Here is a 97,822-nt window from a genome sequence, read left to right as displayed (position 1 = left end):
GCCGCGACGAGGACGGCTGCGCCAGGGATGGCGCATCCGGACGGTCCGTCAGGCCGCAGTGAGTGACGAAGGTACAGCGGCGGCTGCCGGACGCCGGGATTGTTAAGGGGCTGGCGCAAGCCCCTTAACCCGACCGCCTGCACGGACAGGCTGCAACTCCCCGACGCCTGGCGGGCGGAACCTGCTCAGAGCATAACGGTATGCTCACCGCCTCACAGGCAGAGCCAAACCCAATGATGAATAAGCCCTCACAGGCAGGGGTTTTCCGGAGGCATCCGCCGCGCTGAGGAGAGAACGGAGGCCAGGACGGCGCGGCACGGAAACCGCGACGAGGACGGCTGCGCCAGGGATGGCGCATCCGGACGGTCCGTCAGGCCGCAGTGAGTGACGAAGGTACAGCGGCGGCTGCCGGACGCCGGGATTGTTAAGGGGCTGGCGCGAGCCCCTTAACCCGACCGCCTGCACGGACAGGCTGAAACTCCCCGGTGCCTGGCGGGCGGAACCTGCTCAGAGCATAACGGTATGCTCACCGCCTCACAGGCAGAGCCAAACCCAATGAGGAATAAGCCCTCACAGGCGGGGGTTTTCAGAAGGCATCCGCCGCGCTGAGGAAAGAACGGAGGCCAGGACGGCGCGGCACGGAAGCCGCGACGAGGACGGCTGCGCCAGGGATGGCGCATCCGGACGGTCCGTGAGGCCGCAGCGAATGACGAAGGAACAGCGGCGGCTGCCGGGCGCCGGGATTGTTAAGGGGCTGGCGCAAGCCCCTTAACCCGACCGCCTGCACGGACAGGCTGAAACTCCCCGGCGCCTGGCGGGCGGAACCTGCTCAATGCAAGACCGTGCCCCCACACCTGCAAGGTGCACAACCGTTGCGGGTGGAACCTGCTCAGAGCAGAAACGTTACCGCCAAACTACAACCTTACCGGCGAAATATTCCAAATCTCATCCGCATATTCCTGAATCGTACGGTCAGACGAGAAATAGCCCATGCCAGCTATGTTCATAGCCGCCCGGTGCTGCCAGACATCCGGCTGGCGATACAGTTCATCAACCTTATCCTGCGTATCCACATAGCTGCGGTAATCTGCCAACAGCTGATAGTGATCGCCGAAGTTGACCAGCAGATCGAACAGATTACGGTAACGGCCGGGATCCTGCGGACTAAAGACGCCTGAGGCCAACTGAGTCAGCACCTGATGCAACTCTGCATCTTCTTCATAGTATTTACGCGGGTTATAACCTGCTTTACGCAAGGCTTCGACCTGCGGCGTTGTGTTACCAAAAATGAAGATGTTCTCTTTACCCACATGCTCCAGCATTTCAACGTTGGCCCCGTCCAGCGTGCCGATAGTCAACGCGCCGTTGAGCGCAAATTTCATATTACTGGTACCCGATGCTTCGGTACCTGCCGTTGAAATCTGCTCAGAGAGATCGGCAGCAGGAATAATAATCTGCGCCAGACTCACGCTGTAGTTAGGAATAAATACGACCTTGAGTTTGTTTTTAACCTGAGGATCGTTGTTGATGACCTTAGCCACATCGTTAATCAGATGAATAATGTGCTTGGCAACGTAGTAAGCGGACGCGGCTTTACCTGCAAAAATGTTAACACGCGGCACCCACTCGGCGTCCGGATCGGCTTTGATGCGGTTGTAGCGCGTAATCACGTGCAAAACGTTAAGCAACTGGCGCTTGTACTCATGGATGCGCTTAATCTGTACGTCAAACAGCGCGTTAGGATCGATAACGACATCCAGATTCTTCGCCACCCAGATCGCCAGACGTTTTTTGTTTTCCAGCTTGGCTTCGGCCACTTTCTCAATAAACGCAGGATAATCAACACAGCTTTTGAGTTCACTGAGCTGGCTTAGATCGGTGCGCCAGTTACGGCCAATTTGTTCGTCCAGTAATTCTGACAGTGGCGGATTAGCCAGCGCCAGCCAGCGACGTGGCGTTACGCCGTTGGTTTTGTTACAGAATCGGCCTGGGAACAGCCGCGAGAAATCGGCAAACAGGGACTGAACCATCAGGTTCGAGTGCAGTTCAGAAACGCCGTTAACCTTATGACTGACAACAACAGCCAGCCAGGCCATACGTACCCGACGCCCGTCGTTCTCGTCGATGATCGAAATACGCGACAGCAGATCCCAGTCGTCTGGATAGTATTCCTGAATCGTTTTAAGGAAAAAGTCGTTGATTTCAAAGATGATGCTCAGATGACGCGGCAGGATCTTACCGATCATATCTACCGGCCAGGTTTCCAGGGCTTCAGTCATTAACGTGTGGTTGGTGTAAGAGAACACCTGGCAGCACACATCAAACGCATCATCCCAGGTGAATTTATGCTCATCAATCAACAACCGCATCAGCTCAGGAATCGCTAACACCGGATGTGTGTCATTAAGGTGAATGGCGATTTTATCAGCCAGATTGTTCCAGGTGCGGTGCATCATCCAGTGGCGATTCAGGATATCCTGCACGGTAGCTGACACCAGGAAGTACTCCTGACGCAAACGAAGCTCACGCCCGGAATAGGTCGAGTCATCGGGATAAAGCACGCGCGACACGTTTTCTGAGTGGTTTTTATCTTCCACAGCCGCAAAATAGTCACCCTGGTTGAATTTACCCAGGTTGATTTCGTTACTGGCCTGCGCGCCCCACAAACGTAACGTATTGGTCGAGTCAGTGTCGTAGCCAGGGATAATTTGATCGTAGGCCATGGCGAGAATTTCTTCGGTTTCCAGCCAGCGCACTTTTGCACCTTCGTGCTGAACGCGGCCACCGAAGCGAACTTTATAACGGGTGTTGAAGCGCTGAAACTCCCACGGGTTACCGTATTCCAGCCAGTAATCCGGAGACTCTTTCTGCTCGCCATCCACAATATTTTGTTTGAACATGCCGTAATCATAGCGGATGCCGTAGCCGCGTCCGGGCATGCCCAGCGTAGCCAGAGAATCCAGGAAGCAGGCGGCAAGACGGCCTAAGCCCCCGTTGCCCAGGCCGGGATCGTTCTCTTCTTCCATGAGTTCGGCCAGATCAAGGCCCATTTCGTCCAGTGCCAGATTGAGATCGTCGTAGATCCCCATGGCCAGTAGCGCATTGCCCAACGTGCGGCCCATCAGGAATTCCATCGACAGGTAATAAACCTGACGCACATCCTGGGAAAGTTGAGCACGATTAGAACGCAGCCAGCGCTCTACCATGCGATCGCGCACGGCAAGCAACGCGGCGTTGAGCCATTCATGTTTGTTCGCAATCGAAGGGTCTTTACCAATGGTGAACATCAGTTTGTAAGCGATTGAGTGCTTTAAGGCATCAACCGTCAACGTAGGTGAAGCGTAAGTGAATGGTGTATTCATTTTCTGTTTCCCAATCCGTTACAACAAACGTTGGTAAAGATCGCGGTAGGCTTGAGCGGCAACCTGCCAGCTAAAGTCCATTCCCATCGCCTGACGCTGCACATAACGCCACAGTGAAGGACGAGACCACAACACAAAAGCGCGACGAATGGCCCTTAATAAGGACCAGGCATTACTGTCTTCGAAACTGAACCCACTGGCAATGCCATCCGCTAAATTTTCTAGCGAACTGTCGTTGACCGTATCCGCCAGCCCGCCCGTGCGGCGGACCAGTGGCAGCGTGCCGTATTTCAGTCCATAGAGCTGTGTCAGGCCGCAAGGCTCAAAACGGCTCGGTACCATAATGACATCGGCCCCACCAACGATGCGATGCGAGAATGCCTCGTGGTAGCCAATCTGCACGCCCACGCTGCCGGGATGTTCGGCGGCGGCGGCCAGAAAGCCCTGCTGCAGCTCAGCATCACCCTGTCCTAACAGCACCAGCTGTCCGCCCTGCGCCAGTAAACCCGGCAGCGCTTCCAGCACCAGATCCAGCCCTTTTTGCCGGGTCAGGCGGCTGATCACGGCAAACACCGGTGCTTTATCGTCAACCTTCAGTCCCATCGCAACCTGCAGCTGGCGCTTGTTTTCCGCTTTAGCTTCCAGCGTATCCCGGTTGTAGCGGGAGCTCAGCAACAGATCGTGAGAAGGATCCCAAATAGCCGGGTCCACGCCGTTCAGAACGCCGCTCAGGCGACCTTCACGCATACGCTGTGCCAGCAACGTTTCCATGCCATAGCCGTACTCTGGTGTCGTAATTTCACGCGCGTAAGTTGGGCTGACTGCCGTCACGTGGTCGGCGTAGAACAAGCCGGCCTTCAGGTAAGAGATCTGGCCAAAGAACTCCAGACCAAACATGTTAAAAAACGATTGTGGCAGCTGAATCTGATCCAAATGGTGCGCCGAAAAAAGCCCCTGATAAGCCAGGTTATGCACGGTGAAGACAGACTTAGCCGGACGGCCACGCGCCTCCAGATAAGCACACGTCAGACCCGCATGCCAGTCGTGTGCATGAACAATATCCGGTCGCCAGTAGCTATCCAGCCCGCAGCCTAACTCACAGCCCATCCATCCCAGTAAAGCAAAGCGCAAATAGTTGTCGACGTAGGCAAACTGCGATTCATCATGATAAGGACTGCCCGGCCGATCGTAGAGATCGGGAGCGTCGATAAGATAGATACCTACCCCATCGAATCGCCCAAAAAGCAGGCGCACCGGACCGGCAAAGGTTTGCAGTTCCGCAACCACCTGCGTATCGGGTATTCCTTTACGTAATGCAGGAAACGCGGGTAACAACACACGCGTATCTGTTCCACCCGCAATTTGTGCCTGAGGTAATGCTCCGACTACATCAGCCAGCCCGCCCGTTTTCAGCAGCGGGAAAAGTTCTGAACAGACATGTAAAACCTGCATCCTCGACCTCATTAAGTTACCAGGCACGATCCTCGTGCCGATGGGTTGTGTGCCGCTTGTCGTTTATGATCCCGCGCTATTTAGTTTGGCCAGCATGGCGCGCGTAACCAGTACAATGCCTTCTTCTGAACGGAAAAACCGGCGGCTGTCTTCATCAGGGTTTTCACCAATCACCATCCCTTCTGGCAGCACACAGGCGCGGTCAATGACGCAGCGGCGCAGACGACAGGATCGGCCGACTACCACATCAGGTAGCAGTACCGTTGAATCGATATTGCAAAATGAGTTCACCCGCACGCGGGAAAACATGATCGAATTCACCACCACCGATCCCGAGATAATGCAGCCACCGGAGACCAGTGAGTTCATCGTCATACCATGGCTGCCGGAACGGTCCTGAACAAACTTTGCCGGTGGCAAAGGTTCCATGTGCGTCCGAATCGGCCAGGTGCTGTCGTACATGTCCAGCTCGGGTGTAACAGAGGCTAAATCAAGGTTGGCGCGCCAGTAGGCTTCCAGCGTACCCACATCCCGCCAGTAGGGCGGTGCCTCGTGATCGTTTTGCACACAAGAGATCGCAAACGAATGGGCGTAGCCCTCTCCACTCGCGACCACTTTTGGCAGAATATCTTTGCCGAAATCGTGGCTTGAACCTGCTTCATGCAGGTCGGCTTCCAGCAAGCCATAGAGGTATTCGGCGTCGAAGACATAAATTCCCATACTGGCCAGCGATTTGGTGTCATCGCCCGGCATTGTCGGTGGCTTCGGCGGCTTCTCTACGAAATCGATTACTTTATTGTTTTCGTCGACGGCCATCACACCAAATGCGGTCGCCTCATGCACCGGCACGGGCAGACAGGCGATGGTGCATCGCGCATCGTTCAGCACGTGGTCCAGCAACATCCTTGAGTAATCCATCTTATAGATATGATCACCGGCCAGGATGACGACGTACTGCGCGCCATAGCGTCGGATAACGTCAAGGTTCTGTGTTACTGCATCCGCTGTTCCGCGATACCATTGCTCCGTCGAGAAGCGCTGCTGCGCAGGTAGCAGGTCAACAAATTCATTCATCTCTTCGTTGAAGATAGACCAACCACGCTGAATATGTTGAGTTAACGTATGAGACTGGTATTGCGTAATGACCCCAATGCGGCGAATCCCTGAGTTCACACAGTTGGAAAGTGCAAAGTCGATAATGCGGAATTTGCCACCAAAGTGAACGGCGGGCTTGGCACGCTTAGCGGTAAGATCGACCAGACGCGTACCGCGTCCACCAGCCAGTACAAGGGCAACGGTTTGTGTAGGGAGCTGGCGCGCCAGCATGAGATGTTCTGCTCTTTCTAATTTGACCATGTCTGACTCCTTATCATTGCTTTTGGAACACACACACAGCGTGTGCGGGACCATGCCAGACAGTTAACCGGATGGGGTGACATTCCCCGGTGAAAGGAGGAAGGACGTGCCATTCTCCGTCTGGTAAGGCGATATCACATATCGAATCTGTCGCATTTATTGTTATTAACCAGCGGTCTGAAAGCAGAATCTGCAGGCTACACATGCCCTGCTTCCAGCCAGCTTCATCTACGGGATTACCCTGGGCGTCCAGCCACTGGACATTGCCGTCATCGTTCTGCCACCAGCGATCTGCTGTGAGTGCAGGAATTCGCTTGCGCAGTTGAATCAGCGACGCCGTAAAATCGACCAGCGCTTTTTCGTCATCGTGCCAGTTGAGCCAGCTCAGAGGATTGTCCTGGCAATACGCATTGTTATTGCCCTGCTGACTTTGACCCCGTTCGTCTCCCGCCAGCAGCATGGGCGTTCCCTGAGAAAGCAGCAGCGTGGTCAGCAGCCCTTGCATGCTGCGGCGCCGGCGCTGCGCCACCTCCGCACTGCTCTCCAGACCTTCTGTACCATGATTGTGGCTATAGTTGTTACCGTGCCCGTCACGGTTTTCTTCACCGTTAACTTCGTTATGTTTATTGTTGAAACTCACGAGGTCGCGTAGGGTAAAACCATCGTGAGCGGTAATCAGATTGATGGTCGCGTGCGGCCTGCGATCGTCATGCTGAAAAAGGTCGCTTGACGCGGCAAACCGGCAGGCAAATTCCCCCAGGCTGACGTCACCATGCAGCCATGCGCGCCGGGTCGTATCGCGAAATTGATCGTTCCATTCTGCAAAGGGCGCAGGAAAATTGCCTACCTGATAACCACCTGGACCGATATCCCAGGGCTCGGCGATCAGTTTGACTTTTGACAGTATCGGACAGGCGCGGATGGCCTCAAACAGAGCCGCATCGCGGTGATAATCCGGTTCGCGACCCAGCACCGGCGCAAGATCAAAGCGGAAACCATCGACGTGACAGACGCGCACCCAGTAGCGCAGCGCCTCCAGCGTCCAGTTCATTACCTGCGGATGGTTGAGGTTCAGGGTATTGCCGCAGCCGGTCCAGTTGTGATAATCGCCCTGTTCGTCCAGCCAGTAATAGCTGGCGTTATCAATGCCGCGAAAGGAAAGCGTCGGTCCGGTGTCATCCAGTTCCGCCGTGTGGTTAAACACCACATCCAGCAACACCTCAATCCCGGCAGCGTGCAGACGCTTTACCGCCTGCTGAAACTCTTGCAGAGGAGACAGGCCATCCTGACCCGATGCATAGCGGGGATCGACAGCCCAGAGGGCAAAGGGGTTATAACCCCAGTAGTTAGTCAGTCCCAGGCGCAGCAGGCGAGGCTCGCTGGCGAACTGCGCAATGGGCAGGAGCTCAATGGCGGTGATGCCCATTTTCAGCAGGTAATCCACCATCACCGGATGGCCCAGAGCAGCATAGGTGCCGCGCAGGGGTTCGGGAATGCCGGGATGCAGCTGCGTCAGACCGCGGACATGCGCTTCGTAAATGACGCTATCGCCCCACGACGTGCGCGGCGGCACATCCCCTTGCCAGTCGAAATCGTCCGTCACGACAATGCTCTTGGGAGCGAGGGCGGCGTTATCACGACCATCAGGCTCGCCATACCCGCAGTGAAAGCGCGGATCGTCGGGGACATCGCCCTGCACTGCTCTGGCGCAGGGATCGATTAACAGTTTGGCAGGATTAAAAAAGTGCCCCTGCTGGGGCGCCCACGGCCCGTGTACCCGATAGCCATAACGCTGTCCGGGCTTGAGTCCGGGCAGATAGCCGTGCCAGATATCGCCGCTTCGCTCAGTGAGTTCAACGCGCTGCTCAAGGCCGTTCTCATCGAACAGGCACAGTTCAACACGCTCAGCGTGATGGGAAAACAGCGTAAAATTGACCCCTTTCCCATCGTAGCTGGCACCCAGCGGTTGGGGATGTCCGGCACGTAATATCATTCCCCCTCCCGCACGAACCATACCGTCGCCAGTGGCGGTAAATTCAGGCTCAGCGATTGCGGGCGGCCATGACTTTCCTGCTGATCGGTGTGCACCAGATGATTGCGCACGTCGCTGCCGTGGTATTCATGCTGGTCGGTATTAAGCACTTCGCGCCAGCTGCCCGCCTGGTTCACGCCGAAGCGATAGCCCGGACGCGGGACAGGGGTAAAGTTGCTGACAATAATCACTTCATTGCCATCGCGGTCGCGACGTACAAACGCAAAGACGGAATGCTCTGCATCATCAACAACCAGCCACTCAAACCCCGATGGATCGAAATCAAGCTGATGCAGGGAGGTGTAATGCTGATAGGTATGGTTCAGATCGCGCACCAGACGCTGAACGCCGTGATGCCAGTTGTCCTCACCTTCAAGCAGGTGCCAGTCAAGGCTGACATCGTGATTCCACTCTTTGCCCTGCGCAAATTCGTTGCCCATGAATAACAGCTTCTTACCCGGAAACGCCCACATCCAGCCGTAGTAGGCACGCAGGTTAGCGAATTTTTGCCAGGCATCTCCCGGCATGCGATCAAGAATAGAGCGTTTTCCGTGCACCACTTCATCGTGCGACAGCGGCAGGACGAAGTTTTCGCTGTAGTTGTACATGATGCCAAAGCTCATCAGATTATGATGGTAGCGGCGATGTACCGGGTCGAGTTTCATATAGTCCAGCGTGTCATGCATCCAGCCCAGGTTCCATTTGTACCAGAACCCCAGGCCGCCACCTTCAGGCGGTCGTGAAACACCAGGATAGTCTGTGGACTCTTCAGCCATCGTCACTGAACCTGGGGCGACATGTCCCAAAGTACGGTTGGTATAGCGCAGGAAATTAATGGCTTCGAGATTTTCGCGACCACCGTATTGATTGGGGATCCACTCGCCTTCGGCGCGGCTGTAATCACGATAGATCATTGAAGCCACCGCATCGACACGCAGGCCATCAATACCGAAGCGCTCCATCCAGTACAGTGCATTGCCTGCCAGGAAGTTACTGACTTCCCGACGGCCAAAGTTGTAAATCAGCGTATTCCAGTCCTGATGGTAACCTTCACGCGGATCGCTGTGCTCATACAGTTCGGTGCCATCAAACTTTGCCAGACCAAAATCATCGCTCGGGAAATGGCCTGGCACCCAGTCCAGTAACACATTCAGCCCTGCCGCATGGGCGCTGTCGATAAAGTAGCGGAAATCATCACGGGTACCGAAACGGCGGGTGGGCGCATACATACCGAGCGGCTGATAACCCCAACTGCCGTCAAACGGATGTTCGTTAATGGGCAGCAGCTCGATATGGGTAAACCCCATCTCTTTAACGTAAGGCACCAGCTGCTCAGCCAGCTCTTTGTAACTGAGCCAGAAGTTGTCATCAGTATGGCGACGCCACGATCCCAGATGCACTTCGTAGATAGAGATGGGTTTATCAAACTCATTTGCCGCCTTGCGTGAGGCCGACATCTCCACTTTTTCGGGCAGGCCGCAAATCATTGATGCGGTTTGCGGACGCATTTGTGCTTCAAACGCTAAAGGATCGGCCTTGATACGGAGCTGTCCATGGGCATCGATGATTTCAAATTTATAGAGTTGCCCGTTAACAGCGCCAGGAACAAACAGCTCCCAGACGCCCATTTCCTGACGCAGACGCATCGGATGACGACGGCCGTCCCAAAAGTTGAAATCACCGACAACCGATACGCGGCGTGCGTTAGGTGCCCAGACACAAAAACGCGTACCAATCACACCATCAATGACGTCGCCGTGGGCGCCCAGCGTTTCATAGGGCCGCAGGTGCGTGCCTTCTGCCAGCAGCCACAAGTCCATCTCTTGCAACAAAGGGCCAAAGCGGTAGGCATCATCAATGAGGTTCTGCTGGCCGTGCCAGTTAACCGCCAGTTGATAGCGAAACGGATTTTTACGACGAGGAACGACGCCACTGAAAAAACCACGAGAATCATCACACTTCAGTTGGACCAGTTTGCGTCCTGTTGAGGTTTCAATGACCCAGACTTCCAGGGCTTCCGGAAGCAGCGCACGCACTTCAAGACCATTTTCGGTTTTATGCATCCCCAGCAGTGAAAAGGGGTCGGAATAATTACCCGCAAAAAGGGCATTGATCGCCTGGCGATCGGGTAGCTCTGACATGACTTTCTTCCTGTGATAGTTGGCAGGCGAAAAGACCACGACGTCGTGTTATCGCAGGTCTGTTGCGCTGCTCTTCATTGAGCCATGAGTACAGCGGCGTGGGTGTCAAAACGAAACGCTCCTCACCACGCGCCTCCTTAAATCACAACCAGTTAGCATCAAGCCTGTCTGCTCAATGCAAAGCCCGTAGTACCGCCAGATGCCCATCCGGCAAGCCTCCAGACATTAAATAACTTTTACTTTCACGTGCAAGCCGGCCCTGGCTAAAAAAGGCAGTCATCACCTACATCATCTGATGTAAGGCCGTTTTTAAGAGAGAACACCCGCCTTTTATTTTTGCGAACCGCCCCGCAAAAAATTAAATTATATTAATGTATAACAGATTCGCGTTTCATCTTATTTAATAAAAACCGGCCACTTTTCGCTAAGAGCCCGCCATTCCGCTTAAGCCGTTCTTTTTTTCGGAAAGACCGGCCGGGAGGAGGACGTTTTACCGCCCCGCTGCTGCACCGCGTATCTCAGGCGCAGCCGGGTTTTAACGCAGAGCGAAGCCGCCAGCATCGCGGGTTAAGCGCTGCCAGTCAGATATGATTTATCCGCCTCATCGGTTGGATGGACATCGGTGAAAAACAGTGCCAGTACGTTCCTCGAAAAAATGTCTTTCCCATCTACAACAACCATTTAGTTAATAAAGTAAAACAGTTAACTCGCGGCGCACCCTTGTTAAATCATAGCTTGATGACAGCGGTTATAAGAGCAGATAAGCAAAAATTTATTTCTGGACAGGCAAAAAGGGGAAGCGGATCACTTAGCGATCGTAACAGTAGAACAATTTGCAGTGAATTGTGGGAATAAGACCGGACAAGTCCGGTCTTTTGATGCTTTCAGATTTAGTCGATGAGCAAACGCAACATGCGACGCAGCGGCTCGGCAGCGCCCCAAAGGAGCTGATCGCCGACAGTAAAGGCAGAAAGATATTCTGGCCCCATATTCAACTTGCGGAGACGTCCTACCGGTGTATTCAGCGTACCGGTCACGGCGGCTGGGGTGAGTTCACGCAGGGTGAGTTCACGATCGTTAGGCACCACTTTCACCCATTCATTGTGGGAAGCCAGCAGTTGCTCAATTTCCGCAAGCGGCAGGTCTTTTTTAAGCTTAAGCGTAAAGGCCTGGCTGTGGCAGCGCAGCGCGCCCACGCGGACGCACAGCCCGTCAACCGGAATGACGCGCGGGGTCGCCAGAATTTTGTTAGTTTCGGCCTGACCTTTCCACTCTTCGCGGCTCTGACCGTTTTCGAGTTGCTTGTCGATCCACGGAATCAGGCTGCCCGCCAACGGCACGCCAAAGTTATCCGTTGGCAGCGTACCAGAGCGGGTGAAATCCGTTACGCTTCGCTCAATATCCAGAATCGCCGAAGCCGGGTTTTGCAGAGAAGTCGCCACGTGATCGTGCAACATGCCCATCTGCGTCAGCAGTTCGCGCATATGACGCGCGCCGCCGCCGGATGCAGCCTGATAGGTTGCCACTGAGGCCCATTCCACCAAATCCTGTGCAAACAGACCGCCTAGCGACATTAACATCAGGCTGACGGTGCAGTTACCGCCAACAAAGGTTTTTACGCCGCTGTCGATGCCCTGACGAATAACCTGATGGTTAACCGGATCGAGAATAATGATGGCATCGTCTTTCATACGCAGCGTTGACGCCGCATCGATCCAGTAGCCATTCCAGCCGCTGGCGCGCAGTTTTGGATAGATCTCAGAGGTGTAGTCACCACCCTGACAGGTGATAATGATATCCAGCGCGTTCAACGCCTCAATATCAAAGGCATCCTGCAACGTACCCTGCTGCTTGCCTGCAAACGTCGGGGCCGCTTCACCGTGCTGCGAGGTGGAGAAGAAGACCGGATTGATCACATCAAAATCCCGTTCTTCGCTCATGCGGGACATCAGCACTGAGCCAACCATACCGCGCCAACCAACTAAACCTACATTCTTCATGTCATGTCCGTTTCAGGATGATAAACACCTGACTTTCTTATCGAAGGGAAAAGTGTCGTGGTACTCTCACGCCACTCTGCGTAATAATCAGATCTGCCTGTGATGATTTACTCTACAAAATGCAGCTTTTCTGGCAAGTGAATTAATGTAATCAGGCCAACTTTTTCAGCAACACCGCTAATAACCTGACTTTATCTATAACGAGAAGACGTAAAACGAATGACTGAAATGATCTCGGCAACAATATTATTGTTGTTAATAATGGATCCCTTAGGCAATTTGCCGATTTTTATGTCGGTTTTAAAGCATCTGGAACCGAAACGTCGGCGAGTCGTGCTTATTCGTGAAATGCTGATTGCGCTCATCATCATGTTGCTGTTTTTGTTTACCGGCGAGCGAATTCTGGCCTTTCTCAACCTGCGTACCGAAACCGTGTCCATATCTGGTGGCGTCATCCTGTTTTTAATCGCCATCAAAATGATTTTCCCGTCACCTGAAAGCAGTAGCACGGGCTTACCGGCGGGAGAAGAGCCTTTTCTGGTGCCGCTGGCGATTCCCCTGGTGGCCGGGCCGTCATTGCTGGCGACCCTGATGCTGCTGTCGCATCAGTATCCCAATCAAATGTCGCATCTGGTGGGTGCCCTGCTCATTGCCTGGGGCGTAACGGTCATGATTCTGCTGTTGTCAGGCCTGTTTCTTCGGCTGCTGGGCGATAAGGGCGTTAATGCGCTGGAACGTCTGATGGGATTGATACTGATTATGCTGGCAACGCAGATGTTCTTAGACGGGATTCGCGTGTATCTGAAGTTGTAACCATGGTCGATTGTAACCGGGCAGCCCTGCCCGGTTACAACGCATCAGGAAAGCAGCGTAAAGGCGATCATGCCGACTACGGCACCGACGGTGCCCAAAATGGTCTCCATCAATGTCCACGTCTTTAAGGTTTCCCCTTCCGTGGCGCCGGTAAATCGCCCAAACAACCAGAAACCTGCATCGTTAACATGGCTGATAATAATGGAACCGCCACCGATACAGATGGACAAGGCCGCCAGCTGCGCGCCGTTATAATGCAGTGGCTCAATCACAGGCATGATCAGTCCCACTGTCGTCAAACAGGCGACCGTGGCCGATCCCTGAATCACCCGGACCGCCCCAGACAGAATAAAACAGGCCAGCGCAACGGGCAGCCCGGCACCGGTCAGGGCATTTCCCAACACAGGCCCTACGCCGGAATCGACCAGTACCTGTTTAAAGACGCCGCCCGCACCAATCACCAGCAAAATAATGCCCGCTGGCTGCAGTGCGCTGCCGCAGATCTGCATCACTTTCTCTTTTTCCATGCCCTGACGATAAGCCAGGCCGTAAATAGCCACCAGGCAGGCCAGCAGAATGGCGATAAAAGGATGGCCGATAAATTCCAGCCATTGATAAAGCGCGGTGCCTTCCGTGGTGAAGCGTGCGCCAATGGTTTTTAACCCGACCAGCACGAGAGGAAACAGGATTAACGCCAGGCTAAAACCAAAAGAGGGCAGCTTGTTTTCATCAATATCCGGCTGATGATCTTCAGGAGGCGCGCTGAACGAAACGCGTCTGGCGATAAAATTACCAAACAGCGGCCCGGCAATCAGCATGCCCGGCAGCGCAGCGCACAGGCCGATTAAAATCATCCAGCCAAAATCTGCATGCATCTGAGACGCCAGCAACATGGGCGCAGGCCCCGGCAGCAGAAAGGCCGCGGCGGCCGCCACTCCGGCAAACAGCGGTATCACCAGCTTCACCAGATTATCCCCCGTGCGTCGGGCGACGGCGAAAGCAATGCTGATAAGCAGTACCACGGCAACTTCAAAGAAGAGCGGTAAGGCGCAGATTAGCCCGGCGATTCCCATGGCAAAGTGGGCGCGGTTTTCGCCAAAGGTCTTGAGCATGCGAATCGCAATTTGGTCAACGGCACCGGTTTCATGCAGGATCTTGCCGAACATCGCGCCCAGCGCCACCACAATTGCCAGAAAGCCCAGCGTGCCGCCCATGCCTTTCTGCATGGTTTCGGCGATGTTATCCAGTGGCATACCGGATAACAGCCCGGCCCCGACTGAAACCAGCATCAAGGCAAGAAAGGCATGCATGCGGGCTTTCATCACCAGAAAGAGCAGCAGCAGGACAGAGCCTGCTGCGGTTAAAATAAGTGTTGCGGTATTCATGGCCTAGCCTTGATTAATGGCGTCCTTGATGGTCGCAACCGTCGCCGCCACAACCTCATCCAGCGGGTTCGCGATATCCACGACCAGCACATCTTTTTCATCACTGCCCGGCTCTTCCAGGGTGGCAAACTGCGTCACCAGCATTTGCGGCTTGAAGAAGTGGCCTTTACGCGCCTTCAGACGGGCTTCGATGGTATCGAAATTCCCTTTCAGATACACAAAACGCAGGTTGTCATTGCCCTGACGAAGAATATCGCGGTAATGCTTTTTCAGGGCTGAACAGACGATGATGGAAATGGCCTGGGTGCGTTGCATCGCGAAAGCCGCGTCGTTCAGAGCCTGTAACCAGGGCAGACGATCGTTATCATCCAGTGGATGGCCTTCTGCCATTTTCAGGATATTGGCACGCGGATGAAGAAAATCACCGTCGAGAAACGCGGTGTTCAACTGGTGAGAAACCTGGTTAGCGACAACGGATTTACCGCTGCCTGAAACACCCATCAGAATAAAAACGTGATGTGGCGAAGATTGCGTGGTCATTTTTTACTCCGGCAAGTTCAGTCAGTCTGCCATGTTACCGATAACAATGGTGGAGCACATTGTCCTGGTGGCATTCCATGCTGGCAACCTTTTTACATCCCAAAGCGTTAAAGTGTGAGCTGCTTCATAAAATCGCGTTAATCAGATACTGCCACCTTCCAGAATCTCAAAACCGATATCCAGCGGTGGTGTAACGCTGTGTTCCCCGGCGATACGCGCCAGTAATAATGCAGCAGACTCACGTCCCATTCGGTCGCGCGGGGTGAGTACCGTTGCCAGCTGCGGCGTGACAACCTGGCTAATATCATGGCCGTGGAAACCGGCAATCGCCATTTGGGAAGGCACCTTGAGTCCCTGTCGCTGACACTCAAACATCGCGCCGACCGCCAGATCGTCATTGGTACAGAACAGGCTGTCTGTCTGAGGATAACGGCGCTGCGCTTCACGCAGCAGATCGCCGCCTGCGCTAAACGAGGAGGCTTCTTCCATCATCACGCTGCGCGGAGTTAATCCGGCCTCGCGCATGGCGGCTTCATAACCGCGCTGTTTTTGCAGCGTTCGCTCATCCAGACGCGCGCCCAGATAAACGGTGTGCCGATGACCTTTATTGATGATGGCCAGCGTCATCTGCCGGGCCGCCTCGACATTGTCAAAGCCGACCGCCATATCAAGACAAGGGGTAACGCTGTCCATCATTTCAATGACCGGAATCCCCGCCACTTCCAGCATGCGCAACGTGCCGGGCGTGTGGGTGCGTTCCGTCAGGATAACGCCGTCGATGTTCCAGCCCAGCAACGACCGTAGCTGACGCTCTTCTTTTTCCGGGTTATAGCCAAAGTGCGCCACCAGCGTCTGATAACCGGCCTCATCGGTGACGGCTTCAATGCCACGCAGTACGTCGGCAAAAACCTGATTGGTCAGGGAAGGCAGCAACACGCCAATGGCGCGGCTGGTCGCATTCGACAGCATATCCGGGGCACGATTCGGTATGTATCCCAGTTCGTCCAGCGCCACGGCAATCTTTTTCCCCAGCGCAACGGACACCTGCTCGGGATTACGCAGATAACGACTGACAGTCATTTTGGTGATACCGATACGATCGGCAACGTCCTGTAAAACCGGTCTTTTCTTCTTCATCGTAAGCGCCTGGATAGCCCTGAAAGCAAGTTACGACGAGTCTATCACTTTTTTGCAGCCAGATTGCCAGTGGGGCGAGATATGCCCGCCCCAACAGGCTTATACCGGCGGCAGATCAAACAGCAGGACTTCCGCGGCGCTGTCTGCTTCGAGCACCAGGCTGCTTTCGTCCCAGATGGCAAAAGCATCGCTGTTTGTCGCTGGCTGACCGTTTACCTTGACCTGGCCCTTCACCACCTGGATCCAGATACGGCGGCCCGCGTCGGGTACCACGCTGTCGCTGTCGCCCGCCGCAAATACCCAGCGCGACAACGTCATGTCCTGCCAGACTTTGAGCGATCCGTCACGGGCATCAGGCGTCAGAATATACTGGCGTCCCTGTACGTCGGGAAAACGGCGCTGAGCGTAGCGCGGCTCTATCCCTGTACTTTCTGGAATAATCCAGATTTGGTAGAGGTGCAGGGGTTCGGTTTGGCTGGCGTTATATTCTGAATGACGCACGCCCGTACCGGCACTCATAATCTGGAATTCGCCTGCCGGTATCTGTTCTTTATTCCCCATGCTGTCCTGATGTTCAACGGTACCTGACAGCACATAGGTCAGAATTTCCATGTCTTTATGGGGATGCGTACCAAAGCCCTGACCCGGATCGATCACGTCTTCGTTAATGACGCGTAACGCCGAAAAGCCCATAAAATTGGCATCGTAATAGTTGGCAAAGGAAAAGGTATGCCAGCTGTCCAGCCAACCGTGATTCGCGTGACCGCGTTCTTCAGCTTTACGTAAATAGATCATGTTCAAATCTCCTCACTGTTTTTTATAGTGTGGTATCCGGCGTAAAAGATTGATAGCTGAAAAACTTCACCTCTCTGTTCAAAAATTATGAACATTAAATCACGGGTTGTTGAAAGGGGCTGAAGGAGGCCTGGCGGGAAGAGGTAGCAAAAAAAAAGCCAGCACCCGGCTGGCTAAATAATACTGGAAGCAATGTGAGCAATGTCGTGCGTTCTACCGTGTCGATGACACGCGAGAAAGCATGACAATAATAATCATTATCATTCGCATCTGTAAAGTCTTTTTGCACATTCTTTTATTGACGTCATGCGTAAATACCTTGAAGTTGAAAGGGTTATCACCCTGCCAACAAGGATAAGCGCTATGAACACGGTAACCATTCGTCATGCTATCCCTTCTGACGCATCCGCATTAACGCGTCTTTACAGCCAGCCCGAAACGCAGGCGGCTACCCTGCACCTGCCTTATCCTTCCCCCTCGCTGTGGGAGCAGAAACTCGCCAACCCGCGCGCGGGCGTTTATATGCTCGTTGCCTGTCTCGGTGAGCAGGTCGTTGGGCAACTTACGCTTGAGGGAATGACGGCCGCACGGCGACGGCATTGTGCCAGCCTGGGGATGGGCGTCGATCCGGCGTTTCATCGTCGCGGGATTGGCAGCGCCCTGATGGCCGCGATGATCGATCTCTGCGACAACTGGCTACAGGTTACGCGCATTGAACTCACGGTGTTTGCCGACAATGACAACGCGATAGCGCTGTATCACAAGTTCGGCTTCCGAATTGAAGGCACCGCGCAAGGCTTCGCCATGCGTGAGGGTGCCTTGATCGATACACATTATATGGCGAGGCTGAAAACATAAGATTACGGGCAGCCAAAGGGCTGCCCGTTTTCATCAGTAACCTGCGCTCAGGTCATCTACGGTGCGTGGATCGGACGCGCCATACAGCGTACCGTCAGGCCCAATCATAATACTTTGGGTACTGCCCATCGACGGCAGCACTTTCACATGCTGGCCTTTGGCCTCCAGTAACCGCAAGGTATCCGGACTGAATCCCTTTTCAACACGCAGCTGATCGGGCAGCCACTGATGATGGAAGCGCGGCGCGTTGGTCGCCTCTGCCACGTTCATCCCGTAATCAATACTGTTCACCACCATCTGCAATACCGTGGTGATAATGCGGCTGCCGCCCGGGCTACCCGTTACCAGCCAGGTCTTGCCGTCTTTCACCACGATAGTCGGTGACATCGAAGACAGCGGACGCTTCCCGGCCTGCACGGCATTGGCTTCGCCGCCGACTAACCCGTAAACATTCGGCGTGCCCGGCTTGGCAGAGAAATCATCCATCTGGTTATTCATCAGAATGCCGCTGTTACCGGCGACGATACCGCTGCCGAAGTAGGTGTTAAGCGTGTAGGTGACAGCGACCGCATTGCCACTTTTGTCCACCACGGAGAAGTGAGTAGTTTGATTACTTTCGTAAGGGGCCAGTTTACCCGGCTTGATCTCGCTGGACGGGCGGGCTTTGGCAATATCAATCTGCTGCGCCAGTGACTTCGCATAGGCTTTGCTGGTCAGCGCCTGCCAGGGCACCTTAACGAAATCCGGATCGCCCAGATATTCGGAACGGTCCGCGTAAGCATACTTCTCCGCTTCCGCCATGACCTGCATCGCGTCCGCGCTGCCGAAGCCCATTTTGCCCAAATCAAAATTTTCCAGGATATTCAGGATCTGCACGATATGAATGCCGCCCGATGAAGGCGGTGGCATGGAAAACACCTCATAACCACGATAGGTGCCGCTGACGGGCTTACGTTCAACCGCATGATAGGCTGCTAAATCGGCTTTATTAATTAACCCGCCATGCTGGGCCATTTCGGCAGCGATTTGATCGGCAATTTTCCCTTTATAGAAGGCATCCGGGCCTTGCTGCGCAATCAGCTGTAAGCTGTGGGCCAGATTTTTTTGCACCAGACGGTCGCCCTTCTGCCACGGCGTGCCATCGGGCTTATAGAAAATGGCTTTGCTATTGGGATGCGTGATCAGCACTTCCTTACCGTAGGTTTTCAGGTCATCCGCCAGCGCATCGTTGACGACAAAACCGTCACGCGCCAGTTTAATAGCAGGCGCCAGCAGCTTGCTGAGCGGCAGCGTGCCATATTTATTGACGGCTAAAGCAAAACCCGCCACGGTGCCGGGCGTACCTGAGGCCAGGTGCGAAGTGAGGGAAAGCTTGCTATCGGCATTTCCCTGCTTATCCAGGAACATATCGCGTGAAGCCGCCGCCGGGGCCATTTCACGGAAATCGATGGCCGTGGTCTGTCCTGATGCCGTGCGCAGCAGCATAAAGCCCCCACCGCCCAGGTTGCCCGCCTGCGGATGCGTGACCGCCAGCGCAAAGCCCACCGCAACGGCGGCATCCACGGCGTTACCGCCCTGGCGCAGGATATCAACGCCGACCTGGGTTGCCAGCGCATCCACTGAGGCCACCATACCGTTATGCGCCTTAACCGGATGAAACGTATCGCTGTCGATACCATAAGAGACGGGCGGTGCCTGAACCGGCGCGGCACCCGCCCCGGTCACAACAGTAAAACTCATCAATAATGACCAGCCCAGCTGGCGCAGTTTGCCTTGCATCATCATGTTGTTTCCACTCTCCACTTTTATTTACATTTCTTTATTCTTTATGTAACTGACTACAAACACAGTCGAATATCAAGAATTAACGCAAATTCAGTGCACTCCTGGAGCAGGAATCTGAACCCGTGCATAGAATGACGATAACGACCTCGTGACCCGATTTGGGCACGCACACACAGCACCCGGTCGTTTAATGGAGGATAAAAATGAAAAAGTGGCTTATGGTTTTTGCCGCCCTGCTGCCGTTAAGCGGCATGGCGAACATGCTGAATAACACCAACAATCCTAATCAACCCGGCTATAACCCTAGCCAGCAGCGCATGCAAACGCAGATGCTCAACCAGTCGCAGCAACAACAGAACAAACTGCAACAGGATCAGCAGCGTCAGAATCAGGATTTACAGCGTAAACTGCAGGAACAACGAGACAGTGCCCAGCAGCGAGTGATTAAATCGCAGCCGGGCCAGCAGCAGAATCAACAGAGTCAGTATTAGCGGAAATCGGGGCCGATGATGTCGATGCTGTCCGTACAGATGGCATCAACGCCCCATTTCAACAGCGTTCTGGCCCGGTCAGGGCTGTTTACGGTATAAACCAGAATATGCAGATCGGCCTCTTTCAGTTCTGCCACCCGCGCCTCGGTTAACACCTTATGATTGAGATGAATGGAGGTGCAGTCGAGCGCGCGGGTTTTCGCTTTCCACGCGGTGTCCCAGCTATGGGATAACAGCCCACGCGGTAGCTGAGGTTCAGCCTGCATCGCGGCTTCCAGCGCCTTAAAGGAAAATGATGACAGCAATGGCAGCGTTTGTCCCTGCCACAGCGCGGCGGCTGCCTGGGCAATGGCGCGCCCGGTTTCTGCATCCGTTCCTGTTGTAGGTTTAATTTCGATATTGGCCATCATGCCATGCTGGCGACAGCGCTCGGCGACCTCATCCAGCCGGGCCAGCTTTTCCCCCTGAAACACATCGCTAAACCAGCCGCCCGCATCCAGCTGCGACAGCTTGTCCCAGGGCAGTTCACCCGCTACGCCCCAGCCGTTGCTGGTACGATCTAACGTATCGTCATGCAGCAGGAAAATATGCGCATCGGCCGACAGTTTGGCGTCGAATTCAATCATCAGGTGACCATATCTGGCGCCCGTATCAATTGCCGCAAGTGTATTTTCCGGTGCCAGCTTTCCTCCGCCCCGATGGGCGACGATGGGCGGATAAGGCCACTGTTTTTTGCTCATTCCAGACGTTTCCCGTGCGTTGAATCGAAGAAATGTAGCGACCCCACGGGCAGATGCAGCCATAAGGTACTGCCTGCTTCAGGGCGCTCGCTGTGGGGCAAGCGTACCACTAAACGTGCCTCACCGATGCGGCCATGCGCCAGATTATCCGCCCCGAGCATTTCCAGGGTTTCCACCCGGAACGGAATTCCGCCCTGCGCCTGGCTGCTGATCTGAATATGTTCTGGTCGTACGCCAAGGACGACGGGACGGTTGGCCCACTTCGCTTTTCCCTCGCCAATGGCTATCCCGTGGGAGGCATCAATCGTAAAGCGCGTCCCCTCCTGGCTGATATTGCCATGGATCAGATTCATGGCCGGTGAGCCCATAAAAGACGCGACAAACTGGCTAGCGGGCCGTTCATAGACCTCTACCGGCGTGCCGATCTGCTCCAGTATGCCTTTGTTCATGACCATGACGCGCTGTGCCAGCGTCATCGCCTCGACCTGATCGTGCGTCACGTACAGGCTGGTGGTTTGCAGACGACGGTGCAGCTGCTGAAGCTCCAGGCGCATCTGGACACGCAGGCGGGCATCCAGATTAGAGAGGGGCTCATCAAACAGAAACACGGCAGGCTCACGCACGATAGCGCGGCCCATGGCCACGCGCTGGCGCTGCCCACCCGATAACTCACGCGGACGGCGCGTCAGCAGGTGATCCAGCTCCAGGCTCCGTGCGGCTTCCAGCACACGTTGACGAACATGTTCTTTACTCATGCCGCGGATTTTCAGGCCGTAAGCCATGTTCTCTTCGACGGACATATGAGGATAGAGCGCATAGTTTTGAAACACCATGGCAATGCCGCGGTCTTTTGGCTCTTCGTGAGTGACACGTTTATCGGCAATATAGATATCGCCAGAGCTCACCCGCTCCAGTCCGGCGACCATACGCAACAGCGTCGATTTGCCACAGCCCGAAGGGCCCACCATCACCATAAACTCGCCGTCGTTGATCGTGACGTTGAGCGGTTGGATGATCTGATTTTTACCGTCGTAAGACTTGGTCACCGCCTGAAGGGTTACGCCTGCCATCTTTATTTCTCGCTCTCAACCAGACCACGCACAAAGGCGCGCTGCATAACAAATACCACCACCACCGGTGGAATCAGGGTTAACAACATTGCCGCCATCACTTCGTTCCACTGGGTCGGCGAACCGCTGGTGGAGATCATGCTTTTAATGCCAGCCACGGCAGTGCCCAAGTTGGCGTTATCAATGATTAACAGCGGCCAGAGATACTGGTTCCAGCCATAGATAAAGGTGATCACGAACAGCGCCGCCAGGTTAGTTTTTGACAGCGGCAGCACGATGTCCCAGAAAAAACGCATCGCGCTGGCCCCGTCAATGCGCGCCGCTTCGATTAACTCATCCGGTAGCGACATAAAGAACTGCCGAAACAGAAAAGTGGCGGTAGCCGAGGCCATCAGGGGCAGGGTCAGCCCGCTGTAGCTGTCCAGCAGATTAAGATCGGCGATAACCTGCACCGTCGGGAAAATGCGCACCTCAACCGGCAGCATCAGGGTAATAAAGATCATCCAAAAGAACAGCGAACGCAGTGGAAAACGAAACCACACCAGCGCAAAGGCCGACAGAATCGACACCAGGATTTTGCCAATCGTAATACCCAGCGCCATGATGACGCTGTTCATCAGCATCACGCTAAAGGCCGGACCGTTGCCGTTAACCCCGCGCGTCCAGATGTTCGAAATGTTTTCCCACAGGTGCGTGCCGGGAATCAGCGTCATCGGGACGTTATACACGGCGTCGTTATCCAGCGTAGCCGCCACAAAGGCGACATAGAGCGGAAACAGAATGGTCAGGATGCCCAGTACCAGCACCACATGGCTGAATATGTCCAGCCCGCGACGGTTTTCAATCATTGGTATTGCACCTTACGCTCAACAAAACGGAACTGAATGACCGTCAGGCCAATCACCAGCAGCATTAACACCACGGACTGCGCGGCTGAAGAGGAGAGATCGAGGCCAGTGAAGCCTTCCCGGTAAATTTTATAGATAAGCGTGGTCGTTGCCTGAACCGGACCACCGCCTGTCGCGGCATCAATCACCGGGAAGGTATCGAAGAAGGCATAGATCAGATTGACCACCAGCAGAAAGAAGCTTACCGGCGTGATCAACGGGAGCGAAATCGAGAAGAAGCGGCGCACCGGCCCCGCGCCATCAATGGCGGCGGCTTCAACCAGCGACTTCGGTATCGACTGTAATGCCGCAAAAAAGAACAGGAAGTTGTAGCTCATCTGTTGCCACACCGAGGCCAGCACCACCAGAAACATAGCCTGACCGCTGTTTTGGGCAAAGTTCCAGTTATAGCCCATGTGGTTAAGCAGATAGCTGAGTAAACCCAGGCCGGGGCTGAACAGAAACATCCATAATACCGCGGCAATAACCGGCGCCACGGCGTAGGGCAACAGCAGCAGCATCTGATACAGCTTGCGCAGCCGCACGACATAGTCCACCAGTGCCGCCAGGAGCAAAGACGATACCATGCCAAAAAACGCCACCATCCCGCTGAACTTGATCGTGGTCCAGAAGGTATCCAGATAGAGGCTATCGGAAAACAGCCGTTTGAAGTTATCCAGCCCAACAAAGGTGCTGGAGATACCGAAGGGATCCAGGTTTTGCAGGGAATACCACAGCGCTTCACCCGCTGGCCAGACAAAGAAAATAGCGGTGATCAGGAGCTGCGGGAGCACCAGCAAATAGGGTAACAGGCGATTGCGAAACACCGGGCGAGATGGAGACATAACGTTCTCTGACTTTGGGGAAATAAGGCCAGCTGGAGCTGGCCTGCACACCGGATTACTTGTTCTGTTGCTCGAAACGACGCAGCAGTTCGTTACCGCGTTTCACTGCGTTATCCAGTGCCGCCTGCGGTGACTGCTTGCCGGTCCAGACGCCTTCCAGCTCTTCATCCAGAATGGTACGGATCTGAGGCATATTCCCCAGACGCATGCCTTTGGTGTAAGGCAATGGTGGCTTGTTCATCATCTGGCGAATGGCGATATCCGCGCCTGGGTTTTTATCGTAGAAGCCTTCTTTCTTCGTCAGCTCATATGCCGCAGTGGTAATCGGCAGGTAGCCGGTTTTCTGATGCCATTCCGCCGCAATTTTTGGCTCGGTGAGGAATTTCATGAATTCCGCTGCACCTTTGTAGGTGTTAGCATCTTTGCCCTTCATCACCCACAGGCTGGCACCGCCGATAATCGCGTTCTGTGGCGCATTCGGGATATCCGCATCGTAAGGCATCATGCCTACGCCGTAGTTGAATTTGGCATAATGACGGATGTCGGCCAGCGAGCCGGATGAGGCCGTCGTCATACCACAATCCCCGTTGTAGAACTTGGCGGTCGATTCATCTTTACGACCAAAATAGGTGAAGTCACCTTTCTTGTTCATATCTTCCAGTAGCTGGATATGACGAACCTGTGCCGGCTTGTTGAACTCCAGCACGGCATCAGTGCCGTCGAAACCATTGTTCTTGGTCGCCACCGGCAGACCGTTCCAGGCACTGAAGTTTTCAATCTGGATCCATCCCTGCCAGCCGCTGGCATAGCCGCAGCTCATGCCTGACTTACGCAGCGCGTCGGCATCCTTTGCCAGTTCCTGCCAGGTTTTTGGCGGCTGGTCCGGATTCAGGCCCGCTTTTTTAAACGCGTCTTTGTTGTAGTACAGCACGGGCGTAGAGCTGTTAAAGGGTTGAGAGATCAGCTGGCCTTGTGCGTTGCTGTAGTAACCGGCGACCGCAGGCACAAACTGCTTCTCATCCATTGGGATGCCAGCATCTTTAAACACCTGGTACACCGGCACGATGGCTTTGGAGGCCATCATGGTTGCCGTACCCACTTCATAAACCTGTAACAGCGCAGGGGCTTTTCCTGTGCGGACCGCAGCGATACCTGCCGCCAGACTCTGTTCGTAGTTCCCTTTATACACCGGGACGATCTTGTAGTCGGGGTGCTCCTGGTTAAAACGTTGTGCCAGTGAGTCAACTTCTTTGCCTAACTCGCCTTCCATTGAGTGCCAGAAAGGGATCTCAGTTACGGCCAGTGCATTACCACTGATCGCCAGACCGAGCAGTGCGCTCATCAGGCTACGACGAAAAGTAACAACGGACATAGAATTTTCCTGTTCAGGTAGGTACGCGCGTTATCACGCATTTTTTGCTCGCGAAGTAACATGACACGCGGAAATGACGGAAAAATAACAGTCAGATGACGGAAAAATGACGACAGAATGTCAGAAGATGACGGCGATAAGCGGGATTAATGCATGATGACGACAAGCGAGTGCAGAAGAATGCAGCTAAGGCAGCGCTGAGAAACAGCGCCCACACCTTTAAGAGGAGGGGCGCTGCCGGATCCTGGCCTGACAGGAACGTCAGGCCAGAAAGCTAGGCGCCCAGATACGCGCTGCGCACGGCCTCGTTAGAAAGCAATGCCTCACCGCTGTCCTCCAGCACCACGTGACCGTTTTCCAGTACGTAGCCCCTGTCGGCCAGTTTCAGTGCCTGGTTCGCGTTTTGCTCGACCAGGAAAATCGTCATGCCTTCGCTGCGTAACTGTTCAATCGTATCGAATATTTGCTGAATAATAATCGGCGCCAGGCCCAGAGAAGGCTCATCGAGTAACAACAGGCGCGGCTGGCTCATCAGTGCCCGGCCGATAGCCAGCATCTGCTGTTCGCCACCGGACATCGTGCCTGCCCGCTGAATTTTACGCTCAGCCAGACGCGGGAACAGCTGGTAAACACGTTCGATGCGCTGCAGATACTGCTGACGACTGGCAAAAAAACCGCCCATCGCCAGATTCTCTTCCACGGTCATACGTGAAAATACGCGACGACCTTCAGGCACGATGGCAATGGCTTCACGCATAATGCGCGCCGTTTGCCAGTCGGTAATAGCTTTGCCATCAAAAGTAATGGTGCCGCTGGTGGCGCGCGGTTCGCCGCACAGCGTACCCAGCAGCGTGGTTTTACCGGCACCGTTGGCACCAATCAGCGTGACGATCTCACCCTGATCGATATGCAGGCTTACGCCATGCAGGGCCTGAATTTTGCCGTAATGCGCACTGACGTTATCAATGGTTAACATGGCCATATTACGCCTCTCCTAAATAGGCACGGATCACGTCCGGATTGTTACGAATCTCTTCCGGCGTGCCGTTAGCCAGCGGCGTTCCCTGATTAACCACATAGATACGATCGGAAATGCCCATGACCAGTTTCATGTCGTGCTCAATCAATAAAACGGAAACCTTATGTTCGCCACGTAACTCGGCAATCAATTCATCAAGCTCGTGCGTTTCTTTGGGATTAAGCCCGGCGGCCGGTTCATCCAGCATTAAAATCTCCGGACGCGTCACCATGCAGCGGGCGATCTCCAGGCGGCGCTGCTGACCGTAGGCCAGATTACCGGCCTGGCGGTTGGCCATGTCCAGCAACCCGACGCGTTCGAGCCAGGTGGCGGCACGATCCAGCGCCTCGCCTTCACTGCGGCGAAAGGCGGGCGTTTTAATCAGGCCGGAAAAGACCCCGCTTTTCAGATGTTGATGCTGCGCGACCAGCAGGTTTTCTATCACCGTCATTTCGCGGAACAGGCGCACATGCTGAAAGGTACGGACAATCCCCATGCGCGCGATCTTCTGCCCGGATAAACCGGCCAGATTCTTGTCACGCAAGGTAATGCTGCCGCCTGTTGGCTTGTAGAAACCTGTCAGACAGTTGAACACGGTGGTTTTGCCTGCTCCGTTCGGACCGATAAGCGACACGATTTCCTGTGGACGCAGTTCCAGTTTGACGTTGTTTACGGCTAACAGACCGCCGAAGCGCATCATCAGGCCTTCAACGGCTAATAAAGGCTGACTCATGCCTGCTCTCCTTGTTTACCCTGCCTGAGTTTCAGGTGTGGACGCTTCATCGGCAATAAACCCTGCGGCCGCCAGATCATCATCAGCACCATCAACCCACCGAGGACCAGCATGCTGTACTCATTGAGGTCGCGCATCAGTTCACGCGACACCACCAGCAGAATGGCGGCCAGAATCACCGCAAACTGCGATCCCATTCCGCCCAGAACCACGATGGCCAGCACAAACGCGGATTCAACGAAGGTAAAGGATTCGGGACTGACAAATCCCTGGCGGGCGGCAAACAGCGTACCGGCAAACCCCGCAAAAGCCGCACTGATAGTAAAGGCAGTCAGCTTGATACGGGTCGGGCTTAAGCCCAGCGAGCGACAGGCAATCTCATCTTCACGCAGTGCTTCCCAGGCCCGTCCAAGCGGCATACGCAGCAGACGGTTAATCACAAACAGCGTCAACACCACTAACAGTAACGCCACCAGATACAGGAAAATCACCCTGTCGCTGGGATCGTACTTCATGCCAAAGACCTCGTGAAACGTGCCCCATCCCCCTTCACTGACGCGGCGGCCGAACTCCAGGCCGAAGAAAGTGGGTTTGGGAATCTGGGCAATACCGTTCGGTCCCCCTGTAATCGCGGTATTGTTAAGCAGCAGAATACGGACGATTTCGCCGAAGCCCAGCGTCACGATAGCCAGATAATCGCCGCGCAGCCGCAATACCGGGAACCCCAGCAGCAGGCCAAAGGCCGCGGCCACTAATCCGGCCAGCGGCAGGCTCTGCCAGAAACCGAAACCATAGTAATGATTGAGCAAAGCAAAGGTATAGGCACCGATGGCATAGAAGCCGCCATAGCCCAGAACCAGCAGCCCCGATAGCCCAACCACCACGTTCAGCCCGAGGCCCAGCATGATGTAGATGAGCGTGAGCGTCGCAATATCAACGCTGCCGCGCGAGACCAGAAAAGGCCAGATAACGGCAGCAGCGATCATTAACGCCATGACGAGTTTTTGCTTCGGCGTGGAACCATCAAACCCAGGCAGCACCAGACCGCCACTGCTGCGCTTCAGCTTGCCCTGAAGCAGCGGACGCAGCAGCTGGAACAGAAACACCACCGCACAACCGATAAATATCCAGTTCCAGCGCACGCTACCGGCATTGACCACCTGTAGCTTCGTACCATTCAGATCGAGGCGCATTCCCATAAAGAACGCGGCCAGAACCAGCAACATGACCGTAGAGATCAGCGCATTGACCAGACCAAGGCGTTTCATACTTTCTCTACCTCCGGACGGCCCAGAATGCCGGTCGGCATCACCAGCAGCACCACGATCAGTAAGGCAAACGACACCACATCTTTATATTCCGTGGAGAGATAGGCCGAGGTCAGGGCTTCAGCAATGCCCAGCACCAGACCGCCAATCATCGCGCCGGGAATACTGCCAATGCCGCCCAGCACCGCTGCGGTAAAGGCTTTCATGCCCGCCATGAAGCCGATAAAGGGGTTGATGGAGCCATAAAACTGGCCTAACAGCACGCCGGCCACCGCCGCCATCGCGGCACCAATCACGAAGGTCAGCGAAATGACGCGATCCGTATTAATGCCCAGCAGGCTGGCCATTTTCAGGTCTTCAGCACAGGCTCGGCAGGCGCGGCCCATGCGGGAATAGCGAATAAACAGGGTCAGCGCCAGCATGGTCAGGAACGTCACCACCCAGATCACCAGCTGCATCGTCGACAGCGTGGCCGCGAAACCATTGCTTTCTCCCAGCGTCCACTGGCCGGTAATTAAGCTCGGCAACGCAAGATCGCGCGAGCCCTGGGTGAGGCTGACGTAGTTTTGCAGGAAGATGGACATTCCGATGGCGGAGATCAGCGCAATCAGGCGCTTGGAAGAGCGAACCGGCCGGTAAGCCACGCGCTCAATGCTCCAGCCATAGGCGCTGGAAATAATCACTGCCATCACAAAGCCGGCGGCGATCATGAGCCATGAGGTATCAATGCCCATCATCATCAGGGCAGCAATCACCATAAAAGAGACATAGCTGCCGATCATATAGACCTCGCCGTGGGCGAAGTTGATCATGCCGATAATGCCGTAAACCATGGTGTAGCCAATGGCGATCAGCGCGTAGGTGCTCCCGAGGGTGACCCCGTTGAACATCTGCTGAATGAAATAGAGAAACTGCTCGGACATAATGAGGACCTACTCAGAAACCAGAAAACCCCTCTCCTGCCAGCAGGAGAGGGTTAGCAAGGCGAAAGCATTGCCCCACAGGGCGCATCGCTTTGGCCTGCTTCCCCGAGCAAAGGCTGCAGGGAAGCGTCATGACCTTATTTAACCGCGGTGGATGAACCGTCTTTGTGCCATTTGAAGACACCAAACTCGAAGCCTTTCAGATCGCCTTTCTGATCCCAGCTCAGGTCACCCATCACTGTCGGCACAGGCGCGCCGGTTTTCAGGTTCTTCGCAATCGCATCTGGCTCATCGCTCTTACTGCGTTCAATACCAGTTACCAGAGACTGAATCGCCGCGTAGGTTGTCCAGACAAAGGGGCCGGTTGGATCTTTGCGGTTAGACGCGGTATTCGCTTTAATGGCTTCAACAATCGCCTTGTTCTGCGGCAGCTGGTCGTAACGTTTTGGTAAGGTTACATACAGCCCTTCAGAAGCGTCGCCTGCGATGTTAGACAGCGAGGCGTTACCCACACCTTCTGGTCCCATAAAGCCGGCTTTCAGGCCTGCCGCTTTCGCCTGGCGCAGAATCTGGCCCAGCTCCGGGTAGTAACCACCGTAGTACACGAAATCCACGTTCTCTTTCTTCAGACGCGCAACCAGCGTAGAGAAATCTTTATCGCCCGCGGTGATACCTTCGAACATCACCACGTTGCCGCCTTTGGCCTTCAGGGTTTTTTGTACGGATTCCGCGAGGCCCTGGCCGTACTGCTGTTTGTCATGCACCACAGCGATACGTTTAGGTTTGATCACATCCAGAATGTAGTTCGCCGCCGTTGGGCCCTGGTCAGAATCCAGACCGGTGGTGCGCATCACATCTGCATAGCCACGTGCCGTGAGTTCAGGTGCCGTGGCCGCGGGGGTAATCATCAGCACGCCTTCGTCGTTGTAGATATCTGAAGCGGGCTGAGTTGAGGAGGAGCACAGGTGGCCGATAACATACTTAATGCCGTCGTTGATCACCTTGTTCGCCACCGCAACCGCTTGTTTTGGGTCGCAGGCGTCGTCATATTCCACACCGACCAGTTTGTCGCCGTTCACGCCGCCTTTGGCATTAATATCTTTAATCGCCTGTGCAGCACCGGTAAATTCCATATCACCGTATTGCGCGACTGGGCCAGTAGCGGCGCCTACGATAGCTATTTTAATCTCTTTCGCCATTGCCGCATGGCTCATCGCCAATGCAACGCATCCAGCCAGTAACGCGCGACCTGTCATTTTCATGCGAACTACCCCATCAGTTGTGTCGTGTTTGTTGTGAGTGGTTTTATTTTCTGCCAGATAAAGTGGAAAACTGATTTAACAATAATGAGTTAGCACGCTTTTCTGGCTTTTATTAATAATAAGGCTTTATATTTCAGTCTATTAAACAGGAAGTATATTCTGTAAAGCAACTGACATATTCATGATTCGCAGCCAAAAGCAGCATAATCCTCTGGAGCCAATGCGTGGCTTTTACTCACCAGGCCAGCGCGTTATGCTGCCTTTAAAAGCGGATATCATGTTTATAGCTATTATCCTGGCACTCTGTCGCTGTTTTGACCTGTTTTATTGCCTAAAATGTGCCAGGGTTCCGGTAACGGGAATTGACTACACTAACGACTTTTACACGCACAGGTGTTTATTATGAAGCTCACCATTTTGCGTCTCACCTCGTTGACGCTACAGGACCGGATAGATCTGGGGAAAATCTGGCCTGAGATCGATATAGAAAAGCTGGAGACAGCGTTGAATGAAAGCCATCGTCTTTATGCGGCGCGCTTCAACGATCGTCTACTGGCTGCATTACAACTTGAAATTTCAGGTATTCACGGCAAAGTGCATCATTTGGCTGTAAGAGATGTTACCCGGCGACGTGGCGTAGGACAGTATTTGCTGGAAGAGACGATGAAGCAGAATCCATCGTTAAACGACTGGTGGATTGCCGATGACGGCAGTGACGATCAACGTATTCGGGCGGCGTTTATGCAGGCCTGTGGTTTTCGCGCCCAGGTTGACGGCTGGGTAAAATAAAAAAACAGACAATAAAAAAGGGCGACCTGAAGTCGCCCTGTCTCGTCAGGCTTCGATAGCCATTCGGAGTTTCTTCATCGCGTTCTTTTCAAGCTGTCGGACGCGCTCTGCGGAAACGCCATAACGATCGGCCAGTTCCTGCAGGGTAGTTTTGTTGTCCTCATCCAGCCAGCGGGCGCGAATGATATGCTGGCTGCGCTCGTCCAGGCCTTCCATTGCGTACGTCAGCTTGTCGGCTGCATGTGACTCCCAGTTATCCTCTTCGATACCGTCGGCAAAATCAGAGGTTTTATCCTGGAGATACAGCACCGGCGCCATGGATTTACCTTCACCGCTTTCGTCATCAGCGGACATATCGAAGGTCATATCCTGAGCGGCCATGCGCGATTCCATTTCCCGCACATCTTTGCTGCTCACGCCCAACTCGCGCGCGACCATTTCTACTTCGTCCTGATTAAACCAGCCCAGGCGCTGCTTGGTTTTACGCAGGTTAAAGAACAGCTTGCGCTGTGCCTTCGTGGTCGCCACTTTCACGATACGCCAGTTACGCAGCACATATTCGTGAATTTCCGCTTTAATCCAGTGTACGGCAAAGGATACCAGACGGACGCCAACTTCAGGATTAAAGCGACGAACGGCTTTCATCAAGCCGATGTTACCTTCCTGAATCAGGTCAGCCTGAGGCAGGCCGTAACCTGAGTAGTTACGAGCGATATGAACAACAAAGCGTAGGTGAGACAGGATCAGCGTCTTAGCCGCATCCAGATCGCCCTGGTAATGCAGCCGTTCAGCCAACGCCTTTTCCTCTTCTGCCGACAGCATCGGCCAGGTGTTGGCAGCCCGAACGTAAGATTCCAGGTTGCCCAGAGGAGCAATAGCTAAAGTTTGCATTTCTTTGGTCATTCAAACCCTCACAAAATCAGTGGAATTGCCGCATCTTTCCTTAAGCGCACGTCACATTATGTCAACGTCGCAGGAAAACCAAAAGCAATCTGTGCTACTTGGAAAACAAAGTTATCCACAAGTTCAATTTTAGCAGTGAATATTTTACACACAGATGACAGCGGGGCAATATCCTCTGCACCCATTGTCGGCAGCAGAGGATGATTATAACAAAAAAATGTTGCAGAGGTTTACTGCGGCGTAAATCGGCGTAAATGTTGTACCGTAGCCAGCCAGGCCGCAACCCATCCAATAATCGCCGCGATCAGCAGCAGCAACAGTGCCTCATCCCAGGAGAACCCTTCCAGCGAGAAGGTCGTGCCAAACACCGAGGCAACATGGGCCACCACGGACTGCAAACGCAGGACCAGCACTTCGGAAAGAAGCAGCGATAACACGGCACCAGAGAAACCTAACAACGCACCGCCATACAGGAACGGACGCAGAATAAACCCGTCGGTCGCCCCGATCAACTTCTGCACGTTGATGGTATCGCGCCGGGCAAAAATGCTCAGCCTGACGCTGTTACCAATCACCAGGAACACCGCCACGATCATTAAGATACCGATCATGGAGGCAATCTGCCCCACCAGCCCGGTCAGCGCCGCAAGACGAGCAAACCAACTGTCATCCATGCGCACTTCGTCAACGCCCTGCACTTTCGCCACCCTGTCGCGCAGAGTTTGTAGCGTGTCGGAATTCTGGAAGGTAAGTTTAGGCGTAATAATGACCACGGCCGGGAGAGGATTCTGCTCCAGCATATCCATCGCGCCGCCAAAGCCTGACCAGTTACGGAATTCGTTCAGGGCTTCTTCGCGCGTAAGGTAGTTAACGTGGTCCACGCCATCGACCTGCTTCAGCTGAGTCGTCACATTTTCGGCGGCGGCATCATCCAGCGTTTTGGAGAGATAGACCGTCAGCTGCGGCGCGGGATACCACTGAGTGGCGGCCTGGCTAACGTTTTTCCACACCATGTAACACACGCTGGGCAACGTCAAAGAGATCGCGATAACCATCACCGTCAGCAACGTCGCTAACGGCTGACGCCACATGTCAGACAACGTACCGCGCAGCGCATAGCGCCACTGCTCCTGCCAGCCGCCGCGTAACGCTTTGCTTTTCGACGGTTGCTTCGCCTTCGGCGCGGGCGCGCGTTTGTTGCGTTTATTGACCATCGTGGCCTCCGTGCAGGCGTCCTTTATTTAGCGTCATCACCCGATAATTTCGGCGACCGATTAGCCCCACATCGTGTGTCGCCATCAGGACCGTCACCCCAACGCGGTTAAACTCTTCAAACAGGCGCAGGATGTCTTCAGACAGCGCCTCATCCAGGTTACCGGTTGGTTCATCAGCCAACAGCACCGCCGGTTTATTCACCACGGCGCGTGCAATACCCACGCGCTGCTGTTCACCACCGGAAAGTTGAATAGGATAACTTTTCGCTTTGTCGAGCAGGCCCACTTTATCTAGCGCGGCTGAAACACGCCGCCGGATATCTTCCCCGCTGGCACCGGAGATGATCAGCGGAATGGCCACGTTGTCATAGACAGAACGATCCATCAGCAGGTGGTGATCCTGAAAGATCATACCAATCTGACGGCGCAGAAACGGCACCTCGCTGTTACGCAGGCGTGAAATATCATGCCCGCTAAACCAGATTTGTCCGGCGCTGGGACGCTCAATGCCACAAATAAGCTTCAGCAAGGTACTTTTCCCTGCGCCAGAATGGCCGGTCAGAAACGCCATTTCACCGGGACGTAGATGAAAATCTACGCCCTGCAGCGCCTGACGTCCGCCGAGATATGCCTTACTGACCTCTTCAAAGCGAATCATCCTAATTAGTCCTCTCGGGCAAACAATGCCTCAATAAAATCCTCGGCCTTGAACGGCCGTAAATCTTCGATGCCTTCTCCGACACCGATATACCGGATAGGGATGCCAAACTGATCTGCCACCGAGAAAATCACACCGCCTTTGGCCGTGCCATCCAGTTTTGTCAGGGTAATACCGGTCAGACCAACCGCTTCATGGAACAGTTTGGCCTGGCTGATGGCATTTTGCCCGGTGCTGGCATCAATTGTCAGCATGACTTCATGCGGCGCCTGCTCATCCAGCTTTTTCATGACGCGCGTAATTTTCTTCAGTTCTTCCATCAGGTGCGATTTGTTTTGCAAACGGCCTGCGGTGTCGGCGATTAACACGTCAACGCCACGGGATTTCGCGGCCTGAATCGCATCGAAAATCACCGAAGCGGAATCGGCACCGGTATGCTGCGCCACCACAGAAATGTTGTTACGCTGGCCCCATACCTGAAGCTGTTCAACGGCCGCTGCACGGAAGGTGTCGCCCGCCGCCAGCATGACCGACTTGCCTTCTGCCTGATACTGACGAGCCAGCTTGCCGATGGTGGTCGTTTTACCTACGCCGTTAACACCGACCATCAAAATGACAAAAGGCGTTTTGCCTTCAACATTAAGCGGTTCTTCCACTTTCGCCAGAATGTCGGCCATTTCAGTTTTCAGCAGGCCATAAAGCGCCTCTGCATCGCGAAGCTGTTTACGGTCGGCATGCTGCGTCAGGCTGGTGATGATACGGCGCGTCGTTTCGACCCCCACATCCGCAATCAGCAGTTGCTCTTCGAGCTCTTCAAACAGCTCATCATCAATCTTTTTGCCACGGAACAGGCCGATAAAACCCGATCCCAGGTTCTGACGGGTTTTCACCAGGCTGCGTTTCAGGCGGGCAAAGAAGCCCTCTTTTGTCGGACGATCCTGCTCCTGCGTCACCAGTGGCGCGGCGGCTAAAGGAAGATCGCTGACGGTATCTGTTGGCTCCACCCGATCGGCGTTTTCTGGAACATCCTGAACGGCATCCGCGTCGGCCAGCGCCAGTGCGGCGAGTTCGTCATCGCTGAGCGGCGCCTCGTCTGCCTCCGGGACAGGTTCGGACTGAAGGATTTCAGGCTCGTGCGGCGTAACCTCCACGATATCCGCATCGGCCAGCGCCAGCGCGGCGAGTTCGTCATCGCTGAGCGGTGCCTCGTCAGCCACCGGGACAGATTCGGACTGAAGGATTTCAGGCTCGTGCGGCGTAACCTCCACGATATCCGCATCGGCCAGCGCCAGTGCGGCGAGTTCGTCATCGCTGAGCGGTGCTTCGTCTGCCACCGGGACAGGTTCGGACTGAAGGATTTCAGGCTCGTGCGGCGTAACCTCCACGATCTCCGCATCGGCCAGCGCCAGTGCCGCGAGTTCGTCATCGCTGAGCGGCGCCTCATCGTCCACTGGCTCGGACGCAGGTTCTGCGGGCGTGATAACGCCATCATGCGGATCAGGCACGTTTTCAGCCGATGGGGTAATTGCTGTCAGCTTTACTTCGCTATCGGGATCCGCTGTGTGTTGCTGTTCAACGACTTTTTCAGTCGTTGCAACGGTCTCTTCCGCGTGGATCTCCGCCTGACTTATTGCCGGGGCTTCCTGTTCTGGCTGCTGGACTTCCGGTTGTGCAGTTTGTGATGCCTGCGCTTCCGTTGAGGGTTGTTTCTCTTCTTCTTTGCCAAATCCCAGCCAGGAAAAAAAGCCTCGTTTTTTCTCTTTTGCCATTGTGTAACCACACTCCTCGATGGCTTCATCCCGGTAGCACAATGTTCCCAGGGTTAAAAACAGTATTGGTGATAAACGCCAGATGAGCGTCAAACCGCAGAATTATGCATAACAGCAGCAACGCTGTAGTCTAACACTTTCCAGCCAGCTCACCACAGCACCCTTTTTTAACGTTTCTTCTCATCGTTTCGCCCGTTAAACTACGCAACAAATTATGAAGATTTGTGAGCAAGATGATAAAACCTCCCCGTAAGACTGGTGGTGCAGGCCAAATCCGCATTATTGGCGGACAGTGGCGCGGCCGCAAATTGCCGGTGCCGGACAGTGCCGGACTGCGTCCGACTACCGACAGAGTGCGTGAAACGCTGTTTAACTGGCTGGCGCCGTCTATTCAGGCGGCCAACTGTCTGGACTGCTTTGCCGGCAGTGGTGCGCTGGGGCTGGAAGCCTTGTCGCGTTTCGCCGCGTCGGCAACGTTACTGGAGCTGGAACGCCCGGTGGCGCAGCAGTTGGCCAAAAATTTACAGACGCTTCAGGCCGCCAACGGCCAGGTTGTGCAGACCAATACGCTGACATGGCTGGCGCAGAGCGGTAAGCCGTTTAATATCGTGTTTATCGACCCGCCGTTTCGTCAGGGCCTGCTGGAACAAACGCTGCAACTGCTGGAGAATAACGGCTGGCTGACTGCTGACGCACTCATCTACGTTGAAAGTGAAGTTGAACGCGGTGCTCCCCCGGTTCCAGCACACTGGGATCTATACCGCGAAAAAATTGCCGGCCAGGTGGCCTATCGCTTATATCAGCGCCAACAGGAGACACACGATGTTACTTAATTTAGGACGCCTGCTGATGCTGTGCGTATGGGGTTTTTTACTGTTTAACCTGATTCATCCTTATCCTAAGCCACTGACCTGGTTTATCAATGTGGCTCTGATATTTATGATTCTGATGCATGGTCTGCAGTTGGTCCTGCTGCGCACCACCCAAGGTAAAGATGCGCCGCCGATCGATCGTGTCACCCAGATAAAAGTCTTTTTGTTTGGCGTATTCGAACTGGTCGCGTGGCAGAAAAAAAACTTTCCACGTAAGTAAGTCGTCACGGCGGGCACCTGGCCCGCCGTCAGTGCCGGGCGGGCGTAAACTGAATAAAGCGCGAGCCCTGCAGAGTCAGTTCCCCTTGCGTGCCCTTGTCCATCAGATGGTAGTCGCTTTCACTTACCCGCATCTTAATATCGCTTTCGCCGTTCAGCGGATGAAACCAGGCCTCATAGCGCATTTCATCACCGGCGATCACTTCCCGTTCACGCGAGCGCCGGCTGGAAACAGAAAACTCACGTTTGGTTTTCACTTCGACTGTCAGGGTGCGAACCGGCGAGGCATCGTTGACGGCGGCTTCACGCCGCTGTTTGATGAACTGGCGAGTCGCTAAAACGGCGATAACAGCCAGCACAATGATAAAAAGTAGCGGTGGTTTCATAATATCCCAACGTTTCTCAGGTTACAGATGGCGTACATGGCGCGCTAAAGCATACAACCAGAGTTGACCGATTGTCACATCAGGCTGGCGTAACCTAGACTGACAGGAGTATTTCAGGAACTGTCACCATTTTTGGTCAATAGGGAGAAGCAATGCTCTGGTCCTTTCTCGCGGTACTTTTCTCCGGCTGGCTGTATGTGGATGCCTCTTACCGGGGACCTCAATGGCAACGCTGGTTATTCAAGCCGGTAACCTTACTGCTGTTAGTCGGCCTCGCCTGGCAAGCCCCTACGCGCAACACGTCAGACTATCTGATTGTGGCCGGGCTGGTCGCCACGCTTGTCGGCGATACGCTGACGCTGCTTCCACGTCAGCAGACGCTCTACGCGCTGGGCGCGTTTTTCCTGTCGCATCTGCTCTATACGCTGTGCTTCGCCGCCAACATGACGATGAGTTTCTACTGGCCCATTCCGCTGACCTTTTTGATCATCGGGGTTGTCGTGATTGGCATTCTGTGGAGCAAGCTGGAAACGCTACGCTGGCCGGTCTGTACGCTTATCGGCATGACGCTGGTGATGAACTGGATGGCGGCAGAGCAATATTTTTTCCGTCCCAGCGATTACAGCTTTTCGATTCTCGTCGGTTCGGCCCTGCTTCTTTTGGCCAATATTGTGTGGTTTATCAGCCATTACCGTCGCCGCTTTAGCGCGGACAGCGCCATCGTCGCAGCCTGCTATTTTGCGGGCCACTTTATGATTGTCCGCTCCCTGTGGATTTACTAAGAAAGCGTCACAATAAATCTGAAGATGGAATAAACCGTCGGGTGTAAGATAAGGCGTGGGCATGGTGCCCACGTCTTCCGGAGGTTATATGCATCAACATCATGCTTGTGGCTGCGGTAAGCCCTGCGGTACGCACCGTGCCGCAAAACCGCTTTGTGCAATCCGCCCTGTTCGTTCTGGTTCGCTGTCTGTTACTGCGGCAACGCCTGAAATTTCTGACGGCAATGGCTGCGCTGGTGACTGCGCGTGCGGCAGTTCATCCAGCAGTGAAGCCAATGACGAAGGTGACCGACGACGGTCCTCAGATGCTTTTCAGTTCAGCTGGCTGGTCAGCGGCATGGACTGCCCCAGCTGTGCCCGCGCTATCGAAACGGCCGTTCGTCAGCTTCCTGACGTCACCCAGGCCCGCGTCGTATTCTCCAGTGAGAAGCTGATTGTTGACGCCCGCGCACCGGTTCAAGGCGCGATAGAAGACGCCGTCAGAAAAGCCGGATTTCAACTCTCCTCCACCGCTGCTTCCGCTTCTTCACCCGCCCCCTGGCAAACACATATCCCCCTTTTTCTGCTCGCCGGGTTAATGCTGGCCAGCGTTGCGCTCAGCCAGGTCAATGCTGTGTGGGGCGATCGATTATTTATTCTCACCACGCTGGTTGGTCTGGCACCGGTCGCGCGTAAAGCCTGGCAACGTCTACGAACCGGCTCCGCTTTTACGATCGAAACCCTGATGACGCTGGCGTCGGCGGGCGCGCTGTTGATTGGCGCCCATGCGGAAGCAGCCATGGTGTTGCTGCTGTTCCAACTGGGTGAACGCCTGGAGGCCTATGCGGCAATCCGTGCGCGCAGTGGCGTGAGTCAGCTGATGGCGATCCGTCCCGAATCGGCCGTGCGCCTGCAAAATGGCGTTCGCAGTGAGGTTCCACTGGCGGCGCTGCAGCCAGGCGACCGTATAGAGGTTGCCGCCGGTGGTCGCCTGCCGGTTGACGGATGCCTGGTCGCGGAAAGCGCCAGCTTCGATGAAAGCGCCTTAACCGGCGAGTCTTTGCCGGTTCTTCGCATGCGGGGCGATAAGGTGCTTGCTGGCGCCACCAGCGTGGACAGGCTGGTGACGCTGGACGTGGTGTCAAAACCCGGCGAGAGCGCGATTGACCGCATTTTGCAGCTGATTGAGGAAGCCGAAAGCCATCGTGCTCCGGTGGAACGCTTTATCGATAATTTCAGCCGCATTTACACGCCTGCAATCATGCTGCTGGCGCTGCTGGTCATGGTCATACCGCCGCTGCTCGGCGCGGGTCCATGGCTACCGTGGATCTACAAAGGGCTGACGTTACTTCTCATCGGTTGCCCCTGTGCACTGGTGATCTCGACGCCAGCGGCCATTACGTCTGGCCTTGCGACCGCGGCGCGGCGCGGCGCTTTAATCAAGGGCGGTGCAGCCCTGGAACGCCTGAGTACGGTGCAGACGATTGCGTTCGATAAAACCGGGACGCTCACGGAAGGCAAACCGCAGTTAACCCGCATTTTGTCATTCGGCGATCTCAGTGAAGACGAGATTCTGCTGCTGGGCGCCGCCGTTGAACAAGGCTCCACGCATCCGCTGGCTACGGCAATTGTGGCTGCGGCCCAGGCGAAATCCCTGACAATTCCGGCAGCCGCGCATCAACAGGCCATCGCCGGCAGCGGCATCAGGGCCGAGGTTGCAGGCCAGCGCATTGAACTGCTGGCACCGGCTTACGTCAACGCGCTCAACGCCCGGCAACTGGACATGATTAGCGAGCAGGAAGCCCAGGGCGAAACCCTGGTGATTGTGCTGCGTAATGGTGATGCGCTGGGTGCGCTCGCGTTGCGCGATCGGCTGCGCAGTGAAACGCCTGCCGCGTTGCAGGCGTTAAAGGCGCTCGGCATCAACAGCATTATGCTCACAGGGGATAACCCGCGAGCGGCGGCTGTGGTGGCGCAACAACTGGATATCGCGTGGCACGCAGGCTTATTACCCGCCGACAAGGTTGAGCGGGTTCGCCAGCTCAGTCAGCATCAGGTTGTGGCAATGGTGGGCGACGGCATCAATGATGCGCCAGCCATGAAGGCGGCCACGCTGGGCATCGCCATGGGCAGCGGCACCGATGTCGCGCTGGAAGCAGCCGATGCGGCCCTGACGCGCAATCAGCTCAGCCATCTGGCTCCGATGATCGGTCTGGCGCGTCGCACCCGGGCAATTATTCGTCAGAATATCGGCATTGCGTTAGGGCTTAAGGCGCTGTTTCTGGTTACCACGCTTCTCGGACTGACCGGATTGTGGCTGGCGGTGCTGGCTGATTCTGGCGCCACCGCGCTGGTCACGGCGAACGCGTTGCGGCTGCTGCGCACGCGGGATTAACAACCTGACGGCGGCAGGTGCCGCCGTTATTCGCCCATCCCTTTCCTGATCAAAAACTGATAAGGCAACGTGTCGGTTTGCGCGACCAACAGGCGATGCTCCATAAAGCGGCAAAAACCGGGAATATCCCGCGTGGTCGCCGGATCGTCAGCCACGATCAGTAGCGTTTCACCGTCCTGCATCCCACGCACGGTTTTGCGAACCATCATGACCGGTTCGGGACAGCGAAGGCCTAACGCATCCAGTTGATGGTCGGCGGAAGAAAATGCATCACTCATCACGATCTCAATTCAGGTTGGCGGGCGCTTATTCTAGCGCGTCAGCCCTTTGACGCAAGGCGATAACGATTGCGTTAAAATTAGCCATTGCATTAATAGCACACCAGGGTAAGATGCGGCCGTTTTTTGTTCATGAAACCGTAGTGCGCGGACCGTTCTGCGCCCTGCAATGGGTTCCCTCACCCCACGATTAAAAAGGCTAACTATGCTCGCATTTACCCCGCGTCAGCGCACTTATGCGCTTTTCTGGCTGTCCCTGTTTCACCTGCTGGTGATTACCTCCAGTAATTATCTGGTGCAGTTGCCCGTCTCCCTTTTTGGTTTCCATACCACCTGGGGCGCCTTTAGTTTCCCGTTTATCTTCCTGGCGACCGATCTCACCGTCCGCATTTTTGGCGCGCCGCTTGCACGGCGGATTATTCTGGCGGTCATGGTGCCGGCGTTGTTTATCTCCTATACCATTTCCAGCCTGTTTTATCAGGGCGAGTGGCAAGGCTGGCAGGCATTGCAGCAGGTGAACCTGTTTGTCGCCCGTATCGCCTGCGCCAGCTTTATGGCTTACGCGCTGGGCCAGATTCTGGATGTGCATGTCTTTAACCGCCTGCGTCGCCTGCCGCAGTGGTGGATAGCGCCCGGCTGTGCCATGTTTTTAGGTAATATCAGCGACACGCTGGCGTTCTTTTTTATCGCCTTCTATAAAAGCTCCGATGCGTTTATGGCGCAGCACTGGGTGGAAATCGCCCTGGTCGATTACAGTTTCAAGGTGCTGATCTGCATGGTGTTCTTCCTGCCTGCCTATGGTGTGTTGCTCAATGCGGCGTTGAAACGTCTGGCCGAACGCCAGGCTCAACCACAGATACATTTCGGCTAACCGGCAATACAGCCTTTCCTGACAATCCGCTAAAATCTTCTGACAATACTCAGGTTGCGTTTGCAGCCTGATTCCTGTTGTATAAACGCCTGAGTGGAAATTTAAAAAGGGATTCTGATGCGTAATTTAGTGAAATATGCGGGAATTGGTTTGCTGGTCCTCGGCCTTGCCGCCTGTGACCAAAAGAAAGATGACGCGGCAAACGACAACGGCGCATCTGCCAGTCAGTCGGCACAAACCGTGACGCTGATGGATGGCAAGTTAAGCTTCGCCTTACCGCCGGGCATGTCCGATAAGAGCGGCAAGCTGGGCTCACAAAGCACCAATATGCACGTGTATGCTGATGAAAGCGGCGCGCGGGCGATTATCGTCATTGCAGGTGATCCCACTAACGAAGGGCTGGATGTTTTATCACAGCGCATGGAACAACAGCAGCGTAACCGCGATCCGCAGCTACAGGTTGTCTCTAACAAAGCGGTCACCCTGGGCGGCGAACCTGCACAGCAGCTGGACACCGTGATCTCAGCCAATAACCAGACCTCCTGGTCTTCCGTCGTGTTGGCCAAGGTGGATGGTAAGCTGATGACCATGCAGATCACGCTGCCGGGCCAGAACCAGCAGCAGGCGCAAAGCGATGCTGAAACGGTAGTGAAGAGCATTAAACTGAAATAACCGCAACAGGCCCTTGCCTGATATGGGTGTTATTTCAGGTTCCCGCCCTGAAAACAGCGAGCCGCGTGGGAAAGCACGTCTCCACACGGCTCGATTCTGGTTCTTTTCACGCCTGCTCGCGTGCCGTGCGCCAGTAATCAATCAAACGCAGATAGTTATCTTTTACAGCCGTTACCAGCGCCGCGTCGTCAATTTCACCCTGCAACCACTGACTTGAAGGCTGGGCAAAAATCGTCCGTCCCACCGCGAAGCCTTTCACCCATGGCGCAGCCGCAGCCGCAGCGAAACCGAGTTTCAGCGTCTCCTCTGGCGCATCCAGCCCGAGCAACAGGATACCGCGACAGTGAGGATCCTGCGCCTCAATCAGGGTGCCAATGGCCTGCCAGCTCGCTGTTGACAGGGGCGGTAATTTCCACCAGTCCGGCTTGATTCCCAACGCATAAAAGTGGCTCAGAACCGCCAGATAACAGGCTTCGTTACGGTCTGGCTGCCCCTCTGGCAGAATCACTTCCAACAGCAGTTCATGCCCGCTTTTGTTACAGCCTTTCCAGACATCCAGCAACACGGCATCCTGCTCTTCACGCAGTTCGGCGCTGTCATGCGGGTGATAAAACACCAGACATTTTACCACGTGCTCCATTGGCCAGCTGGCAAGCTGTGTGCCGATATTGCCGTGTTCAAGGCGTAACGGTCGGGATCCCGGTAACTCTATCGGCCGCCCGATCCATCTGTTCTTGCCGGTAATGGCGTTAAGCGTTCGTTGTCCGAAGGTGGTATCGGCCAGAATGCCGCTTTTGCTTTCAATGCCTGCCTGCTGTACCGCCTGCTCTGCGGCCTGGAGCAGCAGGAGCTTGAGTTGAGGAATGTGGCTGACGTCAGCCCCCGCTGCCTTGGCCATATCGACCAGTTGCTTACGATGGTCAAAGGCAAAGATATTGAGTTCCGGCCAGGCACGCTGCCGGGTGGTCACGCGGTGCAGGTGCGTTAATCGACTGTCCAGATCCGGACGCTTGACGGCGTTTTCGCGGCTCAGAAAATCGTCCAGTTCTTCTCGGGTCGGCATCGCCGGCGCGCAACCGTGGCGTGAAACCACCAACGCACCGCAGGCATTGGCATAACGGCAGGCCTGCTCCCAGCCTTCATCATTTAACCAGCCACGCAGCAGGCCCGACATAAACGCGTCACCTGCGCCCAGCACGTTTAACACCTCGACGCGCACGCCGCTGTGCAGCGTTACCTGCTCCCAGCTTTCCGGAATCTCATGTTCAAAGACAACGCATCCCATTGCACCCCGCTTACAGACCAGCGTAGCCTTACTGACCTCACGGACATTTCTCAGCGCCGTCAGCGTATCGGTGCTGCCGCCCGCGATATGGAATTCTTCTTCGGTGCCTACGATAAGATCGAAATAGTGGACGACCTGCTGCAGTTGCGCCGTTACCTCTGACGATGCAATGAAACGTGTTTCACCGTCACCCAGCGAGGTTAATCCCCACAATACTGGCCGGTAGTCGATATCCAGCGCCGTTCGCAGGCCGTTTTTGCGGGCGAGCTCCAGCGCCTTTAGCACAGCCGCCCGGGTCTGGGGATGTGACAAGTGCGTGCCGGTGACCGCTACCGAGCGGGAGGAGGCGATAAAGGACTCCTCGATATCCTCTGGCACCAGCCCCATATCGGCGCAGTTATCACGATAAAAAATGAGTGGGAACGTTTCGTCGTCTTTGATGCCGAGAATCACCAGGGCAGTAAGGCGTTTTTTATCCGTTATCAGCGCATCGGTATTACACCCAACCCTTTGCAGGCTTTCACGTAAAAAACGGCCGTTATGCTCATCGCCTACGCGCGCCAGCATGGCCGAACGCAACCCCTGAATAGCGGTGCCATAAGCGACGTTACCCGATGAACCGCCAAGATATTTGGCAAAGGACGTGGTGTCCTCCAGTCGCGCGCCAATTTGCTGACCATAGAAGTCTACGGCGATGCGTCCAATACAAATCACATCAAGACGCTTCTGTTGTGTACTCATGCTTCTGGTTTCCTTCTGTGATGAGCAGACACTGTGGACAAGTTGGATATCGGGGTCTGAAGGTGTCTGATTAGCGATAAACACAGTATGAGGAACAAATATTCCAAACTCAATTCAAAATGAAACTTACAATGCAATTATGTGAACCAGTTAAAAATCTGTCGCTCCCCGGTACTTTATCGCCATGCCCTGCGCACCGCGTACCACAAGGCGGCAGACTCACCGCCCGTCTTTTAGGGCTGACCTGACAATGAAATGAAATATCTTAAAAAACGGCAACTCTCACCAATCATTCCAGTTCCCCCCTTTCCTGCGTATTACGTGGGATCGGCAGGAATGTAAATTTGATCCCCCTCGCAAAATGAAATATTTCTTCTGTAATTGTATTTTATGAAAAATGCATTTGTTTATAATCCTCTGACATTTCAGTTATCCCGGTAGCTCTCTCCGTTACGTCACGCCGTTTATACGCGGGGCCGGACGCCGCTACAGCCAGCACGTTGAGGAAAGTTTATGGCCACCATCAAACTGACTACCGCACAGGCATTAGTTAAATTTCTTGATAATCAATACATTGACGTAGACGGGCATGAGACGAAGTTTGTCCATGGCATTTTTGCCATTTTTGGCCATGGCAATGTACTGGGTCTGGGCCAGGCACTGGAACAGGACAGTGGGGATCTGGTGGTATACCAGGGACGCAATGAGCAGGGAATGGCGCACGCTGCAACCGGCTTTGCCAAACAATCCCTGCGGCGTCAGATCATCGCCTGCACCTCTTCTGTTGGCCCGGGTGCGGCCAACATGTTAACGGCGGCGGCCACGGCGACGGCGAACCGAATTCCCCTGCTGCTGCTGCCCGGTGACGTTTTTGCCACCCGACAACCTGACCCGGTGTTGCAACAGATTGAGCAATCCTGGGATCTGAGCATCAGCACCAATGATGCCTTCAGAGCGGTCAGTAAATACTGGGATCGCATCAGCCGCCCTGAACAGTTAATGAGCGCCTGTATTAATGCGATGCGCGTGCTCACCGACCCCGCTGAAACCGGGGCCGTCACGCTCTCTTTACCGCAAGATGTGCAAGGCGAAGCCTGGGATTACCCCGACTATTTCTTCCAGAAACGCGTGCACCGACTGGACCGTCGTCAGCCCACCGTGGCCCAACTTGAAGATGCGCTGAAGCTTATTATCCGCAAACGTAAGCCGCTGATTATCTGCGGCGGTGGCGTCAAATATTCGGGGGCGGGCGAGGCGCTGCAGGCGTTCGCTGAACGGTATCAGATTCCGTTCGCTGAAACGCAGGCCGGAAAAGGGACGCTGCTGTCCGATCATCCGCTCAACGTTGGCGGCGTAGGTGAAACCGGCTGTCTGGCGGCAAACCTGCTGGCAAAAGACGCCGATCTGGTGATTGGGATTGGCACACGCTATACCGATTTTACCACCTCATCGAAATGGATTTTCCGGCATCCCGAGGTGAGCTTTCTTAACATCAACGTCAGCAATTTTGACAGCTACAAACTGGATGGCGTGCAGCTGCTTGCCGATGCGCGTGAAGCCCTGCTGGCGCTCAGTCATGGGCTGGTTTCGCAGCACTATGGCAACGACTGGGGCACGCAGGTTGCCGAGGCGCGGCAACAGTTAGAAGAAGAAAGACAGCGCGTGTATCACGTTACACATAACGATGCTGAATTTGTGCCCGAGATTGCCGACCATCTGGATCGGGACGCCGTCTACGCCGAATTCAATCGCTTGACGCAGTCTCTGCTGACCCAAAGCAGTGTCTTGGGTACCCTCAACCAACATTTGCCTGCCGATGCCGTCATCGTCGGTGCTGCAGGCAGCCTGCCCGGCGACCTGCAACGCGTCTGGCGCACGCGCGGCTATAACGGCTATCACCTCGAATACGGCTATTCCTGTATGGGATATGAAGTGAATGCGGCGTTAGGCGTTAAGCTTGCGGAGCCCCAGCGGGAAGTCTATGCCCTGGTCGGCGACGGCTCTTTTATGATGCTACATTCCGAGCTGGTAACCTCAATTCAGGAGGGTGCCAAAATCAACGTGGTGCTGCTGGATAACATGAGCAATGGCTGCATTAACAACCTGCAAATGGAGCACGGTATGGACAGCTTCATTACCGAGTTTCGCTTCCGCAATACGGACAGCGGTAAGCTAAACGGCAGCCTGGTGCCGGTAGACTTTGCCGCAATTGCTGCCGGTTATGGGTGCAAGACCTATCGCGTCAGCACGCTGGAACAGCTTAACGCTGCGCTGGACGATGCGAAAACACAGCAGGTTTCTACGCTGATAGATATTAAAGTACTGCCTAAGACCATGATTCATAAATATTTCAGCTGGTGGCACGTTGGCGTTGCACAAACTGCTCAATCGGCGCGCACGCAGGATGTGGCGGACAAACTGAATGCGCATCTGGCACAGGCCCGCAAATACTGATTTCCGGGCCGTCTGACGGCCCTTGTTTCTTCTCTTCGATTTAACCCTACAGGTGTAATTATGACATTGAAACTTGGTGTGATTGGAACAGGCGCGATTGGTCAGGAACACATTCGCCGCTGCAACAATGTCTTACAAGGGGCAAGAGTGGTCGCGGTATCTGATATCAACGTTGAAGGCGCGCAGGCTGCACTGCAACGGCTGAATAGTGATGCGCAAGTCTGCAAGGATGGCTATGAGGTGATTCAGTCACCTGATGTGGATGCGGTGCTGGTGACCTCATGGGATCCGACGCATGAAGAGTTTACCCTGGCGGCCATCGCGGCGGGTAAGCCGGTGTTTTGTGAAAAACCGCTGGCCATGAGCGCAGAGGGTTGCCGTCGGGTAGTCGAAGCAGAAATTCAGCACGGTAAGCGGCTGGTTCAGGTGGGTTTTATGCGGCCTTACGATGCCGGCTACCGGGCGCTGAAAAAAGTGATTACCGACGGTGAAATCGGCGAGCCGCTCATGCTGCATTGCGCGCATCGCAATCCGACGGTGCCCGAAAATTACAATACGGAAATGGCGATCACCAATACGTTAATTCATGAACTTGACGTACTGCGCTGGCTGACGAGTGACGACTACAAAAGCGTGCAGGTGGTTTTCCCGCGCGTCAGTTCCAAAGCGCGTCCGCATCTGAAAGATCCGCAAATCGTCCTGTTTGAAACGCAAAAAGGCGTGCGCATCGATGTAGAAATTTTTGTTAACTGTACCTACGGCTACGACATTCAGTGTGAGGTAGTGGGTGAAGAAGGCATCGCCAGACTGCCGGAGCCTTCGTCAGTGCAGCTGCGCAAACAGGCCAAACTTTCCAACACCATTTTAGTCGACTGGAAAGACCGCTTTATCGAGGCTTACGACGTCGAACTGCAGGCGTTTATCAACGACGTGAAAGCCGGGCAGTTAACCGGTCCGTCTGCCTGGGATGGTTTTGCCGCCTCCGTCGCCGCTGACGCCTGTATCAAGGCGCAGAAAAGCGGTGCCATTGAACCGATTGAAATGCCCGCTCGTCCGGCATTCTATAACTAAATCTCTCGCCTTTGGCAGGTAAACAATGAACAACGATAACGTAAAGCTGGCGATAGCGCCCATTGGCTGGACAAATGATGATATGCCCGAGCTGGGCAGCGAGAATACTTTTCAGCAAACCGTCAGCGAGATGGCACTGGCGGGCTTCTCAGGAAGTGAAGTGGGTAGCAAATACCCACGCGATCCTGCCATTCTCAAGCCAATGCTCGATATTCGCGGCATTCAGATCTGCAACGCCTGGTTCAGCACATTTTTTGCGCAGGGTGACAAAGACGAGACCCTTGAGGGTTTTACGGCGCACATGAATTTTCTCTATGAAATGGGTGCCCGGGTGATCGGCTGTTCAGAGCAGAGTAAAAGTATTCAGGGCACAGCACGGGCAGTGTTCGATCACAAACCGGTGTTTAACGATGACGAGTGGCAGAGAACGGCGGAAGGCTACAATACGCTTGCCGACCTTGCCGCCGCGAAAGGGATGCGCGTTTGCCTGCACCACCATATGGGCACCGGCATTCAGACGCCCGCGGAAATCGACCGTTTCATGGCGCTCACGCATGACAATGTCGGTTTACTCTATGATACCGGCCACATCTATTATTCTGAAGGCTCACAGGACGTGATGCTGGCAGTGCTGAAAACCCATCTGCCGCGCATTTTCCACGTTCATCTGAAAGACGTGCGGGATGAGATTGTCGCAGAAGTGCGTGACCAGCACCTGTCGTTTCTGGACGGTGTGAAAAAGGGCACCTTCACCGTTCCAGGCGACGGCGTGATTGATTTTAAACCGGTTTTCAAAATTCTTGATGACTACGGCTATCAAGGCTGGATGGTGGTTGAGGCTGAACAGGATCCTGCGTTGGCCAATCCGTTCGAGTACGCGGTAAAGGCAAGAAAATATATTCGGGAGAATACCGGACTGTAAGACTGTTATCCGCCTTGAAGAGAATGATCAGGTCTTGTGTAAGGCTGTGCCCTCATCGGATGCAGCCTGTTTTAGTGGCCAGCTCGCCCGCGCGTCGCCCCTGTCGCGGTGAATCTGTGAGTCATTTCATAAACCAATGAAATAAAAGCTGCATACATAACAAAAAAATGAAATTTTCCAACCATCTGATATCATAGCGTTCATTATCCAGCCACGTTTTCCGCAAATGAGCAGATGTCATGAGTAATAATCCCTCCCAACTTTCACTGCTGCAGGACGAGATTCGCCGTCGCTACGAAACGCTGAGCAAGCGTCTGAAGCAGGTGGCTCGTTATATCCTTGATAACAGTAACAGTATTGCTTTTGACACCGTGGCCTCTATTGCGCAGCAGGCCGACGTTCCGCCATCTACGCTGATTCGCTTTGCTAATGCATTTGGCTTCAGCGGTTTCAATGAAATGAAACAGGTTTTTCGTCAGCATCTGATGGAAGAGACCGTCAACTATACAGAACGAGCGCGGCTGTTTCGTCAGACAGCAGCGGACGATGCTGCGAATTCGCCCGAAAGTCCGGCTGAAATTCTCAATGTTTTCACCATGGTCAACAGTCAGGCCCTGCAGCAGCTGGCCATGCAGGTGAGCCCGGACCAGTTAGACAAAACCGTGCAGCTTCTGAACGAAGCCGAAAACGTCTACGTAATCGGCCTGCGGCGGTCGTTTAGCGTTGCCTCCTATCTAGTGTATGCCCTGCGCCATCTGGAACGCCGTGCCTTCCTGATTGACGGGCTGGGCGGCATGTTTACAGAACAGCTTAATCTGGTTACGCCCAAAGATGTGGTGATTGCCATCAGCTGTTCACCCTATGCAAGGGAGGCGGTAGAAGTGGTCGAGTTGGGGGCCAAACGCGGTGCCAGCTTAATCGCGATCACTGACAGCCAGGTCAGCCCACTTGCCGCCTTCAGTGACGTCTGTTTCGTTGTACGCGAAGCCCAGGTTGACGGTTTTCGCTCTCAGGTTGCCTCGCTGTGCCTGGCACAAACGCTGGCCGTATCCCTGGCGCTGGCGAATGCGCAGTCCGGTCAGCTCTCCTGACATGCCGCCAGCTGCGGCGGCACTGCTTACACGTCATACCTGAACACATGATACACGCGCCCTCAGTAAAGCCGGGAGCATGACGCCCCCGCGCGTCCCGGCGAGAAACGCCCTCTGCAGCGACAAAAACGCAGTCCTCAGGCTCAATGCTGGTCACTTAGGTGACCAGCTTTTTTTTATCGGCATATTTCCGTGATCTTATTCGCAGCTCCCGCGGAAAGTTTCGTTCTCTTCGCCCCGGCAGTATCAGCCATCTCGCCTTTTTATACGGCGTTCTCAGTTCGCCCGGAACCGTGCCCGGGGTAACTCATCAGGAGCCGCGATATCTCACTGGTGGCTCTGCTGAGGCTCAGCGGGAATAAGATCAGAGAGCGAACGGGCGCGTTCGGGAGAAGTGGAATGAATGATGCCCAGAGCCTGTGAGAGTTCCATAAAAAAGGGTTCATGATGAACATGAACCCCTTTGATCCCTTCCACTGGATCGGTCAACCGGGCCTTAAATGACCCGCATTAGCCCTCAGGCTGCCGTTTTGCTTTCAGCAGTGATTAACGTGACGGATAGCGATCGCTGTTGATCCAGGCATGATCCTGTTCCCAGCTGAATTTCCACAGGCGAACCGGCCCTGCCATAACGTTAAGGTAGTAATTGTTATAGCCAGCCAAGGTTGCTACAGGATGGTAACCGCGCGGTACGGTGACGACATCCCGGTTATAAACAGCCATGCACTCATCCAGAGAACGATCGTCCGTATAAACGCGCTGCATCGCGAAGCCCTGTTCGGGTTCAAAACGGTGGTAATAGGTTTCTTCCAGATAGGTTTCGTTCTCGCTGTTTTCCTGGTCGTGCTTGTGACTCGGATACGAACTGGTATTGCCCTCATCGGTAAACACTTCCACCACCAGCAAGCTATTTGCCGGTTCACTGTCCGGCAGAATGTTGTGCACAAGTCGCTGGTTGTGGCCTTTGCCGCGCCGCTCAACGCCGACATCTTCTGGCGCAATCAGTCGGGCGGGCAGATTGTCGCCCTGCCCCGGTGCCTTGCAGACCGCCAGCTCAAGATCGCTGTCCGCTCTTACCGTCACTGCATCATCATGAGGGACATACACGGAATAAGGCGGCGTACGTTCAAACGGCGACATTCGCTTACCTAACCCCGGAAAGTTTGCATGACGTGTGCTAATCGAGGCCAGGCCTGCCACCAGCACCAGGCAAAGCTCGCTGTCACCGCTGGTCATGTCGAGCGTCTGTCCTTGTTTTAACAGGAAAGACTCGAAACCCACATAGCGCCAGCCCGCACTGTCTGGCGTTACCTGCTGTATGCGCCCCTGCTCATCGGGCTGTTTTACCTTTGAGAGTAATGACATCCGCCGTCTCCTAATCCATCGCCCTTTATCGTCAATACGCTGTCACTCAGCGCCCACTCAACCCAACGTCGGCATACTGAATTCAGAAACCGTTTGCTGGCCGCTCGGCCAACGGACGGTCGCTGTTTTCATGCGCGTATAAAAACGCACGCCGTCCGGACCGTGGACATTCAGTGCGCCAAACACCGAGCGCTTCCAGCCACCAAAACTGTGGAATGCCATTGGCACCGGCACGGGCACGTTGACGCCGACCATTCCGGCTTCGACGTTTTGGACAAATTCACGCGCCGTGTGACCATTACTGGTAAAAATGGCGCTGCCGTTGCCGAATTCGTGACTGTTAACCAGTTTCAGCGCACTGTCGTAATCCGGCGCGCGCATGATGCTCAGCACCGGGCCAAAGATTTCTTCACGCCAGATCACCATCTCTGGGGTTACGTGATCGAATAACGTTCCACCGACATAGTAGCCGTCCTCATAACCTGCAACCTTCTGGTGACGACCATCCACAACCAGCGTTGCCCCTTCCTGCTCGCCGATGTCGATATAACCCAGCACTTTCTTCTGATGGGCGGCCGAAACGACAGGCCCCATTTCATTCTCGTCACTGCCCTTACTCATGCCCGGCCCGACGCGTAATGCTTTAATCAGCGGCGTCAGGCGCGAAATCAGTTTATCGGCGGTGTCATCGCCTACTGCGACCACGACAGGCAACGCCATGCAGCGTTCACCCGCCGAGCCAAATGCGCCCCCCATGATGGCATTGACCGTGGCGTCCAGGTCAGCATCAGGCATGACGATAGCGTGGTTTTTGGCCGCGCCAAATGCCTGCACGCGTTTGCCGTGCGCGCTGGCCGTTTTGTAAATGTGCTCAGCCACACCCGACGAACCCACAAAGCTAACGGCCGCGATACGGGGATCTTTGTAAAGCTGTTCTGCATTCTCATTCGAACTGTGTACCACGTTGAAAACGCCATCCGGCAGGCCCGCTTCTTTCAGTAACTCCGCCATGCGCACGGCGGCAGACGGATCCAGCGCAGGGGGTTTAAGTACAAAGGTGTTGCCGCAGGCCAGGGCAATAGGGAACATCCACAGTGGCACCATGGCGGGGAAATTGAAGGGGGTAATCCCTGCAACCACGCCGACCGGCTGCATGAGCGAGTAGCTGTCTACGCCGCCGCCCACGTTAGGCGAGTTCTCCCCCTTAAGCAGGTGAGGAATGCCGCAGGCGAACTCAATCACCTCAATCCCGCGCGTCAGTTCACCCAACGCATCAGACCAGACTTTGCCGTGCTCGGACACGATCAGCGCCGCCAGCTCATCACGATGCTGTTCCATTAAGGCTTTAAAGTTGAACATCACGCGTGCGCGGCGCAGCGGGGCGGTTTTGGACCAGGCAGGAAAGGCTGCATGCGCCACGTCGATTGCCTGGGCCACTTCGTCTGCGCTGCATTGGGTAAGTTCACGGATCACCTTGCCGGTTGCCGGATCGAACACAGGAATGGTTTCGTTGCTGGCACTGAACGTGGTTTTACCGCCAATAAAATTTCCTACGATAGTCATGATGTTGCCTCTTTGGTATGTACGGTTCCAGCAGGCAAAGCACAAGAAGTGGCATGCTGGCTGGGCAGGAAAAGCCAAAAGCATGCTGAGAAGCTATTACAATGGAATAAATTTTTCAAATAAATATTTTTGAAAAATTACTTTTTAGCGGGGCAGATCGCATTTTTGCATGTCGCTCTGAACGGCTCGCCAGCAATGGCTGTACATGACTTGTCTAGGGGGAAGTTAGTGCCTGTATGCTGTGACGACAAACGCCAGCGTGAAGCCTGCACTGATGCGGTCGTCCCTTCCCGGTCAGGCGTCAAAATAAGCAGGGAGAGACAAAACACCGCCTTCCTTTTAAGTTTCATTAAATCGCATAGTGAAATGAATATTTCTTTTTACGCACCTCTTGCCCTCAGCCTGCCTTTGACAAGGTTCACTCTGCTGGCGCAACGCCCTTAAGCCAAACTGGTGCACGACAGTGGTGCAAAATCCCTCAACCACGGCCATTTTCTGAACCAATAATTTCCTGATTGCAAATCAGGAATCATGTGTTTCACAGCTTACCGCCTTTCCTGCATCGCAGAGTAACGGTCTATCTGTATGATTATTAGCATTATTTATGAGATCCCTCGACACAACGCAAAACCTGGCCTGCTTTATGCAATATCGTCGGACCTCCCTGCACCCGAAAGAGATAATCATGTCTGACCCAAAAAACAGCGGCTTACTGTACGGACTGGACCAGCGAATCCCACCACTCCAGGCTTTCTTCAGCGCTTTACAGCATGTGCTGGCGGGCCTGGTTGGCATTATTACGCCCCCGTTGCTGATCGGCACGGCGCTGGGTCTGGATGCGTGGCTGCCTTATTTGATCAGCATGTCGCTCCTTGCCTCCGGCATCGGGACGTTTCTGCAGTCAAACCGGGTATGGGGCATAGGTGCCGGCATGATATGCATGCAGGGCACCAGTTTTGCCTTTCTTGGTGTGGCCATCTCCGGCGGCCTGTGGGTCAAAGCACAGGGCGGCAGTCCAGAAGACATCATGGCGATGCTGTTTGGCGTCAACTTTGTCGCGGCGCTGGTGCCGGTCATCGTCAGCCGCTTCATCGATACCTTAAAGCGGGTTTTTACGCCGGTGGTGACGGGGAGCGTGATTGCGCTGATTGGTATCAGCCTGATAAAAGTCAGTGTGATTAACTGGTGCGGCGGTGAGAAAGCCCAGGATTTTGCCAGCCTCAGTAACCTGGCGCTGGGTGCGTTAACGCTTGGCGTCATCGTTGTGCTGAGCTGCTCCGGTAACCGCTGGCTACGCCTTTCATCGGTCGTGGCCGGCATCGCAGCAGGCTGTATTGCCGCTGCCCTGAGTGGCAAATTTCAGGTTCACGATCTGGGCGAGAGCGTCTTTCGTTTACCCTCTCTGTTTCCGTTTGGCTTTCACTTCAACAGTACGCTTTTCATTCCGGTGGTGCTGGTCTCTCTGGTCTGCATCATCGAGGCGGTGGGCGATCTTACTGCTAACAGCCTGATTTCCGGTAAATCTATTACCGACAAGACCTTTAGCGCCCGTCTCAAGGGCGGCATTCTGGCAGACGGACTGAGCTGCATGATTGCGGCGATGCTGAGCGCCTTTCCCAACACCACCTTTGCGCAAAATAACGGCGTGATCCAGATGACGGGCGTGGCGAGTCGTTTTGTCGGTCGTTACGTCGGCGTCATTCTTATCCTGCTGGGGCTGTTTCCGCCTTTCAGCGAAGCACTGCGTCAGATTCCCACACCGGTGCTGGGGGGAGCCACAATGGTGATGTTCGGCTGCGTCGTCACGGCGGGGATTCGCATCCTAAGCCAGGCTCCGCTAACGCGCAGGGAAATACTGATTGTCGGTCTGGCGTTTAGTTTCGGGCTGGGAATCGAATCCGTTCCCGCTTCGCTTTCCCATCTGCCGCCCATGTTTGAGAATCTGTTTGGCTCCGCGGCCACCACCGGCGGCCTGGTCGCCATTGTCCTGAATCTTCTCATTCCTGGCGCAGACAAGCCGGCACGTGAAGAAGTAGAAGAGGGCGAATCCGCACAGTCATTATAATCCTGCCACATTCACCCGCGACGCAGTCGTTGCGGGTGACCGCCTGTGCGCTCATGCCCCCTGCCCTTGATGTCTCCGACAGCTTTCTCACTGGATCCGCCCCAGAATCCTTTAACACCCAGACGGCAACACAGCAGGAAATCCGGCTTATTCCGCCATTTATCGGGTAAAAAACTCGCCTGATTTACCGTTTCCCTTAACAAATCAGACCGTTACTTTTCCTTCAACTACACTTTCATCAGTTATTTATGCGTAGAGATACAGAATGAACGCGTTACAGCAGGAAAAAATTGGACAAAATATCTTAATCAAACTCGCGATGCTGGTGATTATCCTTGCCGGGATAAGAGCGGCCTCCGACATTCTGGTCCCGTTACTTCTGGCGGCCTTTTTTGCCATCGTACTGAATCCGTTAGTCACGATACTGATGCGGCGCGGGCTGCGGCGGGGGTTGGCGATTACCCTGGTGATTACGGTGATTTTTATCGTGATTCTGCTGCTGGGAGCCATACTGGCAAGCTCGATGAGTGAGTTTTCCGACCTCTATCCTCAACTGCGCACCATTATGGAAAAGAAAATGGCGGTGGTTCAGCATCTGGCAGCCAGCATCCATCTCAATATCTCAACCGATGCCCTGGTTCAGCGTTTCGACCCAAATACCGTTATGAATCTGGCCAGTGTGGCGCTGAGTGGCTTTTCAGGCGCGATGACCAATACCGTGTTACTGATCCTCACCGTGGTCTTTATGCTGTTTGAGGTGCACCATCTGCCTTATAAAATGCGTAACTCGTTTGTGAACCCCAAAATTCGTATCGCCGGTTTACACAAGGCCTTAAAAGGGGTGACGCATTACCTGGCATTGAAGACGCTAATCAGCCTGATCACCGGCATCGCGGTCTGGCTGACGCTCTACCTGCTGGACGTGAAATTTGCGTTACTGTGGGGCGTGGTGGCCTTTATCCTTAACTTTATTCCCAATATCGGGCCGATTATTGCCGGTATTCCTCCTTTCCTGCAGGCGCTGCTGCTCAACAGCGTATTTGACGCGGCAATGGTGGCGGCGCTGTTTACTGCCATTCACATGGTTTTCGGCAATATGCTTGAGCCACGCATCATGGGGCGCGGTCTGGGCTTATCAACATTGGTGGTGTTTCTGTCATTGATATTTTGGGGCTGGCTGCTGGGCCCGGTCGGCATGCTGCTGTCCGTTCCTCTGACCAGCATCACTAAAATTTTAATGGAAACTACCCCGGGCGGGAGCCGTCTGGCCATTATGCTGGGAACCGGCCGCCCCAAGCCTTCGCGGCTGTTAACCAAGTAAACGCTGCTGCACATGCTGCAGATGATCTCTCATCGCCGCCTGTGCAGCCTGCTCATCACCGGACGCAATTGCCTCGGCGATGCGCTGATGGTCCGCGTTCATTTCATCTGCAAAGGTATTGTCGGCATAATGACGTTCCAGCCGGCGGAAATGGGCGCTGTCGCGTTTGTTCCACAGATTTTCCATCATTTCCCGCAACAGATCATTGCCGCTCATCTCGCTAATCAGCAGATGAAAGCCTTTATCCTGCTCGATGAAAGCCGCGTCGTTTTCATTAAATGCCTGGAGCGCTGCGCTAAGGGACAGCAGCTGCTGACGCTGGGCCTCACTGCCGTTTCGCGCCGCCATGCCCGCCAGCATGCTCTCATAGGCTTCGCGCGCCTGTAGCAGATCCTGCAGGCTGAAGTTCTCGGTTTCTTTGCCTGCTGAAGGTTGCGGTAAGGTCTGAGCGACAAAAACCCCCGTACCGGTGTGGATGCTGACGTAACCCGTCATCTCCAGCGCTATCAGGGCTTCACGCACCGATGAACGACTGACGCCCAGTTGTCGGGCCAGTTCCCGTTCGGGCGGCAGCGCCCCGCCCGGCACGAAATCGCCGCCATGAATGCCCGCAATGATGGCATTAGCAATTTGCCGATAAAGCCGCTCAGTTTTCAGTACCGCTAACCCCATAACTCTCTCCTGTTGCAGGCCGCCTTTCGGGCATCAGATGATACGTATTTATATTGCTGCGATCCGGATCACGGCCTTAATTTACGCGCTATCTTACTCTTGGTCCAGCGGCCTGACCACTGGGCCACACGTCCACCAAGGAGCAATAATGGAACATACATGGCGCTGGTACGGCCCGAACGATCCTGTGTCACTTGACGATGCCCGCCAGGCAGGTGCAACAGGAATTGTCACAGCACTTCATCACATCCCTAACGGAGAAGTGTGGCCTGTAGCCGAAATCAAAGCGCGTCAGGCGCTGCTGGCGGAAAAAGGTCTTACCTGGTCAGTCGTTGAAAGCATTCCTGTGCACGAAACGATTAAGACCCAACGCGGCGATTATCAGCACTACATCGCCAATTATCAGCAGTCAATTCGCAACCTGGCAGCCTGCGGGATTGATACCGTATGCTATAACTTTATGCCGGTTCTTGACTGGACGCGTACCGATCTGGCCTGGGAACTGCCGGACGGCGCTAAGGCGCTGCGCTTTGATGCCGATGCCTTTGCCGCGTTTGAACTGCATCTGTTACAACGCCCCGGCGCGGAAAAAGATTACAGCGCCGCCGAACAACAGGCCGCCGCAACGCGTTTCGCCGCCATGACCGAGGAAGAGAAAGCCACGCTGGTGCGCAACATCATCGCAGGCTTACCCGGCGCAGAAGAGGGTTATACGCTCGAACAATTTCAGGCACAGCTGGCGCAATACGACGGTATTGATAAAGCCAGGCTGCGCGAGCATATGGCCACCTTTCTGCGCGCCATCGTGCCGGTGGCGGAAGAAGTCGGCATTAAGCTGGCCGTCCATCCTGATGATCCTCCCCGTCCAATTCTTGGTTTGCCGCGCATTATCTCCACGCAAGAGGACATGCAGTGGCTGAAAGAAACGGTAGACAGCCTGCATAACGGATTCTGTTTCTGTACCGGTTCCTACGGCGTACGTGAGGATAATGCCCTTATCGAGATGGCAGAAACCTATGCCGACCGCATTAACTTTGTGCACCTGCGGGCAACAAAGCGAGAAACGAACCCCAACAGCTTCCACGAGGCGGCCCATCTGACAGGCGATGTGGATATGGTTGGCGTCATCAAAGTGATCCTGGCCGAGGAGCAGCGTCGCCGTAGGGCGGGCGAACAGCGAGCCATCCCGATGCGCCCCGATCATGGTCACCAGATGCTGGATGACTTGCGTAAGCGCACCAATCCAGGCTATTCCGCGATTGGCCGCCTTAAAGGACTTGCAGAACTGCGCGGCGTCGAAGTCGCCCTGAAGCAGATCTATTTCCAGGACTAAACGTTGTTGCCCCGACGTCGTTATGCTGTCGGGGCACAGGGTAATTTAGACAGGTTGCTGTACTCATATTTATGGCGCGTCATCAGTTGGTCAGCCGCGCTTTCCAGGCAACAAGAGGGTTCTCATTCCTCTCCCTTCTGGCTGCCGTGTTTTGGATTACTCCTCCCACGGCTTCGCTGCACCCTTTTCAGGACACCCCCAAGCTCACCTTTTCCACGACCGGTTTACAGCCGCCATCAAACTAATGTGTGAGCATTCACTAATAGCATGAATTTTTTGTCAATTAATTGCCTGCCAGGTCGATAATTGACCATATCGGAGAATAAGGGATTTCCGACCGTTCACCAGCGGCGTGAACTGGCGTGCTATGCTGCATTAACCCTTAGCACCTCTCAAAACACGATCACGATTCAGAGGTTTTTACGGTGCCGCTAATAAAAAGAAAACATGAGCATGCCAAATCGCTCATTGTCCTCGCAGGACTATTGCCGCTGCTCCTGGGGTTGTTGTTCACGATAATTGATGCCAGAAAAACAGTAAAAGAACAGCAAATTGATACGGCCGCGACCTTACTGTCTCAGGCAGAAAAAATCAGCGATAACGCCTGGAGCATGATCGCCTGGCTGCGCCAGTATGAGTACCAACCCTGTGAAAAGATAGAAAATACGCTGCGGATTAATAGCACTCTCCATCCCTATTTTCGCGGTATCGGCAAACTGGAAAGTAACACGGTAAGCTGCTCTTCTGCCTACGGTAACAAGCCCGCTACGCTTAAAGCCATGATTGGCGTCGCCCCGCCCGTGACCGGCAAAGACTGGTGGAGCCTGTCCATCGCGGGTTCTTACATCGTGCCAGACCGACCTGCCGTGATATTTGTGCGCCAACTGGCAGCTGGCAGAGCCCTCTGGGTGATGGTTGAAGGGCAGTATCTTATTGATTTTATGAGCGCGCTGGGCAGTACGCATCATTATCAGATAACCATGCGTTTTAGTAACGGTGCGCCAATCGTGTCAGGCGATCGTGAAATGGCCGACGACAGGTGGCTTAAGCCTCAGGTCTATCATGCCACCTCTTCCCGCTATAGCATCAAGGTCACCCTGATAGCGCCCGGTGCTGAGCTGGTTAAAACATGGACGCAGCTTCTTTTCGTGTTTATGCCGATGGCGGCGATTTTTTCCGTGCTGTTTATGATTCTTACCGCCTCCTGGCTTCGCAGACGTTTTTCCTGGGGAGATGAAATTCGTCGCGCCATTCAGTCCCGTCAGTTCAGCGTGCATTATCAACCTACCTACAGCTGCACGCTGCAACGTTGCACGGGCGCAGAAGCCCTGTTGCGCTGGACCCTGCCCAACGGTAACAGCGTGCGCCCGGACACCTTTATTACCGCCGCAGAAGCGGAAGGGATGATTATCCCGATTACCCATCATTTGATGGCGTTGATCGTTGAAGACACGCAAAGCTGGGCGCCTAACCCCGGCTTTCATCTGGCGATTAACGTGGCTGCCGAGCATCTTCAGCACCCGGATTTTGTTGACGATATGCTTAATTTTGCTGACAGGATGGCGAGAACCGAATTCAACATTACTCTGGAACTGACGGAGCGGAGCCTGATCAAAGAAGGGAGCCTTGTCGCGGCTAAGCTGGCGCAACTGCGTCAGGCAGGCATGAAAGTCGCTATTGATGACTTTGGTACGGGGCACTGCTCTCTGAGTTACCTGCAAACTTTTACGCTGGACTACCTAAAAATCGATCAGGGTTTTATCAATGCCATCGAATCCCTGGAGGGGGAAACGCCGGTGCTGGACGCCATTATCAGTCTGAGCCATAAACTGAAGCTGCAGGTATTGGGAGAAGGGGTCGAAACGGCAATGCAGTTCCGCTATTTACAGCAGCATGGTGTCACCTTTATCCAGGGCTATTTTTACGCCAGGCCCATGGATAACCCCACGATCGTGGCGTGGATGAAACAATATGGTCATTTGCCGGTTGAGGTTGAAAACACCTGAGCCGCAACTTACTGACGCACGCGGCACAATGACGGTGAAGAAACGCTAAATCAACGCGCTTTTCGCTGTGCTGCACGCTGCTTACTCGCCGCCCGCATTGCCACCGCAATGGCCTCTTCCTGTTGAATGACGTGCTCAACAGGCGCACTGGCGCGCTGATTCAGCCGTTGCAGCGTAGGCATCGACTGCTGCAACAGTTGCTGGCACTCCTCGTATTCCGAGCGTTGCTTACCTGTCACGGTCGATGTTTGTAGTGCTTCGCTCAATTGAGCCAGGCGGTCGATCCAGTATTTCGTGCGGCAGCTAAGCCATCCAGAACTGAGCTGCGCCTCAGGAGGCCGGGAAGCCGTGGGCACCTCAGAAGAATTCATTAATTTTCTTTCTACACTATCTATCTGCGCCACCCAAGGGCTCTGGCAAGTAAGGGGTGTTTTCCTTGACATTCTTCCTCCAAATCAAGGTGAAAGAGTATTGCCGAAGGCGTTCTGATAGGCAAGCCTCAAACCTTAACCCGCCCAATCCTTAATCTTTATTAATAGCTTTAAGCCAGACGGCTGAGTGAACTCAAACCGCAGCGCTCACTTAACACGCAAACGCGCGCAGAACCTGACTTTTTTTCGCTTCAGGGGCGGCTATAAACCACCGGTAAAATTGTTCGTTTTCAGGTCAAACATGACAAATATCACACAAAAACGTTATACTCTGCGGCCGATAAATCAGATAACAACAGTATTTGTTGTTTTGATGGATCGACAGATAATGCTGTTTTACGGCTATGCTTAAATTTCCTCAACGCAGCGGTCTGAACGCTGTTTTCGGTTCGCGCCGTTGAGGACTTTCATGTTCCATTACAGGGTAATTCTATGAAATTGCGTAGGAAGCGTGTAAAACCGATTGGGATAGATGATGTCACCATCATTGATGATTCCCGTTTACGTAAAGCCATTACCGCCGCCTCTTTGGGTAACGCCATGGAGTGGTTTGATTTTGGTGTTTATGGCTTTGTGGCTTATGCCTTAGGTAAGGTGTTTTTTCCGGATGCCTCTCCAGGGATTCAAATGATTGCCGCACTGGCAACCTTCTCCGTTCCTTTCCTGATTCGTCCTTTAGGCGGCCTGTTTTTCGGCATGCTGGGGGATAAATATGGTCGTCAGAAAATCCTGTCGATTACCATCGTCATTATGTCGGTCAGTACCTTCTGTATCGGCCTGATTCCCTCCTATGCCTCCATTGGCATCTGGGCGCCGGTTCTGCTACTGTTGGCCAAAATGGCCCAGGGCTTCTCAGTCGGTGGGGAATATACCGGTGCCTCTATCTTTGTGGCCGAGTATTCGCCTGACCGTAAGCGCGGCTTTATGGGAAGCTGGCTGGACTTCGGTTCTATCGCCGGCTTCGTGCTGGGCGCGGGCGTCGTCGTCTTAATCTCTACCATCATCGGCGAAGAGAACTTCCTTGCGTGGGGATGGCGTCTTCCGTTCTTCCTGGCCCTGCCACTGGGTATTATTGGCCTGTATTTGCGCCATGCCCTGGAAGAAACCCCCGCGTTCCAGCAGCACGTCGACAAACTGGAACAAGGCGATCGCGAAGGCCTGCGTGACGGTCCGAAAGTCTCTTTCAAAGAAATCGCCACGAAACACTGGCGTAGCCTGCTAGCCTGTATCGGTCTGGTTATTGCAACCAACGTGACCTATTACATGTTGCTGACCTACATGCCAAGTTACCTGTCGCACAACCTGCACTACTCTGAAGATCATGGCGTGCTGATTATCATCGCCATCATGATGGGCATGCTGTTTGTCCAGCCCGTGATGGGGCTGCTGAGCGACCGCTTTGGCCGTCGTCCGTTTGTGATTATCGGCAGTATCGCCCTGATGATCTTCGCCATTCCGGCCTTCATGATGATCAACAGTGGCATGCTGGGAATGATTTTCGCTGGGTTGTTGCTGCTGGCCGTTATCCTTAATGCCTTTACCGGCGTGATGGCTTCGTCACTGCCTGCTATGTTCCCGACGCACATTCGCTACAGTGCATTAGCCAGCGCCTTCAACATATCGGTACTGATTGCAGGCCTGACGCCAACGTTAGCGGCCTGGCTGGTAGAATCGACCAATAACCTTTATATGCCCGCTTACTATCTGATGGTGGTTGCAGTCATTGGCCTGATTACCGGCCTCTACATGAAAGAGACGGCGAATAAGCCCCTGAAAGGTGCAACTCCCGCCGCCTCTGACATGGAAGAAGCGCGCGAAATTCTGCAGGAGCATCACGATAACATCGAGCAGAAAATCGAAGATATCGACGCCGAGATGGCCCGCCTGGAAGCCAAACGTAAAAATCTGGTTGAACAGCACCCAAATATCAACGAGTAACGCCCCTCTCTCCCGCCCCTGAGGCGGGAGAATCTTTTGCTGCCTCTGCACACCGCACACAAACCTTCATCGCCTGCACCTAATCGGAGTAGACTGTGCGTCTTATTTAAACTGGCTACGTGAGTGTCTATGTCTGATTTTTCCCTTACCCAACGTCCCAGAAGATTGCGCGCCAGCGCGTCAATGCGTGCAATGTTTCAGGAGTCCAGCCTTAGCCTGAACGATTTGGCCCTGCCCATTTTTGTTGAGGAAGGTGTTGATGACTATAAAGATATTCAGGCCATGCCTGGCGTAAGACGTATTCCTGAAAAACGTCTTGCCTATGAAATTGAACGTATCGCTAAGGCGGGCATTCGCTCGGTCATGACCTTCGGGATTTCCCATCATACCGACGCGACCGGCAGCGATGCGTGGAATGAAAACGGCCTGGTGGCGCGTATGTCGAAAATCTGCAAAGACACCGTGCCTGAAATGATCGTGATGTCGGATACCTGCTTCTGCGAATACACCAGCCATGGCCACTGTGGCGTGCTGTGTGACCACGGCGTCGATAACGATGCCACCCTGATCAATCTGGGCAAGCAGGCCGTTGTGGCGGCGGCGGCGGGGGCCGACTTTATCGCGCCTTCTGCCGCAATGGATGGCCAGGTTCAGGCGATACGCCAGGCGCTGGACGCCGCAGGCTTTACCCAGACAGCGATCATGTCTTATTCCACCAAGTTTGCATCATCCTTCTATGGCCCCTTCCGGGAAGCGGCAGGTACGGCCCTGAAAGGCGATCGTAAAACCTATCAGATGAACCCGATGAACCGTCGTGAGGCTATTCGCGAGTCGCTAATTGACGCGGCTGAAGGTGCCGATGCACTGATGGTTAAACCGGCCGGAGCCTATCTGGACATTCTGCGCGATATCCGCGAGCGCACCGAACTTCCGCTGGCGGCCTATCAGGTTAGTGGTGAGTACGCGATGATTAAATTCGCAGCCCAGGCGGGCGCCATCGATGAGCGTAATGTCGTGCTCGAAAGCCTTGGCGCGATCAAGCGGGCTGGCGCAGATTTGATTTTCAGCTATTTTGCACTTGAGTTGGCCGAGAACAACCTGCTCTGAGCCATGGCCCTTCTGCGACGGTGCCTGCACCCTCGCAGAAGGCGTTATTCCTGTCCGGTAAACGGGGAAATGAACGCGATGCTTATTGGCGTGAATTAATCACATCACTCATTATGCCCTCTATTCAGTAAACAAATAATACACAAATCGCAACGTAATATAATCTTTTAGCCTTTACTTCCACATCGCAGGAAATAACCATTCACTTCCTTAAGAATCTTTACGCATGTAATGTTTTGAGAAACACAGGATAATTTACAATCACCTTCGAAATTTAAGGGGGTGTTATGAATGAGAACAAATACAATGAGAGCGTGATTATTTCTGTTACTGACTGGATTAATAAGAATCTGGACCAGCGCTTAAGCATTGACGACATTGCTGAAAAGGCGGGTTATTCAAAATGGTATCTACAAAAGTTATTTTCCCGTTATCATAATGAAACGCTGGCCCATTACATCCGTAGAAAGAAATTAATTGCCTGTATTAATGATTTAAAATACAGCCATGCGCCCATTATCAGCCTGGCGGTTAAATACCACTTTGAAAGTCAGCAGTCTTTTACCCGCTCCTTCAAGCAGATGATGGGCTGTACGCCTAGCGTATGCCGTAAAAGCCAGCGACTGAACGTTACCGACAGCAACGCCCATCCTTGCAGCGTATGTAGTAAGGCTGAAAACCCCCCAAAAAAGAAGTTATTTAGCGGAATAAACGAAACCTTCGGGGTTGGTCATTTAGTCCGCTTGCTTTAACCGTGGCAGCAAAAAACTAGTTATCATCAGGCTTATAGTACTGTACGCCAATCTGGATCCGCTCGCGACCACTGGCAACGCGATGACGATTGGTATCCCGTAGGGAGTAAACACAACCGCAATATTCCTGCTGATAAAAACTCTCACGCTTACTGATTTCAATCATGCGTGCCGATCCGCCGCCTTTACGCCAGTTGAATTCCCAGTAGGACAGATCGGGATAATGTGCGGCAGCACGGACGCCGCAGTCGTTAATTTGCTGCATGTTCTTCCAGCGGGAAATCCCCAGTGAACTTGTGATCACCGGGAAACCATTTTCATGGGCGTACAGCGCCGTGCGCTCGAAACGCATATCGAAGCACATGGTGCAGCGCTCACCGCGCTCCGGTTCCCACTCCATCCCTTTGGCACGTTTAAACCAGTCGTCACGATCGTAGTCCGCATCGACAAACGGCACGCCAAACTTTTCGGCAAAGCGGATATTTTCGTCTTTGCGCAGCTCATACTCTTTAAGCGGATGGATGTTCGGATTATAGAAATAGATGGTGTATTCAATGCCGGATGCCAGCATCGCCTCCATGACTTCTCCCGAACAGGGCGCGCAGCAGGAGTGCAACAGCACTTTTTTATGGCCGCCCGGTAAGGGTAGCGGTTGTCGCTCGTAGGGCTGAGACATAAGCACCTTCAATCAATGTAATCAAAAGCGCAGTGTAATGCCGGGGCGTGGATGTTGCAAAATTTCACGCTGACGGGCTGCCATTATCCCTGTCAGCCCGTCAGCGTTGCTGCAACCTTTACCTCACCACTGAAGCGTTTTGCCCGCGTAGTCCAGATAGTGGTGGCCGCCACGTCCCCGACTGGCGGTTAACTGCGTGACAATCCCATTGGCGCTTTCTTCAGGCGTGAGCGGTGCCGCATCGCCTCCCATATCCGTTTTGACCCAGCCGGGATGCAGGGTTAGTAGCGTGCCGTTTTGCGCGGCCACCGGTCTGGCCAGCGAGCGCGTGAGCATATTAAGAGCCGCTTTGCTGGCTGAGTAAAGTGGCGCTTCTGCATGTCGATTCTCATTCAGGCTGGCAAGTTGAGATGAGGTTAACGCCAGTACGCCGTGTTGCTGGTTCAGTAACGGCAGCAAAATTTCTGCGGTTCGTATCGGCGCAACGGCATTGGTCATAAACAGCTGGATTAGCTCAGCATCGTTGCTCTCTGACAGCTTCTGATGCGCAGGCCCGTAAATGCCGGCGTTGATCAGAATCGCGTCAAAAGGCTGCCCGCTCAGCCCAACCGCAAATTGCTTGACCGCCTCGGTCTGCGTCATATCGAGCCGACGCCAGTCAACCTGCGGGATTTCTCCCTGTGGGGGAACATCACTGCGATGGGTTGCCGTGACCTGCCAGTTGTTGGCCGCAAACGCCTTGACGACCGCCAGTCCTATGCCACGTGATGCACCAATCACTAACGCTTTGCCTTGATAAGCCATAGAGTTTCCTCGTTGATGAACGCAGTAAACAGCGTAGATACGTATTGGCAAACACACTGCATCATCAATGCTATTTTGCATTCAGAAAGCATTGATGGGGCAGTGAATACTTACGAACAGAGGTGTTGCTGTATTATTCAATTAGCTGGTCTGGCGGGGATGAATGGTCACCTTCACGACTTTTCTCAACGCTCTGCGGATGGTCTTCGCCCATTGACAGTGCCGTTGCGCTGGCGGGATCAAACAGTGAGAAGCTTTCAATCTGATCCACCATGATGACTTTTCGAAATGCCATCGCGTTTTTCGGCTCAGAATCCAGTGTGATGTCGTGCTCGGCATACCAACTGCTGTAGTTATGCTCGACCGACAGTTTCAGCGTATGGCTGTCGCGGTAGCCGCTCAGCATCGGGATGAGCACGATATTGGCCGTGCGCTCATATTCAAAGGTGGCAGCGTGTACCATGCCGATATAAATACGACGGGATTTTAAGGTGATCCACGCCAGCTCTCCTTCTTCCATGCACTGGAACAGCATCTGTTCAACACCATTGGATCGTGAAAGCTTCTGATAAAGATCTTTGCGACCTGACACGTTCAGTTGTGCGCTGCCTGCCCAGTTTGACCGGTAGAGACAGAAGAGGATGGCAAAGCCCAGCATGATTACCACTGGGGCCTGAATACCGAGAAAACTCCAGTTCATGAACTTCATTTGCAGTTGCAAATGATCGCCAGGAAACGCATACAGGAAATTGGAAACGCTTGAAATAATAAACAAGATAAACCAGATAAGGGCGGTGACGAAAACGCCCTGCAGTACAAAAATACAGCCGTAAAGTGCGACAAGAAAATAGACATCCCATCCTGAAGAACGACGCATTTTGAAACGGCTGGACAGATCCCGGCTGGTGTACCAATAACCACTCACCATCAGTACCATAAAAATTGCGGTTCCCACCTCAAACTCCCTTTAAGGTATTGACGTGCCGATTAAAATCTTCCTTTACTTCATCACTGAGAATATTGACGGCAGCATTGCCATTTTCATCAATAATTATGCGCTCACCATCCGCAATGGAGTCGTTTATGTCCTGGCGGCTCATTATCTGCAGGAATTTATCCGGGCTGGCGAACAAAGAACGAACGAAGCTAATCATGATGTGTCACTTAACGAGTCAAAAAAGCAAGTATGTGACTGAATCGTGTTTACTGCCATTTTATTGCCGGTAAACATTCTTAAAAGTCACTTTAGCGAAGCGGTAATCAGCCATAATTTTTTCTGCATGCAAAAGGCCGCCGTTTTTAAAAAATCACGCCAGAAACAGGTTATTTTAACGCTGAATTTTCCCCTTCGCGGCCACCGCTGATTTTTGCTTTACCTCACTCCCTGGGGTTCAAAACGCGACCTGAAAAACCGATCGTCTCTGGCTGGCCCTCAGCATGACGAGTAATGTCTCCGCATCGTTCAGGCCACTCAGGCCTTGTCCTCAGACCTCGTAGCGCAACGGCCGTAACCGCGCTGACCGGGTCCGCGCCGTGCTGAACCGTTTTCTTCACCTGCATCACATTTCCCGCCGATTTTGTTGCCCCAATGTGATGCAGGTTTCAAATATGTTGCACCCTAATTGCGCCAGATTGATGGACGGGCTATTCACTCCTCTCACTCCCTTTACTGAATCCTCTGACGTGCCGCTTATTTTCATACACCTCAGAAATATGGCATGCATTGTGCTTGTTACCTGACTAACAACGCAGCGGGCAATGACAGCCAGGTAACATTGAGGACAACATGAGCGCGAACGAAGCCCTGTTCAAAAAAATCGAAGCCGCTTTTAGCCTGCAAACGCCAAGCGAAAAGCGGATTAGTTCGTGGCTGTTAAGTCATCCCGAGCAAATTCCGTTTGAAACGGCTGACAGCATCGCCCAGGCGACCGGTACCAGCGGTATAACCGTAGGACGTTACCTGCGTAAGCTGGGATTTAAAAACCTTGATGATGTGAAAAACCTGCTGCGCGACGTCCCCAATACGCCCTACAAGCAATGGGGGGTTATTGACCGTCTTGATTCCTGGGAGCAGCAACGCACCCTGCCCGACCTGTCCAGCCAGTCCCTGCAGATGGAGCTGGATGCCATTCGCTATGTCTATCAGCTGGCCCAAACGGATACTTTCCGCCATATCAGCCAGCAAATCGCGGATGCCGACACGGTCATCGTGCTGGGTATTCAGTCTACACGCGGCATTGCCAACACCTTTTTCAGTCATCTGGAATATTTGCGCCCGCGCGTTACCTACGCCGATGGCAGCTCAGGCAGCTGGCTGGAGTCGCTGAATTCCGAGTCTTCAAGGCCTTACGTCATTCTTACCGATACCCGGGCCTATTCCACTGTAGCAAGGCAGTTTTGCCGGATTGCCACCGAGCGCAAGGTCGCGATGGCGCTCGTCACCGATATCTGGTGCCCATGGGCGCGTGATTACCCGGTTGATCTGCTTCAGGTAAAAACGGATACCGCCAATTTCTGGGACTCTCTTGCGCCCATCAGTTGCCTTTTCAACCTGCTGCTGTCTGCCATCGTGGAACGACTTGGCCCGGCGCTTTCTGAGCGTCTGGCACAGAACCGACTGTTGCAGCAGGAATTTGGCCAGTTTGAACATTAACAAAACAGGGATTACAGCATGATGCAGGAAACAGAGTTGGTCGATATTGCAGCGGCCTTTCCCGCGCTCACTATCGACCTGAAATATGCCACCGCCGATAACATCACAGGAAAGCCCATCTACAGCGTCGCCCGCTGTCTGCTGCACCCCGATGCGGTCAGCGCGCTGGCGAAAAGCATCGCTATCGCAAAAGTGGCCGGATTGAGTCTGCTGGTGCTAGATGCCTATCGCCCGCAAAAAGCCCAGGAGCTGCTGTGGCACGCCTGCCCCGATCAGAATTACGTGGTGCCTTTATCGCAAGGATCCAACCATAGTCGTGGTACCGCCATTGACGTCACGCTGGTCGATGCCGAAGGTCAGATCCTGGATATGGGTACCGGATTCGATGAAATGCAGGCGTTGTCCCATCCCTATCATCCCGACGTACCGCTAACGGCTCAACGTAACAGGCTGCTGCTTAATGCCGTGATGTTTGGCGGCGGCTTCACTGGCATTGCCACGGAATGGTGGCATTTCGAATTACCGGAAGCGGCCCGTTATCCGCTGCTCAATGATGTTTTTACCTGCATATCCCCAGCCCAGACTGACGGAGTATTACCATGAAAATGACGCACACAACACCCGGCTATTTTCGCCCTTTGTTACTGGCCATGACCCTTGCTGCCACCACGACATCCGTCCTGGCGGCGGTTCCCAAAGACATGTTGGTGATAGGTAAAGCTGCCGATCCCCAGACGCTTGATCCTGCCGTGACTATCGATAATAACGACTGGACCGTTACCTATCCTGCCTACCAACGATTGATCAAATACAAAACCGAGGACGGGAAGGGTTCGACAGACGTTGAAGGCGATCTGGCAGAAAGCTGGCAGAGCAGCGAGGACGGAAAGGTGTGGACGTTTAAATTACGTCCCGGCGCCGCGTTTGCGGATGGGTCAGCCGTTAACGCGGAGGCCGTTAAGCTGTCGTTTGAGCGCCTGCTGCGCATTAAGCAGGGGCCTTCAGAAGCGTTCCCGTCCGATCTCAACGTTGAGGTCGTGGACCCGCTTACCGTGCGCTTCACACTGAAGACGCCGTTTGCGCCTTTCCTTTACACTCTCGCTAACGACGGCGCTTCCATCATCAACCCTGCCGTGCTGAAAGCGAATGCCGCTGACGACGCGCGCAGTTATCTGGCCGACCATACCGCGGGCTCTGGCGCCTACATGCTGCAGCGCTGGCAGAAAGGTCAGCAGCTCGTGCTGGTGCCGAATCCACATTTCTCCGGACCTAAGCCTGCCTTTAAGCGCGTGTCCGTAAAGATTATCAGTGAAAGTTCGGCCCGACGCCTGCAGCTGGCAAAAGGTGATGTGGACATTGCGGATGCCCTGCCGATGGACCAGTTTGCCGCCCTGAAAAAGCAAAATGAGGTGGCAGTGCGGGATTATCCCGCTCTGCGCGTGACCTATCTCTATCTCAACAACAGTAAACCGCCTCTGAACCAGCCCGATTTGCGCAGAGCGATCTCCTGGGCCACCGATTATCAGGGAATGGTGCAGGGCATTCTGGGCGGCAACGGTAAACAGATGCGTGGACCGATTCCGGAAGGCATGTGGGGCTACGATGCCAAGGCCATGCAGTACAGCTTTAATCTTGCGAAAGCCAAAGCGGAGATGGATAAAGTGGCCACTAAACCGCAGTCGCTGTCGTTCCTCTATTCTGACAACGATCCCAACTGGGAGCCGATTGCCCTGTCGATGCAGGCCAACCTTCAGGCTATTGGCATCAATGTGAAGCTGGAAAAACTGGCCAACGCCACCATGCGTGAGCGCATCGGTAAAGCAGACTATGACATCGCGATTGGTAACTGGAGCCCGGACTTCGCCGATCCCTACATGTTTATGAATTACTGGTTTGCGTCAGACAAAAAAGGCCTGCCGGGTAACCGCTCCTTTTATTCCAACCCTGAAGTCGATGCGCTGCTGAAAAAAGCGGTATCGACCACGAATCAGGCTGAGCGGACTGCAGATTACCAGCAAGCGCAAAATATCGTGATTAACGATGCAGCTTACGTTTACTTATTCCAGAAAAATTATCAGGTTGCGATGAACAAATCGGTTAAAGGCTACGTGTTTAACCCGATGCTCGAGCAAATATTTAACATCGCCACCATGCATAAAGAATAACACCGCTCACGCCCGTTCATGCAGGGCCTGCCTGGCCCTGCTGAGGAAGACATGATGAGTTACTGGAGTTTATTAAGACAGCGTAGCTGGGGACTGCTGTTGGTGGTCGCCGGCGTCTGCGTCATTACATTTATTATTTCGCATCTTATTCCCGGGGATCCTGCCAGGCTGCTGGCGGGCGACCGCGCCAGTGATGAAATCGTCCAGCACATCCGTCAGCAGTTGGGGCTGGATTTACCGTTATGGCAACAATTTATCCGTTATGTGGAGCAGCTGTTACATGGCGACCTGGGCACCTCTATCCGGACAGGTCGCCCGGTCCTGGACGATCTGCGGGCGTTTTTTCCCGCGACTCTGGAACTGGCCTTTTGTGCCCTGACCATCGCCCTGCTCGTTGGCGTGCCGCTGGGCGTGCTCTCTGCGGTGTATCGTAACCGCTGGCTCGATCATCTGGTTCGTCTGCTGGCGCTGACCGGGATTTCCACACCGGCCTTCTGGCTGGGCCTGGGGGCGATCGTGCTGTTCTATGGCAAGTTAAACCTGCTGCCCGGCGGCGGACGGCTGGATGACTGGCTCGATCCCCCTGCGCGCGTTACCGGCTTCTATCTGATCGATGCCCTGCTGGAAGGCAACATCGAAGTCTTCTTTAATGCGCTTCAGCATCTGATCCTGCCTGCCACCACCCTGGCCTTTGTTCACCTTGGCATTGTGGCGCGCCAGATTCGCTCGGCCATGCTGGAGCAGTTGAGCGAAGACTATATTCGTACCGCGCTGGCCAGCGGGCTGCCGAAATGGACTATCGTCGTGCGCTATGCCCTGCCCAATGCCCTGATTCCCTCCGTAACCGTACTGGGCCTGGCATTAGGCGACCTGCTGTATGGTGCAGTATTAACCGAAACCGTGTTTGCCTGGCCAGGTATGGGCGCGTATGTGGTGTCTTCTATTCAGGCGCTTGATTTCCCGGCGGTGATGGGCTTCGCCATCGTGGTTTCCTTTGCTTACGTGCTGGTAAACCTGTTCGTGGATCTTCTTTATCTGTGGATTGACCCGCGAATGGGTCGGGGAGCGTAGAACATGATGATAACGCAAGAGCAGCCCGCCGTGCGTCAGGTAAAACCCAGCCTGTTCGCCTGGAAACGCCGCCTGTGGATGCTAAGTAAAAGCCCTCTGACCCTGTTGGGTGCCGCCATCATCACGCTGATGCTGGGATTAATGGTGTTTTCACCGTGGATTGTGCCGCACGATCCCAACGCCATTAGCCTGACCGATCGCCTCCAGCCACCCAGTGCCGCGCACTGGTTCGGGACTGATGAGGTGGGGCGGGATCTGTTCAGCCGTGTCCTGGTGGGGAGCCAGCAGTCGATCGCGGCAGGGCTGGCGGTCGTGCTGCTGGCAGGCATAAGCGGCTCGTTACTGGGCTGTCTGTCCGGCGTATTAGGTGGCCGCAGCGATGCGATAATTATGCGCCTGATGGACATCATGCTGTCTATTCCTTCTCTGGTACTGACCATGGCGCTGGCTGCCGCGCTGGGGCCGAGCCTGTTCAACGCCATGCTGGCTATCGCCATTGTGCGCATCCCTTTCTATGTCCGGCTGGCGCGCGGTCAGACGTTAATCGTCAAACAGCATACCTTTGTTGAAGCGGCAAAAACGTTCGGTGCTTCGCGCTGGCACCTGATTAGCTGGCATATCCTGCGCAATGCTCTGCCGCCCTTGGTGGTGCAGGCCTCCCTGGATATTGGCAGCGCCATTTTGATGGCGGCCACGTTGGGTTTTATCGGGCTGGGCGCTCAGCAACCGACGGCGGAATGGGGGGCAATGGTGGCTAACGGACGTAACTATGTTCTTGACCAGTGGTGGTACTGCACCTTTCCCGGGGCCGCGATTTTGATCACAGCGGTGGGATTCAATCTGTTTGGCGATGGCATCCAGGACCTGCTGGACCCCAAAGCGGGAGGACGTAACTGATGCAAGAAAGAATTCTGACGATCGAGGATTTACGTCTCAGCTTCCCGGTTTATCAGGGAGAGGTGAACGTGCTGAATAGCGTATCAATGCACATCAATCGCGGCGAGATTGTGGGCGTTGTCGGCGAATCAGGTTCGGGGAAATCCGTCACCGCCATGCTGGCGATGCGGCTCATTCCGGAACACAGCTATCACATCAAAGGCGGCAGGCTGGAGCTGGCGGGTCAGGATGTCCTCGCCGCCAGTGAAGTGGACATGCGCAAAATGCGCGGCAATCGTGTTGCCATGATTTTTCAGGAGCCCATGACCGCGCTGAATCCGACCCGCCGCATTGGCAAACAGATGGTCGATGTGATCAGACAGCATCGTCCTCTGTCTGTCCGTGAGGCAAAAGCCCGGGCGCTTACGCTGCTGGGCGATATGCAAATTGCGGATGCGAAGAACGTTATGGAGCGCTATCCCTTTGAACTGTCAGGCGGAATGCGTCAGCGCGTCATGATTGCCCTGGCCTTTTCCTGTGAGCCAGACCTGCTGATTGCGGATGAACCCACGACCGCACTGGATGTTACCGTTCAGCGGCAGGTACTGCGCCTGTTGAAACAAAAAGCCGAAGCGACCGGCACCGCCGTGCTGTTTATCAGTCACGATATGGCTGTGGTTTCACAGCTGTGCGATCGGATCTACGTTATGTATGCCGGGTCCGTCATTGAAAGCGGCGTCACTGAAACCGTGCTGCGTTCACCACGCCATCCCTATTCCATTGGTCTGCTGGCCTGCTCGCCTGACGCGATTGAACCGCGTGCTCCGCTGGCATCCATTTCCGGCACCGTGCCTAATCTGGCCTGTTTACCCGCAGGCTGTGCCTTTCGCGATCGCTGTTTTGCGGCAGGAGAACGCTGCACCACCACGCCGCGCTTGCATACTACCGACAACGCCGCGCAGCAGGTTGCCTGCTGGTATCCACAACAGGAGGCGCAGCATGTCTGACGCTCTGCTTACGCTGCAAAACGTACATGTCACCTTCCCGGCCAAAAAGAACTGGCGCGGCAAAGTCATGGAACAGGTCCATGCGCTGAATGGCCTGGATATGGAGGTCAGACAGGGAGAAACGCTGGGGATTGTTGGCGAATCCGGCTGTGGAAAAAGCACCCTGGCGAAACTGTTGATGGGCATGCTCAGCCCAACCTCAGGCCAGCTCGAACTGGCAACAGCGCCTGCCGATAACCGGGGACGTCGCATGCAAATGGTGTTTCAGGATCCGCTCTCTTCACTCGACCCCCGCCTGCCCGTCTGGCGCATTATCACCGAGCCGGTGTGGATTCAGTCGCGTGCTTCAGAAAAAACGCGGCGCGCGTTGGCGGAATCACTGGCTCACCAGGTCGGTATTCGCCCCGAATATCTGGACCGTCCGCCGCATGCGTTTTCCGGCGGCCAGCGTCAGCGCATCGCGATTGCCCGGGCCCTGTCATCGCAGCCCGATATTATCGTGCTGGATGAACCGACCTCGGCACTGGATATTTCTGTTCAGGCGCAGATTCTGAATCTGCTGGTAGAACTGCAAAAACAGCAAAACCTGACCTATATCCTGATATCGCACAACGTGTCGGTCGTGCGCCATATGAGCGATCGCGTTGCAGTCATGTATCTGGGACAAATTGTGGAGCTGGGTGAAACACAGCGCGTCCTTGACGCCCCGCAACATCCTTATACCCAGCTACTGATGGCGTCCGTGCCGCGCATCGGCGCAGTGTTGGATGGCGCGCCGCTGAACACCGAGCTACCGGGTAACCGCCACCTGCCAACGGGATGCTATTTCCGCGACCGCTGTCCGCAAGCCACCAGCGGCTGCGAGGCGCCTCAGTTACTTCTGTCGCAGGAAAAAGGCAGCGCGGTGCGATGCTGGCAGGCACAAAACCGGGGTCAGGCATAAGCCACAACGAGAACAGATGGCCCAGGCAACGCCTGCGCCATTGAGCGATAACGCATGCAGGATAACGATCAACATGAAAATTATTGTACTCGGCAGTGGTGTCGTGGGCGTAACAACCGCCTGGTATCTGCAGCAGGCCGGACATCAGGTGACCGTGATTGATAAAGAAGCCGGTCCGGCATTAGGCACCAGCGCGGCCAATGCCGGGCAAATTTCCCCAGGCTATGCCGCGCCCTGGGCCGCGCCGGGCGTTCCCTTAAAGGCGGTGAAATGGATGGTACAGCGTCATGCTCCCCTTTCCGTGCGCCCGGATGGCTCACGTTTTCAGCTTGCCTGGATGATGCAAATGCTGAAAAACTGCAATCCGCAGAGTTACGCCGAAAATAAGGCCAGAATGGTCAGGCTGGCAGAGTACAGCCGGGACTGCATCAGAGCACTGCGGGCCAGCACGGGCATTGAATATGAAGGGCGTCAGGGCGGCACGCTGCAGCTGTTTCGCACCGCTCAGCAGTTTGACAATGCGGCACGCGATATCGCCGTGTTGCAGGACGCCGGCGTTCCTTATCAACTGCTGGAAGCCTCACAACTGGCCGAGGTTGAACCGGCGCTGGCGGCGGTTAAGCATAAGCTGACCGGCGGGCTGCGACTGCCTAATGACGAAACCGGCGATTGCCAGTTATTTACCCAGCGGCTTGCGGCAATGGCGCGCGAGGCGGGCGTCGACTTTCGCTTTAACACAACCGTGGATGCGCTGCTGACACAGGGAGACAGGATCAGCGGTATGACCTGTGGCAGCAAAACGCTGACGGCGGACGGATACGTCATGGCGCTGGGTTCGTACTCCACGCCATTACTCCGGCCACTCATGTCTGTTCCGGTTTACCCACTCAAAGGCTACTCGCTGACGATCCCCATTGCCGATGCGTCAGCCGCGCCGGTGTCCACGGTGCTGGATGAAACCTACAAAATTGCCATTACGCGCTTTGATGATCGCATTCGCGTGGGCGGTATGGCGGAAATTGTGGGATACAGCAACACCCTGCTGCCTGCCAGACGGCAAACACTCGAAATGGTAGTGAACGACCTTTATCCCCGTGGCGGTCGCGTTGAGCAGGCAACCTTCTGGACCGGGTTACGTCCCATGACGCCTGACGGCACGCCCATCGTCGGCCATACACATTTCAGCAACCTGTGGCTGAATACCGGCCACGGTACGCTGGGCTGGACGATGGCCTGCGGCTCCGGCCAGCTGTTGAGTGATGTGATTTCAGGCAAACCGCCCGAGATTGCCCATGCGGACTATGCGGTTTCGCGTTATGCCTGAGTGCAGGGCGAGATGGCGACCTTACAGCGCCTGGGCACAGGCCCAGGCCGAACTCCAGGCCCACTGGAAATTATAGCCGCCGAGCCAGCCGGTCACGTCCACCACCTCACCGATAAAATACAGCCCCGGTACGTCCCGCGCTTCCATTGTCTTCGATGACAGTTGAGTAGTATCAACGCCACCGAGGGTCACTTCGGCGGTGCGATAACCTTCGGTGCCGTTAGGCTGAACCTGCCAGCCATGCAGCGTCTGCACCAGCTCTGTTTGCTGCTTGCGGTTAAGTTGCTTCAGCGTCACATCCGGCACGACGTTCATATCCTGTAGGACCTCCACCAGGCGCTTGGGCAGAATTTTCGCCAGGCTGTTTTTCAGGCTCAGATTCGGATGCGCCTCACGTTGAATCGTCAGGAAATCCTCAAGACGGGTGGCCGGAGAGAGGTCCACAGTGAGGTATTCGCCCGGCTGCCAGTAGCTGGAAATCTGCAACACTGCCGGGCCGGACAGGCCGCGGTGGGTGAACAACATCGCCTCTTTGAACAGGGTGCCGTCTTTTGCCGCAATGGTCGTATCCAGCGCAACGCCTGACAGCGTCTGCAACTGTTCCAGGAGTGGTTTATGTAAGGTAAAGGGCACCAGCGCCGCGCGCGTGGGCAGCACCTTCAGCCCAAACTGCTCAGCAATTTTATAGCCAAACGGTGATGCACCCAGGCCCGGCATGGAAAGGCCGCCACTGGCAATGACCAGCTTCTCAGCCTGAACCGCGCTGCCGTTGAGCTGCAGGCTGTAGCCCGCATCATCCCGGGTTACGCTAAGTATTTCGCTGCGCAGCCGAACGGTGACACCACCTTTGTCACATTCGGCCATTAATAAATCGACCACCTGCTGGGCAGAATCATCGCAAAACAGCTGCCCCAGGGTTTTCTCATGCCAGGCGATACCGTGGCGATTCACCAGATCGATAAAATCCCATTGGGTATAGCGCGCGAGGGCCGACTTACAAAAGTGGGGATTATTCGACAGGTAGGCGGCCGGTTCAGTGTAGAGATTGGTGAAATTGCAGCGCCCACCGCCCGACATCAAAATCTTGCGTCCCGGCTTCTTGCCGTTATCCAGCAGTAATACGCGGCGACCACGCTGTCCGGCCTGCGCAGCACAAAAAAGCCCGGCAGCGCCTGCCCCAATTACGATAACGTCAAACTGTTCCACTGCTTTTGCCCACCTGGTAAGAGAGGGGCAGATTGTAGTGATCTGCTCCTGTGGATGCCAGTGTCAAAATTTTGCCGTAAATATGTCACAATGTAACCAGCTAATTTTTAAAGCTTTTGTATCTGTTCACCGGGTTAATTGACACTTTTAGTCCAAATCATGACTATATTTTCCTTTCCCAGACAGCATGTTGTCGCGGATAATGCGCCGCGTTCATGTCCTCCAAAAATGGCGTAACGTCTATGCTACATCTGTTTGCTGGTCTCGATCTTAGCACCGGCCTGTTACTGATACTTGCTCTGCTGTTTGTATTGTTTTACGAAGCAATTAACGGCTTTCATGATACGGCCAACGCGGTTGCGACGGTCATCTACACCCGTGCCATGCGGGCGCAGCTTGCCGTTTTAATGGCAGGCGTCTTCAACTTCTTTGGTGTATTGCTCGGCGGATTAAGCGTGGCTTACGCTATCGTGCATATGCTGCCTACCGATCTGCTGCTGAATGTCGGATCGGCCCACGGTCTCGCCATGGTCTTTTCCATGCTGCTGGCGGCGATTATCTGGAACCTGGGTACCTGGTATTTGGGCCTGCCCGCGTCCAGTTCCCATACCTTAATCGGCGCGATTATCGGCATTGGCCTGACGAACGCGTTGATGAGCGGCACATCGGTCGTTGATGCGCTTAACATCCCGAAAGTGCTGAATATTTTCCTGTCTCTGATTCTTTCCCCTATTGTCGGACTGGTGATTGCGGGCAGCCTAATTTTTCTTCTCCGCCGTTACTGGAGTAACACCAAAAAGCGTGCGCGTATTCATATGACGCCCGCCGATCGCGAGAAGATTGATGGCAAGAAAAAACCGCCTTTCTGGACGCGCACGGCACTGATTATCTCCGCCATTGGTGTCAGTTATTCACACGGTGCGAACGACGGGCAGAAAGGCATTGGCCTGATCATGCTGGTTCTGATAGGCGTTGCGCCAGCCGGCTTCGTGGTGAATATGAACGCATCGGGTTACGACATTACGCGTACACGGGATGCGGTCAATCATCTTGAGCAGTATTATCAACAGCACCAGGCCTCACTGAACCACATCATCGAGATGGCGCCGCCTAAGCTGCCCACCCCGGAAGAAGTGGCGCCGGTATCATCGACAGAGTTTCATTGCGACAGTGCTCGTGCGCTGCAGGCCGTGCAACGTGCTCAGTTGCTGCTGAATAACCTGCAAAGCTACAGCGATCTGTCCGTCGAGCAGCGTAGTCAGATGCGTCGCCTGCTGCTGTGTATTTCCGACACCGCCGATAAAGCGGCGAAGCTGCCGGAAACCTCTCCAGACGATAAACGTTTCCTGGGCAAGCTCAAAGGCGATCTGTTGAACACCATTGAGTACGCGCCGGTATGGATCATCATGGCGGTTGCGCTGGCATTAGGCGTCGGCACCATGATCGGCTGGCGTCGCGTGGCCACCACCATCGGTGAGAAAATTGGTAAGAAGGGCATGACCTATGCGCAGGGCATGTCTGCGCAGGTGACGGCAGCCGTGTCGATAGGCATCGCCAGCTACACCGGCATGCCGGTCTCCACCACGCATATCCTCTCTTCTTCCGTTGCCGGCACCATGCTGGTTGACGGCGGCGGCTTGCAGAGCAAAACCATCAAAAACATCGCCATGGCGTGGGTATTTACCCTGCCGGTCTGTATTTTGTTGTCGGGTTCGCTCTACTGGATAGCGCTGAAACTCATCTGATTCGGCGGCATACCAGGGCGACTTCGGTCGCCCTTTTTAATGCCAGATTGCCAGCGCAATCAGGCTGATAATCACCAATCCACACAGTGAACTGGTTAAGATAAACAGACCTCTCACCCGCTCACACCGGCGAATGAATTCGTCGTCATGATGATCAAGATAGCGCCTTGCCCAGATGTAACGCACCAGCCGCACCTGCTTGCCGGGCTGACCATGGGATGTGAAAAACCCCGCGCCATCAACATACTGATAAAGCAGCGGATCACAGCCACGCAGAACCACCAACAGCGCACGCAGCGATGAGAAATAGCGCGCCATATTCACAATACATACCACACAAAGAGCCCAAAAAAGCGCGATAGTGCTGATCATGTCATCCTCCTTACCGGCACCGCAGCAGGGTGCTGAGCGCGCACCCTGTTGAACAGTCCCTGCAGAATTAGCCAACAACCCCGTAAAGCGATTTGTAGTTTTATTTTGAATCATCAGAAAAGTAGCAACCGTGTGACGCAGGCTGCTTTTTCCAGTTTAGGAGAAATGTTCAATTTTTTACCAGCGAGGATTTTCGTTTTATACGAGTAAAAATCGTTCATCATTGATCTTATTCACAACCCAGGCGGCTTCAGAAGCATTTGTTAACACACAGGGCTATACTTTCAGGTATAACAACATCATCGCCTGTGCTGTACATTAATCATCTCGGTGGCGCTCATCGCCCGTTCGCGCAATGGATTTCGCAACTGTGACGCGTCTGGAAACCGCTGCCATTCTGAATCTCGTGGAAGGAGTAATATCATGGCTTATAAACATATCCTGATTGCAGTCGATCTTTCGCCAGAAAGCCAGTTGTTAGTGGATAAAGCTGTCTCACTCGCGCGCCCTTACGACGCAAAAATCTCGCTGATTCATGTCGATGTTAATTACTCGGATCTCTACACCGGCCTGATTGATGTCAACCTGGGAGATATGCAAAAGCGTATTTCTGAGGAAACGCATCTGGCGCTAAAAAGCCTGTCCGATGCCGCGGGCTACCCTATCACCGAAACCCTGAGCGGCAGTGGCGACCTGGGGCAGGTGCTGGTGGATGCGATTAAGAAATACGATGTGGACATGGTGGTGTGCGGTCATCATCAGGACTTCTGGAGCAAGCTGATGTCGTCTGCCCGCCAGTTGATCAATACCGTGCACATCGACATGCTGATTGTGCCGCTGCGTGACGAAGAGGATGAATAATTCGCGAGCGTTAAGCCGGTGCGACTGAGGTGCCGACCGGCTTGAAACCACGATTAAGACAGAGGCGGATAGATATCGAAGCGGTGGCTTTTGGTGACCACCGCAGACTGCGTGGCAACACCGGCCAGCGGTGGCGCGTAGTCGGGACGCTTCACCACAATACGTTTCTTTGCCAGACGGCGAGCCGGTGCCAGCAGTGCGTCGGCATCTTCATCCGCCCCCACCAGCGACTGAAAGACCCGCATCTCTTTTTTTACCATGGCGCTTTTTTGCCGATGGGGATACATAGGATCGAGATATACCACGTCCGGCTGCGGGGTAATATCGGTCAGAGCCTGAATGCTGGAAGCATGAATCAGCGTCAGGCGTTCGCGCAGCCAGCCGCCAATTTCTGCATCTTCATAGCCACGCGTCAGCCCGTCCTCCAGCAGTGCGGCCACCACCGGATGGCGCTCCAGCATGCGAACCCGACAGCCCAGCGCGGCCAGCACAAAGGCATCCCGTCCTAATCCGGCGGTGGCGTCCACCACATTGGGCAGGTAGGTCCCTTTTATCCCCACTGCCTTCGCGACGGCTTCACCGCGGCCACCGCCAAAACGACGTCGATGTGCCAGGGCACCGGAGGCGAAATCCACAAAGATGCCCCCCAGTTTGGGCTCATCCCGTTTGCGCAGTTCAAGATGTGTGGCGGTCTTCACCAGCGCCAGCGCGGCGTCATCACAGTGCGTCAGTTGCCAGCGTGCGGCTAAAACAGGTAAGGCGCCGTCACCGGCGCCTGTCTCATCAAGCAAACAGATTTTCACGTACGGCTTATCCCTGAATACCGTAGTGTTCCAGCATGGCATCCAGCTGTGGTTCACGGCCGCGGAAGCGTTTAAACAGCTCCATCGGTTCTTCTGACCCGCCGCGCGTCAGAATATTGTCGAGGAAGGACTGCCCGGTATCCCGGTTGAAAATCCCCTCTTCTTCAAAGCGCGAATAGGCATCTGCTGCCAGCACATCGGCCCACAGATAGCTGTAATAGCCCGCTGCATAGCCACCCGCAAAGATATGGCTGAAGGCATGAGGGAAACGTCCCCACTCCGGGCTGGGGACCACGGCGACTTTGCTTTTCACTTCGCGCAGGGTTTCGAGAATCTGTGCACCTTTTTCCGGATTGAATTCGGTATGCAGGCGGAAGTCGAACAGGCCGAACTCCAGCTGGCGCAGGATAAACAGCGCCGCCTGGTAGTTTTTCGCCGCCAGCATTTTATCCAACAGTTCTTTAGGCAGTGGCTCACCGGTTTCGTAGTGCCCCGAAATAAACGCCAGTGCTTCCGGCTCCCAGCACCAGTTCTCCATGAACTGGCTAGGCAGTTCCACGGCGTCCCATGGCACGCCATTAATGCCGGACACGCCCGCCGCCTCAATGCGCGTCAGCATATGGTGCAGGCCGTGACCGAACTCGTGGAACAGGGTAATCACTTCGTCATGCGTAAACAGCGCAGGCTTGCCGCTTACCGGACGGTTAAAGTTACAGGTCAGGTAAGCCACCGGTTTTTGCAGGCTCCCGTCCGCTTTACGCATTTGGCCCACGCAGTCGTCCATCCATGCGCCGCCGCGTTTGTGTTCGCGAGCATAGAGATCGAGATAGAAACTGCCGCGCAGCTCGCCGCTTTCATCGAACAGATCAAAGAAGCGGACATCCGGATGGTAAACATCGACGTCAGTGCGCTCTTTCGCGGTAATACCGTAAATGCGCTTCACCACTTCAAACAGGCCGGACACTGCACGCGACTCCGGGAAGTAAGGGCGCAGCTGTTCATCGCTGATGGTATAAAGATGCTGCTTCTGCTTTTCGCCGTAGTAGCTGAGATCCCATGGGTTCATGGTTTCTACGCCGAACGCTTTCTGCGCAAAAGCGCGCAGCTGCGCCAGCTCTTTCTCACCCTGTGGACGGGCGCGATCGGCCAGATCGTTCAGGAAATCGATCACCTGTGCCGGGCTCTGTGCCATCTTGGTGGCCAGGGATTTATCCGCGAAGGAGTCGAAGCCCAGCAGCTGCGCCAGCTCGTGCCGCAGCGCCAGCTCTTCCGCCATAATCGGACCGTTATCCCATTTACCCGCGTTAGGGCCTTGATCGGAGGCGCGGGTCGAATAGGCGCGGTACATCTCTTCGCGCAGCGCGGCATTATCGCAATAGGTCATGACCGGCAGATAGCTGGGGATATCCAGCGTCAGTAACCAGCCTTCCTGCCCTTTGGCTTCCGCCTGGGCTTTCGCTGCGGCCAGCGCGCTTTCCGGCATGCCCGCCAGCTCGCTTTCGTCCGTAATCAGCTTGCTCCAGCCCATTGTGGCATCAAGCACGTTGTTACTGTAGGCCGAACCCAGCTCGGAAAGACGCGCGGCAATTTCGCCGTAACGCTGCTGCTTGTCTTTTTCCAGACCGATACCGGAAAGCTCAAAATCACGCAGTGCGTTATCGACCGCTTTCTGCTTTGCCTGATCCAGCGAAGCATAATGACTGCCTTCTTTCAGATCGCGGTAGGCCTGATAAAGCCCTTCGTGTTGGCCCACCCAGGTGCTGTACTCAGACAGCAGCGGCAGCGTTTGTTCATAGGCTTCGCGCAGTTCCGGACTGTTTTTAACCGAGTTCAGATGGCTGACCGGTGAAAAGATACGGCTCAGGCGGTCATCGGTTTCTGCCAGCGGCTGAACCAGGTTATCCCAGGTGTAAGGTGCGCCTTGCGCCACCACTTTTTCCACCATTGCGCGGCATTCATTCAAAACGTCGGTTACGGCGGGCACCACATGTTCAGGCTTAATCGCTGAAAATGGGGGAAGTGTGAACGAGGTGAGTAACGGATTGGTCATAGCGCAGTCCTTTAACAATGTGTGGGGCGCGACGGCTCGCGCGACGCAATTTAATTAACATGCGGTCGGATATCACGAAAATCAATGGCGCGACCGGCGGTGATTTCAACAATGGTGCGAATAGTGATCCTTCTGACAATGAGATCAATCATAGCTGACGCCAAAACAGGCTATCACTTTCCTGTCGCTGAATACGTAACGGAGGTTAACAGCCTGTGGCAGATTGCTATGCAAAGTGTAAAGCGGTCTGAACAGGGAAAACCGGCTTCACGGGCGACGGATGCGCGAAATGCCAGCAATTATTCCCGTCAGTCGGTATAATCGGGCCAATATCACTATTTTTAGCTTCAACCGCGGAAATCCCCTTTTTTATGCTGAGTTATCGCCACAGTTTTCACGCCGGCAACCATGCCGATGTGCTTAAGCACACCGTACAAAGCCTCATCATCACCGCCCTGAAAGAGAAAGAAAAACCGTTTTTCTATCTTGATACACATGCAGGCGCAGGACGTTATCTACTGAGCGGCGAGCATGCAGAGCGTACCGGCGAATATCTGGAAGGCATTGGACGCATCTGGCAGCAGCCGGATGCGCCCGCACTGCTGCAACCCTATTTTGATGCGATTCATGCCCTGAACCGCAGTGGAACGCTGCGTTACTATCCAGGCTCCCCACTGATCGCCCGCCACTTGCTCCGCCCGGAAGATAAGATTCAACTGACCGAGCTGCATTCCAGCGATTTTCCCATGCTGCGCACTGAGTTCAGTAAAGACAGCCGCGCGCGCGTCGAAAAGGCCGATGGCTATCAGCAGTTAAAATCAAAGCTGCCCCCGCTTTCACGCCGTGGGCTGGTGCTGATCGATCCACCTTATGAAATGAAGAGTGATTACCAGGCGGTCGTCAAAGGCATTCAGGAAGGCCACAAGCGCTTTGGCACCGGCGTTTATGCCCTGTGGTATCCGGTTGTCATGCGTCAGCAAATCAAGCATATGCTGCGCGATCTGCAGGCGACCGGCATTCGAAATATCCTGCAAATTGAACTGGCCGTGCGTCCTGACAGCGATCAGCGCGGGATGACCGCCTCCGGCATGATTGTGATCAATCCCCCCTGGAAGCTGGCCGATCAGATGAATACGCTGCTGCCGTGGTTACACCAGAAACTGGTACCGGCAGGTACAGGTCATTTCAGCGTAAACCAGATCGTTCCTGAATAACGCCTTTCCCGTTTAGCGTCGCCGGTTCAGTTACGGCGGCGTGATATCGCAGGTCATTTTTATGTGGATTATTCTGGCAGGCGCCCTGGCGGCTCTGCAACCGGCGAAACGCCTCTCTCTGTTACTGCTGGCACTGGCAACGGCTCTGGGTGTGTACCAGAACGTGCTGGACTGGCCCGTTACCCTCGTTTTTGCTGCGGTGGCAGCGCTGGTCGCGTTTCGTATTTACGATCGCCGCAGTCGCGTGTGGCAGGGCATAAGCGAGGTGCTCCTGGTCGTGATGGCCGCTGCGCTGCTGCTGCATCTTATTCCCGGCTTTAACAATCCGCCTCAAATCGATGCCGTTCAGGTAGGCGCACGCAGCCTGCCCTTCTCTTTTTCGTTTAATTTTGACAAAGCCCTGATCCCCTTCCTATTGCTGGCCTGTATGCCGACGCTGTTCAAAGCCGAGGCGCACCCACCGCGCACGCCTCTGTTATGGGTGGTACCCGTGGCGGCGATTCCGCTGCTGTTAGTCAGCGCGGTAGGGCTGGGTGGCCTGGCGTTTGAGCCACACCTGCCTGACTGGCTGGGCGCGTTCGCACTGGCCAACCTGTTTTTTGTCTCGCTGGCAGAAGAAGCATTTTTTCGTGGCTATCTACAGCAGCGGCTGCGCCAGAAATGGGGCGGCACAATCGCCCTGGTGGCCACCGCCTTGCTGTTTGGCCTGGCGCATGCGTCCGGCGGCGTACTGCTGATGATATTTGCCGGACTAGCCGGGCTAATTTATGGCCTGGTCTGGCACTGGAGCGGCCGGCTCTGGCTGGCAACAGCCTGCCATTTTGCACTCAACATGGTTCATCTGTTGTTGTTTACCTACCCGGCACTGATGCATTAGTCGTTACAGCGTAAAGACGGCCAGGTCATACGCCATCTCGGTTTCGGGGAAAATGGCCTGGCACTCTGCCAGCAAACGCGTCATGTCTCTGGCGAGATAGCGTGAGCTAAAATGCGTGGCGATCATCCGTTTTGCACCGGCCTGCTTTGCTACTGTAGCGGCCTGCACGGTAGTTGAGTGACCGCGCCCGTTGGCTTTTTCCGCCAGCGCATCCTCCAGCGTGGTTTCGTGCACCATCACATCCACATTGGCCGCCAGCTGTAACGCCACCTCGGTGGGCGCCGTATCGCCAAAAATCGCCAGGGTTTTTCCTTTAGTGGACGGCCCCAAATACGCCGCGCCATCAATGGTGCGTCCATCTTCCAGCGTAATACGTTCTCCCTGCTTCAGCTGTTGATACCAAGGGCCACGGGGCACACCTTCCGCTTTGAGACGTGCGGCATCCAGAAAGCCGGGCTTGTCTCGCTGTTCAATACGATAGCCAAAGCAGTCAATAGTGTGATTCATCGGCCTGGCCGTGACACGAAACTCGCCATCATCCAGCACCTCGCCCGCCGCAATCTCGATCACCTCAAGCGGATAGTCGGTGTACGAGCTGGACAGGGAAAGTGCGCTATCGACAAAGGCTTTCAGTCCTTTTGGGCCGTAAACCGTCATCGGCGTGGTCAGCCCGGCCATTGAACGGCTGGTGAGCAGGCCCGGCAGGCCAAAAATATGGTCACCGTGCAAATGGGTAATAAAGATTTTATCGAGCTTGCCGGGTTTAAGATCGGATCGCATAAACTGAAGCTGAGTGCCTTCACCACAGTCAAACAGCCAGGTGTCGCCACTGCTTGCCCGGGTGAAGGCAATGGCGGTGACGTTACGCTGCAAACTGGGCGCGCCACCGCCCGTGCCAAGAAAAGTCAGGTGCATGCTATGCTTCTCTGTAAGTAGTGGAAAAATATGGCCTGTTACAATCATAGGCGCAATTTTTGCGACACCGTGCCCTGCGGCGTTACACTCTATATCAATTTCCATGTAACCGGATGATACTTCAATGACCCGACATTATGACTATCTCGCCATCGGCGGCGGCAGCGGCGGTATTGCTTCGATTAACCGTGCAGCAAGCTATGGCCAGAAGTGTGCCTTGATAGAAGCCAAAGCGCTGGGCGGAACCTGCGTCAACGTAGGCTGTGTGCCGAAAAAAGTCATGTGGCATGCCGCGCAAATCGCCGAGGCCATTCATCTTTACGGGCCTGATTATGGTTTTGATACTACGGTAAACCGCTTCGACTGGGGCACGCTGGTCAAAAACCGCAGCGCCTACATCGACCGTATTCACCAATCATACGACAATGTTCTGGGGAAAAATAAGGTCGATGTCATCACCGGCTTTGCCCGTTTTATTGATGCGCATACCGTTGAAGTCAATGGCGAAACCATTACGGCCGACCATATTTTGATCGCCACCGGGGGACGTCCGAGCCATCCCTCTATCCCCGGAGCGGAATACGGAATTGATTCAGACGGCTTCTTTGAACTGGATGCGCTGCCAAAACGGACCGCGGTGATCGGTGCCGGTTATATCGCGGTTGAGCTGGCAGGCGTGGTCAATGCGCTGGGCTCGGAAACCCATTTATTCGTCCGTAAACATGCCCCGCTGCGCAGCTTTGATCCGCTGATTACCGATACGCTGGTTGAGGTCATGAATGCGGAAGGCCCAACGCTGCATACCGAGGCGACACCAAAAGCCGTCGTGAAAAATGCCGATGGTAGCCTGACGCTGCAGTTGGAAAACGGCAGTGAATACACCGTGGATTGCCTGGTCTGGGCGATTGGCCGGGTGCCGGAAACCGACAGCCTGAATATCGAGGCGGCGGGCGTTGCGCTGGATGAAAAAGGCTATATCAAGGTCGATAAATTCCAGAATACCAACGTGCCAGGCGTTTATGCCGTTGGTGATAATACCGGCGCCGTTGAGCTGACGCCGGTAGCGGTGGCGGCAGGTCGTCGCCTGTCTGAGCGGCTGTTTAATAACAAACCCGATGAGCACCTGGATTACAGCAATATTCCTACCGTGGTGTTCAGCCATCCGCCGATCGGCACCGTGGGCCTGACGGAACCGCAGGCGCGCGAGCAGTACGGTAATGACCAGGTAAAAGTCTACAAATCGTCCTTTACCGCAATGTATACCGCGGTGACCCAACATCGCCAGCCGTGCCGCATGAAGTTAGTCTGCGTCGGCCCGGAGGAGAAGATTGTGGGTATTCACGGCATCGGCGGCGGAATGGACGAGATGCTGCAGGGCTTTGCGGTGGCGTTGAAAATGGGCGCGACCAAGAAAGACTTTGATAACACCGTGGCGATTCACCCGACGGCGGCAGAAGAGTTTGTGACGATGCGTTAATCCGCTTACGCGCATAACGTAGCGCTGCCCGCTGACCCTGTGGTCTGCGGGCAGCAGCCTCAATTAAAATAGGTCTCCCGCAGCGGCGTCAACGCCGCCCCCAGCGCCGAACTGTCCCCTTCGATCTCGCTCAGCAGAATATCCGGATATTCCGCAGAAATATTCCAGCGTTTACCCGAACTGATGCGCGGCATGGCTAAAAACATTTCGCCCAGCTTACGGGGAATCTCGCCCCCTAATATGATGGCTCCGGGATCGATCACCGCATTCATGGCATCCATTGCCCGATGCAGGTTTGGCGTGACGTCTTCTACCCACTGTTGCGCAATCGGCCAGGCCGGATCGAATTTATGATTGAGATCGCGAATATCTTTAATTTCAATACCACCGTTACGTAAGCGATCGATCAAGATCCCCAGGGCCGGGCGCAGCTTGCCCTCTTCCGGCGTAAAAATACGGCTGATCTCCCCCGCATTTCCAAACGCACCCTGGAACGGTTTACCGTTAATCACGATGCCACCGCCAAAACCATAATTAAAAGAGAGATAGCCAAAGGTATCGTATTTCAGCCCGGCGCCTAAAAAGGCTTCAGCGTGCGCCGCCGTTGTGGCGTTATTTTCAATCCATACTGGTCGATCAAATAACATGGTAATTTCACGGCGCAGATCGATGCCCATCCAGTTTTTTAAAGGTTCAGGCGGATTGAAATACTTTCGTGATTCATAAAGAAAGCCCGCCATGCTGTATCCCACACCACAGACTTTGTCCGGCGAAATACCGTATTGTTTCAAGGTATCCAGATAGTGATGTTTGATATTGAGTAAGGTACGGGCAGGATCGCGCGGATGCGTATCCAGTACGCAGTATTCTGTAATACCGCCCCGGAAATTAATCAGGCTGGCGGCAACGCTGTCTGAGTTAATAGAGATGCCGTAACCATAACGCGCATTCGCATTCAGTGATAACGATGGGCTGGGCTTGCCTCTTCCCTGGGACGGTGATTCCCCCAGGCTGAGAAAGCCGTTTTCGGTCAGCGTATCAACAATGCGGTGAACAGATGACTGATTCAGAATGGTTTGCGAAACCAGCGAGGAGCGGGAAATGCCATCGTTGCGGCGGACAAGCTCAAGAATGAGTTTTTCACTGCGATTAAGTTCGACTTCATGACCAGCGGAATATCCATGAACCACAGCGTTGTCCTCACCGTATTTAATAATGGGTTCTGTTAATACCCTAGCATGCTTTTATGCAGGACGAATAGTAAAGGCCCCTGCCTTTACGTTTTAATAAAATGTGCTGCTTTTCAGCTTCTCCGGCCCGGTTTTTCCCGATCATAAAAGCATCATAATAGTGAAACATAACGGAGAGACACTCTAATATCATGCAATGAGCATTATATTAAAAGCGAGCCTTATGTCCGGATGGGCACTTTCATTTGCGTAGGGTTCTGTCTTCATTCACATGCTTCTTCTTATACATCAGGTAAACAATGGAAACGCGCTTAAAGGTTGCTGAACGCATCGCACAAGAGGCTTCACTTTTGGCTCTTGACTATTTCAGACAGCTGAGTGAATTAGCGATCTGCGAAAAAAGGCCGCAGGATGTCTTCAGTGAAGCCGATCGGGAAGTGGAAAATCTGATTCGGCAGCGCCTGGAACACCATTTCCCACAGGATTCTGTTGTTGGGGAAGAGCATGGCGGTGAGCTCAGCGCCAGCTACTGGTCTGTTGATCCTATCGATGGTACGAGTAACTTCCTGCGCGGCTCGTCATTGTGGGGGATTTCTGTTGGCTATGTGCACAATGGCGAGCCGGTTATGGGCGTGATCGTCCATCCGGTATTAAACCTCATGGTGAGCGGCGGCAAAGAGACAGGGGTTTATCTGAATGGTGAACCCTTTGAACGGCCAGTGGTCACCGAGGCGCTGAAAACCGTGGCGATTGGCGACAGTCCATCATGGGATTTCACCCATCAGCTCTGTATTGAAAAGGCCTATCGGGACGACGGCTGGAATGTGGTGCGCTATCGCTGTGCCACCGTAGGCTTAACCTTTAGCGTGCTGGGTTACGTTGACGGTTATCAGGAATGTTTTAGCAGCATGTGGGACGTTTCTGCGGGTTATGCACTCTGTAAAGCGGCCGGACTGGATGCGCATCTTGCCGGCACACAGGAAAAAAGCAGTACACATGTTAGTGTCGGTACGGCTGAAATGAACCGCCTTTCCGCCCAGTTTATCCCTCACCCTCGTTTTACTCCCGCCTGACCACGCATTGCCCCCGGCTTACCTCATCACTGCATTTCAGGACAGCGTTCCCACGCTGTCCTGCCCTCTGTGCGCTTGCTGATACAACGACCTTGTTCTTCGCCTCAAATATTAATCACAACGCATTAAAATAGTTAGCGCGTTAAACGTACGATTTCAAAGTAACCCTTCATTTAACTGTTATATATAGGTTTTAAAAAATTAATAAATTCTTAACCTGTCTGAAATTGCTTAAATTCACTACAGCAAATTATTATGCGTCTCGCATTAATTAAGAAGTCCCTGGCATTATATGACGGAGCAGCCCAACGTGAACACGCTAGAAATACACAATGCCATGCTGACGTTCGACGATTTTGTCGCGCTGAACGGCATTTCACTGCAGGCCAAAAAAGGACAATTTGTTTCCCTGCTTGGCCCATCTGGCTGTGGCAAAACCACGCTGCTTAAAGTTATTGCCGGCTTTTACAGTCTTGATAGTGGCGAAGTACTGATCCACCAGCAGGACATGCATCATGTAAAACCTGAACATCGCGACACGGCGATGTGCTTTCAGTCCTATGCGCTTTTTCCTCACCTTTCCGTTGCTGAAAATATCGGGTTTGGCCTCAAGCAAATGAAGATGGCGAAAACGGACATTCACGATCGCGTCGCGCAGACCGCCGCTCAGGTATCGCTGAATGCGCATTTGCCTAAACTGCCAGCACAGTTATCCGGCGGTCAGCAGCAGCGCGTGGCGCTTGCCAGAGCGCTGGCCGTGCGTCCGGAAATCGTGTTGTTTGATGAGCCGCTGTCAAATCTGGATGCCAAATTACGCGACAAGGTACGACTGGAGATCAGACAGCTTCAGCGCTCCCATGGGTTTACCGCCATTTATGTTACCCACGACCGTGCAGAAGCCTTGTCGATGTCCGACATTGTAGTGGTCATGAATGCCGGAAAAATTGAGCAAACCGGTACGCCGGATGAGATCTATTATTCCCCGGTAAACCGCTTTGTCGCCGGTTTCGTCGGTCAGGCTAACGTCATGAAAGCCCGCGTAGTGAATAGCGACAGCAGCACCGGTATTTATCGCATTGCGTGCGCACTGGGCGAAATGGAGATCCATAGCCATGTGCCGCCCGTCTCGGACAAGGTCTATACCTTCTGGCGCCCTGAGGATGCCTTACTCAGCGAACACAGTGCCGGGAAAAACACGCTGGCCTTCGAGATCGGTGCGGTGAGTTTTCTGGGCAACCTTTCTGAACTCCAGGTTCATCCGCTGGGCCATGAAGAAACGGAATATCAGTGGTGTATCCAGTTGGTCGGTAAAAACCACATCCGCGAAGGTGACAACGTTAATTTCTCTATTGCGCCAGACAAGATCCGCTTTTTACGGGAAAGCTATTCATGAAAACGCGCAACCGGAACAGGCTCTGTTGGTTGCTGGTCCTGCCTGCGGTCGCGCCGGTCATCATCACTCTGGTGCTGATTGTGATCATGGCGTTGGCGCAATCCGTTGGCCTGTTTAATTTTGGCGCACCGGCGCACTTCACGCTTCAGTACTGGCAAACCATTCTGAATGACAGCCAGCTGTGGCGCGCGACAGGTTATTCGCTCAGAATCGGCGTGCTCAGTGCGGTGCTGTCCGTTGCCCTGGCGCTTCCGCTGGCACTGTGGCTGAGAAAGCCGTTTCCCGGCTCGATGCTGATGGGCGGCTTACTCAAAGCCCCGCTGATGGTACACGGACTGGTGGCTGCGCTGCTGTTTATCAACCTGATTTCCTGGCAGGGCTTTATTAACCTGGGCTTGCTCAAGCTGGGGATCATCTCGCACCCCATCAGAATGCAGAATGACCGCTGGGGAATTGGCGTGATTATTTTGCAGGTCTGGAAACAGCTTCCCTATGCGCTGCTTATCATTACCGGCAGCCTGCGCGCGATTGGTGACGAAATTTTTAATGCCGCGCGGGATTTAGGCGCCGGCAAGACTGCCCGGTTGTTACAGATCATCCTGCCCTTATCTATCAAGTCCGTTCAGGTATCGCTGGTGCTGATCTTCATCGGCGCCTTGGGTGACTTTTCATTTCAGGTCGTTGCGGGGCCAACCAGCGTGTTCTCTCTTTCGCAATACATGCTGCGTTTCCCTGAAATCAGCGCGCAGGGCTGGAATCTTGCGGCCGTTGTCGCGGTAATTTTGATGCTGGCGGCTTTTATCGGTGCAGTGGTGCTTGCCACCCTGGCGAAGTGGCTACAACAAGCCGGAGAACAGAGATAATGAAAGCCAGAGAGACGTTATCCCCGCTGCGAATCGTCATGATGATCCTTATCATCGCCCTGTTTATGCTGTGGCTGGTTATTCCCTTTATGTTGACCGTCCTGTGGTCACTGGTCGATAAAACCCATCCGTGGGCATGGCCAGATGCCCTGCCGCCGGTTCTCTCACTGGGACGCTGGGTGGAGGTATGGACCACGACCGCGTTACCCCAGGCGCTCAGGAACAGCTATTTACTGGCGGCAACCGTCTCCGTCTGCACGCTGATGTTGTCTCTGCCTGCCGCGTGGGCGTTTGGCAGAATGTCGTTTACGGGCAAACACCTTTTACAGAATGCGATCTTACTGCCGCTTATCGTTCCGGGCTTTGTCGTCGCGCTGTTTTTTTCCATGTTGCTCAACGTGGCGGGCATTCACAGCCGGTTTGGTGGCATTTTGCTGGGGCATATTATTATCTTGATGCCTTATGCCGTGCGCATTCTGACCCTGTCATTTTCGCAGATACGCCAGGACACGCTCGATGCAGCACGAGATATGGGCGCTTCGGTGATCAACCGTTTTTTAGTGGCCTGCCTGCCCACCATCAGACCGGGAATATTTGCCGCATTAATTATTGTCTTTACGTTATCAATAGAAGAGTTCGCCATAAGTTTCATTGTTGGCTCACCCGATTTTATTACCGTCCCTACCATTCTGTATTCTTATCTGGGTTATAACTTTATTCGACCCAATGCGGCGGTTATTTCTTTAATGCTGGTTGTGCCAAATGTCATGTTGATGTTGATTGCAGAAAAATTACTGACAAAAAATCCTGTCGCCTCCTTTGCAGGAAAAGGATGACAGTCTTTAACACGCGTTATTGGGGAAAAATATGTTCAGACTCGTTGCTGCAATATTATTGCTGGCCGGGGCTTTCTGTAGCCAGGCTCAGGATTTAACCTCGATGAACTGGGAACAGATTGTCGAACAGGCGAAAAAAGAAGGGAAATTAACCTGGTATCAATGGTATTACCAGGACCGTTTAAAAGAGCAGGTCAGCCTGTTTGAAAAACAGTACGGTATTAACGTTACCCTGTCTGAAGGCACATTACAGGGCAACATTAATAAACTCATGGCTGACCGGGGACGGGAAACGGGCGATATTGATGTGTTTTCGATTGGCGGGGGCGCATTCGGTACCGTATCGCCTCAGCAAACGTTTTTTGGCCCGCTTAATACACTGCTGCCGGAAGGCAAAACCCTGAACTACACCATTGAGGGAACGGACAGTCAAGGCTATGGCGTGGCATTTTGGGGCAACCAGACCGGTCTGGCCTACGATTCGCGCCGCCTGAAAGAAAGTGAGTTGCCACGAACCCTGCCGCAGATTACGTCCTTCCTGCAAAGTCATCCTCAGGAATTTGGCTTCAACGTTGAAAACGGCGGTTCCGGCCCGGCCTTTATTGAATCGGTGACGCGCACGCTGGTACCGGGTTTTGATTTCACCAAAGGCGACGCAGATGTAAAAAGCCTGACGGCTCTGCAGCCCGCCTGGAACTGGTTCAAACAGCAGCGCCCCAACTACATCATTACGGCCTCCAACGCCGACAGCGTCACCCGACTGGTCAGCGGTGAGTTCCTGCTGGTCCCCGCCTGGGAAGATTACCTGGTGGGATTAGAAAACCACGGTGAAGTCCCGAAAACTATCCGGCTGTATATCCCCGATTTCGGCATGCCCGGCGGCGGAAATATGGTGGCGATACCTAAAAACGCGCCCCACAAAGCGGCAGCGTTGCTGTTTATCCACTGGTTGACCCTGCCTACCACCCAACGGCTGTTCCAGCAGGTTTATGGCATTACGCCTCAAAACAAAGAAGTGAATCGTGATGCCGGGCTGATCAATAGCAAAGAGCGCGTTCATGGCACTCAGTTCATGCCTAAACCGCTGGGTGATGAAGTCAGGACCGAATTCTCTAACCAGGTTTTGCTTAAGTAGACCTGCGATAAAACCCTAACAGAAGGTAAAGCCAAGAATGTCGACCAAAAAACACCCTGCACGCGTAGTGAACGCCCGCCTGATTGCCCATCGGGGAGCACCGCTGCTGGCACCGGAAAACACGCTGCCTTCGTTTCAGGCGGCGGTTGAACGCGGAGCGACGTGGATAGAGGTGGATGTCAAACTCACCAAAGATATGCACCCGGTCATTATTCATGACGATTCCGTCGACCGGACAACGAATGGCAAAGGCTATGTGGCAAATTTAACCCTGGATGAGATCCGGTCGCTGGAGGCTGGCGTGTGTTACGGCCACCTCTTTAAAGGCGTGAAAGTGCCTACGCTGGCTGAAACTGTGGGCTTTGTACTGGATAAAGGCGTCGGGCTGCAACTGGAAATCAAACCCACCTCCGGGCAGGAAGTGGAAACGGCGGAGATTGCGATCGCTCAGTTGAAGTCGCTGTGGCCAGCGAGCGAGAAGAAGTTATTTATCAGTAGCTTCTCTGAGATTTCGCTGCAGGTTGCCGCCAGGCTGATGCCTGACGTACCGCGTGGGCTGGCGGTTTGCGTCCCGCCAAAAGACCCGGCGGCGCTCCTCGCCAGAACAGGTTGCCAGATCCTGCATTTCCTGGGTGACTTCGCAACGGACGAAGACCTGACGCGCCTGGCCCGTTCAGGTATTGAATTCGCGATTGCCACAATCAATGACCCGGTGCTTGCCCGAAAATATATTGATGCGGGCGCACAAACGGTATTAAGCGATATACCCGACTTGGCATTTTGAATAAAAAGTTCATCAGGATGTTCTCTGCCTGAATGCAATAACACCAGGGAAAGCCATTATAAAAAATGGCCATAAACTTTATGGCCGCTATACCCATTTTATTATTTAGGCATTAAATAAGACGAAAGTGATATTGAAATAAATACCGCCCTGAGCGGTAACATCCTCATGCTTTAGTTAACTGATAAGGGTAGATGATATGCACAATAAAATAAAAACAGTCGCGCCGTATGCAATGTGTTTTCTGGTCTCATTTTCTGCATGCTCCGCCGAGATTTATAATAAAAGTGGAAATAAGCTCGACCTGTACGGTAAAGTCGATGCGCGCCATGTTTTCTCAGATAATATTGCAGAAGATGGCGACAACTCTTATGCACGCCTGGGTTTTAAAGGTGAGACGCAAATTAATGATAAGCTTACCGGTTATGGTCAATGGGAATATAATTTCCAGCTGAATCACAGTGAAGGCGGTAGCGATGCGCAAACGGGTAATGCCACACGTTTAGGGTTTGCCGGTCTGAAACTCGCCGACTTCGGCTCGTTCGATTATGGCCGTAGCTTTGGGGTACTGTATGTTGCCTCTGCCTATACGGATATGGCACCGATCTACGGTTCCGGCACCATGACCACCAACGATAACTTCCTGTCAAAACGCTCAACCGGCCTCGCGACCTGGCACTCTCCGGACTGGGGCGGGTTAAAGTTAACCCTGCAGTATCAAGGGAAAAATGACCGCTCAACCGCCAAACTGGCTAACGGAGATGGTTACGGTGCTGGCCTGACTTACAGCATTACCGATGGGCTGAGCATTGCGGCGGCAGGGATGAAAGCAAAACGGACACTGACTCAGCAAGCTGACGGTCAGGGAGACGATGCCACCGCCTGGGTAACCTCTGCAAAATATGACGCCAACCAGATCTATCTGGCCGCCATGTATGGCGAAGCCAATGACGTTACGCCTTATGGACAGCTGGCACAGGTCGCCGACAAAACCCATAACTTTGAGGCGATTGCACAGTACCAGTTCCTGAACGGTTTGCGCCCTTCTGTCGGTTTTGTCACGCAGCGTGGCGAAAACCTGCAGGGCGCTGGGAATTTTGCCGGGGGCAGCCAGACGATGCAGAAATATATTGCGGTGGGCACCTATTACTACTTCAACAAGAACATGCTGACCTACGTGGACTACCGCATTAACTTACTGAAGGAAAACGATTTTACGCGCGCCACCGGCATTACGACGAAAAACAGTATCGGTATGGGCCTGACCTATCAATTCTGATCCGCCTGTTGCTGCTTCGTCCTGTGTTGCTTCAATCCTGATCATCGCTCATTTAGCGAGGCCGGCAAATGCCGGCTTTTTTTATGCCTGCCGCAGGAAGCGTCAGTCAGGACAGAACGGAAGCGTGCCTGACCGCCAATGCGCCCTGACTGAGGTTTTCCAGCCATTTAACATAGGCCTGATCCCACAGCGCGGCAGGTGTACCCGCTTTGCCGAGTCCAAAACCATGCCCCCCGCTGGACAGCTGAATCAGCTGCACCGGTACGCGGTTGCGGCGACAGGTGTCACGCATGAGCTGGGTGTTAAAGGGTTTTGAGGTGTGATCGTCTCCGGCCTGAGCCAGGAACGTGGGCGGATAGAGATTCGTCACATAGTTTTGTACTGACCAGCTGGCTTCTTCTTGCGGACTGGCGTCATTACCCACCATCATCAGGTGCGTGTTGGTATGTTGATAGGGCGCTTCAAGCGTAATCACCGGGTAAATCAGCCCAACACTGTCGGCTTTAGGGACTTCCTGATCCAGCCTGTCCACCGGCGGATATGACTGAAATTCCGGGCGCGCCGCCGCCATGCCCAGTAAATGCCCCCCAGCCGAAAACCCCAGGACATGCACTTTTCGTTCAAACGAACGTATCAGGCGCAGCGCGCGCTGTGCATCCTGTAAGGGCGCGAGGTTGCCAGCCTGCCATTTCTCGCGCGGTAAGCGGTAGCTGAGCACATAGGCGGTATAACCGTTAGCATTTAACCAGTGCGCGACGGGCCAGGCTTCGCGTCCCATACCAATCCACCGGTAGCCTCCCCCGGCCGCAATCAGCACCGCTTCGCCATTGGGATTTTCTGGCCTGAAGCGTTGAATCGCCGGGCTGACAATATTCGACCATGAACCCCAGGCGTCCACGCGCAATGTTCCAGACGGCCCACCGCCGCCGGGCGGTTCGTCCGGCCAGAGAGGAATAATATCATCGCGGGCAAACAGTTTGCTGGTAGCCAGTGAAAGCGCAAGCGCTCCTGTGCCGAAAATAAAGCGTCGACGCGTAATCATGATGCCTGTTAAATCAATGCCATAAAGGTCAGCCGACCCTTTTGGCCCGCTGCGTTTTTATTATGTATCGCACATTTGGTTAAGACGCTGGCGATTATGTACGCAATCGGTAGGGAAAATCCATTAAAAAACGCGCCATTTTAGCGCGTTTATTGGCGAATTAACTGCGGTTAATCTTCCTGCTGAAACTGCGTCATCACCGTTTGTTCACACTGTTGAGTATTGGTGCGGAGTTTGGCGCGTTCTTCATCACCCAGCTGCAGCCAGGCGCTGGCCACTTCATTGGCCAGCTCTTCATCAAATTCAGGCTTGCTGACGGCAGAGGAGGACTGCGATCCTGCCACGCTGGCCTTCATTTTTTCCACATACTGGTCGGCTGTCGAAACGCTTTTTTCACTGCTGACAATGTGACACAGCTGGCTTGCATACACGCTTTCTTCACTATTGTCTTCCGCCAGCGCGCTGCCCGACGCCAGCATGCTCAGCAACAGTATCTGAGATATCTTCATCATCTACTCCCGTTATCAGTTAATTCACTCTCATGACTGGCGTTGTTTCGCCTCCAGTCGGGCCTGGCGCCAGTTGAGCAGCGGCGTCACCGAAATACCGTGAACCACGATACTGCACACCACCAGCGTCAGCGCCATATCAGCCATTATCGTTGCTTCTGCGCCCCCCATGCCATGGACCCAGGCGAACGCAATATAGTTAAGGCTCCCAATACCGCGGATACCCAGCCAGCCAATCAGCAACCGCTGAGGAAGCGGCATGCCCGTCCCGAGGGTAACCAACCATACCGCCAGGGGGCGCACCACGATAAACAGCAGCAGTCCAAGGAAGATGCCCTGAATGTTCCAGTGGTATGCCATGGTTACGCCCAGTACCACCATCATGATGGCAGCCAGCAAACGTTCAATAGTATCGCCAAAAGAAAGCGCGTCGCCTACTACTAAACCAACGGATTTCACCATGCCACTGCTGCGTTGCTGCAGGCGCTTGTTGGGATTGACCAATGCCTC

General features: G+C 54.3%; 86 protein-coding genes (1 of these 86 cut by a window edge). 41 read left to right on the top strand and 45 right to left on the bottom strand.

What is annotated here, in order from left to right; translation table 11 throughout:
• Positions 1 to 914: 914 nt before the first annotated feature.
• The 6 genes from glgP to asd all read right to left on the bottom strand — a co-directional run bounded on the left by glgP (position 915) and on the right by asd (position 12,343).
• Positions 915 to 3,362 (bottom strand): glycogen phosphorylase, encoded by a 2,448-nt coding sequence (gene glgP, locus DFO57_RS19915; protein WP_013027535.1) that lies wholly within the window; start codon positions 3,360 to 3,362, stop codon positions 915 to 917.
• A gap of 18 nt (positions 3,363 to 3,380) precedes the next feature.
• Entirely contained in the window at positions 3,381 to 4,814 is a 1,434-nt protein-coding gene (gene glgA / locus DFO57_RS19910) for a glycogen synthase GlgA (protein ID WP_014604840.1), read from the bottom strand.
• A 63-nt stretch (positions 4,815 to 4,877) separates the two neighbouring features.
• A complete protein-coding gene (gene glgC, locus DFO57_RS19905; protein WP_110015625.1) occupies positions 4,878 to 6,170 on the bottom strand; it encodes a glucose-1-phosphate adenylyltransferase in 1,293 nt (430 codons plus the stop codon).
• 13 nt (positions 6,171 to 6,183) lie between these two features.
• Complete coding sequence (gene glgX, locus DFO57_RS19900) at positions 6,184 to 8,163, bottom strand: glycogen debranching protein GlgX (RefSeq protein ID WP_167310104.1); 1,980 nt, start codon at positions 8,161 to 8,163, stop codon at positions 6,184 to 6,186.
• Entirely contained in the window at positions 8,160 to 10,343 is a 2,184-nt protein-coding gene (gene glgB, locus DFO57_RS19895; RefSeq protein WP_015699381.1) for a 1,4-alpha-glucan branching enzyme, read from the bottom strand. The genes glgX and glgB overlap by 4 nt, the downstream gene beginning before the upstream one ends.
• 890 nt (positions 10,344 to 11,233) lie before the next feature.
• The gene (gene asd, locus DFO57_RS19890) at positions 11,234 to 12,343 is read right to left on the bottom strand and encodes an aspartate-semialdehyde dehydrogenase (protein ID WP_013027540.1); all 1,110 of its coding nucleotides are present in this window, start codon (positions 12,341 to 12,343) and stop codon (positions 11,234 to 11,236) included.
• Between the two features lie 219 nt (positions 12,344 to 12,562).
• On the opposite strand from asd, the gene DFO57_RS19885 reads away from it, so the two are divergent.
• Positions 12,563 to 13,156: a YhgN family NAAT transporter gene (locus tag DFO57_RS19885; protein WP_006121032.1), complete on the top strand. Its 594-nt coding sequence runs from the start codon at positions 12,563 to 12,565 to the stop codon at positions 13,154 to 13,156.
• A gap of 44 nt (positions 13,157 to 13,200) precedes the next feature.
• On the opposite strand, the gene gntU is transcribed toward DFO57_RS19885, so the two are convergent.
• From gntU to DFO57_RS19865, 4 genes are all read right to left on the bottom strand, one after another.
• Complete coding sequence (gene gntU / locus DFO57_RS19880; RefSeq protein WP_013027541.1) at positions 13,201 to 14,541, bottom strand: gluconate transporter; 1,341 nt, start codon at positions 14,539 to 14,541, stop codon at positions 13,201 to 13,203.
• 3 nt (positions 14,542 to 14,544) lie between these two features.
• On the bottom strand, positions 14,545 to 15,081 hold the full coding sequence (gntK, locus tag DFO57_RS19875; RefSeq protein ID WP_078829321.1) for a gluconokinase: 537 nt from the start codon (positions 15,079 to 15,081) through the stop codon (positions 14,545 to 14,547).
• A gap of 141 nt (positions 15,082 to 15,222) precedes the next feature.
• Positions 15,223 to 16,218: a gluconate operon transcriptional repressor GntR gene (gene gntR / locus DFO57_RS19870; protein WP_013027543.1), complete on the bottom strand. Its 996-nt coding sequence runs from the start codon at positions 16,216 to 16,218 to the stop codon at positions 15,223 to 15,225.
• Positions 16,219 to 16,317: 99 nt separating this feature from the next.
• Positions 16,318 to 17,013 carry a pirin family protein gene (locus tag DFO57_RS19865; RefSeq protein ID WP_014594800.1) on the bottom strand — a complete coding sequence of 232 codons (696 nt, stop codon included), beginning with the start codon at positions 17,011 to 17,013 and terminating at the stop codon, positions 16,318 to 16,320.
• 363 nt (positions 17,014 to 17,376) lie between these two features.
• Between DFO57_RS19865 and DFO57_RS19855 the strand changes: the two genes are divergently transcribed.
• Entirely contained in the window at positions 17,377 to 17,871 is a 495-nt protein-coding gene (locus DFO57_RS19855) for a GNAT family N-acetyltransferase (protein WP_014604835.1), read from the top strand.
• 33 nt (positions 17,872 to 17,904) lie between these two features.
• Here the strand turns inward: DFO57_RS19855 and ggt are convergent, their stop codons facing one another.
• On the bottom strand, positions 17,905 to 19,656 hold the full coding sequence (gene ggt, locus DFO57_RS19850; protein WP_014604834.1) for a gamma-glutamyltransferase: 1,752 nt from the start codon (positions 19,654 to 19,656) through the stop codon (positions 17,905 to 17,907).
• A gap of 203 nt (positions 19,657 to 19,859) precedes the next feature.
• Here ggt and DFO57_RS19845 point away from each other — a divergent pair, with 203 nt between their 5' ends.
• Positions 19,860 to 20,147 (top strand): DUF2756 domain-containing protein, encoded by a 288-nt coding sequence (locus DFO57_RS19845; protein WP_014604833.1) that lies wholly within the window; start codon positions 19,860 to 19,862, stop codon positions 20,145 to 20,147.
• Here the strand turns inward: DFO57_RS19845 and ugpQ are convergent.
• The 10 genes from ugpQ to DFO57_RS19795 form a co-directional block, all read right to left on the bottom strand.
• Entirely contained in the window at positions 20,144 to 20,887 is a 744-nt protein-coding gene (gene ugpQ / locus DFO57_RS19840; protein ID WP_014604832.1) for a glycerophosphodiester phosphodiesterase, read from the bottom strand. The two genes, DFO57_RS19845 and ugpQ, sit on opposite strands and share 4 nt — an antisense overlap.
• Entirely contained in the window at positions 20,884 to 21,957 is a 1,074-nt protein-coding gene (locus tag DFO57_RS19835; protein WP_029569238.1) for a sn-glycerol-3-phosphate import ATP-binding protein UgpC, read from the bottom strand. The genes ugpQ and DFO57_RS19835 overlap by 4 nt, the downstream gene beginning before the upstream one ends.
• Positions 21,958 to 21,959: 2 nt before the next feature.
• Positions 21,960 to 22,805 (bottom strand): sn-glycerol-3-phosphate ABC transporter permease UgpE, encoded by an 846-nt coding sequence (gene ugpE, locus DFO57_RS19830; protein ID WP_013027550.1) that lies wholly within the window; start codon positions 22,803 to 22,805, stop codon positions 21,960 to 21,962.
• Entirely contained in the window at positions 22,802 to 23,689 is an 888-nt protein-coding gene (gene ugpA / locus DFO57_RS19825) for a sn-glycerol-3-phosphate ABC transporter permease UgpA (protein WP_014594803.1), read from the bottom strand. The genes ugpE and ugpA overlap by 4 nt, the downstream gene beginning before the upstream one ends.
• 55 nt (positions 23,690 to 23,744) lie before the next feature.
• Entirely contained in the window at positions 23,745 to 25,061 is a 1,317-nt protein-coding gene (gene ugpB, locus DFO57_RS19820; protein ID WP_013027552.1) for a sn-glycerol-3-phosphate ABC transporter substrate-binding protein UgpB, read from the bottom strand.
• 274 nt (positions 25,062 to 25,335) lie between these two features.
• Positions 25,336 to 26,043, bottom strand: a complete 708-nt coding sequence (gene livF / locus DFO57_RS19815) for a high-affinity branched-chain amino acid ABC transporter ATP-binding protein LivF (protein ID WP_013027553.1) — start codon at positions 26,041 to 26,043, stop codon at positions 25,336 to 25,338.
• Position 26,044: 1 nt separating this feature from the next.
• A complete protein-coding gene (gene livG / locus DFO57_RS19810; protein ID WP_013027554.1) occupies positions 26,045 to 26,812 on the bottom strand; it encodes a high-affinity branched-chain amino acid ABC transporter ATP-binding protein LivG in 768 nt (255 codons plus the stop codon).
• Positions 26,809 to 28,080: a high-affinity branched-chain amino acid ABC transporter permease LivM gene (locus DFO57_RS19805; RefSeq protein WP_013027555.1), complete on the bottom strand. Its 1,272-nt coding sequence runs from the start codon at positions 28,078 to 28,080 to the stop codon at positions 26,809 to 26,811. The genes livG and DFO57_RS19805 overlap by 4 nt, the downstream gene beginning before the upstream one ends.
• The gene (livH, locus tag DFO57_RS19800; RefSeq protein WP_014594805.1) at positions 28,077 to 29,003 is read right to left on the bottom strand and encodes a high-affinity branched-chain amino acid ABC transporter permease LivH; all 927 of its coding nucleotides are present in this window, start codon (positions 29,001 to 29,003) and stop codon (positions 28,077 to 28,079) included. Before livH ends, DFO57_RS19805 begins: the two co-directional genes overlap by 4 nt.
• 137 nt (positions 29,004 to 29,140) lie before the next feature.
• Positions 29,141 to 30,265, bottom strand: coding sequence for a branched-chain amino acid ABC transporter substrate-binding protein (locus DFO57_RS19795; RefSeq protein ID WP_013027557.1), 1,125 nt, complete (start codon positions 30,263 to 30,265; stop codon positions 29,141 to 29,143).
• 402 nt (positions 30,266 to 30,667) lie between these two features.
• On the opposite strand from DFO57_RS19795, the gene panM reads away from it, so the two are divergent.
• The gene (gene panM / locus DFO57_RS19785) at positions 30,668 to 31,054 is read left to right on the top strand and encodes an aspartate 1-decarboxylase autocleavage activator PanM (RefSeq protein WP_014604831.1); all 387 of its coding nucleotides are present in this window, start codon (positions 30,668 to 30,670) and stop codon (positions 31,052 to 31,054) included.
• A gap of 45 nt (positions 31,055 to 31,099) precedes the next feature.
• On the opposite strand, the gene rpoH is transcribed toward panM, so the two are convergent.
• The 4 genes from rpoH to ftsY form a co-directional block, all read right to left on the bottom strand.
• Positions 31,100 to 31,957, bottom strand: coding sequence for an RNA polymerase sigma factor RpoH (gene rpoH / locus DFO57_RS19780; RefSeq protein WP_013027559.1), 858 nt, complete (start codon positions 31,955 to 31,957; stop codon positions 31,100 to 31,102).
• Positions 31,958 to 32,187: 230 nt separating this feature from the next.
• Positions 32,188 to 33,171 (bottom strand): permease-like cell division protein FtsX, encoded by a 984-nt coding sequence (gene ftsX, locus DFO57_RS19775; protein ID WP_022622526.1) that lies wholly within the window; start codon positions 33,169 to 33,171, stop codon positions 32,188 to 32,190.
• Positions 33,161 to 33,829, bottom strand: coding sequence for a cell division ATP-binding protein FtsE (gene ftsE, locus DFO57_RS19770; RefSeq protein WP_013027561.1), 669 nt, complete (start codon positions 33,827 to 33,829; stop codon positions 33,161 to 33,163). The genes ftsX and ftsE overlap by 11 nt, the downstream gene beginning before the upstream one ends.
• Positions 33,830 to 33,834: 5 nt before the next feature.
• Entirely contained in the window at positions 33,835 to 35,598 is a 1,764-nt protein-coding gene (gene ftsY / locus DFO57_RS19765) for a signal recognition particle-docking protein FtsY (RefSeq protein ID WP_110015624.1), read from the bottom strand.
• A gap of 233 nt (positions 35,599 to 35,831) precedes the next feature.
• Here ftsY and rsmD point away from each other — a divergent pair, with 233 nt between their 5' ends.
• A complete protein-coding gene (gene rsmD, locus DFO57_RS19760; protein ID WP_014594808.1) occupies positions 35,832 to 36,431 on the top strand; it encodes a 16S rRNA (guanine(966)-N(2))-methyltransferase in 600 nt (199 codons plus the stop codon).
• Positions 36,421 to 36,690, top strand: coding sequence for a DUF1145 family protein (locus DFO57_RS19755; protein ID WP_013027564.1), 270 nt, complete (start codon positions 36,421 to 36,423; stop codon positions 36,688 to 36,690). Before rsmD ends, DFO57_RS19755 begins: the two co-directional genes overlap by 11 nt.
• Before the next feature lie 28 nt (positions 36,691 to 36,718).
• Here DFO57_RS19755 and DFO57_RS19750 read toward each other — a convergent pair whose 3' ends face one another.
• Positions 36,719 to 37,075 carry a DUF2500 domain-containing protein gene (locus DFO57_RS19750; protein ID WP_013027565.1) on the bottom strand — a complete coding sequence of 119 codons (357 nt, stop codon included), beginning with the start codon at positions 37,073 to 37,075 and terminating at the stop codon, positions 36,719 to 36,721.
• Between the two features lie 152 nt (positions 37,076 to 37,227).
• Between DFO57_RS19750 and DFO57_RS19745 the strand changes: the two genes are divergently transcribed.
• Both DFO57_RS19745 and DFO57_RS19740 read left to right on the top strand, forming a co-directional pair.
• Positions 37,228 to 37,857: a lysoplasmalogenase gene (locus tag DFO57_RS19745; RefSeq protein WP_013027566.1), complete on the top strand. Its 630-nt coding sequence runs from the start codon at positions 37,228 to 37,230 to the stop codon at positions 37,855 to 37,857.
• Positions 37,858 to 37,945: 88 nt separating this feature from the next.
• Positions 37,946 to 40,231 carry a zinc/cadmium/mercury/lead-transporting ATPase gene (locus DFO57_RS19740; RefSeq protein ID WP_110015623.1) on the top strand — a complete coding sequence of 762 codons (2,286 nt, stop codon included), beginning with the start codon at positions 37,946 to 37,948 and terminating at the stop codon, positions 40,229 to 40,231.
• A 26-nt stretch (positions 40,232 to 40,257) separates the two neighbouring features.
• On the opposite strand, the gene tusA is transcribed toward DFO57_RS19740, so the two are convergent.
• Positions 40,258 to 40,509, bottom strand: a complete 252-nt coding sequence (tusA, locus tag DFO57_RS19735) for a sulfurtransferase TusA (protein ID WP_014604827.1) — start codon at positions 40,507 to 40,509, stop codon at positions 40,258 to 40,260.
• Between the two features lie 205 nt (positions 40,510 to 40,714).
• On the opposite strand from tusA, the gene DFO57_RS19730 reads away from it, so the two are divergent.
• Both DFO57_RS19730 and DFO57_RS19725 read left to right on the top strand, forming a co-directional pair.
• On the top strand, positions 40,715 to 41,380 hold the full coding sequence (locus tag DFO57_RS19730; protein WP_014604826.1) for a 7-cyano-7-deazaguanine/7-aminomethyl-7-deazaguanine transporter: 666 nt from the start codon (positions 40,715 to 40,717) through the stop codon (positions 41,378 to 41,380).
• Positions 41,381 to 41,497: 117 nt separating this feature from the next.
• Positions 41,498 to 42,052: a DcrB family lipoprotein gene (locus tag DFO57_RS19725; protein ID WP_013027570.1), complete on the top strand. Its 555-nt coding sequence runs from the start codon at positions 41,498 to 41,500 to the stop codon at positions 42,050 to 42,052.
• Positions 42,053 to 42,158: 106 nt separating this feature from the next.
• On the opposite strand, the gene iolC is transcribed toward DFO57_RS19725, so the two are convergent.
• On the bottom strand, positions 42,159 to 44,078 hold the full coding sequence (gene iolC / locus DFO57_RS19720; RefSeq protein ID WP_014604825.1) for a 5-dehydro-2-deoxygluconokinase: 1,920 nt from the start codon (positions 44,076 to 44,078) through the stop codon (positions 42,159 to 42,161).
• Positions 44,079 to 44,591: 513 nt separating this feature from the next.
• On the opposite strand from iolC, the gene iolD reads away from it, so the two are divergent.
• From iolD to DFO57_RS19700, 4 genes are all read left to right on the top strand, one after another.
• On the top strand, positions 44,592 to 46,532 hold the full coding sequence (gene iolD, locus DFO57_RS19715; protein ID WP_110015622.1) for a 3D-(3,5/4)-trihydroxycyclohexane-1,2-dione acylhydrolase (decyclizing): 1,941 nt from the start codon (positions 44,592 to 44,594) through the stop codon (positions 46,530 to 46,532).
• 60 nt (positions 46,533 to 46,592) lie between these two features.
• The gene (locus DFO57_RS19710; protein ID WP_013027573.1) at positions 46,593 to 47,603 is read left to right on the top strand and encodes a Gfo/Idh/MocA family protein; all 1,011 of its coding nucleotides are present in this window, start codon (positions 46,593 to 46,595) and stop codon (positions 47,601 to 47,603) included.
• 25 nt (positions 47,604 to 47,628) lie between these two features.
• Positions 47,629 to 48,525, top strand: a complete 897-nt coding sequence (iolE, locus tag DFO57_RS19705; RefSeq protein ID WP_013027574.1) for a myo-inosose-2 dehydratase — start codon at positions 47,629 to 47,631, stop codon at positions 48,523 to 48,525.
• Positions 48,526 to 48,764: 239 nt separating this feature from the next.
• Positions 48,765 to 49,616 carry a MurR/RpiR family transcriptional regulator gene (locus tag DFO57_RS19700; RefSeq protein WP_013027575.1) on the top strand — a complete coding sequence of 284 codons (852 nt, stop codon included), beginning with the start codon at positions 48,765 to 48,767 and terminating at the stop codon, positions 49,614 to 49,616.
• 546 nt (positions 49,617 to 50,162) lie between these two features.
• Here DFO57_RS19700 and iolB read toward each other — a convergent pair.
• Both iolB and DFO57_RS19690 read right to left on the bottom strand, forming a co-directional pair.
• The gene (gene iolB, locus DFO57_RS19695; protein ID WP_014594813.1) at positions 50,163 to 50,981 is read right to left on the bottom strand and encodes a 5-deoxy-glucuronate isomerase; all 819 of its coding nucleotides are present in this window, start codon (positions 50,979 to 50,981) and stop codon (positions 50,163 to 50,165) included.
• A 57-nt stretch (positions 50,982 to 51,038) separates the two neighbouring features.
• Positions 51,039 to 52,544: a CoA-acylating methylmalonate-semialdehyde dehydrogenase gene (locus DFO57_RS19690; RefSeq protein ID WP_014604821.1), complete on the bottom strand. Its 1,506-nt coding sequence runs from the start codon at positions 52,542 to 52,544 to the stop codon at positions 51,039 to 51,041.
• Positions 52,545 to 53,229: 685 nt separating this feature from the next.
• Here DFO57_RS19690 and DFO57_RS19685 point away from each other — a divergent pair.
• Both DFO57_RS19685 and DFO57_RS19680 read left to right on the top strand, forming a co-directional pair.
• Positions 53,230 to 54,609, top strand: a complete 1,380-nt coding sequence (locus DFO57_RS19685) for a nucleobase:cation symporter-2 family protein (protein WP_026021056.1) — start codon at positions 53,230 to 53,232, stop codon at positions 54,607 to 54,609.
• A 265-nt stretch (positions 54,610 to 54,874) separates the two neighbouring features.
• Entirely contained in the window at positions 54,875 to 55,930 is a 1,056-nt protein-coding gene (locus DFO57_RS19680; protein ID WP_013027580.1) for an AI-2E family transporter, read from the top strand.
• Here the strand turns inward: DFO57_RS19680 and DFO57_RS19675 are convergent.
• Complete coding sequence (locus DFO57_RS19675; protein WP_013027581.1) at positions 55,919 to 56,602, bottom strand: FadR/GntR family transcriptional regulator; 684 nt, start codon at positions 56,600 to 56,602, stop codon at positions 55,919 to 55,921. The genes DFO57_RS19680 and DFO57_RS19675 overlap by 12 nt on opposite strands.
• A 148-nt stretch (positions 56,603 to 56,750) precedes the next feature.
• Here DFO57_RS19675 and uxuA point away from each other — a divergent pair, with 148 nt between their 5' ends.
• Both uxuA and DFO57_RS19665 read left to right on the top strand, forming a co-directional pair.
• Positions 56,751 to 57,935, top strand: a complete 1,185-nt coding sequence (gene uxuA, locus DFO57_RS19670; protein WP_014604819.1) for a mannonate dehydratase — start codon at positions 56,751 to 56,753, stop codon at positions 57,933 to 57,935.
• A gap of 425 nt (positions 57,936 to 58,360) precedes the next feature.
• On the top strand, positions 58,361 to 59,941 hold the full coding sequence (locus tag DFO57_RS19665) for an EAL domain-containing protein (protein ID WP_014604818.1): 1,581 nt from the start codon (positions 58,361 to 58,363) through the stop codon (positions 59,939 to 59,941).
• A 50-nt stretch (positions 59,942 to 59,991) separates the two neighbouring features.
• On the opposite strand, the gene DFO57_RS19660 is transcribed toward DFO57_RS19665, so the two are convergent.
• The gene (locus tag DFO57_RS19660) at positions 59,992 to 60,312 is read right to left on the bottom strand and encodes a hypothetical protein (RefSeq protein ID WP_022622532.1); all 321 of its coding nucleotides are present in this window, start codon (positions 60,310 to 60,312) and stop codon (positions 59,992 to 59,994) included.
• Positions 60,313 to 60,804: 492 nt separating this feature from the next.
• On the opposite strand from DFO57_RS19660, the gene proP reads away from it, so the two are divergent.
• The 3 genes from proP to DFO57_RS19645 all read left to right on the top strand — a co-directional run bounded on the left by proP (position 60,805) and on the right by DFO57_RS19645 (position 64,169).
• Positions 60,805 to 62,310, top strand: coding sequence for a glycine betaine/L-proline transporter ProP (gene proP, locus DFO57_RS19655; protein WP_013027585.1), 1,506 nt, complete (start codon positions 60,805 to 60,807; stop codon positions 62,308 to 62,310).
• A 129-nt stretch (positions 62,311 to 62,439) separates the two neighbouring features.
• The gene (gene hemB, locus DFO57_RS19650; protein WP_014594817.1) at positions 62,440 to 63,417 is read left to right on the top strand and encodes a porphobilinogen synthase; all 978 of its coding nucleotides are present in this window, start codon (positions 62,440 to 62,442) and stop codon (positions 63,415 to 63,417) included.
• 287 nt (positions 63,418 to 63,704) lie between these two features.
• Positions 63,705 to 64,169 (top strand): helix-turn-helix domain-containing protein, encoded by a 465-nt coding sequence (locus tag DFO57_RS19645; protein ID WP_013027587.1) that lies wholly within the window; start codon positions 63,705 to 63,707, stop codon positions 64,167 to 64,169.
• A 16-nt stretch (positions 64,170 to 64,185) separates the two neighbouring features.
• On the opposite strand, the gene DFO57_RS19640 is transcribed toward DFO57_RS19645, so the two are convergent.
• The 4 genes from DFO57_RS19640 to DFO57_RS22940 form a co-directional block, all read right to left on the bottom strand.
• On the bottom strand, positions 64,186 to 64,845 hold the full coding sequence (locus tag DFO57_RS19640) for an epoxyqueuosine reductase QueH (protein WP_014594818.1): 660 nt from the start codon (positions 64,843 to 64,845) through the stop codon (positions 64,186 to 64,188).
• 123 nt (positions 64,846 to 64,968) lie between these two features.
• Positions 64,969 to 65,649: an SDR family oxidoreductase gene (locus DFO57_RS19635; RefSeq protein WP_019106367.1), complete on the bottom strand. Its 681-nt coding sequence runs from the start codon at positions 65,647 to 65,649 to the stop codon at positions 64,969 to 64,971.
• Positions 65,650 to 65,782: 133 nt separating this feature from the next.
• The gene (locus tag DFO57_RS19630) at positions 65,783 to 66,604 is read right to left on the bottom strand and encodes a hypothetical protein (protein WP_110015621.1); all 822 of its coding nucleotides are present in this window, start codon (positions 66,602 to 66,604) and stop codon (positions 65,783 to 65,785) included.
• Between the two features lies 1 nt (position 66,605).
• Positions 66,606 to 66,803: a hypothetical protein gene (locus DFO57_RS22940; RefSeq protein ID WP_013027591.1), complete on the bottom strand. Its 198-nt coding sequence runs from the start codon at positions 66,801 to 66,803 to the stop codon at positions 66,606 to 66,608.
• Between the two features lie 632 nt (positions 66,804 to 67,435).
• Between DFO57_RS22940 and DFO57_RS19620 the strand changes: the two genes are divergently transcribed.
• The 8 genes from DFO57_RS19620 (at position 67,436) to DFO57_RS19585 (ending at position 75,688) form a co-directional block, all read left to right on the top strand.
• On the top strand, positions 67,436 to 68,302 hold the full coding sequence (locus DFO57_RS19620) for a MurR/RpiR family transcriptional regulator (protein ID WP_014594820.1): 867 nt from the start codon (positions 67,436 to 67,438) through the stop codon (positions 68,300 to 68,302).
• A gap of 18 nt (positions 68,303 to 68,320) precedes the next feature.
• Positions 68,321 to 68,905 (top strand): D-alanyl-D-alanine dipeptidase, encoded by a 585-nt coding sequence (gene ddpX, locus DFO57_RS19615; RefSeq protein WP_019106364.1) that lies wholly within the window; start codon positions 68,321 to 68,323, stop codon positions 68,903 to 68,905.
• Positions 68,902 to 70,467 carry an ABC transporter substrate-binding protein gene (locus DFO57_RS19610; protein ID WP_064372849.1) on the top strand — a complete coding sequence of 522 codons (1,566 nt, stop codon included), beginning with the start codon at positions 68,902 to 68,904 and terminating at the stop codon, positions 70,465 to 70,467. Before ddpX ends, DFO57_RS19610 begins: the two co-directional genes overlap by 4 nt.
• A 54-nt stretch (positions 70,468 to 70,521) precedes the next feature.
• Positions 70,522 to 71,538, top strand: coding sequence for an ABC transporter permease (locus DFO57_RS19605; protein ID WP_029569247.1), 1,017 nt, complete (start codon positions 70,522 to 70,524; stop codon positions 71,536 to 71,538).
• Between the two features lie 3 nt (positions 71,539 to 71,541).
• Entirely contained in the window at positions 71,542 to 72,435 is an 894-nt protein-coding gene (gene ddpC / locus DFO57_RS19600) for a D,D-dipeptide ABC transporter permease (RefSeq protein WP_110015620.1), read from the top strand.
• Complete coding sequence (locus tag DFO57_RS19595; protein WP_013027597.1) at positions 72,435 to 73,421, top strand: ABC transporter ATP-binding protein; 987 nt, start codon at positions 72,435 to 72,437, stop codon at positions 73,419 to 73,421. Before ddpC ends, DFO57_RS19595 begins: the two co-directional genes overlap by 1 nt.
• Entirely contained in the window at positions 73,414 to 74,364 is a 951-nt protein-coding gene (locus tag DFO57_RS19590) for an ABC transporter ATP-binding protein (protein WP_072138373.1), read from the top strand. The genes DFO57_RS19595 and DFO57_RS19590 overlap by 8 nt, the downstream gene beginning before the upstream one ends.
• A 73-nt stretch (positions 74,365 to 74,437) precedes the next feature.
• A complete protein-coding gene (locus DFO57_RS19585) occupies positions 74,438 to 75,688 on the top strand; it encodes a D-amino acid dehydrogenase (RefSeq protein WP_110015619.1) in 1,251 nt (416 codons plus the stop codon).
• Positions 75,689 to 75,709: 21 nt separating this feature from the next.
• On the opposite strand, the gene DFO57_RS19580 is transcribed toward DFO57_RS19585, so the two are convergent.
• On the bottom strand, positions 75,710 to 76,894 hold the full coding sequence (locus tag DFO57_RS19580; RefSeq protein WP_014604810.1) for an NAD(P)/FAD-dependent oxidoreductase: 1,185 nt from the start codon (positions 76,892 to 76,894) through the stop codon (positions 75,710 to 75,712).
• 242 nt (positions 76,895 to 77,136) lie between these two features.
• On the opposite strand from DFO57_RS19580, the gene pitA reads away from it, so the two are divergent.
• Positions 77,137 to 78,639, top strand: a complete 1,503-nt coding sequence (gene pitA, locus DFO57_RS19575; protein WP_128574381.1) for an inorganic phosphate transporter PitA — start codon at positions 77,137 to 77,139, stop codon at positions 78,637 to 78,639.
• A gap of 36 nt (positions 78,640 to 78,675) precedes the next feature.
• On the opposite strand, the gene uspB is transcribed toward pitA, so the two are convergent.
• On the bottom strand, positions 78,676 to 79,011 hold the full coding sequence (gene uspB / locus DFO57_RS19570) for a universal stress protein UspB (protein ID WP_014604809.1): 336 nt from the start codon (positions 79,009 to 79,011) through the stop codon (positions 78,676 to 78,678).
• 423 nt (positions 79,012 to 79,434) lie between these two features.
• Here uspB and uspA point away from each other — a divergent pair, with 423 nt between their 5' ends.
• A complete protein-coding gene (uspA, locus tag DFO57_RS19565) occupies positions 79,435 to 79,872 on the top strand; it encodes a universal stress protein UspA (RefSeq protein ID WP_014604808.1) in 438 nt (145 codons plus the stop codon).
• A 53-nt stretch (positions 79,873 to 79,925) separates the two neighbouring features.
• On the opposite strand, the gene rsmJ is transcribed toward uspA, so the two are convergent.
• Positions 79,926 to 80,675, bottom strand: a complete 750-nt coding sequence (gene rsmJ, locus DFO57_RS19560; protein ID WP_041455812.1) for a 16S rRNA (guanine(1516)-N(2))-methyltransferase RsmJ — start codon at positions 80,673 to 80,675, stop codon at positions 79,926 to 79,928.
• 7 nt (positions 80,676 to 80,682) lie between these two features.
• A complete protein-coding gene (gene prlC / locus DFO57_RS19555) occupies positions 80,683 to 82,725 on the bottom strand; it encodes an oligopeptidase A (RefSeq protein ID WP_015699358.1) in 2,043 nt (680 codons plus the stop codon).
• Positions 82,726 to 83,096: 371 nt separating this feature from the next.
• On the opposite strand from prlC, the gene DFO57_RS19550 reads away from it, so the two are divergent.
• Both DFO57_RS19550 and DFO57_RS19545 read left to right on the top strand, forming a co-directional pair.
• Positions 83,097 to 83,939 (top strand): 23S rRNA (adenine(2030)-N(6))-methyltransferase RlmJ, encoded by an 843-nt coding sequence (locus DFO57_RS19550; protein ID WP_110015618.1) that lies wholly within the window; start codon positions 83,097 to 83,099, stop codon positions 83,937 to 83,939.
• A 61-nt stretch (positions 83,940 to 84,000) separates the two neighbouring features.
• Complete coding sequence (locus DFO57_RS19545; RefSeq protein ID WP_078829314.1) at positions 84,001 to 84,816, top strand: CPBP family intramembrane glutamic endopeptidase; 816 nt, start codon at positions 84,001 to 84,003, stop codon at positions 84,814 to 84,816.
• 3 nt (positions 84,817 to 84,819) lie between these two features.
• Here the strand turns inward: DFO57_RS19545 and rnz are convergent, their stop codons facing one another.
• Positions 84,820 to 85,731 carry a ribonuclease Z gene (gene rnz, locus DFO57_RS19540; RefSeq protein ID WP_078829313.1) on the bottom strand — a complete coding sequence of 304 codons (912 nt, stop codon included), beginning with the start codon at positions 85,729 to 85,731 and terminating at the stop codon, positions 84,820 to 84,822.
• A 124-nt stretch (positions 85,732 to 85,855) separates the two neighbouring features.
• Here rnz and gorA point away from each other — a divergent pair, with 124 nt between their 5' ends.
• Entirely contained in the window at positions 85,856 to 87,208 is a 1,353-nt protein-coding gene (gorA, locus tag DFO57_RS19535; protein WP_022622539.1) for a glutathione-disulfide reductase, read from the top strand.
• 59 nt (positions 87,209 to 87,267) lie between these two features.
• Here the strand turns inward: gorA and DFO57_RS19530 are convergent, their stop codons facing one another.
• On the bottom strand, positions 87,268 to 88,398 hold the full coding sequence (locus DFO57_RS19530; RefSeq protein WP_014604803.1) for an ROK family transcriptional regulator: 1,131 nt from the start codon (positions 88,396 to 88,398) through the stop codon (positions 87,268 to 87,270).
• A gap of 299 nt (positions 88,399 to 88,697) precedes the next feature.
• Here DFO57_RS19530 and DFO57_RS19525 point away from each other — a divergent pair, with 299 nt between their 5' ends.
• From DFO57_RS19525 to DFO57_RS19495, 7 genes are all read left to right on the top strand, one after another.
• Positions 88,698 to 89,471: an inositol monophosphatase family protein gene (locus DFO57_RS19525; RefSeq protein ID WP_014604802.1), complete on the top strand. Its 774-nt coding sequence runs from the start codon at positions 88,698 to 88,700 to the stop codon at positions 89,469 to 89,471.
• A gap of 292 nt (positions 89,472 to 89,763) precedes the next feature.
• The gene (locus DFO57_RS19520) at positions 89,764 to 90,864 is read left to right on the top strand and encodes an ABC transporter ATP-binding protein (protein WP_029569251.1); all 1,101 of its coding nucleotides are present in this window, start codon (positions 89,764 to 89,766) and stop codon (positions 90,862 to 90,864) included.
• Entirely contained in the window at positions 90,861 to 91,727 is an 867-nt protein-coding gene (locus DFO57_RS19515; protein WP_014594834.1) for an ABC transporter permease, read from the top strand. Before DFO57_RS19520 ends, DFO57_RS19515 begins: the two co-directional genes overlap by 4 nt.
• Complete coding sequence (locus tag DFO57_RS19510) at positions 91,727 to 92,563, top strand: ABC transporter permease (RefSeq protein ID WP_110015617.1); 837 nt, start codon at positions 91,727 to 91,729, stop codon at positions 92,561 to 92,563. The genes DFO57_RS19515 and DFO57_RS19510 overlap by 1 nt, the downstream gene beginning before the upstream one ends.
• Positions 92,564 to 92,594: 31 nt before the next feature.
• Positions 92,595 to 93,698 (top strand): extracellular solute-binding protein, encoded by a 1,104-nt coding sequence (locus tag DFO57_RS19505; protein WP_110015616.1) that lies wholly within the window; start codon positions 92,595 to 92,597, stop codon positions 93,696 to 93,698.
• 37 nt (positions 93,699 to 93,735) lie between these two features.
• Positions 93,736 to 94,482, top strand: coding sequence for a glycerophosphodiester phosphodiesterase family protein (locus DFO57_RS19500; protein ID WP_013027616.1), 747 nt, complete (start codon positions 93,736 to 93,738; stop codon positions 94,480 to 94,482).
• A 199-nt stretch (positions 94,483 to 94,681) separates the two neighbouring features.
• Positions 94,682 to 95,761 carry a porin gene (locus DFO57_RS19495; protein ID WP_013027617.1) on the top strand — a complete coding sequence of 360 codons (1,080 nt, stop codon included), beginning with the start codon at positions 94,682 to 94,684 and terminating at the stop codon, positions 95,759 to 95,761.
• Between the two features lie 106 nt (positions 95,762 to 95,867).
• On the opposite strand, the gene DFO57_RS19490 is transcribed toward DFO57_RS19495, so the two are convergent.
• From DFO57_RS19490 to DFO57_RS19480, 3 genes are all read right to left on the bottom strand, one after another.
• On the bottom strand, positions 95,868 to 96,803 hold the full coding sequence (locus tag DFO57_RS19490) for an alpha/beta hydrolase (protein ID WP_013027618.1): 936 nt from the start codon (positions 96,801 to 96,803) through the stop codon (positions 95,868 to 95,870).
• A gap of 170 nt (positions 96,804 to 96,973) precedes the next feature.
• Positions 96,974 to 97,312 (bottom strand): hypothetical protein, encoded by a 339-nt coding sequence (locus tag DFO57_RS19485; RefSeq protein ID WP_015699351.1) that lies wholly within the window; start codon positions 97,310 to 97,312, stop codon positions 96,974 to 96,976.
• 30 nt (positions 97,313 to 97,342) lie between these two features.
• Positions 97,343 to 97,822 carry the final stretch of a sodium:proton antiporter gene (locus DFO57_RS19480; protein ID WP_013027620.1) on the bottom strand. The gene runs 864 nt beyond the window's last position, so only the last 480 of its 1,344 coding nucleotides appear in the window; its start codon lies off the right edge, out of view; it ends in the stop codon at positions 97,343 to 97,345.

Source organism: Pantoea sp. AG702, assembly GCF_003182295.1.
GTDB lineage: Bacteria > Pseudomonadota > Gammaproteobacteria > Enterobacterales > Enterobacteriaceae > Pantoea > Pantoea ananatis.
Note: the sequence above shows the minus strand (reverse complement) of the source record. Positions and strands in the feature narration are given on the sequence as shown.

Bases quoted from the DNA above. Each gene is read 5' to 3' on its own strand.
- glgP (WP_013027535.1), bottom strand. From the start codon at position 3,362: ATGAATACACCATTCACTTACGCTTCACCTACGTTGACGGTTGATGCC.
- glgA (WP_014604840.1), bottom strand. From the start codon at position 4,814: ATGCAGGTTTTACATGTCTGTTCAGAACTTTTCCCGCTGCTGAAAACG.
- glgC (WP_110015625.1), bottom strand. From the start codon at position 6,170: ATGGTCAAATTAGAAAGAGCAGAACATCTCATGCTGGCGCGCCAGCTC.
- glgX (WP_167310104.1), bottom strand. From the start codon at position 8,163: ATGATATTACGTGCCGGACATCCCCAACCGCTGGGTGCCAGCTACGAT.
- glgB (WP_015699381.1), bottom strand. From the start codon at position 10,343: ATGTCAGAGCTACCCGATCGCCAGGCGATCAATGCCCTTTTTGCGGGT.
- asd (WP_013027540.1), bottom strand. From the start codon at position 12,343: ATGAAGAATGTAGGTTTAGTTGGTTGGCGCGGTATGGTTGGCTCAGTG.
- DFO57_RS19885 (WP_006121032.1), top strand. From the start codon at position 12,563: ATGACTGAAATGATCTCGGCAACAATATTATTGTTGTTAATAATGGAT.
- gntU (WP_013027541.1), bottom strand. From the start codon at position 14,541: ATGAATACCGCAACACTTATTTTAACCGCAGCAGGCTCTGTCCTGCTG.
- gntK (WP_078829321.1), bottom strand. From the start codon at position 15,081: ATGACCACGCAATCTTCGCCACATCACGTTTTTATTCTGATGGGTGTT.
- gntR (WP_013027543.1), bottom strand. From the start codon at position 16,218: ATGAAGAAGAAAAGACCGGTTTTACAGGACGTTGCCGATCGTATCGGT.
- DFO57_RS19865 (WP_014594800.1), bottom strand. From the start codon at position 17,013: ATGATCTATTTACGTAAAGCTGAAGAACGCGGTCACGCGAATCACGGT.
- DFO57_RS19855 (WP_014604835.1), top strand. From the start codon at position 17,377: ATGAACACGGTAACCATTCGTCATGCTATCCCTTCTGACGCATCCGCA.
- ggt (WP_014604834.1), bottom strand. From the start codon at position 19,656: ATGATGATGCAAGGCAAACTGCGCCAGCTGGGCTGGTCATTATTGATG.
- DFO57_RS19845 (WP_014604833.1), top strand. From the start codon at position 19,860: ATGAAAAAGTGGCTTATGGTTTTTGCCGCCCTGCTGCCGTTAAGCGGC.
- ugpQ (WP_014604832.1), bottom strand. From the start codon at position 20,887: ATGAGCAAAAAACAGTGGCCTTATCCGCCCATCGTCGCCCATCGGGGC.
- DFO57_RS19835 (WP_029569238.1), bottom strand. From the start codon at position 21,957: ATGGCAGGCGTAACCCTTCAGGCGGTGACCAAGTCTTACGACGGTAAA.
- ugpE (WP_013027550.1), bottom strand. From the start codon at position 22,805: ATGATTGAAAACCGTCGCGGGCTGGACATATTCAGCCATGTGGTGCTG.
- ugpA (WP_014594803.1), bottom strand. From the start codon at position 23,689: ATGTCTCCATCTCGCCCGGTGTTTCGCAATCGCCTGTTACCCTATTTG.
- ugpB (WP_013027552.1), bottom strand. From the start codon at position 25,061: ATGTCCGTTGTTACTTTTCGTCGTAGCCTGATGAGCGCACTGCTCGGT.
- livF (WP_013027553.1), bottom strand. From the start codon at position 26,043: ATGGCCATGTTAACCATTGATAACGTCAGTGCGCATTACGGCAAAATT.
- livG (WP_013027554.1), bottom strand. From the start codon at position 26,812: ATGAGTCAGCCTTTATTAGCCGTTGAAGGCCTGATGATGCGCTTCGGC.
- DFO57_RS19805 (WP_013027555.1), bottom strand. From the start codon at position 28,080: ATGAAACGCCTTGGTCTGGTCAATGCGCTGATCTCTACGGTCATGTTG.
- livH (WP_014594805.1), bottom strand. From the start codon at position 29,003: ATGTCCGAGCAGTTTCTCTATTTCATTCAGCAGATGTTCAACGGGGTC.
- DFO57_RS19795 (WP_013027557.1), bottom strand. From the start codon at position 30,265: ATGAAAATGACAGGTCGCGCGTTACTGGCTGGATGCGTTGCATTGGCG.
- panM (WP_014604831.1), top strand. From the start codon at position 30,668: ATGAAGCTCACCATTTTGCGTCTCACCTCGTTGACGCTACAGGACCGG.
- rpoH (WP_013027559.1), bottom strand. From the start codon at position 31,957: ATGACCAAAGAAATGCAAACTTTAGCTATTGCTCCTCTGGGCAACCTG.
- ftsX (WP_022622526.1), bottom strand. From the start codon at position 33,171: ATGGTCAATAAACGCAACAAACGCGCGCCCGCGCCGAAGGCGAAGCAA.
- ftsE (WP_013027561.1), bottom strand. From the start codon at position 33,829: ATGATTCGCTTTGAAGAGGTCAGTAAGGCATATCTCGGCGGACGTCAG.
- ftsY (WP_110015624.1), bottom strand. From the start codon at position 35,598: ATGGCAAAAGAGAAAAAACGAGGCTTTTTTTCCTGGCTGGGATTTGGC.
- rsmD (WP_014594808.1), top strand. From the start codon at position 35,832: ATGATAAAACCTCCCCGTAAGACTGGTGGTGCAGGCCAAATCCGCATT.
- DFO57_RS19755 (WP_013027564.1), top strand. From the start codon at position 36,421: ATGTTACTTAATTTAGGACGCCTGCTGATGCTGTGCGTATGGGGTTTT.
- DFO57_RS19750 (WP_013027565.1), bottom strand. From the start codon at position 37,075: ATGAAACCACCGCTACTTTTTATCATTGTGCTGGCTGTTATCGCCGTT.
- DFO57_RS19745 (WP_013027566.1), top strand. From the start codon at position 37,228: ATGCTCTGGTCCTTTCTCGCGGTACTTTTCTCCGGCTGGCTGTATGTG.
- DFO57_RS19740 (WP_110015623.1), top strand. From the start codon at position 37,946: ATGCATCAACATCATGCTTGTGGCTGCGGTAAGCCCTGCGGTACGCAC.
- tusA (WP_014604827.1), bottom strand. From the start codon at position 40,509: ATGAGTGATGCATTTTCTTCCGCCGACCATCAACTGGATGCGTTAGGC.
- DFO57_RS19730 (WP_014604826.1), top strand. From the start codon at position 40,715: ATGCTCGCATTTACCCCGCGTCAGCGCACTTATGCGCTTTTCTGGCTG.
- DFO57_RS19725 (WP_013027570.1), top strand. From the start codon at position 41,498: ATGCGTAATTTAGTGAAATATGCGGGAATTGGTTTGCTGGTCCTCGGC.
- iolC (WP_014604825.1), bottom strand. From the start codon at position 44,078: ATGAGTACACAACAGAAGCGTCTTGATGTGATTTGTATTGGACGCATC.
- iolD (WP_110015622.1), top strand. From the start codon at position 44,592: ATGGCCACCATCAAACTGACTACCGCACAGGCATTAGTTAAATTTCTT.
- DFO57_RS19710 (WP_013027573.1), top strand. From the start codon at position 46,593: ATGACATTGAAACTTGGTGTGATTGGAACAGGCGCGATTGGTCAGGAA.
- iolE (WP_013027574.1), top strand. From the start codon at position 47,629: ATGAACAACGATAACGTAAAGCTGGCGATAGCGCCCATTGGCTGGACA.
- DFO57_RS19700 (WP_013027575.1), top strand. From the start codon at position 48,765: ATGAGTAATAATCCCTCCCAACTTTCACTGCTGCAGGACGAGATTCGC.
- iolB (WP_014594813.1), bottom strand. From the start codon at position 50,981: ATGTCATTACTCTCAAAGGTAAAACAGCCCGATGAGCAGGGGCGCATA.
- DFO57_RS19690 (WP_014604821.1), bottom strand. From the start codon at position 52,544: ATGACTATCGTAGGAAATTTTATTGGCGGTAAAACCACGTTCAGTGCC.
- DFO57_RS19685 (WP_026021056.1), top strand. From the start codon at position 53,230: ATGTCTGACCCAAAAAACAGCGGCTTACTGTACGGACTGGACCAGCGA.
- DFO57_RS19680 (WP_013027580.1), top strand. From the start codon at position 54,875: ATGAACGCGTTACAGCAGGAAAAAATTGGACAAAATATCTTAATCAAA.
- DFO57_RS19675 (WP_013027581.1), bottom strand. From the start codon at position 56,602: ATGGGGTTAGCGGTACTGAAAACTGAGCGGCTTTATCGGCAAATTGCT.
- uxuA (WP_014604819.1), top strand. From the start codon at position 56,751: ATGGAACATACATGGCGCTGGTACGGCCCGAACGATCCTGTGTCACTT.
- DFO57_RS19660 (WP_022622532.1), bottom strand. From the start codon at position 60,312: ATGAATTCTTCTGAGGTGCCCACGGCTTCCCGGCCTCCTGAGGCGCAG.
- proP (WP_013027585.1), top strand. From the start codon at position 60,805: ATGAAATTGCGTAGGAAGCGTGTAAAACCGATTGGGATAGATGATGTC.
- hemB (WP_014594817.1), top strand. From the start codon at position 62,440: ATGTCTGATTTTTCCCTTACCCAACGTCCCAGAAGATTGCGCGCCAGC.
- DFO57_RS19645 (WP_013027587.1), top strand. From the start codon at position 63,705: ATGAATGAGAACAAATACAATGAGAGCGTGATTATTTCTGTTACTGAC.
- DFO57_RS19640 (WP_014594818.1), bottom strand. From the start codon at position 64,845: ATGTCTCAGCCCTACGAGCGACAACCGCTACCCTTACCGGGCGGCCAT.
- DFO57_RS19635 (WP_019106367.1), bottom strand. From the start codon at position 65,649: ATGGCTTATCAAGGCAAAGCGTTAGTGATTGGTGCATCACGTGGCATA.
- DFO57_RS22940 (WP_013027591.1), bottom strand. From the start codon at position 66,803: ATGATTAGCTTCGTTCGTTCTTTGTTCGCCAGCCCGGATAAATTCCTG.
- DFO57_RS19620 (WP_014594820.1), top strand. From the start codon at position 67,436: ATGAGCGCGAACGAAGCCCTGTTCAAAAAAATCGAAGCCGCTTTTAGC.
- ddpX (WP_019106364.1), top strand. From the start codon at position 68,321: ATGATGCAGGAAACAGAGTTGGTCGATATTGCAGCGGCCTTTCCCGCG.
- DFO57_RS19610 (WP_064372849.1), top strand. From the start codon at position 68,902: ATGAAAATGACGCACACAACACCCGGCTATTTTCGCCCTTTGTTACTG.
- DFO57_RS19605 (WP_029569247.1), top strand. From the start codon at position 70,522: ATGAGTTACTGGAGTTTATTAAGACAGCGTAGCTGGGGACTGCTGTTG.
- ddpC (WP_110015620.1), top strand. From the start codon at position 71,542: ATGATGATAACGCAAGAGCAGCCCGCCGTGCGTCAGGTAAAACCCAGC.
- DFO57_RS19595 (WP_013027597.1), top strand. From the start codon at position 72,435: ATGCAAGAAAGAATTCTGACGATCGAGGATTTACGTCTCAGCTTCCCG.
- DFO57_RS19590 (WP_072138373.1), top strand. From the start codon at position 73,414: ATGTCTGACGCTCTGCTTACGCTGCAAAACGTACATGTCACCTTCCCG.
- DFO57_RS19585 (WP_110015619.1), top strand. From the start codon at position 74,438: ATGAAAATTATTGTACTCGGCAGTGGTGTCGTGGGCGTAACAACCGCC.
- pitA (WP_128574381.1), top strand. From the start codon at position 77,137: ATGCTACATCTGTTTGCTGGTCTCGATCTTAGCACCGGCCTGTTACTG.
- uspB (WP_014604809.1), bottom strand. From the start codon at position 79,011: ATGATCAGCACTATCGCGCTTTTTTGGGCTCTTTGTGTGGTATGTATT.
- uspA (WP_014604808.1), top strand. From the start codon at position 79,435: ATGGCTTATAAACATATCCTGATTGCAGTCGATCTTTCGCCAGAAAGC.
- prlC (WP_015699358.1), bottom strand. From the start codon at position 82,725: ATGACCAATCCGTTACTCACCTCGTTCACACTTCCCCCATTTTCAGCG.
- DFO57_RS19550 (WP_110015618.1), top strand. From the start codon at position 83,097: ATGCTGAGTTATCGCCACAGTTTTCACGCCGGCAACCATGCCGATGTG.
- DFO57_RS19545 (WP_078829314.1), top strand. From the start codon at position 84,001: ATGTGGATTATTCTGGCAGGCGCCCTGGCGGCTCTGCAACCGGCGAAA.
- rnz (WP_078829313.1), bottom strand. From the start codon at position 85,731: ATGCACCTGACTTTTCTTGGCACGGGCGGTGGCGCGCCCAGTTTGCAG.
- gorA (WP_022622539.1), top strand. From the start codon at position 85,856: ATGACCCGACATTATGACTATCTCGCCATCGGCGGCGGCAGCGGCGGT.
- DFO57_RS19525 (WP_014604802.1), top strand. From the start codon at position 88,698: ATGGAAACGCGCTTAAAGGTTGCTGAACGCATCGCACAAGAGGCTTCA.
- DFO57_RS19520 (WP_029569251.1), top strand. From the start codon at position 89,764: ATGACGGAGCAGCCCAACGTGAACACGCTAGAAATACACAATGCCATG.
- DFO57_RS19515 (WP_014594834.1), top strand. From the start codon at position 90,861: ATGAAAACGCGCAACCGGAACAGGCTCTGTTGGTTGCTGGTCCTGCCT.
- DFO57_RS19510 (WP_110015617.1), top strand. From the start codon at position 91,727: ATGAAAGCCAGAGAGACGTTATCCCCGCTGCGAATCGTCATGATGATC.
- DFO57_RS19505 (WP_110015616.1), top strand. From the start codon at position 92,595: ATGTTCAGACTCGTTGCTGCAATATTATTGCTGGCCGGGGCTTTCTGT.
- DFO57_RS19500 (WP_013027616.1), top strand. From the start codon at position 93,736: ATGTCGACCAAAAAACACCCTGCACGCGTAGTGAACGCCCGCCTGATT.
- DFO57_RS19495 (WP_013027617.1), top strand. From the start codon at position 94,682: ATGCACAATAAAATAAAAACAGTCGCGCCGTATGCAATGTGTTTTCTG.
- DFO57_RS19490 (WP_013027618.1), bottom strand. From the start codon at position 96,803: ATGATTACGCGTCGACGCTTTATTTTCGGCACAGGAGCGCTTGCGCTT.
- DFO57_RS19485 (WP_015699351.1), bottom strand. From the start codon at position 97,312: ATGAAGATATCTCAGATACTGTTGCTGAGCATGCTGGCGTCGGGCAGC.